The sequence below is a fragment of the Pseudomonas sp. Soil_N_39 genome (assembly GCF_057655955.1).
Genome location: NZ_JBDGLI010000010.1, coordinates 1 through 115343 on the forward strand (window position 1 = coordinate 1; position 115343 = coordinate 115343).

At 59.0% G+C, this 115343-nt stretch carries 101 protein-coding genes, 1 tRNA gene, 2 pseudogenes and 1 riboswitch; of the genes and pseudogenes, 65 read left to right on the forward strand and 39 right to left on the reverse strand.

Going from position 1 to position 115343, the window contains the following annotated elements; all coding sequences use genetic code 11:
• Window positions 1–90: 90 nt before the first annotated feature.
• Complete coding sequence (locus AC3A5O_RS15875) at window positions 91–933, reverse strand: methyl-accepting chemotaxis protein (RefSeq protein ID WP_370873798.1); 843 nt, start codon at window positions 931–933, stop codon at window positions 91–93.
• 15 nt (window positions 934–948) lie between these two features.
• Window positions 949–2229: pseudogene (locus AC3A5O_RS15880) on the reverse strand (methyl-accepting chemotaxis protein); the annotation flags it as partial.
• A 218-nt stretch (window positions 2230–2447) separates the two neighbouring features.
• Between AC3A5O_RS15880 and AC3A5O_RS15885 the strand changes: the two are divergent.
• Complete coding sequence (locus AC3A5O_RS15885; protein ID WP_487753429.1) at window positions 2448–3263, forward strand: M48 family metallopeptidase; 816 nt, start codon at window positions 2448–2450, stop codon at window positions 3261–3263.
• A gap of 126 nt (window positions 3264–3389) precedes the next feature.
• On the opposite strand, the gene AC3A5O_RS15890 is transcribed toward AC3A5O_RS15885, so the two are convergent.
• The 3 genes from AC3A5O_RS15890 to AC3A5O_RS15900 form a co-directional block, all read right to left on the reverse strand.
• Window positions 3390–3974, reverse strand: coding sequence for a TMEM165/GDT1 family protein (locus tag AC3A5O_RS15890; protein WP_305469762.1), 585 nt, complete (start codon window positions 3972–3974; stop codon window positions 3390–3392).
• Between the two features lie 89 nt (window positions 3975–4063).
• A riboswitch (yybP-ykoY riboswitch) is annotated at window positions 4064–4186 on the reverse strand.
• Between the two features lie 49 nt (window positions 4187–4235).
• A complete protein-coding gene (locus AC3A5O_RS15895) occupies window positions 4236–5234 on the reverse strand; it encodes a methyltransferase (protein ID WP_122568863.1) in 999 nt (332 codons plus the stop codon).
• 33 nt (window positions 5235–5267) lie between these two features.
• The gene (locus AC3A5O_RS15900; RefSeq protein ID WP_122568862.1) at window positions 5268–6233 is read right to left on the reverse strand and encodes a 2-hydroxyacid dehydrogenase; all 966 of its coding nucleotides are present in this window, start codon (window positions 6231–6233) and stop codon (window positions 5268–5270) included.
• A gap of 293 nt (window positions 6234–6526) precedes the next feature.
• On the opposite strand from AC3A5O_RS15900, the gene AC3A5O_RS15905 reads away from it, so the two are divergent.
• The 6 genes from AC3A5O_RS15905 to AC3A5O_RS15930 all read left to right on the forward strand — a co-directional run bounded on the left by AC3A5O_RS15905 (window position 6527) and on the right by AC3A5O_RS15930 (window position 16285).
• Complete coding sequence (locus AC3A5O_RS15905) at window positions 6527–7156, forward strand: LysE family translocator (RefSeq protein ID WP_122568861.1); 630 nt, start codon at window positions 6527–6529, stop codon at window positions 7154–7156.
• 143 nt (window positions 7157–7299) lie between these two features.
• Window positions 7300–8982, forward strand: a complete 1683-nt coding sequence (locus tag AC3A5O_RS15910) for a fatty acid--CoA ligase (protein WP_122568860.1) — start codon at window positions 7300–7302, stop codon at window positions 8980–8982.
• 288 nt (window positions 8983–9270) lie between these two features.
• Window positions 9271–11127 (forward strand): DUF1302 domain-containing protein, encoded by a 1857-nt coding sequence (locus AC3A5O_RS15915; protein ID WP_122568859.1) that lies wholly within the window; start codon window positions 9271–9273, stop codon window positions 11125–11127.
• 25 nt (window positions 11128–11152) lie between these two features.
• Entirely contained in the window at window positions 11153–12517 is a 1365-nt protein-coding gene (locus AC3A5O_RS15920; protein ID WP_122568858.1) for a DUF1329 domain-containing protein, read from the forward strand.
• Window positions 12518–12865: 348 nt separating this feature from the next.
• A complete protein-coding gene (locus tag AC3A5O_RS15925; RefSeq protein WP_305469767.1) occupies window positions 12866–15601 on the forward strand; it encodes a winged helix-turn-helix domain-containing protein in 2736 nt (911 codons plus the stop codon).
• Window positions 15602–15784: 183 nt separating this feature from the next.
• On the forward strand, window positions 15785–16285 hold the full coding sequence (locus AC3A5O_RS15930) for a methylated-DNA--[protein]-cysteine S-methyltransferase (RefSeq protein WP_122568856.1): 501 nt from the start codon (window positions 15785–15787) through the stop codon (window positions 16283–16285).
• Between the two features lie 163 nt (window positions 16286–16448).
• Here AC3A5O_RS15930 and AC3A5O_RS15935 read toward each other — a convergent pair whose 3' ends face one another.
• The 5 genes from AC3A5O_RS15935 to dctP form a co-directional block, all read right to left on the reverse strand.
• Window positions 16449–18356: an alkaline phosphatase D family protein gene (locus AC3A5O_RS15935; protein WP_487753430.1), complete on the reverse strand. Its 1908-nt coding sequence runs from the start codon at window positions 18354–18356 to the stop codon at window positions 16449–16451.
• Between the two features lie 258 nt (window positions 18357–18614).
• Window positions 18615–19610 carry a TRAP transporter substrate-binding protein gene (locus AC3A5O_RS15940; RefSeq protein WP_305469771.1) on the reverse strand — a complete coding sequence of 332 codons (996 nt, stop codon included), beginning with the start codon at window positions 19608–19610 and terminating at the stop codon, window positions 18615–18617.
• Window positions 19611–19719: 109 nt separating this feature from the next.
• The gene (dctM, locus tag AC3A5O_RS15945; protein WP_122568853.1) at window positions 19720–21003 is read right to left on the reverse strand and encodes a C4-dicarboxylate TRAP transporter large permease protein DctM; all 1284 of its coding nucleotides are present in this window, start codon (window positions 21001–21003) and stop codon (window positions 19720–19722) included.
• Entirely contained in the window at window positions 21000–21632 is a 633-nt protein-coding gene (locus tag AC3A5O_RS15950) for a TRAP transporter small permease (protein WP_053118531.1), read from the reverse strand. The genes dctM and AC3A5O_RS15950 overlap by 4 nt, the downstream gene beginning before the upstream one ends.
• 64 nt (window positions 21633–21696) lie before the next feature.
• Window positions 21697–22692: a C4-dicarboxylate TRAP substrate-binding protein DctP gene (gene dctP / locus AC3A5O_RS15955; protein ID WP_122568851.1), complete on the reverse strand. Its 996-nt coding sequence runs from the start codon at window positions 22690–22692 to the stop codon at window positions 21697–21699.
• 687 nt (window positions 22693–23379) lie between these two features.
• On the opposite strand from dctP, the gene AC3A5O_RS15960 reads away from it, so the two are divergent.
• The 7 genes from AC3A5O_RS15960 to AC3A5O_RS15990 all read left to right on the forward strand — a co-directional run bounded on the left by AC3A5O_RS15960 (window position 23380) and on the right by AC3A5O_RS15990 (window position 30689).
• Complete coding sequence (locus AC3A5O_RS15960) at window positions 23380–24534, forward strand: mandelate racemase family protein (protein ID WP_354337206.1); 1155 nt, start codon at window positions 23380–23382, stop codon at window positions 24532–24534.
• 71 nt (window positions 24535–24605) lie between these two features.
• Window positions 24606–26228: an ABC transporter substrate-binding protein gene (locus tag AC3A5O_RS15965; RefSeq protein ID WP_122568849.1), complete on the forward strand. Its 1623-nt coding sequence runs from the start codon at window positions 24606–24608 to the stop codon at window positions 26226–26228.
• 34 nt (window positions 26229–26262) lie between these two features.
• Window positions 26263–27300 (forward strand): ABC transporter permease, encoded by a 1038-nt coding sequence (locus AC3A5O_RS15970; protein ID WP_122568848.1) that lies wholly within the window; start codon window positions 26263–26265, stop codon window positions 27298–27300.
• Entirely contained in the window at window positions 27300–28208 is a 909-nt protein-coding gene (locus AC3A5O_RS15975) for an ABC transporter permease (RefSeq protein ID WP_122568847.1), read from the forward strand. Before AC3A5O_RS15970 ends, AC3A5O_RS15975 begins: the two co-directional genes overlap by 1 nt.
• A gap of 10 nt (window positions 28209–28218) precedes the next feature.
• Window positions 28219–29058, forward strand: a complete 840-nt coding sequence (locus tag AC3A5O_RS15980) for an ABC transporter ATP-binding protein (RefSeq protein ID WP_305482695.1) — start codon at window positions 28219–28221, stop codon at window positions 29056–29058.
• 10 nt (window positions 29059–29068) lie between these two features.
• The gene (locus AC3A5O_RS15985) at window positions 29069–29836 is read left to right on the forward strand and encodes an ABC transporter ATP-binding protein (protein ID WP_487753431.1); all 768 of its coding nucleotides are present in this window, start codon (window positions 29069–29071) and stop codon (window positions 29834–29836) included.
• A 130-nt stretch (window positions 29837–29966) separates the two neighbouring features.
• The gene (locus AC3A5O_RS15990; RefSeq protein ID WP_305482698.1) at window positions 29967–30689 is read left to right on the forward strand and encodes an oligogalacturonate-specific porin KdgM family protein; all 723 of its coding nucleotides are present in this window, start codon (window positions 29967–29969) and stop codon (window positions 30687–30689) included.
• A 129-nt stretch (window positions 30690–30818) separates the two neighbouring features.
• Here the strand turns inward: AC3A5O_RS15990 and AC3A5O_RS15995 are convergent, their stop codons facing one another.
• Window positions 30819–31562, reverse strand: a complete 744-nt coding sequence (locus AC3A5O_RS15995; protein WP_053178239.1) for a FadR/GntR family transcriptional regulator — start codon at window positions 31560–31562, stop codon at window positions 30819–30821.
• A 97-nt stretch (window positions 31563–31659) separates the two neighbouring features.
• Here AC3A5O_RS15995 and AC3A5O_RS16000 point away from each other — a divergent pair, with 97 nt between their 5' ends.
• Window positions 31660–32373: a FadR/GntR family transcriptional regulator gene (locus AC3A5O_RS16000; RefSeq protein ID WP_305491716.1), complete on the forward strand. Its 714-nt coding sequence runs from the start codon at window positions 31660–31662 to the stop codon at window positions 32371–32373.
• Window positions 32374–32581: 208 nt separating this feature from the next.
• On the opposite strand, the gene AC3A5O_RS16005 is transcribed toward AC3A5O_RS16000, so the two are convergent.
• Entirely contained in the window at window positions 32582–33631 is a 1050-nt protein-coding gene (locus AC3A5O_RS16005) for a hypothetical protein (protein ID WP_305469783.1), read from the reverse strand.
• Window positions 33632–33748: 117 nt separating this feature from the next.
• Between AC3A5O_RS16005 and AC3A5O_RS16010 the strand changes: the two genes are divergently transcribed.
• Entirely contained in the window at window positions 33749–34120 is a 372-nt protein-coding gene (locus AC3A5O_RS16010) for a PH domain-containing protein (protein ID WP_024777581.1), read from the forward strand.
• 144 nt (window positions 34121–34264) lie between these two features.
• On the opposite strand, the gene AC3A5O_RS16015 is transcribed toward AC3A5O_RS16010, so the two are convergent.
• Entirely contained in the window at window positions 34265–34681 is a 417-nt protein-coding gene (locus AC3A5O_RS16015) for a VOC family protein (protein WP_305469786.1), read from the reverse strand.
• 21 nt (window positions 34682–34702) lie between these two features.
• On the opposite strand from AC3A5O_RS16015, the gene AC3A5O_RS16020 reads away from it, so the two are divergent.
• Window positions 34703–35539, forward strand: a complete 837-nt coding sequence (locus AC3A5O_RS16020; RefSeq protein WP_487753432.1) for a hypothetical protein — start codon at window positions 34703–34705, stop codon at window positions 35537–35539.
• Between the two features lie 90 nt (window positions 35540–35629).
• On the opposite strand, the gene AC3A5O_RS16025 is transcribed toward AC3A5O_RS16020, so the two are convergent.
• Both AC3A5O_RS16025 and AC3A5O_RS16030 read right to left on the reverse strand, forming a co-directional pair.
• The gene (locus AC3A5O_RS16025) at window positions 35630–36391 is read right to left on the reverse strand and encodes a hypothetical protein (protein ID WP_305469788.1); all 762 of its coding nucleotides are present in this window, start codon (window positions 36389–36391) and stop codon (window positions 35630–35632) included.
• A complete protein-coding gene (locus AC3A5O_RS16030) occupies window positions 36385–37527 on the reverse strand; it encodes a hypothetical protein (RefSeq protein ID WP_305469790.1) in 1143 nt (380 codons plus the stop codon). Before AC3A5O_RS16030 ends, AC3A5O_RS16025 begins: the two co-directional genes overlap by 7 nt.
• A gap of 262 nt (window positions 37528–37789) precedes the next feature.
• On the opposite strand from AC3A5O_RS16030, the gene AC3A5O_RS16035 reads away from it, so the two are divergent.
• The gene (locus AC3A5O_RS16035) at window positions 37790–38335 is read left to right on the forward strand and encodes a DUF4256 domain-containing protein (protein WP_122568837.1); all 546 of its coding nucleotides are present in this window, start codon (window positions 37790–37792) and stop codon (window positions 38333–38335) included.
• 192 nt (window positions 38336–38527) lie between these two features.
• On the opposite strand, the gene AC3A5O_RS16040 is transcribed toward AC3A5O_RS16035, so the two are convergent.
• Both AC3A5O_RS16040 and AC3A5O_RS16045 read right to left on the reverse strand, forming a co-directional pair.
• Window positions 38528–40036 (reverse strand): hypothetical protein, encoded by a 1509-nt coding sequence (locus tag AC3A5O_RS16040; protein ID WP_487753476.1) that lies wholly within the window; start codon window positions 40034–40036, stop codon window positions 38528–38530.
• A 198-nt stretch (window positions 40037–40234) separates the two neighbouring features.
• Window positions 40235–40639 (reverse strand): DUF488 domain-containing protein, encoded by a 405-nt coding sequence (locus tag AC3A5O_RS16045; RefSeq protein WP_122568906.1) that lies wholly within the window; start codon window positions 40637–40639, stop codon window positions 40235–40237.
• 300 nt (window positions 40640–40939) lie between these two features.
• Here AC3A5O_RS16045 and AC3A5O_RS16050 point away from each other — a divergent pair, with 300 nt between their 5' ends.
• The 5 genes from AC3A5O_RS16050 (at window position 40940) to AC3A5O_RS16070 (ending at window position 56393) form a co-directional block, all read left to right on the forward strand.
• Window positions 40940–48577 (forward strand): two-partner secretion domain-containing protein, encoded by a 7638-nt coding sequence (locus AC3A5O_RS16050; protein ID WP_487753433.1) that lies wholly within the window; start codon window positions 40940–40942, stop codon window positions 48575–48577.
• Between the two features lie 97 nt (window positions 48578–48674).
• The gene (locus AC3A5O_RS16055) at window positions 48675–50339 is read left to right on the forward strand and encodes a ShlB/FhaC/HecB family hemolysin secretion/activation protein (protein ID WP_205929661.1); all 1665 of its coding nucleotides are present in this window, start codon (window positions 48675–48677) and stop codon (window positions 50337–50339) included.
• 477 nt (window positions 50340–50816) lie between these two features.
• Complete coding sequence (locus AC3A5O_RS16060; protein WP_487753434.1) at window positions 50817–51653, forward strand: response regulator transcription factor; 837 nt, start codon at window positions 50817–50819, stop codon at window positions 51651–51653.
• Window positions 51654–51763: 110 nt separating this feature from the next.
• Window positions 51764–54040: a hybrid sensor histidine kinase/response regulator gene (locus tag AC3A5O_RS16065; RefSeq protein ID WP_305482709.1), complete on the forward strand. Its 2277-nt coding sequence runs from the start codon at window positions 51764–51766 to the stop codon at window positions 54038–54040.
• Window position 54041: 1 nt separating this feature from the next.
• Window positions 54042–56393 (forward strand): TonB-dependent receptor, encoded by a 2352-nt coding sequence (locus tag AC3A5O_RS16070; RefSeq protein ID WP_487753435.1) that lies wholly within the window; start codon window positions 54042–54044, stop codon window positions 56391–56393.
• On the opposite strand, the gene AC3A5O_RS16075 is transcribed toward AC3A5O_RS16070, so the two are convergent.
• Window positions 56377–57462 (reverse strand): sensor domain-containing diguanylate cyclase, encoded by a 1086-nt coding sequence (locus AC3A5O_RS16075; protein WP_122568833.1) that lies wholly within the window; start codon window positions 57460–57462, stop codon window positions 56377–56379. The two genes, AC3A5O_RS16070 and AC3A5O_RS16075, sit on opposite strands and share 17 nt — an antisense overlap.
• Window positions 57463–57578: 116 nt before the next feature.
• Here AC3A5O_RS16075 and AC3A5O_RS16080 point away from each other — a divergent pair, with 116 nt between their 5' ends.
• Entirely contained in the window at window positions 57579–58340 is a 762-nt protein-coding gene (locus AC3A5O_RS16080; protein ID WP_487753436.1) for a hypothetical protein, read from the forward strand.
• A gap of 235 nt (window positions 58341–58575) precedes the next feature.
• On the opposite strand, the gene AC3A5O_RS16085 is transcribed toward AC3A5O_RS16080, so the two are convergent.
• The 4 genes from AC3A5O_RS16085 to AC3A5O_RS16100 all read right to left on the reverse strand — a co-directional run bounded on the left by AC3A5O_RS16085 (window position 58576) and on the right by AC3A5O_RS16100 (window position 60887).
• Entirely contained in the window at window positions 58576–58857 is a 282-nt protein-coding gene (locus tag AC3A5O_RS16085; protein ID WP_487753437.1) for a Rho-binding antiterminator, read from the reverse strand.
• Window position 58858: 1 nt separating this feature from the next.
• A complete protein-coding gene (locus AC3A5O_RS16090; protein WP_305469803.1) occupies window positions 58859–59119 on the reverse strand; it encodes a DUF2024 family protein in 261 nt (86 codons plus the stop codon).
• 78 nt (window positions 59120–59197) lie between these two features.
• Window positions 59198–60085, reverse strand: a complete 888-nt coding sequence (locus AC3A5O_RS16095) for a dihydrodipicolinate synthase family protein (protein WP_122568829.1) — start codon at window positions 60083–60085, stop codon at window positions 59198–59200.
• A 19-nt stretch (window positions 60086–60104) separates the two neighbouring features.
• Entirely contained in the window at window positions 60105–60887 is a 783-nt protein-coding gene (locus tag AC3A5O_RS16100; RefSeq protein WP_122568828.1) for an aldolase, read from the reverse strand.
• Window positions 60888–61037: 150 nt separating this feature from the next.
• Here AC3A5O_RS16100 and AC3A5O_RS16105 point away from each other — a divergent pair, with 150 nt between their 5' ends.
• From AC3A5O_RS16105 to AC3A5O_RS16125, 5 genes are all read left to right on the forward strand, one after another.
• Window positions 61038–61604 (forward strand): helix-turn-helix domain-containing protein, encoded by a 567-nt coding sequence (locus tag AC3A5O_RS16105; RefSeq protein WP_305469805.1) that lies wholly within the window; start codon window positions 61038–61040, stop codon window positions 61602–61604.
• Window positions 61605–61826: 222 nt separating this feature from the next.
• On the forward strand, window positions 61827–62312 hold the full coding sequence (locus AC3A5O_RS16110; protein WP_487753438.1) for a DUF3592 domain-containing protein: 486 nt from the start codon (window positions 61827–61829) through the stop codon (window positions 62310–62312).
• 115 nt (window positions 62313–62427) lie between these two features.
• On the forward strand, window positions 62428–63033 hold the full coding sequence (locus AC3A5O_RS16115) for a hypothetical protein (protein ID WP_305491728.1): 606 nt from the start codon (window positions 62428–62430) through the stop codon (window positions 63031–63033).
• 381 nt (window positions 63034–63414) lie between these two features.
• Window positions 63415–63768 (forward strand): DUF6124 family protein, encoded by a 354-nt coding sequence (locus tag AC3A5O_RS16120; protein WP_487753439.1) that lies wholly within the window; start codon window positions 63415–63417, stop codon window positions 63766–63768.
• A gap of 149 nt (window positions 63769–63917) precedes the next feature.
• The gene (locus tag AC3A5O_RS16125; protein ID WP_487753440.1) at window positions 63918–64265 is read left to right on the forward strand and encodes a colicin E1 family microcin immunity protein; all 348 of its coding nucleotides are present in this window, start codon (window positions 63918–63920) and stop codon (window positions 64263–64265) included.
• Between the two features lie 11 nt (window positions 64266–64276).
• Here the strand turns inward: AC3A5O_RS16125 and AC3A5O_RS16130 are convergent, their stop codons facing one another.
• Entirely contained in the window at window positions 64277–65566 is a 1290-nt protein-coding gene (locus AC3A5O_RS16130; protein ID WP_487753441.1) for a colicin-like pore-forming protein, read from the reverse strand.
• Between the two features lie 367 nt (window positions 65567–65933).
• Between AC3A5O_RS16130 and AC3A5O_RS16135 the strand changes: the two are divergent.
• The 3 genes and pseudogenes from AC3A5O_RS16135 to AC3A5O_RS16145 form a co-directional block, all read left to right on the forward strand.
• A pseudogene (locus tag AC3A5O_RS16135) lies at window positions 65934–66116 on the forward strand (DUF6124 family protein); the annotation flags it as partial.
• Between the two features lie 43 nt (window positions 66117–66159).
• Entirely contained in the window at window positions 66160–66435 is a 276-nt protein-coding gene (locus AC3A5O_RS16140; RefSeq protein WP_487753442.1) for a DUF2442 domain-containing protein, read from the forward strand.
• Window positions 66436–66497: 62 nt separating this feature from the next.
• A complete protein-coding gene (locus tag AC3A5O_RS16145) occupies window positions 66498–66728 on the forward strand; it encodes a DUF6429 family protein (protein WP_487753443.1) in 231 nt (76 codons plus the stop codon).
• A gap of 86 nt (window positions 66729–66814) precedes the next feature.
• On the opposite strand, the gene AC3A5O_RS16150 is transcribed toward AC3A5O_RS16145, so the two are convergent.
• The 3 genes from AC3A5O_RS16150 to AC3A5O_RS16160 all read right to left on the reverse strand — a co-directional run bounded on the left by AC3A5O_RS16150 (window position 66815) and on the right by AC3A5O_RS16160 (window position 68634).
• The gene (locus AC3A5O_RS16150; protein WP_487753444.1) at window positions 66815–67081 is read right to left on the reverse strand and encodes a Rho-binding antiterminator; all 267 of its coding nucleotides are present in this window, start codon (window positions 67079–67081) and stop codon (window positions 66815–66817) included.
• 67 nt (window positions 67082–67148) lie between these two features.
• On the reverse strand, window positions 67149–67403 hold the full coding sequence (locus AC3A5O_RS16155) for a colicin E3-like toxin immunity protein (protein WP_487753445.1): 255 nt from the start codon (window positions 67401–67403) through the stop codon (window positions 67149–67151).
• 7 nt (window positions 67404–67410) lie between these two features.
• Window positions 67411–68634, reverse strand: a complete 1224-nt coding sequence (locus tag AC3A5O_RS16160) for a colicin E3/pyocin S6 family cytotoxin (protein WP_487753446.1) — start codon at window positions 68632–68634, stop codon at window positions 67411–67413.
• Window positions 68635–69124: 490 nt separating this feature from the next.
• Between AC3A5O_RS16160 and AC3A5O_RS16165 the strand changes: the two genes are divergently transcribed.
• Window positions 69125–69478, forward strand: coding sequence for a DUF6124 family protein (locus AC3A5O_RS16165; RefSeq protein WP_487753447.1), 354 nt, complete (start codon window positions 69125–69127; stop codon window positions 69476–69478).
• Window positions 69479–69645: 167 nt separating this feature from the next.
• On the opposite strand, the gene AC3A5O_RS16170 is transcribed toward AC3A5O_RS16165, so the two are convergent.
• Window positions 69646–70221, reverse strand: coding sequence for a hypothetical protein (locus AC3A5O_RS16170; RefSeq protein ID WP_487753448.1), 576 nt, complete (start codon window positions 70219–70221; stop codon window positions 69646–69648).
• 483 nt (window positions 70222–70704) lie between these two features.
• Here AC3A5O_RS16170 and AC3A5O_RS16175 point away from each other — a divergent pair, with 483 nt between their 5' ends.
• Window positions 70705–71064, forward strand: a complete 360-nt coding sequence (locus tag AC3A5O_RS16175) for a DUF6124 family protein (RefSeq protein WP_487753449.1) — start codon at window positions 70705–70707, stop codon at window positions 71062–71064.
• 212 nt (window positions 71065–71276) lie between these two features.
• Here AC3A5O_RS16175 and AC3A5O_RS16180 read toward each other — a convergent pair whose 3' ends face one another.
• Together AC3A5O_RS16180 and AC3A5O_RS16185 are read right to left on the reverse strand one after the other, a co-directional pair.
• Window positions 71277–71678, reverse strand: coding sequence for a hypothetical protein (locus AC3A5O_RS16180; protein WP_487753450.1), 402 nt, complete (start codon window positions 71676–71678; stop codon window positions 71277–71279).
• Window positions 71679–71783: 105 nt separating this feature from the next.
• On the reverse strand, window positions 71784–72170 hold the full coding sequence (locus tag AC3A5O_RS16185; RefSeq protein WP_487753451.1) for a competence protein CoiA: 387 nt from the start codon (window positions 72168–72170) through the stop codon (window positions 71784–71786).
• A gap of 426 nt (window positions 72171–72596) precedes the next feature.
• Between AC3A5O_RS16185 and AC3A5O_RS16190 the strand changes: the two genes are divergently transcribed.
• The gene (locus AC3A5O_RS16190; RefSeq protein WP_487753452.1) at window positions 72597–77927 is read left to right on the forward strand and encodes a TOTE conflict system archaeo-eukaryotic primase domain-containing protein; all 5331 of its coding nucleotides are present in this window, start codon (window positions 72597–72599) and stop codon (window positions 77925–77927) included.
• A 211-nt stretch (window positions 77928–78138) separates the two neighbouring features.
• On the opposite strand, the gene AC3A5O_RS16195 is transcribed toward AC3A5O_RS16190, so the two are convergent.
• From AC3A5O_RS16195 to AC3A5O_RS16220, 6 genes are all read right to left on the reverse strand, one after another.
• Window positions 78139–79476 (reverse strand): hypothetical protein, encoded by a 1338-nt coding sequence (locus AC3A5O_RS16195; protein ID WP_487753453.1) that lies wholly within the window; start codon window positions 79474–79476, stop codon window positions 78139–78141.
• Window positions 79477–79512: 36 nt separating this feature from the next.
• Entirely contained in the window at window positions 79513–80181 is a 669-nt protein-coding gene (locus tag AC3A5O_RS16200; protein ID WP_487753454.1) for a DUF3885 domain-containing protein, read from the reverse strand.
• 126 nt (window positions 80182–80307) lie between these two features.
• On the reverse strand, window positions 80308–80595 hold the full coding sequence (locus AC3A5O_RS16205; RefSeq protein WP_487753455.1) for a barstar family protein: 288 nt from the start codon (window positions 80593–80595) through the stop codon (window positions 80308–80310).
• A 146-nt stretch (window positions 80596–80741) separates the two neighbouring features.
• Window positions 80742–81146, reverse strand: a complete 405-nt coding sequence (locus AC3A5O_RS16210) for a hypothetical protein (RefSeq protein ID WP_487753456.1) — start codon at window positions 81144–81146, stop codon at window positions 80742–80744.
• A gap of 97 nt (window positions 81147–81243) precedes the next feature.
• Window positions 81244–81573 (reverse strand): hypothetical protein, encoded by a 330-nt coding sequence (locus tag AC3A5O_RS16215; RefSeq protein ID WP_487753457.1) that lies wholly within the window; start codon window positions 81571–81573, stop codon window positions 81244–81246.
• A gap of 477 nt (window positions 81574–82050) precedes the next feature.
• Window positions 82051–82135: transfer RNA gene (locus AC3A5O_RS16220), tRNA-Leu, on the reverse strand.
• A 108-nt stretch (window positions 82136–82243) separates the two neighbouring features.
• Here AC3A5O_RS16220 and queA point away from each other — a divergent pair.
• The 6 genes from queA to AC3A5O_RS16250 all read left to right on the forward strand — a co-directional run bounded on the left by queA (window position 82244) and on the right by AC3A5O_RS16250 (window position 88327).
• Window positions 82244–83293 (forward strand): tRNA preQ1(34) S-adenosylmethionine ribosyltransferase-isomerase QueA, encoded by a 1050-nt coding sequence (queA, locus tag AC3A5O_RS16225; protein WP_025211994.1) that lies wholly within the window; start codon window positions 82244–82246, stop codon window positions 83291–83293.
• Between the two features lie 14 nt (window positions 83294–83307).
• Window positions 83308–84423 (forward strand): tRNA guanosine(34) transglycosylase Tgt, encoded by a 1116-nt coding sequence (gene tgt / locus AC3A5O_RS16230; protein ID WP_161951757.1) that lies wholly within the window; start codon window positions 83308–83310, stop codon window positions 84421–84423.
• 43 nt (window positions 84424–84466) lie between these two features.
• Window positions 84467–84805: a preprotein translocase subunit YajC gene (yajC, locus tag AC3A5O_RS16235; RefSeq protein WP_007916913.1), complete on the forward strand. Its 339-nt coding sequence runs from the start codon at window positions 84467–84469 to the stop codon at window positions 84803–84805.
• Between the two features lie 63 nt (window positions 84806–84868).
• Window positions 84869–86737, forward strand: a complete 1869-nt coding sequence (gene secD, locus AC3A5O_RS16240; RefSeq protein ID WP_305469820.1) for a protein translocase subunit SecD — start codon at window positions 84869–84871, stop codon at window positions 86735–86737.
• 9 nt (window positions 86738–86746) lie between these two features.
• Entirely contained in the window at window positions 86747–87661 is a 915-nt protein-coding gene (gene secF / locus AC3A5O_RS16245; protein WP_122568816.1) for a protein translocase subunit SecF, read from the forward strand.
• A gap of 117 nt (window positions 87662–87778) precedes the next feature.
• Entirely contained in the window at window positions 87779–88327 is a 549-nt protein-coding gene (locus AC3A5O_RS16250; protein WP_014336691.1) for a glycine zipper 2TM domain-containing protein, read from the forward strand.
• A 496-nt stretch (window positions 88328–88823) separates the two neighbouring features.
• Here AC3A5O_RS16250 and suhB read toward each other — a convergent pair whose 3' ends face one another.
• Entirely contained in the window at window positions 88824–89642 is an 819-nt protein-coding gene (suhB, locus tag AC3A5O_RS16255) for a type III secretion system regulator SuhB (protein WP_003185165.1), read from the reverse strand.
• Window positions 89643–89786: 144 nt separating this feature from the next.
• Between suhB and trmJ the strand changes: the two genes are divergently transcribed.
• From trmJ to AC3A5O_RS16365, 22 genes are all read left to right on the forward strand, one after another.
• Window positions 89787–90557, forward strand: a complete 771-nt coding sequence (trmJ, locus tag AC3A5O_RS16260; RefSeq protein WP_305482741.1) for a tRNA (cytosine(32)/uridine(32)-2'-O)-methyltransferase TrmJ — start codon at window positions 89787–89789, stop codon at window positions 90555–90557.
• Between the two features lies 1 nt (window position 90558).
• Window positions 90559–91335 carry a serine O-acetyltransferase gene (gene cysE, locus AC3A5O_RS16265; RefSeq protein WP_092165673.1) on the forward strand — a complete coding sequence of 259 codons (777 nt, stop codon included), beginning with the start codon at window positions 90559–90561 and terminating at the stop codon, window positions 91333–91335.
• Window positions 91336–91602: 267 nt separating this feature from the next.
• Window positions 91603–92094 (forward strand): Fe-S cluster assembly transcriptional regulator IscR, encoded by a 492-nt coding sequence (gene iscR / locus AC3A5O_RS16270; protein WP_122568813.1) that lies wholly within the window; start codon window positions 91603–91605, stop codon window positions 92092–92094.
• A gap of 50 nt (window positions 92095–92144) precedes the next feature.
• Window positions 92145–93359, forward strand: coding sequence for an IscS subfamily cysteine desulfurase (locus AC3A5O_RS16275; protein WP_305469825.1), 1215 nt, complete (start codon window positions 92145–92147; stop codon window positions 93357–93359).
• Window positions 93360–93402: 43 nt separating this feature from the next.
• The gene (iscU, locus tag AC3A5O_RS16280; RefSeq protein ID WP_003185157.1) at window positions 93403–93789 is read left to right on the forward strand and encodes a Fe-S cluster assembly scaffold IscU; all 387 of its coding nucleotides are present in this window, start codon (window positions 93403–93405) and stop codon (window positions 93787–93789) included.
• Window positions 93790–93814: 25 nt separating this feature from the next.
• Window positions 93815–94138: an iron-sulfur cluster assembly protein IscA gene (gene iscA / locus AC3A5O_RS16285; RefSeq protein WP_122568811.1), complete on the forward strand. Its 324-nt coding sequence runs from the start codon at window positions 93815–93817 to the stop codon at window positions 94136–94138.
• An 8-nt stretch (window positions 94139–94146) separates the two neighbouring features.
• Window positions 94147–94668, forward strand: coding sequence for a co-chaperone HscB (hscB, locus tag AC3A5O_RS16290; RefSeq protein ID WP_122568810.1), 522 nt, complete (start codon window positions 94147–94149; stop codon window positions 94666–94668).
• 50 nt (window positions 94669–94718) lie between these two features.
• A complete protein-coding gene (hscA, locus tag AC3A5O_RS16295) occupies window positions 94719–96581 on the forward strand; it encodes a Fe-S protein assembly chaperone HscA (protein ID WP_305469827.1) in 1863 nt (620 codons plus the stop codon).
• A gap of 3 nt (window positions 96582–96584) precedes the next feature.
• A complete protein-coding gene (gene fdx / locus AC3A5O_RS16300) occupies window positions 96585–96926 on the forward strand; it encodes an ISC system 2Fe-2S type ferredoxin (protein WP_018611575.1) in 342 nt (113 codons plus the stop codon).
• A 13-nt stretch (window positions 96927–96939) separates the two neighbouring features.
• Window positions 96940–97140 (forward strand): Fe-S cluster assembly protein IscX, encoded by a 201-nt coding sequence (gene iscX / locus AC3A5O_RS16305; RefSeq protein WP_109753617.1) that lies wholly within the window; start codon window positions 96940–96942, stop codon window positions 97138–97140.
• A gap of 88 nt (window positions 97141–97228) precedes the next feature.
• Window positions 97229–97654, forward strand: coding sequence for a nucleoside-diphosphate kinase (gene ndk / locus AC3A5O_RS16310; protein WP_042727994.1), 426 nt, complete (start codon window positions 97229–97231; stop codon window positions 97652–97654).
• Window positions 97655–97682: 28 nt separating this feature from the next.
• The gene (rlmN, locus tag AC3A5O_RS16315; protein ID WP_122568808.1) at window positions 97683–98831 is read left to right on the forward strand and encodes a dual-specificity RNA methyltransferase RlmN; all 1149 of its coding nucleotides are present in this window, start codon (window positions 97683–97685) and stop codon (window positions 98829–98831) included.
• 12 nt (window positions 98832–98843) lie between these two features.
• Entirely contained in the window at window positions 98844–99602 is a 759-nt protein-coding gene (gene pilW / locus AC3A5O_RS16320) for a type IV pilus biogenesis/stability protein PilW (protein WP_487753458.1), read from the forward strand.
• Window positions 99602–100630 (forward strand): RodZ domain-containing protein, encoded by a 1029-nt coding sequence (locus AC3A5O_RS16325; RefSeq protein WP_487753459.1) that lies wholly within the window; start codon window positions 99602–99604, stop codon window positions 100628–100630. Before pilW ends, AC3A5O_RS16325 begins: the two co-directional genes overlap by 1 nt.
• A gap of 3 nt (window positions 100631–100633) precedes the next feature.
• A complete protein-coding gene (gene ispG / locus AC3A5O_RS16330) occupies window positions 100634–101743 on the forward strand; it encodes a flavodoxin-dependent (E)-4-hydroxy-3-methylbut-2-enyl-diphosphate synthase (protein WP_003185136.1) in 1110 nt (369 codons plus the stop codon).
• A gap of 22 nt (window positions 101744–101765) precedes the next feature.
• The gene (hisS, locus tag AC3A5O_RS16335; protein WP_122568806.1) at window positions 101766–103055 is read left to right on the forward strand and encodes a histidine--tRNA ligase; all 1290 of its coding nucleotides are present in this window, start codon (window positions 101766–101768) and stop codon (window positions 103053–103055) included.
• Window positions 103056–103095: 40 nt separating this feature from the next.
• The gene (locus AC3A5O_RS16340; RefSeq protein ID WP_122568805.1) at window positions 103096–103737 is read left to right on the forward strand and encodes a YfgM family protein; all 642 of its coding nucleotides are present in this window, start codon (window positions 103096–103098) and stop codon (window positions 103735–103737) included.
• On the forward strand, window positions 103730–104881 hold the full coding sequence (bamB, locus tag AC3A5O_RS16345) for an outer membrane protein assembly factor BamB (protein ID WP_122568804.1): 1152 nt from the start codon (window positions 103730–103732) through the stop codon (window positions 104879–104881). Before AC3A5O_RS16340 ends, bamB begins: the two co-directional genes overlap by 8 nt.
• A 200-nt stretch (window positions 104882–105081) precedes the next feature.
• Complete coding sequence (gene der / locus AC3A5O_RS16350; RefSeq protein WP_053118638.1) at window positions 105082–106554, forward strand: ribosome biogenesis GTPase Der; 1473 nt, start codon at window positions 105082–105084, stop codon at window positions 106552–106554.
• Between the two features lie 181 nt (window positions 106555–106735).
• Window positions 106736–107884 carry a pyridoxal phosphate-dependent aminotransferase gene (locus AC3A5O_RS16355; protein WP_487753460.1) on the forward strand — a complete coding sequence of 383 codons (1149 nt, stop codon included), beginning with the start codon at window positions 106736–106738 and terminating at the stop codon, window positions 107882–107884.
• A complete protein-coding gene (locus tag AC3A5O_RS16360) occupies window positions 107872–108666 on the forward strand; it encodes an amidohydrolase (protein ID WP_122568802.1) in 795 nt (264 codons plus the stop codon). Before AC3A5O_RS16355 ends, AC3A5O_RS16360 begins: the two co-directional genes overlap by 13 nt.
• Before the next feature lie 63 nt (window positions 108667–108729).
• Entirely contained in the window at window positions 108730–109149 is a 420-nt protein-coding gene (locus tag AC3A5O_RS16365; protein ID WP_122568801.1) for a hypothetical protein, read from the forward strand.
• A 205-nt stretch (window positions 109150–109354) separates the two neighbouring features.
• Here the strand turns inward: AC3A5O_RS16365 and leuA are convergent, their stop codons facing one another.
• The 3 genes from leuA to xseA all read right to left on the reverse strand — a co-directional run bounded on the left by leuA (window position 109355) and on the right by xseA (window position 113691).
• Window positions 109355–111034: a 2-isopropylmalate synthase gene (leuA, locus tag AC3A5O_RS16370; RefSeq protein WP_487753461.1), complete on the reverse strand. Its 1680-nt coding sequence runs from the start codon at window positions 111032–111034 to the stop codon at window positions 109355–109357.
• A 452-nt stretch (window positions 111035–111486) separates the two neighbouring features.
• A complete protein-coding gene (locus tag AC3A5O_RS16375) occupies window positions 111487–112308 on the reverse strand; it encodes a peptidoglycan DD-metalloendopeptidase family protein (RefSeq protein ID WP_305491744.1) in 822 nt (273 codons plus the stop codon).
• A 3-nt stretch (window positions 112309–112311) separates the two neighbouring features.
• Window positions 112312–113691: an exodeoxyribonuclease VII large subunit gene (gene xseA, locus AC3A5O_RS16380; RefSeq protein WP_305469836.1), complete on the reverse strand. Its 1380-nt coding sequence runs from the start codon at window positions 113689–113691 to the stop codon at window positions 112312–112314.
• Between the two features lie 219 nt (window positions 113692–113910).
• Between xseA and AC3A5O_RS16385 the strand changes: the two genes are divergently transcribed.
• Both AC3A5O_RS16385 and AC3A5O_RS16390 read left to right on the forward strand, forming a co-directional pair.
• Complete coding sequence (locus tag AC3A5O_RS16385) at window positions 113911–114678, forward strand: sulfite exporter TauE/SafE family protein (RefSeq protein WP_122568798.1); 768 nt, start codon at window positions 113911–113913, stop codon at window positions 114676–114678.
• 70 nt (window positions 114679–114748) lie between these two features.
• Complete coding sequence (locus AC3A5O_RS16390) at window positions 114749–115297, forward strand: sugar ABC transporter ATPase (RefSeq protein ID WP_122568902.1); 549 nt, start codon at window positions 114749–114751, stop codon at window positions 115295–115297.
• The last annotated feature ends 46 nt before the right edge of the window (window positions 115298–115343 follow it).

Here is a 115343-nt window from a genome sequence, read left to right on the forward strand (position 1 = left end):
TCCCACAGTTGTTTTGGGGTGTTCACCAGATCGGCATGCCACCGCAGATACCCCTGTGGGAGCGAGCTTGCTCGCGATGGGGCCTTTGGATCAGACCCTGAACTGGTTGATCAACCGCCGCTGCTGCTCCGCCAGTTTGGTCAGCCCGGCGCTGGCCGCGCTGGATTCGTCGGCGCCGCTGGCCACTTCGTTCGCCACTTGCCCGATGTTGATCACGTTGCGGTTGATGTCATCAGCCACGGCGCTTTGTTCCTCGGCAGCGCTGGCGATCTGGGTGTTCATGTCGTTGATCACCGACACCGCCTGGGTAATCGTCTCCAGGGCCTGGGCCGCTTTCGCCGCATGCTGCACGCTTTCATCGGTACGGTGCTGGCTGTCTTCCATCACCCGCACCACGTCCCGGGTGCCTTGTTGCAACTGCTGGATCATCGCCTGGATTTCTTCGGTCGCCTGCTGCGTTTTCTGCGCCAGGTTGCGCACTTCATCGGCGACCACCGCGAAACCACGGCCCTGTTCACCGGCCCGGGCCGCTTCGATGGCCGCGTTGAGGGCCAGCAGGTTGGTCTGCTCGGCGATGCCGCGGATGGCGGTGAGGATCGCGTTGATGTTCTCGCTGTCCTTGGCCAGTGTCTGCACCACACCCACCGCCTTGCCGATTTCCACGGCCAGGGCACCAATGGAGGTGGAGGTATCCCGGACGATCTGCATGCCCTGGCTGGCGGCTTGGTCCGCATGACTGGCGGCCTGGGCCGCCTGAGTCGCGTTGCGGGCCACGTCCTGGGCCGTGGCGGTCATTTCGTGCACCGCTGTGGCAACCTGATCGATCTCGGACATCTGCTTGTGCACGCCCTGATTGGTGCGGATCGCGATATCGGCCGTGTGCTCCGATGAGTCGCTGACGCTCTGCACCGAGGTCACCACCTGGGTGATCATGCCCTGCAACTTGCTCAGGAAGGTGTTGAACCCCCTGGCGATCGCCCCCAGCTCATCGGCGCGGTCGCTCACCAAGCGGCGGGTCAGGTCGCCTTCGCCCTGGGCGATGTCATCGAGCATTGCCACCATTTGCTTGAGTGGCCGGGCAATGCCGTGGCCCACCAGCCAGATCACCAGCAGGCCGATGCCGGCGATCACCAGGCCCACCATTGCCATGCCGAAGATATCGGCCTGGCGCTGTTGGTCGAGATCTTGCTGCAACGCTTGCAGGTCGGCCATGACCGCTTTCAGCGGCAACTGCAGCATCAGCGTCCAGCGAGCGTTGGTCTCGCCGATGCCGAACGGCATGTACACCTCGATATGCCCGTGTTCTTCATCAATGTCGTAGCGCACCTCGCCGACGCCCAGCTTGGCGAGGTTATCCAGTTCGCTGGCGTCCAGCAGGTCGCTGGCCTTTTCCCCGAGTTTGCTCGGGTCCTTGGTGAAGGCCACCAGCCGGTTGTTGTTGGAGAGCAAGGCCATTTCCCCGGCACCGTCGTACAACTTGCCGTCGGCGGCCACGAGCATGTCCTGGATGAAGTTCACCGACAGGTCGGCGCCGACGATGCCCTGGAACTTGCCATCGATCATGATCGGCTCGATGAACGAGGCGAGCATGGTCATCGTACTGCCGACGCGGTAGGGCGCCGGGTCGATCACGCAGGCTTTCTTGCTGTCCTGGGAGCACAGGTAGTACTCACTGGCGCGGATGCCGGTGGAGAGCAGTTTCTGGTCAGTCACGTCGGCAAGTTTTTCCAGGCCCAGGGAGCCGTCCTGGTTGCGAAACCACCACGGTAGGAAACGTCCATTGGTTTCCATGCCCAGCACCGGGCTGTTCACATAATTGGCGTCATCGTGGTCGATGGCGTTCGGCTCCCAGGCGATATAGGCGCCGAGGATCTTCGGGTTGCGCACCACGGTTTCGCGCAGCAGGCTGATCATTTGCTCGCGGGGTACCTTCAGTTGCGGGTTGCCGTCCGCGCCGTTCATACCCATCAAGGCATTGCTGGTGGCCAGGCCACGGGCGAGCAACAGCGGTGCTTCCAATTCCCGCTGGATCAGGCTGGCCTGGGTGCGGGCCAGGGCACTGAGGCGTTGTTCGATGAGTTGCTCGAACTGCGCCTTGGTTCGCTGTTGCACCATCTCCTGGGTGCGGGCGCCGGCAAACAGCGCGTACAGCACAAGGGCGCCGACCACGCTGAGCACGATGGCACCGGCCAGGGCGGCCACGGAAAACTGGATCGATCTGAATTTCATAAAGGCTCCGGACGCGGAAATGACGTCTGGAGTCTTTATCGGCGTTTCAGTGGCGCGGCATGAGGCGCTGTTCGTCGGGTGACTGTATTAGCGAAGTGGGTGTCGCAAATGGACGCGGTGAGATCTGTCCGAAAAAACGCTAATCCCTCCTTGTGTATCTGGCGCCGATACAAATCAAGGCCTAGGATACGCCCACGATTCCATGGAGCTTTTTTTGTATGAACAAGACTTTGATGGTCAGCGCTCTCAGCGCGGGTCTGCTGCTTGCAGGTTGCCAGTCAGTCAACACCACCAGCGGCGGAGCCGTGGGCGTGGAGCGCAAGCAGTACATGTTCAGCATGCTGTCGACCGACCAGGTCAACCAGATGTACGCCCAGTCCTATCAAAAGACGATGGGCGAGGCGAGTGCCCAGGGCGTGTTGGACAAGACCAGCAGTGATGCCAAGCGGGTCCAGGCTATCTCCAGTCGGCTGATCGCCCAGGCGCCGGTGTTCCGTCCTGATTCTGCGCAATGGAACTGGGAAGTGAACCTGATCAAGAGCGATGAGCTCAACGCCAGCTGCGGCCCTGGTGGGAAAATTATTTTCTACACCGGTCTGATCAATAAGCTGAAGCTCACCGACGATGAAATCGCCGCGATCATTGGCCATGAAATCGCCCACGCCCTGCGCGAGCACGGGCGCGAAGCAATGTCCAAGGCCTATGGCATCGAGATGGCCAAGCAGGGCGCCGGCGCCATCTTCGGCCTCGGCCAGGACAGCCTGGCATTGGCTGACACCGTCGCCAACTACGGCATGACCTTGCCCAACAGCCGAGGTAACGAGAACGAAGCCGACCTGATCGGCCTCGAACTGGCCGCCCGCGCCGGCTACGACCCGAACGCCGCGATCACCCTGTGGAACAAGATGGCCAAGGCCTCGGAAGGCGCGCCGCCGGAATTCATGAGCACCCACCCATCGTCGAGCAGTCGTATCGCTTCGTTGCAGGCGGCGATTCCGAAGGTGATGCCGCTGTATCAGCAGGCCAAGAAGTAAGCATCGCTGTGGGAGTAAAGCTTGCTCGCGACAGGGGCGACGCAGACGTCAATCAGACCGCGTCATGGCTTATCGCGAGCAAGCTATGCTCCCACAGTTATCCTCAGCCCAAAGTGTGACACAGGGTCAAACCCACCCACTGCTCTGCATCGCCTTGTACACCGCCACGATCGCCAGGACAAAGAACGCCGAGGCGGCCAGGCGGCGGATCAGGGTCAGGGGCAGCTTCTCGGCGGCGAAATTGCCCGCCAGGACCACTGGCACGTTGGCAATCAACATGCCCACGGTGGTGCCAATGATCACCAGCCACAGCTCCGGGTATTGCGCGGCGAGCATCACCGTGGCGATCTGCGTCTTGTCGCCGATTTCCGCCAGGAAGAACGCAATCAGCGTGGTCAGGAATGGTCCGAACCGGCGGGCCGTGTTGGCTTCCTCATCGTCCAGTTTGTCCGGGACCAGGGTCCACAGCGCCGTGGCCGTGAAGCTGGCCGCCAATATCCAGTGCAGGACCGCGTCGGAGAAAAAACCGCTGACCCAGGCGCCGACCGCACCGGCCGCCGCATGGTTGGCCAGGGTCGCGGCAACGATGCCGGCGATGATCGGCCAGGGTTTGCGAAAGCGAGCGGCCAGGATGAGCGCGAGCAATTGCGTCTTGTCGCCGATTTCGGCCAGCGCAACGATCGCCGTGGGTACGAGGAGTGAGTCCAGCATCAGGGAGTTCCTAAAGGGGCGGGTCGACACGGCTATGACACGTACAGCCTTCCCGCCCCGGGTAAGGTGTGCGTGTCATAGGTCTTGTCAAACCCAGCGACCATCTGCGTGGACGCTTGGGCCGCATACGCCATGGTCTGCTGACCAAGTATGTTGACGTATGCCGGGCGAGCATGGCGCTCGCGGGAGACTACTCCCCTAGGACGGAGCGGATTCTGCCTAGGCAAATCCGATTGAGCAAGTGCTGTTTCCTAAAAAACTTCAGCCGCGCTTGGCCCGATAGATGCGAAAACCCTGCCCTTCGGCCTTGATCGCGCAGACGCCCAAATGCTCCTCGATCAGCGGCTGGTACTTGAGGAAACTATTGGCGACCAAGCGAAGTTCGCCGCCGTTTTTCAGATGTTTGGCCGCTTTTCGCAGCAGGTTCTCCGTGGCGTGGTAGTCGGTATGCACACCGACATGGAACGGCGGGTTGCTCAGGATCGCGCTCAAACCCATCGGTGCAGCGTCGATGCCATCACCGGTCAGCACGTCGGCTTCCAAGCCATTGGCGGCCAGGGTCAGGCGACTGCTGGCGGCGGCGAACGCGTCCACGTCCAACAGGGTGACGGTGTTGTGTGGATAGCGCCGCTTGACCGCCGCCCCCAGCACGCCGGCACCGCAGCCGAAGTCGAGCAAATGCCCGCTGGGCAGTTTATCCAAGTGTTCCAACAGCAGCGCACTGCCGCGATCCAGGCGACCGTGGCTGAACACTCCCGGCAGGCTGATGACCTTCAGCGGGCCTTCGGCCAGGGGCAGTTCGTAGGTCTGGGCCAGGCTTTCCAGTGGCGTGGCCTCGGGCGCATTCGCGACCGTGACTTGCCACAGCTGGCAGTGCCGCGCGCTGTCGAGTTTGCGCGGCTTGCCGAACGGGTTGAGCTGCTTGGAGGCGCCTTCGATGCCGCTGCGTTTTTCCCCCACCAGGTACACCTCGCGCCCGGCCAGGCGCGCCGCCACGGCATTGAGGAGGTAGTCGGTCAGGTCCTTGGCCTTGGGCAAGAACACCACGGCGGTGTCGAACCCATGCTCGGGGACGTTCACGCCAAAGTGGCTGCGCTCGGGAAAACGAGCGTCCAGCGCCGCCTGATCGCCGGCATGCCAGCACCAACCATGGGCCTCAGGCAAACGGCCGAGCAGGTCATCGGCGGGCAGGCCAGCCAACAACACCGAACCCTGGAATAATTCGGCCTGACGAAGCAGTACTTCACTGCGCGGATCCATGGTCTGCTCCTTGAAAAAAAGTGCGGCAGTTTATCAACTGACGACACGCCGCGCTGTACCGCTGAAAAAGCCTTGGGCGTTTTCGCTCATTTGGCCGACGATCCGTTGCCGCGCCTCGCGGCTGCCCCAGGCGTTGTGTGGAGTGACGATCAACCGTGGGATATCGTTGGCCAGCAGCGGGTTGCCTTGGGTCGGCGGCTCCACGCTGAGCACGTCGGTGGCGGCACCACCCAAATGACCGCTGCGCAGTGCTTCGGCCAGGGCCTGTTCGTCGATCAGGCCGCCACGGGCGGTGTTGACCACAAATGCGCCGTGCTTGAGCCGGGCCAGTTCGCGGGCACCGATGAAGTTTCGGGTGTGCTCGTTGAGCGGGCAGTGCAGGGTCAGGGCATCGACTTGCGGCAGCAGTTGCTCCAGCGGCAAGCGGTCGGGGCGGACCGGGCGCCCGGGAATCTGCCCCAGCAGCACGCGCATGCCAAAGGCCTCGGCCAGCCGCCCGACAGCGCTGCCCAACTCGCCATGGCCGAGCAAGCCCAGGGTCTTGCCTTGCAGTTCGACAATCGGATAGTCCAGCAGGCAAAACTGCGAAGCCTGCTGCCAGCGACCTTCCCCCACCGCTTTTTGATAATCGGCCAGGCGCGTCGCCAGGTTCAGCAACAGCATGATGGTGTGCTGGGCCACCGACGGCGTGCCGTAGCCCTGGCAATTGCACACCGTGATGCCGTGGTGGCGAGCGGCTTCCAGGTCGACGTTATTAGTACCGGTGGCGCTGATCAGGATCAGCTTCAGTTCGGGGTTGGCGGCCATGGCCTGGGCATCGATCACGGCCTTGTTGGTGATCGCCACGGTGGCGCCCTTGAGCCGCTCGATCACCTGCTCCGGCGTGGTCCGGGCGAACAGTTGCAGGTCGCCGAAGCAGGCGCGCAACGGGGCCAGGTCCAGGTCGCCGAGGTCCAGGGAAGGGTGGTCGAGGAAAACGGCGCGGGCGGTGTTCGTCATCAGCTGTACCTTTTATGTCAAGAACCGAAGGCGTAATGTGGCGAGCCTATCAGATGGAATGTGGCTGTGGCCTGGCCCGAATAATGGGCTTATGAAGAACCCTGTGGCGAGGGGATTTATCCCCGCTGGGCTGCGAAGCGGCCCCCAAACCAGGCAACTCGGTGTACCAGGCAGATTGAGTTCACTGCTTTTAGGACTGCTGCGCAGCCCAACGGGGATAAATCCCCTCGCCACAGATTCACTTGCCACACAGTTGATGTTTGTTTCGAGATTGAGCTAGCCAAGGAGCCACCATGTACCTCACCGAATTCCTCACCGTCGCCCTGATCCACCTGCTGGCCGTCGCCAGCCCCGGGCCGGATTTTGCCGTGGTGGTGCGCGAAAGCGTGACCCATGGCCGGCGCGCCGGGACCTGGACGGCGTTGGGCGTCGGCACGGCGATTTTCCTGCACGTGGGCTATTCGTTGCTGGGCATCGGCCTGATCGTGTCGCAATCGATCGTGCTGTTCAACGCGCTGAAATGGGCCGCCGCCGCGTACCTGCTGTACATCGGCTTCAAGGCACTACGGGCGCAACCGGCCAAGCCGGCCGAGGAAAACCTGCACAAGGAAGTCGGTGAGCGTACCGCCCGTGGCGCGTTCATTTCCGGCTTTGTCACCAATGGCCTGAACCCCAAGGCGACGCTGTTTTTCCTGTCGCTGTTCACCGTGGTGATCAATCCGCATACGCCGTTGGCGATCCAGGCCGGTTATGGCGTGTACCTGGCGATGGCGACGGCCGTCTGGTTCTGCCTGGTGGCGCTGTTGTTTAGCCAGCAACGGGTGCGCGCCGGCTTCGCGCGCATGGGCCACTGGTTCGACCGGACCATGGGCGCGGTGCTCGTCGCCATTGGGGTGAAGCTGGCGTTTACCGAGGCGCATTGATCCAGCGCCCACAGTCCCGGACATGGCTCAAGGCTAGTATCTGCGCGCGGATCAAATCATTCCTTTGGGTGATTTGATCCGTGTATAAGCGCTCTAGAGTGCTTACTTCCAGCCAAGACCGTGCAGTCAGAAAAGGGACTCTTATGTTGCAGACTCGCGTTATTCCTCCAGCCGAAGGCGCCTATCAATACCCGCTGCTGATCAAGCGGCTGCTGATGTCCGGCACGCGTTACGAGAAAACCCGCGAGATCATCTACCGTGACCAACTGCGCTACAGCTATCCGACGCTGATCGAACGGGTCGCGCGCCTGGCCAACGTGTTGACCGAGGCGGGGGTCAAGGCCGGCGATACCGTGGCCGTGATGGACTGGGACAGCCACCGTTACCTGGAATGCATGTTTGCGATCCCGATGATCGGCGCGGTGATCCACACCATCAACGTGCGCCTGTCACCGGAGCAGATCGTCTACACCATGAATCACGCCGAGGACCGCTTCGTGCTGGTCAACAGCGAGTTCGTCGGCTTGTACCAGGCGATCGCCGGGCACCTGACCACGGTGGACAAGACCCTGCTGCTGACCGACCTGCCGGAAAAAACCGCCGACCTGCCGAACCTGGTGGGTGAGTACGAGCAATTGCTGGCCGCCGCCACGCCCACCTACGATTTCCAGGATTTCGACGAAAACTCCGTCGCCACCACGTTCTACACCACCGGCACCACGGGCAACCCCAAGGGCGTGTACTTCACCCATCGGCAACTGGTGCTGCACACCATGGGCGTGGCGACCATCATGGGGGCCATCGACAGCGTGCGGCTGCTGGGCACCAACGACGTGTACATGCCCATCACGCCGATGTTCCATGTCCACGCTTGGGGCCTGCCCTACGTGGCGACCATGCTCGGGCTCAAGCAGGTCTACCCGGGCCGCTACGACCCCGAACTCCTGGTCCAGCTGTGGCGCAAGGAAAAGGTCACCTTTTCCCATTGCGTGCCAACCATCCTGCAAATGGTCCTCAATGCCAAGGGCGCCCAGGACACCGACTTCGGCGGCTGGAAGATCGTCATCGGCGGCAGCGCCCTGAACCGCAGCCTGTACGAAGCGGCCAAGGCCCGGGGCATCCAGCTCACCGCCGCCTACGGCATGTCGGAAACCGGCCCGCTGGTGTCCTGCGCCCACCTCAACGCGGAACTGATGGCCGGCAGCGAAGACGAACGCACCACCTACCGGATCAAGGCCGGTGTGCCGGGGCCGCTGGTGGAGGCGGCGATTGTCGACGCCGAGGGACGGTTCCTGCCGGCCGATGGCGAGACCCAGGGCGAACTGGTGCTGCGCGCGCCGTGGCTCACCGAGGGCTATTTCAACGAGCCGCAGAAGGGCGCCGAGCTCTGGGCCGGCGGTTGGCTGCACACCGGTGACGTCGCCACGCTCGACAACATGGGCTTCATCGACATCCGCGACCGCATCAAGGACGTGATCAAGACCGGTGGCGAATGGATCTCCTCCCTGGACCTGGAAGACCTCATCAGCCGTCACGCGGCGGTACGTGAAGTAGCAGTGGTCGGCATTCCCGATCCGCAGTGGGGCGAGCGGCCGTTTGCCTTGCTGGTGGTTCGCGAAGGGCATGAGATCGGGGCTCGCGAACTCAAGGAGCACCTCAAGCCGTTCGTTGAGCTGGGGCACTTGAGCAAGTGGGCGATCCCGAGCCAGATCGCCCTTGTTACGGAAATTCCCAAGACCAGCGTCGGCAAGCTCGATAAGAAGCGCATCCGCGTCGACATCACCGAATGGCAGAGCAACAACAGCACCTTCCTCTCCACGCTTTAGGCCCTTTCGCCGTGCCCGAAAGGGCACGGCAGCCCCACCAAGCAAGCGCTTGCCTTGTCAAACTGAAAATTTCAGCCATCCTTGCCGTGCCGGCATCTGTCGGCCTGGCAAAAGGACTGTTCCAGAGTGGTTGAGGGCTGCAAATCACACTTTAGAGGGATCAAGCCGTACTACCTGCTGGCTATAGTCCGCTCAAGGGATTTTCGGAATGGGACGTACGTGCCAGCACGGCGAAGGGTTTCCGGAAATGTCCGCTGCCATAACAATAAAACACATGGAGTTGCGTCGATGACCTCAGCAAACACTTTCTGGCGCCGGGCAAAACTGCCTCTGGCTGTCAGTCTTGCCTCCTCGCTCGCCGGCCCTGCATTCGGCGTCAGCTTCAACATTGGTGAAATCGAAGGCCAGTTCGACTCGTCCTTGTCGGTGGGGGCGAGCTGGTCCACGGCCAACGCCAACAAGGATCTGATCGGTGTCAACAACGGCGGCCGTGGGCTGTCGCAGACCTCCGATGACGGCCACTTGAACTTCAAGCGCGGGGAAACCTTCTCGAAGATCTTCAAGGGCATCCACGACCTGGAACTGAAGTACGGCGATACCGGCGTGTTTGTGCGCGGCAAGTACTGGTACGACTTTGAACTCAAGGACGAAAACCGCCTGTACAAGGACATCAGCGACAACAATCGCAAGGAGGGCGCCAAGTCTTCCGGCGGGCAGATCCTCGATGCGTTCGTCTATCACAACTACGCCATTGCCGATCAGCCGGGTTCGGTCCGCCTGGGCAAGCAGGTTGTCAGCTGGGGTGAAAGTACCTTCATCCAGGGCGGCATCAACTCCATCAACCCGGTCGATGTGTCCGCATTCCGTCGTCCTGGTGCCGAGGTCAAGGAAGGCTTGATCCCGGTCAACATGTTCTATGTGTCCCAGAGCCTGACCGACAATTTGTCGGCTGAAGCTTTCTACCAGTTGGAGTGGGACCAGACTGTTGTCGATAACTGCGGTACGTTCTTCTCCCAGCCAGATGTTATTGCCGATGGCTGTACGGATAATCTGCGGGTGTTGAATAAACGTTCCAGGATCCCAGGGGCTGCCTTGCCGGCCTTGGGTGCATTTGGTGTGGACGTGAACGAGGAAGGGGTCCTGGTCCGCCGGGGGGCTGATCGTGATGCCCGTGACGGCGGCCAATGGGGCGCGTCCTTGAAGTATATGTTCGAGCCGCTGGACACCGAATTCGGTGCCTACTTCATGAACTACCACAGCCGTGCGCCGATTTTCAGTGCCACGGGAGCTGCACAACAGTTCTACTCCACGCCGTTGGGGCCGTTGGCAGGGCTGCGCCCTCTGATCGTGGCGGGTAATTCCAAATACTTCGTTGAATACCCGGAAGACATTCGGCTCTATGGCTTGAGTTTCTCCACTACCTTGCCCACCGGCACGGCCTGGAGCGGCGAGCTGAGTTATCGGCCGAATGCGCCGGTGCAGTTGAGTACCACCGATATTCTCTTTGCAGGTGTTACTCCGATCCCGGGTTTTGGTAATGCCTCGGTGCTCGATGGCACCCCAGGTCAGGATCTGCACGGCTATCGCCGCAAGGAAATCACCCAGTTCCAGACCACCTTTACCCACTTCCTCGATCAAGTTATGGGCGCGAGCCGTCTGACCTTGGTGGGTGAGATTGGGGTCACTCACGTCGGAGGGCTGGAAAGCAGGTCCGAGGCTCGCTACGGCCGTGACCCAGTGTTCGGTCCAGGTGAACTGCCCAATGGCTTCTGTAACACGCTCAACGCCTCTACCGCCGCAGGTGGCGGCCAGACCAGCAGCGGTGTGAACAGCAACTGCAACAACGACGGCTTCACCACCTCCACGTCCTGGGGCTACCGCGCTCGCGCCATCTGGGAATACCCGGACGTCTTCGCCGGCGTGAACCTCAAGCCCAACGTGGCCTGGTCCCATGACGTCAAAGGCTACTCGCCAGGCCCTGGCGGCAACTTCGAAGAAGGCCGCAAGGCCGTCAGCCTCGGGCTGGATGCCGAGTACCAGAACACCTACAACGCCAGCCTGGCCTACACCAACTTCTTTGGTGGCGACTTCAGTACCGTGGACGATCGTGACTTCCTGGCGCTCAGCGTCGGCGTGACCTTCTAAGCACCGAATTTCAGGACGACACACTATGAAAATAACAAAGAATCTGTTGCAGGTCGGTGTTCTGGGGCTATCCCTGCTGGCTGCCAGCGTCATGGCGGCAGTGCCTGCTGCCGAGGCCGACAAACTGGGCAAGAGCCTGACGCCGATGGGCGCCGAGATGGCCGGCAATGCCGACGGCTCGATCTCGGCCTGGAAACCCATGGCCAAGAACGCCGGTGCCGTGGACAGCAAGGGCTTCCTTGCCGATCCATTCCCGACGGAAAAACCGCTGTTCACCATCACTGCGCAGAATGTCGAGCAGTACAAGGCCAAACTCGCCCCGGGCCAGTACGCGATGTTCAAGCGCTACCCGGAAACCTTCAAGATGCCGGTCTACCCGACCCATCGCGGCGCCACCGTGCCGGACGAGGTGTTCGCCTCCATCAAGAAAAACGCGGTCAACACCAAGCTGGTCTCCGGTGGCAACGGCCTGGAGAACTTCGAGACGGCCGTGCCGTTCCCGATTCCCCAGAGCGGCGTGGAAGTCATCTGGAACCACATCACCCGCTATCGCGGCGGCAGCGTGACGCGCCTGGTCACCCAGGCCACCCCGCAGCCCAACGGTTCGTACAGTCTGGTGTACTTCCGCGACCAATTCGTGTTCCGCGACAAGATGAAGGATTTCGATCCGGCCAACCCTGGCAACATCCTGTTCTACTTCAAGCAACAAGTGACCGCGCCAGCGCGCCTGGCCGGTGGCGTGCTGCTGGTGCACGAGACCCTCGACCAAGTGAAGGAACCGCGCTCGGCGTGGGTCTACAACGCGGGTCAGCGCCGCGTGCGCCGTGCCCCGCAAGTGTCCTATGACGGCCCGGGTACGGCGGCCGACGGCCTGCGTACCTCCGACAACCTGGACATGTACAACGGCGCACCGGACCGCTACGACTGGAAACTGGAAGGCAAGCAAGAGATGTACATCGCTGCCAACAGCTACAGGATCGATTCGCCGCAACTCAAGTACGCCGACATCATCAAGGCCGGCCACATCAACCAGGACCTGACCCGCTATGAGCTGCGTCGTGTCTGGCACGTGACCGCGACCCTGAAGGAAGGTCAGCGCCACATCTACGCCAAGCGTGACTTCTTCATCGATGAAGACACCTGGCAAGCTGCGGTGATCGACCACTACGACGGTCGTGGCCAACTGTGGCGCGTGGCCGAGGCCCATGCCGAGAACTACTACGACAAGCAAGTGCCGTGGTACGCCCTGGAAACCCTCTACGACCTGCAGTCCGGCCGCTACCTGGCACTGGGCATGAAGAACGAAGAGAAATCGGCCTATGACTTCGGCTTCACCGCCACCACCGCCGATTTCACCCCGAACGCACTGCGTCAGGACGGCATCCGCTAAACCGCTCCACCCGAGGCCGCATCCTCGAAACAACGCCCCGACTGGTTCGGGGCGTTTTTTGGCCAGCACAAAACCCCTGTGGCGAGGGGATTTATCCCCGCTGGGTTGCGAAGCGACCCCCTAAGCCATCTACCTCGGAATATCAGCCGGATAGCCTTCAAGCTTTTTGGGGCTGCTTCGCAGCCCAACGGGGATAAATCCCCTCGCCACAAAAAGCGGCACCTTAAAGGGCCATCGGCGTGTAGTCTTTTTGTAGCCATTTGTAGCACTCCCTTCAATACCTCCTCGTTTACCGCTAGTCTGCGGACATCTGCAATGCCGCCACCCGCATTCCTACAAGAGCCGGCCATGACTGATTTGTCTTCACTTCCGGATTCTGCCCGCGCAGCCATCGCGGTACAGGACGGGCGTTTCTACCGCCCGCCCTTGCCCGATGGCCATGTCGCGCGGCCGCGGTTGTGCGAGCGGTTGGGCGCAGGGCTCGGGGGCAGGTTGCTGCTGGTCAGTGCACCGGCGGGGTTTGGTAAAAGCTCCCTGGCGGTGGAGTTCTGCCAGAGCCTGCCGGCCCATTGGCAAAGCCTCTGGTTGGGGCTCAGTGCCCGAGACAACGACCCTGGGCGTTTCCTGGAACGCCTGCTCGAAGGGCTCCAGGCGTTTTTCCCGCAACTGGGCGGCCGGGCACTGGGGCTGCTGAAAATGCGCCAGCGCCATCAACCCTTTGCCTTCGAAGAATGGCTCGATGGCCTGCTGGACGAGCTGTCCACGCACTTATCGCCGCGCGAGCCCTTGCTGCTGGTCCTCGACGATTACCATTTGGCCCAAAGCCCGGTGCTGGATCGCTGCCTGCAGTTTTTTCTCAATCACCTGCCCGACGGTTTGCTGGTGCTCGTCACCAGCCGCCAGCGCCCGGACTGGCATCTGGCACGCCTGCGCCTGTCACGGCAATTGCTCGAACTCAACGAGCAAGACCTGCGCTTGACCCACGAAGAAGCCTTGACCCTGCTCCAGCACCACAGCAGCTCGTTGCGCGGTGAGGCACTGGAGAATCTCATCCAGCGCAGTGAAGGCTGGGTGGCCGGGCTGCGCTTCTGGTTGCTGGCCGCGTCCGAAGCCGGCACCGAAGGCCTGCTGCCCCAGGCCCTGCACGGCGGGGAAGGGCTGATCCGCGATTACCTGCTCGAAGAAGTCATCGATTGCCTGCCCGCGGAGGTGCAGGCGTTCCTCTACGACACGGCCCCTCAGGAACGCTTTTGCAGCGCGCTGTGCGATGCCGTGCGCGAAGCCCATGACAGTGCGCAGATCCTGCGTTACCTGGCGGCTCACCAGGTATTCCTGGTGCCGCTGGACGAGCATGGCCATTGGTACCGTTATCACCACTTGTTTTCCGACCTGCTGCGCAGTCGCCCCAGCGCCCCGGCCATGGTCCCAGCCGCGACCCTGCACCTGCGGGCCTGTCGCTGGTTCAATGCCCAGGGTCTGATCGACGAAGCCGTGGAGCAGGCGCTACGGGCCGGGCACTTGGACGTGGCGGCGAACCTGGTGCAGAACCTTTCGGAGGAGCAGTTGCTGGCCGAGCAGAACGTCGGCATGTTGCTGCGCTGGAAGATGGACCTGCCCGACAGCCTGCTCATCAGCACGCCGAGGTTGATCGTGCTCTACAGCTGGGCGCTGGGGCTGGCCTGCCAGTTGGACGCTGCTGAAGAGCTTGCCGCGCACTTGAGTCGTTTCCTGCCGGCCCCCTCGGCCACTGCGCAAAAATCCATGCTCGCCCAATGGCTGGCCCTGAGCGGCATTGTCGCCCGTGGCCGTGGGGACCGGGAAGCCACCGTGCGTTATTGCAGCGAAGCCCTGGAAAGCCTGCCGCAAAAACGCTACGGCCAGCGGCTGATGTGCCTGTCCACATTGTCGAACCTGGCGATTGCTGACGGCGACCTGTGGCGCGCCCGGAACCTGAACCGCGAATCCCTGGAACTGGCGCAGCGGGTCGGCAACCCACTGTTCGAGGCCCTGGCCCATTACGATCGTGCCCGGGTCTTGCAGGCGCGGGGGGAGATCCTGCGGGCGTTGGACGAAGTACACCAGGGCCTGCAACGTTTGCACAAGCTACCGCCCCAACGGCTGTATGCGGTGCGGGCACGGTTGATCATGTACGAGGGTTTCCTGCTGACCTTGCGCATGCAACCCCAGGTCGGCCTGGCGCGGTTGCAGGCGGGCCTCACCGAAGCCCGCGCCTGCCGCGATATCAGCGTGCTGATCGGTCATTGCGTGATCGCCCGTATCGAAGGCTACAGCGGCGAGTTCGCCCGGGCCTTTGCCGAACTGGCTGAAGCCGAGCGCCTGATGCACATTTGGGACGTTCCGCCGATCTATTACCTGGCGATGATTACCCTGGTCAAATGCGAACTCTGGCTGGCTCAGGGCCGCACCGATCTGGCCGAAGCCTGGTTGGCGCGCTTGGGCCAGACCTACACGGGCGAACGGGCCGCCGCGCCACCGGAATTCCACCCGCAACTGCCGCTGCATGTCGAACTGCAGCAGGCGGTGCTGGAATCCATTCGGGGTCAACCGATGCTTGCAGAGGGGCGGCTCAATGCCTTGCTTGAGCATGGGCAGCAAACCGGTCGGCAGATGCTCAGCGTGATGGCGCTCAACCAGAAGGTCGCCTTGCTGCTGAGCCTCGGCCGCGAACCCGAAGCACGCCGCACCCTGGCCCAGGCTTTCGAAGCCGCCAGCGGCGGGGTGTTGCAGCCCTTCGAGTGGTTGTTCGGCAAGCACCGTGATTGGTTGCGCGAGCAACTGCTGCACGCGCCGCCCAGTACCTTGCGCGACCACTTGCTCGAACGCCTGCCCTCGACGGTGGCTCAGCCTACCGACCCGGCGGCGCCTGTCGAAACCCTCAGCAGTCGCGAGCGGGCGGTATTGCAGTTGATTGCCCAAGGCTGCTCGAACCAGGAAATCAGCGAGCAATTGTTCATCTCGCTACACACCGTCAAGACCCACGCCAGCCACATCAACAGCAAACTCGGCGTCGAGCGCCGCACCCAGGCGGTGGCGCGGGCGAAGGCGTTGGGGTTGTTGGGCTGAGCGGGGTTTATTTGTGTCGAAGAGCTTTTGTGGCGAGGGGATTTATCCCCGCTGGGGGCGAAGCCCCCTCCTCGGTGTATCAGGCATAAATCATGTCCGAAGCAATCGAGGGCTGCTTCGCAGCCCAGCGGGGATAAATCCCCTCGCCACAAAAAACAGTCAGTGCCAGTGAAGGAATGTTTGATGTTGCCCCTCTACAAAACCATCCCATCCCCCGTCGGCCAACTGATCCTCGTCGCCCGGGAGACAAGACTGGCGGCCATCCTGTGGGAAAACGAGCGGCTCAATCGGGTGCGTCTGGGGCCTTTGGAGGAAGACACCCAGCATCCAGTCCTCAAGGAAACCGAACGTCAGTTGCTGGAATACTTCGCCGGTCAGCGCCGTCGTTTCGAATTGGAGCTGGACTTTGCCGGCACTGATTTCCAGGTCCGAGTCTGGCACGCCTTGTTGACCATCCCCTTTGGAGAAACCCGCAGCTACCGCGACATCGCCCTCCAGATCGGCCAACCGACGGCGGTCCGGGCGGTCGGCGCCGCCAATGGTCGCAACCCCATCTCGATCATCGCCCCGTGCCACCGCGTCATCGGCAGCTCCGGCAGTCTTACCGGCTTCGCTGGCGGCCTGGCGGCCAAACAATTTCTGCTCAGCCTCGAAGGCCAGCAGAGTCTGCAGTTGGCGTTCTGACTGCCACTTTCCTTGTGGGAGTGGATGCAAATTTATAGTCACCCCAAAACAACTGTGGGAGCGAGCTTGCTCGCGATAGCGGATAGTCAGCTTGCGAATGTGTTGGCTGTGCCGCCGTCATCGCGAACAAGCTCGCTCCCACATTGATCGCAGATCACAGGTTTCAGGGGGATGGAGGTTTGGGAGCCCGCATGCGTGTCGGTGGCTGGCCGTTGGCGTTGTGCTGGTAGATCTGCGTGGGCTGGCCCTGTTCATTGAAGAACACCTGACCAATGCCGGCGCTGTTCCACAACCGTTCGCCCGCTTCGGCGTGTTCCGGGGTGTGGGGGACTATGCGCATGCTGCGGCGCTTGGTGAACCAGTTCAGGGGCGAGCGCGGCGAGTAGAGCCAGCGGTTCAGGCGGTCGAACCATTCCAGCAACACCGGCGGGAATTCATTCTTGATGCCGCTGCTGGTGATCTGCCAGATGCGCGGGCCGCCCTTGCGGTGTGGGATCAGCACCTCGTAGACGAAGGAATAATGCACGTCCCCTGACAGCACCACGTAATTACCCGGTGTGCGCGAGTGTCGGAAAATGTTCAGGATCACCTGGGCCGCGCCGCGATGGGCCATCCAGTTTTCCGCGTCCACCAGCAACGGATAACCGCACCAACTGAACACCCGCTGCACGGTCTCGATCAGCTTCACCCCGAAGATCGGCGCCGGTGAGACGATGATGGCCGAGGGGTGATCCAGCAACTCCTGCTGCAACTCGCTCAGGGCTTCCCAATCCAGCAGGCCGGAAGGCTGCTTGAGGTTGTTCTCGCTGCGCCAGCGGCGGGTCCGGGTGTCGAGCACCACCAGGGCTGGGGTGCTTGGCAGCACGTAATGCCAGTGCTGGAAAGCCAGCAAGGAGTCGATCAGTGTGTCCTGTGGCTCGCTGTCGAGGTAACGGTCCCGGGCTGTGTCGCTCAAGGCCAAGGTTTGCGGGAGTACGTCAACAAAGGCATCCGGGTTGTTGCCCCAGCCCTGGCAGAGCATGTAGGCGATCAAGGCATTGCCGATGATGCGTTTGGAGAACGGATGGCCGTAGGCCGTTTCCTCCCACTGCGCGGACAGATTCCAGTCATCGGTAATGTCATGGTCGTCGAAAATCATCAGGCACGACAAGTGCGCAAACACCCGTGCCACGCCGCCCAGTCCGGTCTTGAACGCATCGATGCGTTGCTGTTCCAGGTCGTAGCGCTGGCGCCGTTCGACGGTCAGCTCTGGCGGCTGCACCGCGATCAGTGTCCAGGGTACCGGCGACCACACCAGCAGGTACATCGCCATGACCTCGGCGAAGGTCACCAAGTGATTGTCGGCGCTACTGCTGGTGAAGATCGGCTTGCGCGCCCCGCCGAAAAAGCGTTCGCGCAGGGTTTCGTTGCTCTCCAGTGCCGGTAGCAAATCGGCGCGATGGTAATAACTGGCCGGGTGTTGGTAGAGCTTGGCGCTGTCTTCCACCACGGCGCCGTCCAGGCATTCCTCGAACAGCCCCAGGCGTTCGATCAGCCCGTGAATCGCCCGCAGCATGGGCCCGGCGACGTCGTCGGCATAGACCTGGTCGCCACTCATCATCAACAGTGCCGGGCGTTGCGCGGGGGCTTGCGCCAGCAGTCGGTCGACACAGAGCAGGCCGTCGTTGGCCGGGTAGTGGGGTTTTCGGCAAGAACCGTGGACCAATTGCTCGATGCGCGAGTGCAACATGAAGTTCGGGCACTGGGCGCCGTCATACAACAGGTGCGGCGCCCACTCGGCGATGGGCGCGTCGTCCACCAGCAGGTCGTAGTCAATCGCTACGTCCTGGGGCAGGGGCGCGTCGAGCGTCACATCGATCAAGTGCACAAACGCCCGCTGCCCCACCGGCACCACGGTGCAACGCGATGCATCGAGTTCCAGGTCGCCGACACCGTCAATGCGCAGCGTCAATGCCAACGCTCGCGTGCCCACCAGCCACATCACCAGGCGCGCAGGCTCCAGCCGCCGTAACAGCGGGCCGACCAGGACGAGGGGCAGGGTAGAGGTGAGGTCTGGGGTGGACGACAGCATTCGCGAGAAAAGCTCTGTTCAGGGAGAGGCGGGGATCATAGCGCAATGTGCCGGGTTGCTGGGGATGGGGAGGCATTGTGGTAACCCTGCTTTTGTGGCGAGGGGATTTATCCCCGCTGGGGTGCGAAGCGCCCCTAAAACCTGACACAGCGGTGTGCCTGGTTAATTGTTCGGGGCTGCTGCGCAGCCCAGCGGGGATAAATCCCCTCGCCACAAGGGGAAGTACTTGGCCATCTGATACCTATGCAAGTCACTGCATCATTGAGCGACGTTGGACGCCTGCGCCGCCTTGATCAAATCCGCCCCGATGTCCTTTTCGAACTTGGCCCACACCGGCTTCATCTTGTCACGCCAGGCGCTGCGTTCTTGCGGCGTGAGGGCAATGATCTCGGTGGTCTTGGCATCCAGCACATGCTGCTTGTCCTGCTGGTTGAATCGCTCCGCTTCCTGGTTGGCATGGGCGGTGGATTCGACCACGATCTTGTCCAGCTCGCTGCGGATGTCCGGCGGCAGGCCGTTCCAGAAGTCCGACGTGGTGATCAACATGTAGTCGAGTATGCCGTGGTTGGACTCGGTGACGTATTTCTGCACCTCATTGAGCTTCTGGTTGTAGAAATTCGAATAGGTGTTTTCCGTGCCGTGGACCAAGCCGGTGCGCAGGCCCTGGTACACCACCGAGAAAATCATCGGTTTGGCTTTGGCGTCCACTGCCTTGAACTGTTCCTCCAGCACCGTAGAAGTCTGGATCCGGAACGTCAGGCCACGGGCATCCTCAGGGGTGCGCAATGGCCTGTTGGCCGACAACTGCTTCATGCCGTTGTGCCAATAGGCCAGGCCCGTGACGTTCTTGCTTTCCATGGACCTGAGCAGCTTCTGGCCCTCGGGGCTCTGCTGGAAACGGTCCACGGCGGCGATGTCGTCGAATAGAAACGGTAGGTCGAACAACTGCACGGTCTTGGTGTACTGGTCGAACTTGGCCAGCGACCGGGCAATGATCTGCACCTCTCCCAGGAGCAAGGCTTCCATCTCCTTGTCATCGCCGTACAGCGTGGAGTTGGGGTACACCTCGACCTTCACTTTGCCCGGTAGCCGCTCCTCCGTGAGCTTCTTGAACATCAACGCGCCCTGGCCCTTGGGCGTTTGTTCGCCTACCACATGGGAGAATTTGATGACGATCGGCTCAGCCGCAATGGCCGTGCCCCACGCCCCGAAAGCCAGGGTGCAGGCGAGCGCTTTCCATACAGGTTTTAGCATTGCAAGGCGTCCCTTTCAGTGTCCGAAGGCACAGGGCCGACAGGTCGGCCCCATACCTCTGTAAGCGGGCAAGTTGTCCTGCGCCCGCCACGGTGTGTGTTTACCGGATTTAACTCATCCCCAACCAGTTAGGCAGCGCCAGCGAGATCCATGGCACGTAGGTAATCAGCACCAGGAACGCCAACAGGATCATCAACCACGGCATCGCCGCACGAATCGTGGCGGGCAGGGACATGCCGGTCACCGCCGAGGTGACGAACAGGTTCAGCCCCACCGGTGGCGTGATCAGGCCAATCTCCAGGTTGACCACCATGATGATGCCCAAGTGAATCGGGTCGATGCCCAGCTTCATGGCGATGGGGAACAGGATCGGCGCCAGGATCAGGATGATCGCCGAAGGCTCCATGAACGCGCCGGCAATCAGCAGCACGATGTTCACCACCAGCAGGAAGGTCACCGGCGTCAATCCGGCATCGATCACCCACGCGGTGATTTGCTGCGGCAGTTGCTCGGTGGTCAGCACATGGGCGAAGAGCATGGCGTTGGCGATGATGAACATCAGCATGATGCTCAGCTTGGCCGACTCCAGCAGCACCTTGGGTGTCTCGCGGAACGTAAGGTCCTTGTAGACGAACAGGGCAATGAACGCCGAATACACCGCCGCTACCGCCGCCGCTTCAGTGGGCGTGAACATCCCGGAATAAATCCCGCCGAGGATGATGAACATCAGCAACAGGCCCCAGATCGCCTGGCGTGCCGTGCTCAACCATTCCCGCAGCGTCGCCCGCGGCATTGCCGGCAGGTTTTTCTTCACGGCGACGATGTAGATCGCCACCATCAGGAAGAACCCCAACAGCAAGCCGGGAATCACACCGGCCATGAACAATTTGCCCACCGAGGTTTCGGTCGCCGCGGCATACACCACCATCACGATCGAGGGCGGAATCAGGATGCCCAGGGTCCCGGCGTTGCAGACGATGCCGGCGCCAAACGCCTGTGGATAACCCGAACGCACCATCCCGGCAATGGCAATGGAGCCGACCGCCGCCACTGTCGCGGGACTTGAACCCGACAACGCCGCAAACAGCATGCAGGCCAGCACCGCCGCAATTGCCAGGCCGCCACGGATATGGCCGACGCAGGCGTTGGCAAAATCGATCAACCGTCGCGCCACGCCGCCGGTGGTCATGAACGCACCGGCCAGCAGGAAGAACGGAATCGCCAGCAGCGTGTAATGCTCGGACGTTTCGAACAGCTTGATCGCCAGGGACCGAACCGAGTCGGGACTGAAGAAAATGATGGTCAACGATCCAGCCAGCCCCAACGAAATGGCGATGGGCACGCCGATGAACATCAGCACGAACAGTGCAATGAACAGGAAGGCAATGGTCATGGCTTGTCTTCCTCGTGTTCGGTCAATTTGATGGCTTCGGCCGCTTCATCGGCCAGGCCCAGGCCGGTCTGGCGATTCATCAGGATGCGCACGAGAATTTCCGCGAAACGAATGAACACCAGAGCGAACCCCACCGGCACGATCAGCCCGATATGCCATTGCATGATGCCGAAATGGCCAAGGTCCTCGGCGCCGATCTCGGCAATCATCAAGGTGTTGATCCACTCGAAACTCGCCACCGCCAGCAGCCCGGCGTAGGCGAGGCAGCACAGGCAGGCGATGACACCGATCAAGCGCTGCACCGGTTTGCTCGCCAGCTTCACCAGCGCATCGACGCCGATGTGCCCGGCCGTGCGCACGCCGTACGACAGGCCAAAGAAAATCAGCCAGCCAAACAGCGCCTTGGTCAGCGAACTACTCCAGGTCATTGCCTGGGCCATGCCCATGATGTTGTCGCCGATGGCGAACATCGGCTCGCTGGCGGCGGGCCAATGGTCGCCGAGGCTGTAGAAAACCGCATAGAGGTTATTGAGTACCACGTAGACGAACGTGACGAGCGTCATGGCGGCCAGAAGAAAGGCAATGAAACCTTCCTCGAAGTGTTCCCAGATGCGCCGGAGGGCGTTCATGGATGACATCTCCTGTGGGGGACGACAGGCCGATGCCGCCAGGGTGACGGCATCGGCCAACCAATCACTGGGCTTTGTTGGAGGCTTCGGCGGCTTTGATCAGGTCCGCGCCGATATCACCTTCGAACTTCTTCCACACCGGTTTCATCTTGTCGCGCCATTCGCCGCGTTCTTCTGGCGTCAGGGTGATGATCTCGGTGGTCTTGGCCTCGAGGATGCGTTGTTTGTCGTGCTCGTTCAGCTGCGCCGCCTCTTTGTTCACATGGGCCGTGACTTCCACCAGGATCTTGTCCAGTTCCGTGCGGATGTCCGGCGGCAGGCCGTTCCAGAACTTGGTGTTAGTGATCAGCATGTAGTCGAGCAAACCGTGGTTGGACTCGGTGATGTACTTTTGCACTTCATGCATTTTCTGGCTGTAGATGTTCGAGTACGGGTTTTCCGCACCGTTGACCACGCCGGTCTGCAAACCTTGGTACACCTCGGCGAAACTCATCTTGCGCGGGTTGGCGTTCACCGCCTTGAATTGTTCTTCCAGCACTGCAGAAGCCTGCACCCGGAACTTCAGGCCCCGGGCATCCTTGGGTTCACGCAACGGCTTGTTTGCCGACAACTGCTTCATACCATTGTGCCAATAGGCCAGGCCGGTAATGTTCTTGCTTTCCATGGACTTGAGCAGTTTCTGGCCTTCAGGGCTCAACTGGAAGCGATCCACAGCGGAAATGTCATCGAACAGAAACGGCAAGTCGAACAGCTGCACCGTCTTGGTGTACTGCTCGAACTTGGCCAGCGATGGCGCAATCATCTGCACGTCGCCCAATAGCAAGGCTTCCATCTCCTTACCGTCGCCGAACAAAGAAGAGTTGGGGTAGACCTCGACCTTCACTTTGCCTGGCAGCCGTTCTTCCACCAACTTCTTGAACAGCAGTGCGCCTTGGCCTTTGGGTGTTTGTTCGGCGACCACATGGGAGAACTTGATGACCACCGGATCTGCCGCCATGGCCGTGCTCATCGCACTAAGGGCCAATGTGCAAGCGAGCGCTTTCCAGATAGGTTTGAACATTAGGGGCTTTCCTCTTGTTTTTAGTATTTTCGTGCGGGCTCATTCAACATACAGCGCACGGCGGAACAATGATGAGTCTAGGCAGAAAAACAACTTGTCGGGGACGGTTAACGGGAAAAACCGTCATTCGGCTGTACCTCTCGACAGGTTGCGCTAGAGCCTTCCTTGCGTCGGGCTGAAACATCACAAACGGCTCATTTTTTAATGCTTTCAGTCAGCAACCGTGCCTGGGGCAGGAAACCATAAAGGCGCGGTGATGGCTACTGGCTTTCAATCTCGCGCCAGTGCTCGGTGAATCCATGGGGTGTGGCTGTGGATTGTGCTTTCACCACCGACCCCTGTGGGAGCGAGCTTGCTCGCGATGACGGCGGCCCAGCCAACATCACCGTCTCAGACAGGCCGCCTTCGCGAGCAAGCTCGCTCCCACAATTGCCCATCTCCTGGTCCGCGTCATCAGCCTTCAGGGCACTACCTCGTCTGCGGCAAGTGGTATCACCTCATGTCGCGTGGTATGACGACTTCTTAAAATTCCGCTCGCTGAAATACTCACATCCCCGCAAAAAGTCTCCTGTGTGTGTAGACTTTATTGAGTTATGGGGTTGACAGTCCGCCAGTAACGTCAGAATAATCCATCTCGTTGTATGACGACATACAAATAAACAATAACAACATTGGTGTTCCTCCCCTATGAGAATCACAGGCGTTCACGTCGAAGTTTTTTCCACTCCTTCGCGCCGTGCCCAGGACAGCGCCGGCCATGCCCATCCAGGCGATGAGGTCATGATCAAGATGGCTTTGCTGCGAATCGGTTGCGACGATGGCTCCGAGGGTTATGCCTTTGGTCCGCCTGAGTTGATTCGTCCGCACATCATTGAATCCTTCGTACGCAAAGTGCTGATCGGTCGCGATCCGATGGACCGCGAAAGCATCTGGCAAGACCTGGCGCACTGGCAGCGCGGCAGTGCCGGGCAGTTCACCGACCGGGCGCTGGCGCTGGTGGAACAAGCGTTGTGGGATCTGGCCGGGCGCACGCTCAAGTTGCCGGTGCATAAACTGATTGGTGGTTATCGCGACAAGGTCCCGGCGTACGGCTCGACGATGTGCGGCGACGATTTGCCGGGTGGGTTGTCGACGCCGGATGAGTACGCTCAATTTGCCGAAAAGCTGGTGCAGCGCGGCTACAAGGCCATCAAGTTGCACACTTGGATGCCGCCGATTTCCTTCGCGCCGAATCCACAAATGGACATCCAGGCCTGCGCCGCCGTGCGTGAGGCGGTGGGGCCGGACATCGCGCTGATGCTCGACGGTTATCACTGGTACAGCCGCATGGACGCGCTGACCATTGGCAAGGCGCTGCAAAAGCTGAATTTCGCCTGGTTCGAAGAGCCGATGATGGAAGACTCGGCGGAGTCTTATGCCTGGCTGGCCGCCAACCTGGACATCCCGGTGCTGGGCCCGGAGAGCATCGCTGGCAAGTTCCACAGTCGCGCCAGCTGGGTCACGCAGAAGTCTTGTGACATCCTGCGCGCCGGCGTGGCCGGGGTCGGGGGGATCGGGCCGTGCCTGAAGGTGGCGCACCTGGCGGAGTCGTTCGGCATGGATTGTGAAGTCCACGGCAATGGCGCGGCGAACCTGGCGGTGGTCGGGGCCATCAGCAATTGCCGTTGGTACGAGCGCGGCCTGCTGCACCCGTTCCTCGACTATGAAGAAATCCCGGCGCACCTCAACAGCATCGTCGACCCCATGGACGCCGACGGTTTTGTGCACCTGTCCGACCGGCCGGGCTTGGGCGAGGACATCAACTTCGCGTATATCGAGGCCAACACCTTGTCCCGACATTGAGCCTGTTCCACGCCTGGGGCCGATGACTGCCCGGGCGACAAGTCTTTATAAATATAAGAAAGGACTGAACCATGAATCTCTGGCCCAAGCGCCTGACCAGGTTGCTGTGTGTCACCGTGGCCCTGTGCGCAGTGCAGGTGCCCGTCAGCCTGGCCCAAGGCGAAACGCCCCCCGACCAATTGGTGGTGGGCATGAGCATGATCAATCTGCTGTCCCTGGACCCTGCCGCGGCGACGGGTCTGGAGGTTGCCGAAGTCAATGCCAATGTCTATGACATGCTCCTGGAGCAGGACGCGGCGCAGCCGGACACGCTGATTCCGGCCCTGGCGAAAACCTGGGACGTCAGCCCCGACCGCATGCGCCTGACCTTCCAATTGCGTGACGACGTACGTTTTCACTCCGGTGCGCCACTCACCGCCCAAGACGTCGCCTGGTCGTTGCAGCGCGTGGTCACCCTCAACCGCGCCCTGGCTTCCACTTGGAAAGCCTACGGTTTCACCGCCGACAACGTGGTCAAACTGATGCGCGCCGAAGGGCCGCACACTTTTGTCATGGAATTGCCACGGGTCACTGACCCGATGCTGGTGCTCAACACCCTGGCGACTTCACCCAGCGCCTTCATCATCGATCGCAGCGTCGCCTTGCAGCATCAGGTCGGCGACGATCAGGGCGCGGCGTGGCTGGCGACGCACACGGCTGGGTCCGGCGCGTTCAAGCTCGACATCTGGCGCGCCAACGATGTGATCCTGATGAGTCGCAATGACGACTATTGGCGCGGCGCGGCGAAGTTGCGCCGGGTGATCATGCGCAACATGACCGAGTCCCAGGCCCTGCGCCTGATGGTCGAGCGCGGCGACCTGGACGTTGCCCGCGGCATGGCCGCAACTGACATCCAGGCGTTGGGGAAGGTCGATGAAGTGCGCATCCAGAGCATCGCCCGCGGCACGCTGTACTACGTGGCGATGAGCATGCAGCAACCGTTGTTCCAGGACATCCGCGTGCGCCAGGCCATCCGCCTGCTGATCGACTACCAAGGCATCAATGACGTGGTCATGCCGCACTACGGCGTGATCAATCAGCGGCCGTTGCAACTGGGGTTGCCAGCGCGCCTGGACGATCCGGGCTATCGCCTGGACGTGGCCGAGGCCAAGCGTCTGTTGGCTGCGGCCGGACATGCCGAAGGCTTCAAGGTGACCATTCGTTCGCTGACCGATCCACCGTTCATCAACATCGCCACCAGCCTGCAAGCGACGCTGGCCCAGGCGGGGATCCAGGCGACGATCATCACCGGCACCGGCAACCAGATCTATGGCGCGATGCGCGACCGCCAGTTCGACATCCTCGTCGGTCGTGGCGGCGGCGGGGCGGAGCGTCATCCGCATTCGAGTCTGCGGGCCCTGGTGTACAACCCGGACAACCGCACCGAAGCCAAGCTGAGCAATTTCCAGGGCTGGCGCACCTCGTTCTTCAACCCGCAGCTCAACCAGTTGATCGAGCAAGCCGAGCGTGAGCGGGACCCCGAGCGCCAGCGCGAAATCTACGCCCAGATCCAGACCCTCTACGACCAACAGGTCGGGGCGATCATGCCGGTCTCACAGATGGTGGACGAAGTGGTGATCCATGCGGATGTGCGCAACTACATCGGCCACACCGCCGCCACCACGCGTCTTCGCGACGTCTACAAGCAGCGCTGAAATCGACGGCCACAGGGCCAAGGCAGGAATGAACATGTCGACTGCATCCTTTTCAATCTGGACCACCCGGGCCGCTGCGGCGACCCGGCGCAGCGGCTCGGTGGCGGTGACGCTGCTGGGGTTGTTGCTGCTGACTTTCTTTATTGGGCGGGTGATGCCCCTGGACCCGGTGCTGGCCATCGTCGGCCCGGACGCCGATGCCTCGGCCTACGCCCAGGTGTACAAAGAGCTGGGCCTGGACAAGCCGTTGTGGACCCAATTCGCGATCTACCTTGGCGATCTGCTGCACGGTGACTTCGGCATGGCCTTGCTGACCGGCAACCCGGTCATCACCGACATCGCCCGGGTCTTCCCGGCCACCTTGGAACTGGCCACCCTGGCCATTCTGTTCGGCGTATTGGCGGGCTTGCCGCTGGGGGTCTACGCGGCAACGCATCAGGGCCGTGCCGGTGATCATGTCGCACGACTGATCACGCTGTTCGGTTACTCCACGCCGATTTTCTGGATCGGCATGATGGCCTTCCTGGTGTTCTACGCCTGGCTGGGCTGGGCCGGCGGCGTCGGGCGCATCGGCCTGGCCTATGACGGGTTGATCCCGAAACACACCGGACTGTTGTTGATCGACACCGCCTGGTCTGGCGAGTGGGAGGCCTTTCGCAGCGCACTGCGGCACATCCTGTTGCCGGCGGTGATCCTCAGCTTCAACTCGGTCGCCTACATCAGCCGCATGACCCGCAGCTTCATGCTCGAACAACTGTCCCAGGAGTACATCATCACCGCCCGGGTCAAGGGTTTGTCCCAGCGTCGCATCGTCTGGGGTCATGCCTTCGGCAACATCCGCGTGCAGCTGTTGACCATCGTCGCGCTGGCCTACGGCGGCCTGTTGGAAGGCGCGGTGCTGATCGAAACCGTGTTCGCCTGGCCGGGCTTCGGCCAGTACCTGACCAGCAGTCTGTTGCTCGGCGACATGAATGCGGTGATGGCCTGCGTGCTGCTGATCGGCCTCATCTTCGTGACGCTGAACCTGATCAGCGATGCGCTGTACAAGATCTTCGACCCGAGGACTCGCTAATGAACCTGCCTCTTGCTTCCAGCGCCCCTGGCAACGCCGCGTTGCCGGCTTCCAGTACGGCGGCGATGGTCGCCAGCACCTTGCGCCTGTTGCGTTTTTTGCTGCGCAACCCTATGACCTTCGCCGGCCTGATCGTCGTCGCGACCCTGATGCTGGTCGCCGTCTTCGCGCCCTGGATCGCCGGCCACGATCCGCTGTTGCAGAACCTCGCCGGCGCGTTGCAGGCACCCAGCAGTGCGCACTGGTTCGGCACTGACGAATACGGTCGCGATGTGTTCGCGCGGCTGGTGTATGGCTCGCGCATCACCCTGTACATCGTCTTGCTGGTGACGGTGATCGTCGGCCCCATCGGCCTGTTGGTCGGCACGGTGTCCGGCTACTTTGGCGGTTGGGTCGACAGCCTGTTCATGCGCATCACCGACATCTTCATTTCGTTCCCCAGCCTGGTGTTGGCATTGGCGTTCATCGCCGCCCTCGGCCCGGGCCTGGAGCATGCGGTGATCGCCATCGCACTCACGGCCTGGCCGCCGATTGCTCGGCTTGCCCGCGCCGAAACACTGCCGCTGCGCAACGCTGATTTCGTCGTTGCGGTGCAGCTTCAGGGCGCGTCGAGCACCCGGATCATCCTGCGCCACATCATCCCCATGTGCCTGTCGTCGGTGATCATCCGCCTGACCATGAACATGGCGAGCATCATCCTCACCGCCGCCGCCCTAGGCTTTCTCGGCCTCGGCGCCCAGGCACCGTTGCCGGAGTGGGGCGCGATGATCTCCACCGGGCGACGCTACATGCTCGAAAGCTGGTGGCTGGTGGCGGCGCCCGGTGCGGCGATCATGCTGGTCAGCCTGGCCTTCAACCTGTTGGGCGACGGTTTGCGTGACGTCCTCGACCCCCGCAGCCAATCCTGAGGAACAGGCCATGACTGAGATAAAACTTACGGTACAGGATTTGTGCGTGGAATTTCGCAACGCCGGCAAAACCTCCCAGGCGGTGCGTGATGTGTCGTTCACGTTGGGGCGGGAAAAACTCGCCATTGTCGGTGAGTCCGGCTCGGGCAAATCCACTGTTGGCCGCAGCCTTTTACGCCTGCATCCACCGACGGCGCGGGTCACCGCCAAGACGTTGCGCTTCGCCGATATCGACCTGTTGGCCGCCAGCGAAAAGCAGATCCAGGCGATTCGTGGCGCGCGCATGTCGATGATCATGCAAGACCCCAAATACTCGCTGAACCCGGTGGTGCGGGTCGGCGAGCAAATCGCCGAGGCCTACCTGGCCCATCACAAGGTGCCCCATCGCGAAGCCCGCGAACGGGCCCTGGACATGCTCGCCAAGGTGCACATTCGCGATCCTCGGCGGGTCTATGACTTGTACCCCCACGAGGTCTCGGGCGGCATGGGCCAGCGGATCATGATCGCCATGATGGTGATCACCGATCCCCAGGTGATCATCGCCGACGAACCCACTTCGGCGCTGGACGTGTCGGTGCGCCGGCAGGTGCTCAATGTGCTGGAAGAGTTGGTCAGCGAGCGTGACCTGGGGCTGATTTTCATCAGTCACGACCTGAACCTGGTGCGGCATTTCTGTGATCGCGTGCTGGTGATGTATGCCGGGCGCGTGGTCGAGTCGATTGTTGCCGCCGATCTGGACCGCGCCACCCACCCCTATACCCAAGGCCTGTTGGCCGCATTGCCGAGCTTGGATCATCGACGCACCACCTTGCCGGTGCTGCAGCGTGACCCACAGTGGTTGAATGCTTGAGGAGCCTGTCATGAGCATGATTGAAATCGCCGGCCTGAACCTCAGTTTCGGCACCGGCGCGGCACTTAATGCGGTATTGCACGACGTCGATTTGCGCGTTGCCGAAGGCGAGGCATTCGGCCTGGTGGGGGAGTCCGGTTCGGGCAAGACCACCGTGCTGCGCTGCCTGGCCGGGCAGTACCAGCATTGGAGCGGACAACTGCGGGTCGCCGGCCAGGCCGTGACGCGAAACCTGCCGTTGAACCACTACCGCACCGTGCAGATGGTGTTCCAGGACCCGTATGCCTCGTTGCATCCGCGCTACACCATTGATGCCGCGTTGCAGGAGCCGCTGCGCATCCATGGCATCGATGGGCGCGCGCAGAAGGTCAGCGAGATCCTGCGCAAGGTCGGCTTGAACGACAGCTTTCGCTTCCGTTATCCGCACCAGTTGTCCGGTGGCCAGCGCCAACGCGTGGCGATTGCCCGGGCGCTGATCCTGCGTCCCCGGGTGCTGTTGCTGGACGAGCCGACCTCGGCGCTGGACGTCTCGGTGCAGGCGGAAATCCTCAACCTGCTGGCCGACTTGCGTCGCCAGGAGGGGCTGACCTACCTGATGGTCACTCACGACCTGGCGGTGGTGGCGCATCTGTGTGATCGGCTGGCGGTGATGCAGCAGGGCAGGGTGGTGGAGACGCTCGACAGCCATCTCTTGGCAAATGATGGCGCGAGCCATGCGTACACCCATTTGCTGGTGCAAGCCAGTCGGGACATACAGCGAATACCTATCGCTGTTTGAGGTAACTGATTCGTTGCACGTGTTTTAACCCGCAGAAGACGTTGAACCGCAGGTTTCAATGCCGCGCACGCGCTCGCCTGTGATTTGGCGTTCAACCCAACTAACCATTTAACTAACAAGAATAAAAAACATGAAAAAGACACTCGTCGTGTTGTCCCTCGCTTCCTTGTTCACTTCAGTCGTTGCCATGGCCGATACCGGTTATATCAACGTACGCCATCAATATGCGGAAAAAACCCGCATGCACGCCGACCGTGCCAAGTTTGGTATTCGGCTGGATAACGGCGTGGGTCTGGAAGGTGAACTCAAATACAAGACCGCCGGTGACCGGCAAGACGTCGCCTTCGACAACACCGTCGGCAGCGGTCATGAATTTACCGTCAACTACCAGCACAAGCTCAATGACCGCTGGACGCTGACGCCTTCGTTGGCCCTGGACAGCGATGAGGAGTCCACCACCTACAAAATGGGCCTGCGTCTGGGTTACCGCGTGACCAAGGAGCTGAGCATTGCCGGTCGCTACCGTTTTGATTCAGCCAAGCTGGACCGCGACCAGATCGACCGTGACGTGCCGGATAATGGGCAGGACGATCAGAAGGTCAACCGTTACGATGTTTATATCAACTATGGCCCTCAAGGACCCTGGGCCTATGAATATCAATTGACTTACTTCGATGCCGACTACATTCGCTATAACGGCGGTACCGACGACTATGAACAGAATGCCGTGGTCAAATACCAGTGGGATAAACGCTGGGCGCCGTTCTTTGAAGTCGGTGATATTAAAGTCAATTCGGTCGACAGTGATCGCCAGTTGCGGCTGCGGGTCGGTGTTAAATACAGCTTCTTCTAAGTTGTGTGAACACTGGGATCAAAAACTGTGGGAGCGAGCTTGCTCGCGATAGCGGTCTGCCTGTGCCGATGATGTTGGATGTATCGCCGTCATCGCGAGCAAGCTCGGCTCCCACAGAAGCAGTGCGGGTTATTCGTTGTAGAACGCCTGCCGTTGTTGGGTTTCACACAGGCGCATGCGGCTGTTGCTCAAATGCAAGTACATGGCCGCCCGCGCCGCGTCGACATTGCCGCTGGCGATGGCGTCGAAGATCTGCTGGTGTTCGGCGTTGATCCCCTGAAGGTAAGCACTGCGGTCACTTTGCCCGGAATAGGCGGAGTTCATGCGCGTACGCGGGATCAGCTTCGTGCCCAGGTGCTTCATGATGTCGATCAGGTAGTAATTGCCGGCGGCCTTGGCGATTTTCAGATGGAACTGGAAATCGGCATTGATGGTGGTACCGGATTTTTCCGGCCCTTGCAGCAACGCCTCCAGCGCCTGGGCCAATTCGGCCAGCGCTTCAGGCGTTGCGCGCTCGGCGGCCATGCCGGCGGCCTGGACTTCCAGGCTCAGGCGAAATTCCAGCAGGTTGAGCACATCCGACAACGTGGCAATCGTCGCCGGCCCCAAGGTGAAGCCCTCCGGCGCCGGCATGTCGAGGACAAAGGTGCCGACGCCATGCCGCGTCTCCACCAGCCCTGCCGCCTGCAAGCGCGACAGCGCCTCACGCACCACCGAACGACTGACGCCTTCGGCCTCCATGATATGCACTTCGGTAGGCAGCTTTTCGCCGCACTTGAGGATGCCGTCGCGCATGCGCTGGGCAAAGCGGTCGACCAGGGTTTCGGCGAGGCGGCGCGGCTTGTTCAGTGGAGATAACGCTTGATCCGTCATCGGCGTGCTCTAGTGTGATCAGCGGGCATTATAGTGAGTTTTGGCGCAAGGTCGCGGCTATAATGCCGCGATCGTCTGGCTTTAATGGATAGGTGCAATGGACCGTGTCACACCTGATCGACGCCTGAGCATGACCCAGCAACTGGTGGTCGACCTGACGCAACAGATACTGGCCGGCGAACTGCCCGCGGGCAGCAAGTTACCCACCGAACAGGTGATCATCAAGGAACGCGGCGTCAGTCGAACTGTGGTCCGCGAAGCCATGTCGCGGCTCCAGGCAGAAGGTTTGGTGGAAACCCGCCACGGCATCGGCACCTTCGTGGTGGACACCGCGCGCCCGGGGGATTTCCAGGGCAGCAAACACGTCAAGGGCGGCGCCTACGATGCGCTGGCCGTCATCGAACTGCGCCTGAGCCTGGAAGTGGAAGCCGCCGGCATCGCCGCACAACGCGCCAGGCCGGAGCAATTGCAGGCGATGCGTGAAGCGCTCGACGCGGCGAATGCTTTTGACGCAACGGATGACGAAAGCGCGCGGGTCGATTTCGAGTTTCATCTACATATCGCTCAGTGCACGGGCAACAGTTTTTTCATCGACGCCATGGGCCATGTGGGCAATACGTTGATCGCGGTCGTGCAGCAGGCCGGGCCGGCGGTGACGGGTGAAAATCGGACATTGGTGGTGCGTGAGCGGGAGCAGATCTATGCCGCATTGGCGCGGCATGATGCGCAAGCGGCGCGGGCGTCGATGCGGTTGCATTTGATCAATATGCAGCAGCGGGTTCGGGGTGTGGTCGAGTCGACCGCGCAATAACCTCCACCGCAGAACACTGTGGGAGCGAGCCTGCTCGCGATAGCGGCGGATCAGCCAACATTAGTGCAGCTGACACACCGCCATCGCGAGCAAGCTCGCTCCCACAGTTTTTGATCTTGGGTGTTTGCAAATGCTGCGCCCACCACCGCCCTCTGTGGGAGCGAGCTTGCTCGCGATGACGTCGGTACAGTCGGGTGAAGTGTTCCTGCTAGTTGCGCTTCCAGCACTCCGCAAACCTTGCACATACCCCATAACGCTCATCCATCTGCGCCATCCTTTCCAGGTGATGCTGTACCGCTTCGACCGTTACCCCATTCCCGATCCGGAAGTACTCCACCATCATCGCGACGTCCAGATCGATCTCGGCTTTCTCCGGCTTGGCATTGGCGGTTTTGGGCAACGCCCATTGTTCCAACTGCTCATCCTTCAACTGCCGCAAACGCGTCTGGTATTCGTCCTTGAAGCGTTCCATCGAGCGCGCCTTGTTCTGCGCCATGTCATCGCCAAATGTCTTCAGGTTTTCCCGGTACAGCGTCCAGTAGTCAGGCGGCAGGTCGAAGCCGAGCTTGGCCTTGCGTTCGCTGATCAGGGTGTCCAGCTTCTCTGGCGAATAAGACTCGACTTTTTCCTTGGCCGGATCCGTCTTCACCGTGACGACGAGGCTTTTATCGATGACCCGGCTCATCAGCTCCAGGCGATGGGGCGTGTCCGGGTAGGTCTTGGGGAACAGCGCATTGCGACCGGCGCAGGCGGGAAAGTCTTTTTTCAGGATCGAGATCGGTGTGCGCACGTCCTTGCCGTCCACCCGTTGCAAGCGTTGCAACTGAGTCAGGCAGAAGTTCTTCTCGGACTTGAACGTCACCTCGTATTCGGCATTGGCCTCGGGCGTAAAGTTGAAACCCTTGCCGCACACGGCATAACCGCTGTTCATGTTGGTGCGCAGGTGAATCTGCTCACCGGGCTTGAGCTTGACCTCCAAATAACCCCTGGCATCCTTGGGTGCCGGAACGCTCATCCCCACGCGCCGCGCGGTATCGCTCAGCAGCATATTGTTGAGAATGCCCGTGGTTTGCCCGTCGCAATGGGCGGCATCGAAATAATCCAGCGTGGCGTTGCTGGTATTGGCGACGAACCGCAACTTGGCGGCGTCCGGTTCGATGGCGTCGGGGTAACTGCCGTTGACGCTGCAACCGCCGAGCAATACGAACAACGCGGATAATGCTAACAACGGGGCAGGACAACGAGGCAGGGCGAGCATAGGTCATCCTTGAAGGATCGATAAAGTTGACGAATGCTACTGAAGTGCCACTATTGCGTCCATCACCTGTCGCTTGGCTGCAGGCAATACCCTCTTCTTCTTGACAAGGACTTACCGATGATCGACTTCAACAACAAAGGCTTCTTCAAGCTCAAGCAAAACGACGAATATGCTGAGCGCGTCACGGCCCTGCTGCTGGACGGTGAACAGGTCATCGACGCTTATAAATCCATGCGCGACGGGGTGGTCTTTACCAACAAACGCATCATCGCGGTGAACGTGCAAGGCATCACCGGCAGCAAAAAAGATTTTACTTCCTTGCCCTACAAAAACATCGTCGCCTACTCAGTCGAAACCTCCGGCACTTTCGACCTGGACTCTGAACTGGAGATCTACTTTTCATCCCTGGGCAAAGTGAAATTCGAATTCACCGGCAAGACCGGCATTGTGGAAATCTCCAAGGTGATCTCCAAACACCTCCTGGCCTGATCGGCAAACTCAGTGTCCACCGCCGACCCCCTGTGGGAGCGGGCTTGCTCGCGAAGGCTATGGCACATTCAATATCACCGGCCCAGGCGAACCGCTTTCGCGAGCAAGCCCGCTCCCACAGGGGCCGCAGCCGCCAGTTGCAGCTCAGGGTTCCAGCGCCGGCCCCTTCAACTCGATCTGATTACCGTCCGGATCGAAGCAGTAAATCGACCAACCCTTGCCCTCCGCGCCATAGCGCATCTGCGCCTTCTCAACGGTCAGGCCGGCTGAGGCCAAATGCGCGAGGAGGGCTGGTTCATCAAACGGCTCGATACGCAGGCAGAGGTGATCGACATTGTGCCCCTGCTTACCAGCCGCCGGTCCGCCCTGGCGACCGAGAGGCCCGTCGACAGCCACCAGATCGATCATCGACACACCAGTACCCAGGTGCACCATGCCCAGATCGTCCCGGCGCTTCGTGAGTTCGCAACCGAGCACCGAGGTATAAAAAGCCAGGCTGCGCTCGATGTCTTTTACGCGCAGGACGATGTGGTCAATACGTTGAATCGTGAAGTTCTTCATACAGGCCTCAGGTGCTCAGTGATGGACGCTACGGGTTACTTCACCTTAGCGATTCATGCTGGAATGTCATCGCAACAAAAAATTCCCTGTGGTAGCGAGCTTGCTCGCGATGACGTCATTTTAGCCACCCCCAATATCCGGACACGCCACCTCATGATGAAATGGTTCAAGACCCTCACCCGCACGGATGCCATTGCCACACTGGCCCTGATTGTCTCCATCGCCTCCGCTTACTTCAGCTACCAGCAATACCAGGACAGCGTCGCCAGCCGCAGAACGCCGATCATCATCCGAGTCGGCGCAGAACACAGCAAAGTGTCGTTCTACAAGGCCTATAAAGATGATCAGAACGTACTCTTCAAACAGCGCTACAAAATCATCCTCACCAACAACAGTTTCAACCCGGAAAGTGTCATCGATTGGCGCCTATGGGAGCGCAGGGAAAATGGCGGCGGGGAGTACGCCGGGATGAAATTCAAGTTGCTGGATTCGACGGGCATCCCCATGACCTTCCCGTTCTTGATCGCCGCGAAAGAAAGCAAAGTGGTCTTCCTGGATGTCGGCCAGAAGGTCACGCGAGAGGCATGGGCAATGGTGGAGCAAAGCGTGAGCCTCGATAAGGAGATGGACTGGTTTAAAGCAGACAAGGTTTTTACCGACGCAGGCTATCCGCTGTTCGGTCAACTCACGCCCGGGAAAAGCTCCAGGTATCAAGACCTGCAAGTCAACCGCTGGCTGGCCGGCCCTGCCTATCAGGAGTTTCAATTGAATTTCAGCAAGGCCGACGGGCAAGAAGTGGCGGCGCAGTTGTCGTTGAATGTCAGTGATGTTTATCCACAGGGCGAGGCGCAGCGGTAGTTAAAGTATCGCGCTAAGGCCTCTAGATAGACCTTAAAACAATATTTCCACACGCTATCAATGAAGCTGATAGCGTGCGGAAAACCTGATTCATTCGAGGCTGAAGGCTTCTTGAATGGTCTTGATCAAACGGTCGCCGTCCACACCTTTGTAAGCTTGTGGGTTTGACGCGAGCTCAACCGGTACCTGAGCAAGAAACGCCTTCAAATCTAGCGCCAATCGCTCCGGTAGCTGGGCCATTCCCTCAGTAAGGCCGACAGCCAGTACGATCACATCCCTGAAGTGCTTTTTGATATCGCGACTGTCCACGGCAATGCCTTGTTCAAGCTGCGCCTTCTTGTTAAGCCATGCATGGGCTTTGAGCGGAACAAGCCGATCAGCACCGATGTGGCTGATCTCCTGGGTGTGGTCGACGCCGGCGAGGAGAAAAGCGTAGTACTCATCATCCAGGATAATCGCAGACAGGCTGGCGGCTTGCTCTTCCACAGGAATCCTGGTCATTCGGGCTGCTTCTTCGTGCTCCAGGCCATCCGGGACGCGGGAAAACAACTCCACCTGAACGGGAAAGGATTTGTCCTCAGGATTCTGAAAACGGTAGAAAACCGGGGAGGCCCCATCGCCTTCTCCGTTCTGGCGAATGGCATAGCCTCCGTCCTTGATGAACTTCCAGAACTGCCCGACGAACGCACGATCAAGTGCCTCGACGACCAGGACGATGTCCAGATCCTTGGTCAGTCGAAATGCTTCACCCAGTTCCTCCATGGCAATCGAAGCGGCCACCCCGCCGATCAGCACGTAACTGCCTTGGAAGTCCTTGAAATACTCTCGAAACCGGTCGACACCCACTACCATTTCACGTTCTCCATCATTTCATCGAGGCACATTTGCACGCGTTCGTCATGGTCATCCTTGAGGCTCAGATAGAGGGAGAAAGGGTCTACCGTCTCCATGGCGATGTTGCTGCGCAGTGGTTCATAACTCCAAAACTGAATACAGCACGCCGCATGATTTTGCGGCACTTCCAGGTAGGGCGTCGTGCTCTCGAGTTTCGACTTGGCCGTCTTTGACGGTGAGCTCCAAGCGCCGAACGCTTCCCCGTAGGCCGCAGTCGTTTCCGACTGAGCGCGGGCTCGAATCTGATCGAACTGCGCCGGCGTCATTGCAACGCAAGGGACTTTTGGGCTGGCAAGAAGGCTCATCTCTGCCAAGGCCGTTTCTCCCGCCAGCAACATTGGCGTATCAAACGCCTCCGGAATTGCGTTCAGCCAGAGTGTTTTTTTGACCGGGGTGCGCATGACCTCTTTTGCTCTTTCCCAGGTTTCCTTGGGCGACAAAGGAAAGATGATCGCGGCTTCGCCCAGTTCCTTTCCAGGCTTAACAATGTCCAAGTCGGTCAGTTCCTTGATCGCCCGGGTGACGGTCATTTTTGCGTAGGAGAAGGACTGCTCGAAGGCCGCACGAGTGACCAATAGCGGGTGATGCCATCCCTTGATCAGGTATTGAATCAGCATGGCTTGGGTGGCGGGGCTCAGGACCTGGGGTTTTTCCAGGCGCTGGCGGTAGTATTCACGCAAATCCATGCCAAAGGCCGGCAGAAAAAGTTGATTGCCTGGCACGATGAACTGGACGCCTTTCTCCACCAGTCGCTTGCGGTCATAACTGGGGAGCGTGTCGGTGACAAAAATCATCAGGTCGCCGGTCTCGGGCAACTTGTTGTATGCCTGGAAGTTGTGGATGGCTTGGATATGCTTGGCGACATCCGCAACGCTGGCTTCGCGCTGCGGACGTTCCTTCAAGATAAGGCACTGGGCGTTGAAGATATTCGTGAGGAAAAACTCGTATCGGTCACGCAGCGCATACGGAAGAATCTTGACGTTTTCCCATGGCTTCAGGCGCAGCTTCAGGCCAAGCACGCTTTCTACATAGACTTTGAGCTCGATCAGATCAGGTCTTTCCGGGAAATCATGGCCTTGGCGGGTAACTGTCATGGTGTTTCTTCCGTATCACGATTTCAGCACGGTATCAGAGGTTGTGATAGCGTGCAAAATTCGTGATATTTTCCATGGGGCTTCACACGCGAAGCCGTCGAACAACCTTCCACCCATCTGTCGGCTGATACACCGTCATCGCGAGCAAGCTCGCTCCCACAAAAAAGCAGCCAGGTCTGTGGGAAATCTGCCGTACGTCTATCCTAGGTATTCTTGAACCAGGCGCGGAATCGGCAACCGATCACCCACGGACATCCACACCATGAAAAAACAAGAACAAGACAACCTCATCCAAACCCTGCAAACCCGCTTCGAACAAAACCTGAACCGTCACCCAGACATCCCCTGGGCCGACGTCCAGACCCGGCTCGAACACCACCCCAATGCCCTGAAATCCCTCCAGGCCATGGAAGTCTCCGGCGGCGAGCCAGACGTGATCGGCTTCGACCCGAAGACCGGCGCTGTCACCTTCTGCGATTGCGCCAAGGAGAGCCCCACCGGACGCCGGAGCCTTTGCTACGACCGCGCGGCCCTGGATGCGCGCAAGGAGAACAAGCCCAAAGGCAGTGCCATCGAAATGGCCGAAGCGATGGGCATCGCCCTGCTGACGGAAGACCAGTACCGAGCGCTGCAAACGCTCGGCGAGTTTGACGCGAAGACGTCCAGTTGGCTGGCAACCCCGCCAGAGCTTCGTTCGCTCGATGGGGCGATTTTTGGCGACTACCGGTATGGCCGGGTGTTCATCTACCACAATGGCGTGCAGTCGTATTACGCGGCGCGCGGGTTTCGCGGGGTGCTGCAGGTTTAAAGGGAGACCCGCACCTGTGGCGAGGGGATTTATCCCCGTTGGGCTGCGTAGCAGCCCCAAACCCATCCACCGCGGTGCACCAGGAAAAACGGCGTCGGCAGGTTTTACGACTGCGGCGCAGCCGAGCGGGGATAAATCCCCTCGCCACAAGGGACTTGTGTGCTCGAAGGATCGTGGCGGGGCAAAACCACCTCACTCAAAAACCAAAACCTCACTTCCCTTGGCCTCAACCATCTCGCTAAACCCCGGCAAGCGCGCCACAAACTCCGTCTCAAACGCCAGGTAGCGATCCTGCGCCGGCACATAACGGACATCCGGCTTGACCCGCGCAATGTCCTTGGTCGACAGCTTCACCACCTCATGACTCTCTTGATTCCAAAACCACGCCAGCGTCTGTGTGCCAAAGGTGTTGGCGCGGTAAGTCCACACCCACCAAGCCCCATGCCCCCGGGACACATGAAGTTGCCCATGAAAGGTGCGCAACGTGATGACTTGCTTGGGCTGGGTGACGAGCAGGCGTGTGTCCTGGCGCAGTTCACTGCCGAAACCGTCCAGCGTCGCCTTCGTCTTGGCTCCGGTCATGAAGTTGAAGCGCCAGGCCAACAGCACGGTTTCCTGATAACCCGAATGCTCAACGTTCTGCCGCGCGCCTTCGCTGAACAGCAAAACCTCATCACCCCCCAGGTACGCGGTTGACGTCCGCAGCTTATAGGCCTCAGCGGGCATCGGTTTGGCGACGATGGCCTGGTGCGGCGCGTCTTGATGCCAGACCCAGCACTTCGGGCCGTTGTGCTGCATGAACAACAAGCGGCGCGGGCCGATGGGCAGGATCGTCAGTTCATCCGCAAACTCGAAAATCACCTCGCTGCTGTCTGCCGTGATCCGCCAGATCCGTGTCAAATGCTCAGGTTCATAGAGGCGCTGACGTTCGAATATCTCCGAGCCCATCACCACGCAGGGCTGTTCAAACTCCGGCCATTGCACCCCGGCAGGCCCGAACGCCGCGATCTCATCGCCTTGCCGAATTTCGTACTGGTAGCGGTCGTCTGCACTGTAATCACCGCGTATGACCCGACGTTTCCACAGGCTGCGCTGGGCATCGGCATCGATGAGCTGCAAGTCCGCACCGTCCACGCCATCGGTGCGGTGTTCGAGCATGTCCTGCTCAGCGGGCGGCCATTGGTTGTAGTCGATCAGAAAGCACAGCCACTGGTCTTCGTCCTGCTCAGTGATGGCGGCCCAACCGTTGCGGTAGTTGTACTCATGCACATAGGTGGCGCCGGGGTAGTCATGGACTTCCTGCAGCCACTTCACTTTGCCGCGCTTGGGTTTGGCCGGTTTGCGTTCGACGGCGGCAGGTTTCGGCGGCTCGATCAAGCTCGCCGTAAACCTCGGCTCGCCGCGCTGGGCTTGCCAATGCTGGGCAAACGCCTCGCGCTGGCCGACCGGGACAATCACCGGCCGATAATCATCGCCACCGGCATCCAGGTTCCACAAGTCATAACCCTGACCGGCCAACACCGGCGCCAGCGCCTCGAAGCAGACCTCGGGCATCTCGTTGGACAGCTCATCCAACAACGCCTCGAACCCCGGGCCGGCAAACACACCGACGTCGGGATAGTAGTGCTGCAACAGCCCGAGCAAATCGCCGCCCGGTGTTTTCCAATCGATATGAACCAACGGATCGAATTGCGATTGCATCACGCCTGTCTTCCTTGTGGTTTCTCTGCGCGCCATCTTAGCCGCACACCCTCCCAAAAAGACAACCACCGTCCCCTGGCCGGGCACAGACCATTGTGGGAGCGAGCTTGCTCGCGATAGGGCCAGGTCAGGCAACCTCAATGGCGGCTGGTTTACCGCTATCGCGAGCAAGCTCGCTCCCATAGGTAGTTCAGTGACTCAACGCTCCGGAAACTCAGACAAATAACAAACCGGTGAACTCGCGTCCGCCCGTTTCTCCACCTCATCCTCCAACCACTGCGCCAACACCACCGCATTATTTTCAACCGTCGACTTGGCCGCATACACCAACGTCAGCGTCCCATTGCGCGCAATATCCACCAGCTTCCACCAATGCTCCGGCCGTCCCGCCAGCTCTCGCCGGTACGCCCCACTGAACTCGGCAAACGAAACCGTCCCCGCCTTGAACGCCTTGCGCAACTCATGAGAAGGCCCGACCTCCGGCAGCCACTCCGTAATCGCCAGCGCATCCTTGCGGCAATTGCGCGGCCACAAGCGGTCCACCAGAACCCGTACGCCATCCTCGGCGCTCGCTGTTTCATAGGCGCGTTTGCACTGGATCATCGAAGCCTGCCTGTCGAAGTGAGACCGCCTGAGCATAGGTCGCCCACGACGAGGCGACCAGGATTCATCCGCCGCACTTCACTCACCCATCGTAAAAAAAAATTCATCGGATCCCTTCAATCAAAAGCCCTAGGCGCTCAAGCAAAAGCGCGCTGCGTAAGTCGCAGAGATGATGGCGCGGAGCACTGTGGGATTTTCGAGCCGCAATCCGTCCGGATGCGCTTTTCCATTTGATTTGTCGACAGCGAACCGCCTGGTCGTCATGGCACGGCCCGCCGTATTAAGGATGAGTGAACAAAAATGAATAGAGTTTACCGAGTCGTCTGGAATGCCGTGATGGGCGCGTGGCAGGTGGCATCCGAGTTGGTCAAAAGCCAAGGCAAAGACAAAAGCCGTCAATCCCTCAGCCTCGTCATCGGCGTGGGCAGTGGCGTCTTCGCCTCGGTCGCCGCGGCGGGAGGGTTGCCTTCCGGCGGCAATATCGTGGCGGGTAACGGCAGCGTTCATCAGAACGGCAACAACATGGCCATTCATCAGGGCAGCGATAAGCTCGCCATTGACTGGCAGAGCTTTTCCATCGGCAAAGGCAACACCGTCCAGTTCTTCCAGCCTGGCGCGGCGTCCGTCGCGTTGAACCGTGTGTTGGGCTCGGATGTGTCGGTGATCCAGGGTGCACTGAAAGCCAACGGCAAAGTGTTCCTGGTCAACCCCAACGGCGTGCTGTTTACCCCCAGCGCGCAGGTTGATGTCGGCGGTCTGGTGGCCTCCACGCTCAACCTATCCACAGAAGATTTCCTCGCCGGCAACTACCGTTTCAGTGGCGACAGCGCCGCCTCGGTGGTCAACCAGGGCAACATCAATGCCGCACAGGGCGGCACCATTGCCCTGATCGCGGCAAAAATCGTCAACGAAGGCAACATCACCGCGCACAAGGGCAATGTGCTGCTGGGCGCCGGTCGTGTCGTGACGCTCGACTTGGGCGGGCCGGTGCAGCTGGAAGTCAAAGAAGGCGCGCTCCAAGCGTTGATCGAAAACGGCGGCGCCATTCGTGCCGACGCCGGCAGAATCCTGCTGACCGCTCGTGCCGCGGAAACCCTGGCGAGTACCGTCATCAACAACACCGGTTTGATCGAAGCCCGTTCCCTGGATATCGGTGAAAACGGCCTGGTCACGTTGATGGGCGACCAGGGCGGTGTGCAAGTTGCTGGGCGTATCGATGTGTCCTCCGATACCGGCAAGGGCGGCAAGATCGTCGTGACCGGGGATCGTGTGGCGATCAAGGGCGGCGCTGAGCTCGACGCCACCGGGGCCAAGGGCGGCGGTGAGATTTATGTGGGCGGGAGCTGGCAAGGCAAGGATCCTGCGATCAAACAGGCCAGCCAGACCACCATTGCCGCTGGTGCCGTGCTCGATGCGTCGGCGACCGACAACGGCAAGGGCGGCACCGTGGTGGCCTGGTCCGACGTCAAGAAGCCGGGCAGCGTGACCCGCGTGGACGGCACGCTGAAAGCCACCGGCGGTGCCAAGGGCGGCGACGGCGGCAAGATCGAGACCAGCGGCGCCAAGCTGGCGGTGAGCAAAGCCGCCGATGCTTCAGCCAAAAACGGCAAGGGCGGCTTGTGGTTGCTCGATCCGGACAGCGTCACGGTGGGGCCGGGTAACGGAGGGTTGACGGGCGGCACCAATGGCACAGACGCCACGGTTGGCTTCAACGCAATCGATACGGCCCTGGCCGGCGGCACCGATGTGGCGATCAAGGCCGACAACAGCATCCACTGGAACGGCGACTACACCCCGACGAGCATCAGCGGCGAGCGGACGCTGACCTTGCAGTCCGGACACAACGACGTTGGAACGGGCCGCTACGTCTTCGGCAATATTTTCCTCAACGGTGACATCGACGCCAGTGGCGCGGGCAACGGCAACAGCCTGGCGTTGATCTTCAACGGCAAGATGGCGCTGAACACCGACGTCAGTTTGAAGAGCAACGGTGGCAACGTCGTGTTTGCCGGCGTGGTGGATTCCGATGCGGTGGCCAACAATCGCCAACTGCGCGTCGACGCCGGTTCGGGCTCGATCATCTTCAGCGACATGGTCGGCGGTAACAGTGCGCTGGGTGCTCTGTACGCGACCACCAGCGGCGCCGGCAAGACGTTTATCAACGGCGCGAAAGTCTTCACCAGCGGCGAGCAGGTCTACACCGGTGCCGTTGAACTGGGCACTTCGCAGTTCTTGAACGCCGACTTCGAAAACGGCCTGGTCGGATGGAAGACGTCCATCGCCCAGTTCTTCACCGGCGTCACCGTGGTGGAGGGCGTGGTGTCGCCGGATGACCCGACGTTGCCGACAACTTCGCCAACCAATGGCAATGCGCCGAGCGTTTCGCCTGGCGACCAAGGCGACATGAACTACAAACCCCTCACCCCGGTCGCCGCTGCTGGCCAGGGCAAAGACGGCGGCGCTGCGCTGCTGCTGGGTACCGAGAACAACTCCAACTGCCTCAACGCACCCGCCGGCTGCATCATGCGCGGCCCTTCGGTGGTGAGTGAGGGCACGGTCTCCCTGGCGGCGGGGGAATCGGTCAGTTTCGATTACAAACCGGTCGCGGGCGGCGATACCTACGATGTCTTCGGCTATCTGTTGAACGTCAACACCGGCGAATACCAAATCATCCTGAACGAAACGGGTAACGGTACCGGCGCGGTGAATTGGCAAACCCATACGGCAACGGCTGATAGGGCCGGCACGTACAAGTTCGTGTTCGTCTCGGGCAGTTTCGACCAGACCGCGGGCAAGCAGGTCGGTGGCTCGCTGTACGTCGACAACATCAAGACCAACACCTCGGGCAGCAAGGGCCTGCAAGGCAGTTCCATCACCTTCAACGGCAGCCTCAACAGTACCGACAACAACCTGGCCATCAAGGCCGACGACATCAACTTCAACGGCGGCGCCGGCAGCGTCACCGGCAACGGTTCAATTGCCCTCGAGACCAACACCCCGAGCAAAAACATTGCCGTGGGCGGCAGCACCGGCGATGCCCCTGGTTCGTTGGAACTGACCGGCACCGACATCAACGCCTTGGGCGATGGGTTTACCTCGGTCAAGATTGGCGGCACGGACATGACCGGTGATATCAGCATCATCGAAGCGACCCGGATCAACGACAACCTTATCCTCGATGCCGGTACCGGCAACATCCACATCAATGACCAACTGACCGTGGCGGACGCACCGGGCACCGGTAACGATGACAACAAACCGGCGCCGGTCCTGGCGTTGCAAAGCAATGGCGGCAAGATCGACCAGACCGCCGGCGGTGCCATTGTCGCCGATGGCCTGGTGCTGCTGGGGGATGGCGCCGTTCATGACCTCGACGACGCGGCCAACGACGTCAACACGATCGCCAGCGACACCGGCACGGTCAGCTTTGCCGATGTCGATGACCTGACCGTCGGCGTGGTGACCATTCCCGATAGCCAGACCCCGGCAAACCCCCAAGGCGTGCCGGTCGCCGGCATGACCCAGACCGGCGACCTGAACCTGGTCGCGGATAAACTCACGGTCGGCCAGGCCTTGCTCACCCAAGGCGATACCAGCCTGAGCGCCGACGAAATCGATCTCGCCGCGAGCGTTGCCGGTGGCGGCAGTCTCACCCTGAAACAGAAGACCGATGGCCTGGATATTCACCTGGGCGGCAGCGATGACCCGGAAGTGACTGGGCCTAACGATCCGTTGGTGCTGTCCGACGCTGACCTGGCCAATATCCAGGATGGCTTCGACAAGGTCACCATCGGCAACGACAAGACGCGCAACATCACCGTCGACGATGAAGGCGCGACGTTCAAGGACGATCTGGCCTTGATCGCCAACGGCGTCCTGGACCTGCTGGGCGATCTTGCGCTCAAGGATCCTGAGGGCACCGACGAAGACGGCGCGACCGGCAAGGGCCTGACCCTGAGCGTCGACGCGGGCAAAGGTGCGACCCAGGCAACGGGCGCGACCATCACCGCAGACGAGCTGGCCCTGCGCGGTGAAGGTGATTTCAATCTGGGCAACGGTGGGCATGACGTAGGCGTCATCGCTGCTGATGTCGGCAGCCTGAAATTCACCGGCAACGGCAACCTGACGGTGGGCGTCGTGGACGGCACCGTGGGGATTACGTCCGATGAGGCGGTCACCCTGAAAACCGATCACGACCTGACGTTGGCAAAAGGCATCACCATCGAAAATGGCCCACGCGATGACGTCAGTCAGGGGCAAACCCGTGCCGACGACATCATCACTCTGGAGGTGGCGGGCAAAACCACTCAGTCCGGCGACGCCGGCGCCAAGCTCGATGCCAGCGGCCTGGTGCTGCTGGGCGGCAATTATGCGCTGGGCAACACCGGCAACGTGATTGGCGATATCGCCAGCGAGGCGGGCAAAGTCCAGTTCAACAACAGTGGGGACCTCAAGGTGGGCTCGCTGACCGCGACCCATGCCGACGGCACCCAGACAACCATCACCGGCGTGAACAACACCGGCGATGTGAGCATCGGCACCCAAGGCAATCTGGCGATCAACGAAGGGCTGGCGACCAGCGGCAACGTGTTCCTCAATGTTGATGGCAAGACCACCCAAAATGCCAAGGGCAACATCATTGCTGACGGTTTGGCCCTCAATGGCGGCGATTTCGAGTTGCGCAACAACGGCAACGTGGTCGGCGACATTGCCAGCGAGGCGGGCAAGGTTGCGTTCAACAACACTGGCAACCTGAAGGTCGGCACGCTGACTGAAACCGATGGCGACGGCAACGTGGTCAAGACCACCACCGGCGTGAACAATACCGGCGACGTGAGCATTGGCACCGTCGGGGATCTGGCGATCAACGAAGGGCTGGCTACCAGCGGCAACGTGTTCCTCAACGTTGATGGCAAGACCACTCAGGACGGCAACGGAAACATCACCGCCGACGGCCTGGCCCTCAACGGCGGCGACTTCGAGTTGCGCAACAACGGCAACGTGGTGGGTGACATCGCCAGCGAGGCGGGCAAGGTCGCGTTCAACAACACCGGCAACCTGAAGGTCGGCACGCTGACTGAAACCGATGGCAACGGCAACGTGGTCAAGACCACCACCGGTGTGAACAACACCGGCGACGTCAGCATTGGCACCGTCGGGGATCTGGCGATCAACGAAGGGCTGGCCACCAGCGGCAACGTGTTCCTCAACGTCGACGGCAAGACCACCCAAAATGCCAAGGGCAACATCACCGCTGACGGTTTGGCCCTCAACGGCGGCGACTTCGAGTTGCGCAACAAAGGCAACGTGGTGGGCGACATCGCCAGCGAGGCAGGCAAGGTTGCGTTCAACAACACCGGTAATCTGAAGGTCGGCACGCTGACTGAAACCGATGGCGACGGCAACCTGATCAAGACCACCACCGGCGTGAACAACACCGGCGACGTCAGCATCGGCACCGAGGGCAACCTGGCGATCAACGAAGGGCTGGCAACCAGCGGCAACGTCTTCCTCAACGTCGATGGCAAGACCACCCAGGACAGCAACGGCAACATCACCGCCGATGGCTTGGCCCTCAACGGCGGCGACTTCGAGTTGCGCAACAACGGCAACGTGGTCGGCGATATTGCCAGTGAGGCGGGCAAGGTTGCGTTCAACAACACCGGCAACCTCAAGGTCGGCACGCTGACCGAAACCGATGGCAACGGTAACGTGGTCAAGACCACCACCGGCGTGAACAACACCGGCGACGTGAGCATTGGCACCGTCGGGGATCTGGCGATCAACGAAGGGCTGGCCACCAGCGGCAACGTGTTCCTCAATGTCGACGGCAAGACCACCCAAAATGCCAAGGGCAACATCACGGCTGACGGTTTGGCCCTCAACGGCGGCGACTTCGAGTTGCGCAACAAAGGCAACGTGGTGGGCGACATCGCCAGCGAGGCGGGCAAGGTTGCGTTCAACAACACCGGTAATCTGAAGGTCGGCACGCTGACTGAAACCGATGGCAACGGCAACCTGGTCAAGACCACCACCGGCGTGAACAACACCGGCGACGTGAGCATTGGCACCGTCGGGGATCTGGCGATCAACGAAGGGCTGGCCACCAGCGGCAACGTGTTCCTCAACGTTGATGGCAAGACCAGCCAAAACGCCAAAGGCAACATCACCGCTGACGGTTTGGCCCTCAACGGTGGCGACTTCGAGTTGCGCAACAATGGCAACGTGGTGGGTGATATCGCCAGCAAGGCGGGCAAGGTTGCGTTCAACAACACTGGCAACCTGAAGGTCGGCAGGCTGACCGAAACCGATGGCAACGGTAACCTGGTCAAGACCACCACCGGCGTGAACAACACCGGCGACGTCAGCATCGGAACCCAAGGCAACCTGGCGATCAACGAAGCCCTGGGCACCAGCGGCAACGTGTTCCTTAACGTCGATGGCAAGACCACCCAGAACGCGAAGGGCAATATCACCGCCGACGGCCTGGCCCTCAACGGTGGCGACTTCGAGTTGCGCAACAACGGCAACGTGGTGGGTGATATCGCCAGCAAGGCGGGCAAGGTCGCGTTCAACAACACCGGCAACCTCAAGGTCGGCACGCTGACTGAAACCGATGGCAACGGCAACCTGATCAAGACCACCACCGGTGTGAACAACACTGGCGATGTGAGCATCGGCACCCAAGGCAACCTGGCGATCAACGAAGCGCTGGCCACCAGTGGCAACGTGTTCCTCAACATCGATGGCAAGACCACTCAAAACGCCAAGGGCGCTATCACCGCCGATGGCCTGGCGCTCAAGGGCGGTAATTTCGACCTGCGCAACGCCAGCAACTGGGTCGGCGATATCGCCAGCCGCGCGAAGGATGTCAGCTTCGTCAACCGCAGTGACGTCACCGTCGGCAGGCTGACCGAGACGGCACTGGACGGCACCCAGCTGGATCAGATCGTCGGCATTGGCAACACCGGCAAAGTCCAAGTGGTGACGACCACCGGTAACATCACCCTGGCCGAGAACGTCAGCACCACCAGCAACGCCTCCGATGCGATCGTGCTCAACGCCGGTCAATCCGCTTCGGCGGGCGTGGCTGCGGGCGGCGACGTGAAGGCTGGCGCGGGCGTGACGGTGTCCACCGGCGCCGGCGGCCGGGCGGTGATCTACACCGGTAGCCTCGCTGGCAGCACCCGCGTGGTGGATGTGGTCGGCAGTGGCAGCGGCAATTTCCGCTACAACAGTGACGAGCAGCAGAGCAATTTCGGCAGGGCATTGGGCAGCACCGGCGTTCATGCTGTGTACCGCGAGCAACCCGTCCTGGTGGTGTCCACGAACGGTTCGACCACCCAGACCAAGCCATTCGATGGCCAAACCACGTTCAACGGTGGCGGTATAGCCGGTTATGACGCCAATGGTCTGTGGAACGGCGACACCAAGCAGATGCTCGGCAACCCACTGTACTCGGTTGGGACGCAAGGCCCGGGCTCGCACCTGATCAACATCGGCGGGCTGGCTGACCTGGGTTACCTGATCGTGAGCAACCCGGCCAACGCCAACCTGACCGTGACGCCGTCCGTTGATTACGACGCCGTCCGGCAGAGCGTCGCCGATGCAACCCGCGTCGGCGCGCAGGTGACTTCGCCGCATGCGCCGGAGCTCAACCCGGCCCAGCCGAAACCGGCTGACTGGTCTGACTACGGGGTCGACGACGGTGGTTTGTTGCTGGTGGACCAGGGCGGTAATCGTGCGAACGGCGCTGGCAATGGCGACGGCGATTCGGCTGCCCAGGCCGAGAGCGCCGACAGCGAGCGGGAACTGGCCGGGAACGTCTGCGCCGATGGCGGTGTATCGGGTGGAAGCGCCTGTGCGGCCTACCCGCCGCAGACCGTATTCGTGGTGCGCGGTGGTGTGCGCTTGCCGAGTCTGGCCATGCGTCCCTGATCCCTGACATCCACCTTTTCATTTGAAGGAGCCCCTTGGCCGCGTCCCCGGACGCGGTCATGGGCTCAGGCAACCCGCATTATTCGAGACTTATCCAATGCATAACAAACTGATGTCCTGCGCCGCTGGTCTGGCGTTGTTGTCCACCTCCCAGGCCTGGGCGGCGACCCTGCCGACACGCCCGATCCCCGACGCCGGCCGTATCTTGCAGGAACTGCCGATTCCTCAGCAGGAGCTGCCGCAAAGCATTCGCCTGGATGTAGAGGCACCGCAACCGGCCCAGGAAAAAGTCGGCGGCGCCAAAGTCCAGCTCAACGCCGTCCGGTTCACCGACAACACCCGCATCGACGAGGCCAGCCTGCAACGCGTCGTCGCCCCGGCCATCGGTCAGGCCCTTGACCTGGATGAGCTGCGGGAAGTGGCCCGGCAGGTCACGCTTTACTACCGCGAGCAAGGCTACCCGTTTGCCCGTGCCTACTTGCCGGCCCAGCGCATGGCCAACGGCGAGCTGACCATTGCGGTCATTGAAGGCCGTTATGGGAAAGTCACCGCTGCCACCGACGATGCGAAACTGGCTGCGCAGGCGCAGCCCTTCCTGGACGACTTGAAGCCGGGCGAGGTGATCGAGCGTGACCGGCTGGAGCGCAGCATATTGGTACTGTCTGACTTGCCGGGCGTGGCTGTTCGCCCGGTTATCCGGCCGGGTGAGGCGCTCGGTACGGGCGATCTTGATGCCAAAGTGAGCAAAACCGAGGCCTTTGAGGGCAAGGCCACGCTGGACAACCATGGCAACCGCTATTCGGGGCGCAACCGCCTGACGGTACAAGGTGACTGGAACAGCCCGTTAATGCTGGGCGACAGGCTCAGCGCCGCGGTGATGGCGACCGATGAGGAACTGTATTTCGGTAGCCTCGGCTACTCGATGCCATTGGGCACGTCTGGCCTGCGCGGCAACGTGGGTTACGCCCAAAGCGCTTATGACCTGGGCGCCGAATTCGCCGACCTGGGGGCAACCGGCACCGCCGAGGTCAGCAGCATCGGCCTGAGTTATCCGCTCCTGCGCAGCAACCAGGCGAACGTCATGTTGGCCGGGCAATACCAACACAAGGACCTTGAGGATAAGTACGAAGTGCTTGGCCTCAGCTTTGAAAAAAGCAGCAACACGCTGCCCATCAGTTTGCAATTCGATGTGAGAGACACCTTGTTCGGCGGCGGCATCACCTACGGCGGCGCGACGCTGACCTACGGTGACCTGAAGCTGGATTCGGCCCTGCGCGAGGGCGATCGCCAGACTGCCCAGACCGAGGGCCAGTTCAGCAAAGTGAACGTCGACCTTGCCCGTCTGCAAGCGCTGCCCGCCAACTTCACGCTCTTCGCCCGCGTCCTCGGCCAATGGAGCAATGACAACCTGGACTCTTCCGAAGATTTCAGCCTCGGCGGCATTGATGGCGTGCGCGCTTATCCCCAAAGCGAAGCCTCGGGCGACGAAGGCATGCTGACCCAGATCGAACTTCGCTACCCGATCGACAAACTCACGCCTTACCTGTTCTGGGATGCCGGTAAAGTGCGCATCAACCACAACGAGTGGGCCGATGAGGAAAATACCCGCAGCATCTCCGGCGGCGGTGTGGGGTTACGTGCTCAATACGGCCAGATTTCGTTCGATGCAACGGTCGCGTGGCGCCACTCCGGCGGTGAAGCGCAGAGCGATACCCGCCAGGAAAACCCTCAATTGCTCGCTCAGATCGGTTACCAGTTCTAACTGCTTCAAGGCCAGCTGACGGTTGTAATGCTGTACACAAAACCCGTGGCGAGGGAGCTTGCTCCCGCTGGGCTGCGCAGCAGCCCTAAAGCAGCGAACTCAATCTTCCTGGCACACCGAGCTGCCTGGTTTTGGGGCCGCTTCGCAGCCCAGCGGGAGCAAGCTCCCTCGCCACGGTTAAGTGAACGGCTTTAACCACTTTGGCCATCCGCTATCAAATGGGCTCGCCTGGGCTTTTCCAGGCACGGCCACCTCTTGTCCAATATCCCTCGCCATACGCCGCTGCGCCCCGCCGATAACATCCCGCCACTGTGGACGCCACAGGCGGAACGACCGTTTATCGCCCATTAAAAATTTGATAGCTTCAGTTCTCGCTCTACCTGCCGCTATATCGACTTGTTGCCGGCCCGATATGTGATTCCTTGCCTGGCAATTTCGCGACAGTGACCTGGCTAAACACAACAAGAGACCTGGCGAATGGACAACGGACGATACGAAAGGCAAGCAGCGACGGCGGGGGGCGTGGCGGCGTCCGAGCTGTTGCCGCATATTCTGCTGATCGACGATGTCCCCGAAGACATCCGCGCCACGCTCGTTCTGTTGAAATCACAGCCCTGGCGCATTTCCCTGGCCAGCGACGCCTATCAAGGCTATCAACGCGCACTGGCCCTGCGCCCGGACCTCATCGTCCTGGATGTGCACATGCCGCAAATGGACGGTTTCAGCCTCTGCCGGCTATTGCGCGAGGCGCCGGCCACCCGGCATGTCCCGATCCTGTTCCTGTCGTCGGCCAATACTTCCTTGGAGCGCCTGGAAGGGCTGACCGTGGGCGCGGTGGACTACATTCCCAAATCCTGCGCCCCCGAAGAAGTGCTGGCGCGTATCAAGATCCACCTGCAATTGACCTGGCGCGCGCCACCGACCGTCCATGAAAGCCCGGCCGATCCGGAGCCCCAAGGCGATGAGATCGTGCTGCGCGCGGCGATGCGACTGATCGAAAACCAGCTGGACGACATGCCGTCCCTGGGCATGCTCGCGCAAAAAGTCGGCACCCATGAAAAACGCCTCACCGCCATTTTTCGCGAACACCTGGGGATGACCGTGTTCGCCTACATTCGCGACGCCCGTTTGCGGCGTGGCCAGGATTTGCTCTGTGAAAGCGCCATGAGCGTGCAGGACGTCGCCGAACTGGTGGGCTTTCGCAACGCCTGCAATTTCACCACGGCCTTTCGACAGCGCATCGGCATGACACCCAGTCAGTTTCGCCAGCAGACCCTGGGCATCGCTGAAACCGAGTCGGCCGGGCGCGCCTGATGCGGCTCCTACCGTTTTTATTGCTGACGATAGCGTTGTTATCCACAGGCTCGCTGCACGCCGCGCCTGTGGATATCTGCCGGGCTGACCACCAGGACTTGATGCCCGCGATGCAAGTTTTCGAAGACACCCAGGCCAGCCTGAGCCTGGAAGACGTCGCCCAACTGCCCGACACGCATTTCAACCCCGCCACCTCAAGCTGGCCGACCCAGGGCTACAGCCGATCCGCCTTCTGGTTGAAAGTGCCGCTCACCAACTCAAGTGCTGTGGCGTGTTCACGCCTGCTGGTGATCGGGGCGCCGCGCCTGGAAGACATCCGCGTCTACCAACCGGGGCATGACGCCCACGCCGGAGCCGCCTATCCCTTGGCCGAATGGCCCCAACCGGCGGCACGTCAGCCGGCCTTCCCGGTCTCGCTGGCGGCAGGGGAGAGCGTTACGGTGTTCGTCCGCGTGGCGAGCAATTTCCAGATGTTGCTGGAACCGGAACTGTGGTCCGAGCCGGTGCTGCTGCGCAGTCAGCAACAGACTTACCTGAGCGACGGACTGACCCTCGGCATTGTCCTGCTGGTCGTCCCGTTCGGCTTCATCGTCGGCCGGATCCTGCGCTCCCGACTGCTCACGGTGAACGCGGGCGCGGTCCTCAGCTACATCCTGCTGACCTGCATCATCAACGGCTACTTGATCTACTGGCCCAGCGCGCTGGGCTGGACGCGCGAGCTGCTGGTCTGTTCCAGCGCGATCTCGTTCGTGCTGTTCCTGGCCTACTTCCGCGTGCTGTTGCAGGTTTCCCGGCTGCCCCAAGTCATCGGCTGGAGCTATTGGGTGCCGCTGTTGGGCTGTGTCTTCGGCCGACTCTGGTGGCTCAAGGTCGATCCGGTCCAGGGCGCGCAGATCGTCCAACTGTCCCTGTTCAGTTTTTATGGCGCGCTGTTCGCCACGCTATTCATGGCTTGGCGCAGAAGGCTCACTTACCACTGGATGGCGTGGCTGGTGCCGGCGCTATTGGTTGGGCAATTGCTGATGCGGATTTTCTTCCCGCAAGAACAACTGCCCTGGCAGTCGCCGCAAAGCAGAAACAACCTATCGTCGACCTTGCCGGGCGTGGTGTTGCTGGTGTGCACATTGATCATGGAAGTCGCCCGCAGCCGCAACCGTGAAAAAAACGCCCTGTCCACCCTCGAACAACAACGCCAGGCCGAGCACGAGCGCCTGGAAAGCACCGTGGCGCTGCGCACGGTGCAATTGCGCGAATCCCTGGCGGCCCGCAGTGCGTTGATGGCACGGATCAGTCACGACCTGCGCTCGCCGCTGGTGCGCATCATCGACTACGCGCGCCTGTTGCACGCCGGGCCCAACCGCGATTATCAAGCGACCATCGAGCGCAACGCCCGCCAGCAACTGGAGCTGATCGACGAAATGCTCGAGTTCTCCCGTGGCGAGCTGGAGCAGATGCAACTGACCCTCGCGCCGGGCTACCTGTACGGTTTTCTCAAAGAGATCGCAGACGAGGCGGGCTTTCTCGCCGCGCGCCAGGGCAATACGTTCGAGGCGGTTCTTGCCGATGACCTGCCGCCACTGGTCGAGGCCGATTTCAAACGCCTTCGGCAGGTCCTCATGAACCTTTTGGCGAACGCGGCGAAATTCACCCGCCACGGCCAGATCAGTTTCGAAGTGAGCGCCTGTCCCGGGGCGACGGCTGACAGCGTGGAACTGCGTTTCAGCGTGATCGACACCGGCATCGGCATCGACCCGCAAGAGTTCGAACAACTGCTGCAACCGTTCCGCCGCGGCCGCAATGCCCAACGCTATGAAGGCAGCGGGCTGGGTTTGTCCATCGTCACGCAACTGCTGGAGCGCATGGACAGCCGACTCGAACCCCAAGCCACGGAGCAGGGCAGCCACTTCAGTTTTCGCCTGCAACTGAAATACGCCGAGGAGCACGACCTCGAAATCGGCATCGTCGACAACAACGTCACGCCGCTCAACGGCCAGGGCAAACACGTTCTGTTGGTGGACGACATCGAGCAAAACAGTGAATGGCTCTATGACCTGCTGGCCGGCTACGGTTTCGACGTGAGCATGGCGGCGAATGGTGAAGACGCCTTGGCCTGCCTGGCTGAACAATCGGTCGACCTGCTGATCAGCGACCAGATGATGCCCGGCATGGATGGCTGGGAACTGCTGCGCCACGTGCGCGAGCGTTGGGAGCATCTGCCCGTGATGCTTTACTCAGCGGTCCCGCCACGCAGGCCGGAGGGTTATCCGAAGGATCTCACCTTCGACGCAGTGCTGCTCAAGCCCGCCGACAGCCGCGAATTGCTGGCGTGCGTCAAGGCTCTGGCTTGCCCGGACACCACGCGTCGCGCATTGGCTCGGGAGTTCTAGCATGCAGGTTTTAGGTTACCGACTGCTCTTGCTCGGCAGCCTTTCGGCACTGCCTTGGGCGTCGGTCCAGGCCGAACAAGCGGCGCCCAGCGCCCTCACGCTCGACGCAACCACCGTCACCGCTCGGCGTCGCGAGGAAGACCCGCAAAACGTGCCGATCCCGATCAACGTCCTCTACGGCGATCAACTGGATGAGGCCGGCCTGCATCGGCTGCAAGACATCCAACAACGCGTGCCCGGCTTGATCGTTTCCGGCCACGACGCCCGCTACGCCGGCTTCGGCCTGCGCGGCTTCGGCGCCACCGCCTACAACGATGGCCTGGAAGGCAGCGTCGGCACCTACGTCGATGGCGTCTACCAGGCGCGCCAGGGCATGGCTTTCACCGAGTTGATGGACATCGAGCGCATCGAAGTGCTGCGCGGGCCGCAAGGCACCTTGTTCGGCAAGAACACCACCGCCGGCGCGCTGAACATCATCACCCGCCAGCCCACGTTCCAGCCCGAAGCCAACCTCGAAGCCAGCTACGGCGAACGCGGTTTGCGGGAATATCGCGGGACGATTTCCGGCCCGCTGCAAGATGACGTGCTCGCCGGGCGACTCAATGTCTTCGACAGCGCCACCGATGGCGCAGTGGAAAACCTGCACGACGGCGCCCGCCTCGGCGACGCCGACAGCCAAGGCCTGCGCGGCCAATTATTGTGGACGCCGAACACCGATTTCAGCGCCCGCCTCATCGCTGACTATGCCGAGCAAAACGAAGCCGGCAACGTGCTGCTGGTCAATCACTACAGCGAACAAACCCGCAAGCGCGCCAAATTTTTCGGCTATCCGCTGGCCGAGCCCGACCCCTACAAACGCGAGTCCCGCATAGACGCGCCGGGACATCCGCAAACCCTGCAGAACGGTGTCTCACTGGAATTGAATTGGGACCTGGACGAGGCCATGCGCTTCACCAGCATCACCGCCTACCGCGACTGGGACTACCGCGCCACTCGCGACACCGACAGTACCGCGCTGTCGGTGATCCAATCCGAAACCGAACTGGGCCACCGCCAGTTTAGCCAGGAATGGCGCCTGTCCGGCACGGCCGGTTCGTCCATCGACTATGTCGGCGGGCTCTACTACCTGCGCCAACAGCTCGACCGCAGGATCGACACCGAATTCGGCAAGGACGCCGCGCCCTGGTTCGTCGGCGATCAACTGGAGCAATTGAAAAAACTCTATGGCATCACCTTCACCGATCCAAGGCAGGTGCCGGCCATGCTGCTGGACGGCGCCCGGCAACGCTATGACGGCGAACAGAAGGGCGACAGCCGAGCCATTTTCGGCCAGCTTTCCTGGCGCCCGATTGACCCGCTGGAACTCACCGGCGGCCTGCGCTACAGCCAGGAGCGCAAGGACGCCTGGATCTCCCGTGACGCCAGCAACCTCGCCCCGCTGACCGGCTTGCCCCCGGTGTTCCAGGCCGGTGGGCAATTGCTGCGCGACATCGCCCTCGGTGGCGGTTACTACCGCGAGGATTCGATTAAAGAAAACAACGTCTCCAGCCTCCTCAGCGCCAGCTACCGCTTCAGCGATGCGGTGATGGGTTACGTCAGCTGGTCGCGGGGTTACAAGGCCGGCGGCATCAACTTCGATGTGGTCGGCCCGTTCACCGCACCCACCTTCGAGCCGGAGCGCGCCACGTCCCTGGAACTGGGCATGAAAACGCGCTTCTGGGACGAGCGCGCATTGCTCGACCTCGCCGTCTACCAGACCGACGTCGACAACTACCAAGCGCTCACCTACAGCCCGCCGACATCGCTGTTCGCACCACCGCTGCGGGACAACCTGATCAACGTCGGCAAAGTCCGCCTACGGGGCATCGAACTCGATTCCGCCTGGCAACTCACCCCCCGACTCACCGGACGCCTGGGCCTGGCCTGGAGCGATGCGCGCTACCGCAGCTTCCCCAACGCCCCGTGCCCACCGGCCTCGGGCCAGTGGACCTGCGACCTCAGCGGCGAGCGCCTCTACAACGCGCCGGAATGGAACCTCAGCAGCGGCCTCGACCATACCCACCCGCTGCCCTACGGCTTGGAAGCCTTCAGCGGCATCGACTACAGCTTCCGCACCGGCTACTCCGGCACCCTCGAAGGCGGTGAAGGCAGCTACCAACCCAGCTACGGCCTCACCAACCTGCGCCTGGGCCTGCGCAGCCAGGACCGCGCCTGGGAAGTGGAAGGCTGGGTGCGCAACGTCTTCGACCGTCAGTACATCACCGCCGTGTATTCACTGCTCGGCGCCGGCGACTACGGCGTCATGACCGGCAGCGAACGAACCGTCGGCACCACCGTCAGGCTTCGCTATTGAGGGAAATAAACCGCGTCGGACAAAACGCCAAACGATTCCCACCGGCCTTTTTCGACAGGTACATCGCCTGATCCGCTTTGCTGATCAACCCATCGACCTCATGCCCATGCTCAGGATAAAACGCCACCCCGATACTCGCGGCAATCTCCACCGTCTGCGCACCAATCAAAATCGGCGCATTCGCCGCCGCCAGCATCCGCTTGAGCAACGGCTCGCTGTCCTCCACCGCCTGCAACCCCACCAGCCCCGCGACAAACTCATCACCCCCCAGCCGCGCCAACGTATCGCCCTCACGCAACGTCGCATTGATCCGCGCCGCGACAATCTGCAACACCCGATCCCCCCAGTCATGGCCATAACTGTCGTTCAGCGCCTTGAACCCATCCAGGTCAATAAACGCGATCGCCACCTTCTGCTGATGAATACGCGCCTTGCCCAACGCCTGACGCATCCGCTCGGCCAACAACAACCGATTGGGCAACTGCGTAAGCGCGTCATACCGGGCATCACGCTCCAGCAACTGCAGCCGCTGCTTCATCTGCGTCATGTCGCCGAGCAGCGCCACATAGTGCTGAACATTGCCGTGCCGGTCATGCACCGCACTGACGCTGATCCGCGACGTCATCTCCCGACCATCCTTGTGGCTGCTTTGGATTTCGCCGGACCAATGCCCGTGAAAATCCAGCGCATTCTTCATCGGCGCATAAAACGCTGTGAGCCGACGGACCATGCGATGGGCGTTCAGCTCGCGGCCCTCTATCTCTTCCTGCCCGTAACCGGTGAGCCGGGTGAAGGCCTCGTTCACGGCGATGACCCGGCCGAAGGGGTCGACCAGGATGATGCCTTCGCGGGCGTGGCTGAATACGGTGGCGGCCAGTTCTGGGCAGACGGTATTGAGGCGACGGTCCAGCGTGGCTTCGTCACGGGTGGTCGGCCATGTATTGGAGTCGAAGCCTTGCTGCGCCAGGTAGCCGGCCAGGGAGGACAGCGCCTTGTGCAGGCGGGTCAGGGTATGTGTGGCGAGCTTGGAGTTGAGGCAATAGCTCCGGATGACGGTGCGTAGGTTCATGGGGGGTACACGGTGCTCGGTTGTAGCGGTAGGGGTGAGTGAGGAGGGCATTATCGAGGTGGGGATGGGTGGGGGTGTTTGCAGAAGCGGATGGGGGCTTTGCGGGAGGGGATGGATTGGAAATTTTTTTTGCGTGGGGTGTAGGAACACTGGGAGTCCATTACCATGGCCGCCTCGTTCAACACGTGATCCCGTTCATGCATTCTCTCGAAAATACGCTGCTTTCTTACGCCACACAGCACCTGCCGTCACTTCCCCAAATCTACACTTGGAAGTTTGATACCGCGCTCGTCCGCCACTCGTTTGAATGGGAGATTGGTGGCTCGAACTGGTATGAAAAGACACACGCACTGAAGCGCCATGCCGCCCGAAAGTGGGGTTCGTCACCCGAACAACGGATGGCACTTGCGGACTACGCGGTGCGCGTCTGGGGAGGTGTCAAAAGAAATGCACCTGCAACGATGCAAGGCTATGTTCAGACCGTGTCACAGGGGCAAGTGCCGTCAAATCACAAAGGAATCGCCTCATGGTCGAAAGTGGCGGCATTTTCGAATCCAAACGAGCATGCCATCTTCGATGCGCGGGTTTCATTTTCCCTGAACGTCCTGCAACTGATTCACGGTGATGAGCAACGCTTGTGGTTTCCGCACTTGGCAGGTCGAAACACGCAGCTCAACGCATGTTGGCCGCGCTTGAAGACCCTGGCGCGGCAACAGAGCTGGCTTCGAATTGCGACGACCGATGTCTACCCAACCTACATCGGGTTGTTGGTGAATGTCTCCCGAAAACTCAATGTCGAGATAGGTGACGTGGAGATGCTGCTCTTTTCAAAGGCGGAAGACTTTGCATTGGCGTTTAACGAAGCCTATCCAGCCTAGTTACCGACGAAAGGGGACAGATCTATTTCACCTGTTGAAATAATCCGTCTCCTTTGCTGAAGCCCAGCGGGAGCAAGCTCCCTCGCCATAGGGTAGCTGGATGTCCATCGAGTTCCAGGCGCAACATCCCCTTGTGGGAGCGAGCTTGCTCGCGATAGCGGTGCGTCAGTCAGCGAGCGTGAAAACGGCGCCGGCTTCTTAGGACAAAACCCGCCCCGCACAACTTAGATCCATTTCAATGGCTAATCGGGTCACCCACCGTCAACACAACCCGGCCAAACCTGGCGTTCTCATTTAGCGGCGTAATTGCTAATAGCTGATCGAGGCGAATCTCCTGGCTGCCATCTGTAGTTTCGACTTCGAGAAACTCTTCCCGCGTGGAAGCGGTCCGCGTGGTGATCGCCTGGGCTGTCAGTCGTTGGCCGTCAGTCAGTTCGATGTCCAGCGTGTAGCCGCACAGGCAAGCGATTTCCAGATAGTCATGCAGGTCGCAGTGCAACGGTTTATAGGTATCCATTTCAAACCTCGCAGCCTTGCAGTTTCAGGATGAAAAAACCTTGCCGGGCGATGGCCTCGACTACCTTGGGGTTGCTTGGCTCGACGTGGCAGAAACGGCAGTCGTTCAAGGTGATGTCCTGGTCTTCGATGCCCTGTTCGGCCAGGAAACGTCGCGCGCAGGCTTGGGCGAATTCCTGGTCGTTGCGGTCGATCAGCACGTCGAAGTGCAAGTATCGTCCGTCTTGGGTGCGTACGTGCGTGTCATAGACTTTGATGGTCATTGAAGTCTCTCGTTCAAAGGCGACCGAACAGGTGTGTGTTTTCAGACGCCACCTGCCGAGTCGCCAGGGCCGGAAGGATCAGAGCAGTTCGTTCAACATGGCGTGCAATCGGCTATTGCCCGCATCGTCGAGCGGGAAGACCGGCAAGCGTGGGTCGCCGACTTCCAGGCCGAGGGTGCGCAAACCGGCCTTGATGGTGGCGGGCAAGCCTCCCTTGAGGATGAAATCCAGCAGCGGCAATTGACGATAGAACAACGCCCGCGCCTGGCTCAGGTCGTTGGCCAATACCGCTGCGTACAGGTCGAGGTTAAGCTGCGGGATGAGGTTCGGCGCTGCCGTGCACCAGCCCTTAGCCCCAGCGGCGAAGGCTTCCAGCGCCAGCGGGTTGCAGCCGTTGTAGAACGGCACCTGGCCTTCGCCCAACAGTTGCAGCTTGTGCATGCGCTGGATGTCGCCGGTACTTTCTTTGACCATGGTGACGTTATCCACTGCGTTGAAAATCCGCAGGATCAGCTCCACGGACATGTCGATGCCGCTGGTGGCCGGGTTGTTGTAAAGCATGATGGGCAGGTCGATGCTGGCGCCGATGGTCTGGTAATGCCTGAGGATTTCCGCCTCGCTCAGCTTCCAGTAAGAGGCCGGCAACACCATCACCACATCGGCGCCATGGGCCTGGGCAAAACGTGCGCGGCGGACCGCTTTGGCGGTGGTCAGGTCAGACACGCTGACCACGGTCGGCACCCGGCCGGCGACGCGGGCAATGCTGAACTCGCTGACCTGGTCCCACTCCGCATCGCTCAGGTAGGCGCCTTCGCCGGTGCTGCCCAAGGGCGCGATGGCATGGACGCCGCTGTCGATCAGGCGGTCGATGGATTGGCCCAGTGCGTCCAGGTCCAAGTTCTGGCCGTCGGCGGAGAAGGGCGTGATGGTGTATCCGATGATGCCGTGGATGTTGGGGGTAGACATGGCTTCGCTCCTAATGGATTCAGTTCAGGCAATCGGCGTGTTGGCGCAGGTTCTGCCGGGCGTAGTAGTTGAAGGCGGCGGCGTGACGCTTGGGGCGGGCGATCCAGTCGTGGGCTTCGCGACCCAGGTGCGGCAGGATCGGTTTCACCTCGCCGGCGGCCATGGCCAGCAGTTGCAGCTTCGCGGCGCGTTCGATCAGTTGGGCGATGTTGCAGGCTTCTTCCACGGTCTCGCCGGTCGACAACTGGCCATGGTGGGAAAGCAGGATGGCGCGCTTGTCACCCAGGGCGCCGGCGATCAATTCGCCTTCCTCATTGCCCACGGGCACGCCCGGCCAGCCCTCCAGGAATGCGCAGTCTTCGTACAGCGGGCAGAGGTCCATGTGGGAAATCTGCAGCGGCACTTCCAGCATCGACAGCGCGGCGATGTGGGTAGGGTGGGTGTGGATGATGCAATTCACATCCGGCCGGGCGCGGTAGACCCAGGTGTGAAAGCGGTTGGCCGGGTTGGGGATGCCGTGGCCCTCCAGCACCTCCAGGTCCTCGTTGATCAACAGCAGATTGCCGGCGGTGATCTCGTCGAAGCCCAAGCCCAGTTGCTGGGTGTAGTAAGTGCCGGGTTGCGGTCCGCGCGCGGTAATCTGCCCGGCCAGGCCGGAGTCGTGGCCGTTTTCGAACAGGATTCGGCAGGTCAGGGCCAGCTTTTGTCGTACAGTCCACGTATTATCCGGCAGGGTTTTCTGCATCTGGTTAACAGCGTGTTGGACCAGCTGGTCCTTGGGTGTCGCCAGGGTCTTGCTCATGTCAGTTCTCCTGATTCGTTCTTTGACCGTTCTTGATCCGCGTCATGGAAGCTGTGGGATGGAGGTGCTAATGACACTAAATAGACTATATGACACAAAGTGTCATTTGCAATCGCAGATTGTCCGTTTCCCTGGAAATGTTGGTTACCTATGTCCATTCGCTTGAAATTGCTCAGGAAAAAACTCGGGGTGACACTGGATGTCCTGGCCGAGAAAACCGGGATGACCAAGAGCTACCTGTCCAAGGTGGAGCGGGGCTTGAGCTCGCCCTCCATCGCCACGGCGCTCAAGCTCGCCAAGGCGCTGAACGTGAAAGTCGAGGAATTGTTTTCCGAAGAAAACGTCGCCCTCGACAGCTACAGCCTGGTGCGCAGCGAAGACCGTCAATCGCTGGCGGCGAGCAGTGGTAGCTCCGAATACGCGGTCCTCGCCCACCAGGTGTCCGAGCGCAGCCTGCTGCCCTTCATCCTCTATCCGGCGAGCGAATTCACCGCTCACCACGCGTTCAAGGAACACACCGGGGAGGAGTTCCTGTTCGTGCACGAAGGCCAGGTTGAAGTGGACTTCATGAACGAGCGCGTGCTGCTGAACCGTGGCGATGCCTTGCACTTCAATGCGCAGAAGCCCCATCGCCTGCGGTCGGTGGGCGAGGTTCAGGCGCAGTTGTTGGTGGTGGTGCACAGCGATGAAGCGTCGGAGAAGGGCGAGGGGGCTTAGCACCACGTTGCTCACTGGGTAAACATCAAACCCCCGTGGCGAGGGAGCTTGCTCCCGCTGGGCTGCGCAGCAGCCCTTATTCGAAAGTCCCCACCCAAACAAACCCCGGCTTCTCCCCTCCGGCTAAATTTAGGAGGGAGGGGTTACGGCGCTGGATAAAACTCAAGTTGCTCGGTCGACCGTCGATAGGTTGCGCAGCAATCTCATACGAAGGACCGGAACATGTACTACCCACGCGAAGCCGAAAAAGATCACCTGTATACCCGAATCATCCTGCTTACCGTAGCGTGCTGTGTGCTCTTGTTCCTCGCGTCCCTGGCAAAACATTCAGGGATCATCTACGGAGCGATTCAATGGAGTGCCGTCGAGGTGAAAGGCACCGTGACGCAACTTGAAAGCATTCCAATGAACGAAAACGGCATGATCATTCACTACCGATACACCGACGGTGATCAGCGAGTCCACGAAGACGAATACCCAGACCAACGCTATATCGAACACACCCAGTACGAGGTAGGTGGCGAAGTTCCGCTGCTGTACTCACGCTGGTTTCCCGAAGTCAGCAGCATCGCCACCGAACTGCATACGTATCGCTCCGGCTTTTTCATCATGGCTGGCGGGGTGTTGCTGACGTTGGTGTTCCTGTGGATCTCCTTCATGACGTTCGGTCGCATTTACCGCATGAAGGAAGAAGACCGTTCCTACTAAAAGGCTGGCAGGCTAGGTTCTCAGCTAGCCTACTGCCCACCTCACTTCGTAGGGAACGGGGGCAAACTTCCCCAGTTTCCCTTTCTTTTTTCTCCTTAGGGATTAGGAGCTATTGATGACCGATGTCTCAACACTCAAGCAGTACTCACTAAAAAGCTGGGCCGCGATCGTGGCGATTGTTGGCTTACTGGCTGGGTTTCCCAGCATTTCATCCTGGCTGGCCGAAATGAGGGCCGACTACTACAAAAGCCATTTCATTGGCCGCTGGACCGAGGAGTTCAGCTATCCCAATGCCGAAGGTGTTCAGTTCGAGTTCAAGGGCATGATCGAATACTTCGCCAACAACCATTACAACGTCAGCGGCGTGGTCGCGCTGGTTGGAACAGAGCCTTCGAAACCTTACAGGCTCGAATACAGCGTCAATGGCGCCGGGACCTGGAGCGCAGATAGCGAAAACCTGTCGTTCACGCTGCAGCAGATGAAGACGTTGCCCAAGAATTACACGGTAGACGGCAAAGACATTTCGCCTTTGACGGTGGCGCAGTTCATCCGGCCCAGCATGCCCAACCTCAGTGATATCTACCCCGAAGGTGGATCGGGACGGGCGCGCATCAGAGAGATTGCGAAGAACAAGATTGTCTTGGAGCAAATGGACTTGCAGGGCAGGCCCTTCATCGTGACGACCCATCGTCAGATAGCTGAGCCGTCCAAGGAACCTTGATTCGAGGCCCGGGTATCCGGCTGAAATGGATAACGTAAGCCGGGTCTGTCAGGCATCGAGCGACCTCTGCCCGTAAGCCACAGCGCCTTGCGCCTTTGCCTACAATTACGCCAGAATCCGCCGGCTTGTCCGCCTGGGGTTGCGTCGGTAGTTTGAGTCCTGTCACTGCTCATCAGTGATCGGGTTTAGCAGCTCGTGGTGAAACAGGTTGTGCAAGGCGTCATCCAGTCAGGATTCCCATCCTGCACTTGATGGTGGCTGTGCGCAGGGCGTCCCCGGACGCGCCGGTTTCTTGTTTCCCCGGTCTGCTAACCTGCGTACAGCTGCCTCCCATCGTTTAGCAGCGAGCGGGTGATGGCTCCAACTACAGGAAACAAGACGATGGCAAAAGATACGCCGAATCCTCCTGAAACGAATGAACACGTCTCCCGTGCTCAGTCTGCCCGTAACAAGAAAATCGATGACGCTGCCACGCGGGCGTTGGATTACTACCTGAAGCCTAAGAGCGAAACGTCTGATAAGTCGGACTCCATTTTTCGGATTGATCCGGGTGTGGATTCTGAGTGTTTGCTTGCGAATCTCAGTGAGAATTTGGCTTCGGCGAACGCGATGATCAGTGATTTGGCGTTTGATCTGGATGGTTCGCGGCGGCGGGTTGCGTTGGGGATTTTGCAGGTGATTGAGGTGAGTGAGCTGTTGGCGAATCGGGCTTTGGATATTGTTGAGGTGAGGTAGGGCAGCAGCGCTACGTGCCGCCTAGATGGAAGGGCTTTGCCCAGCAAAGCCCTTTATGTTTGAGAGATATGTGAGCAGAAGTTAAATAATAGCCAAGAAGTTGCAGTGGCGTTAGTGGTATAACTATCAAGGAGAGGGATTTCGGATTTATGGATAAGCAATACTATTTTACCCATCTCATTTGGGGTGTGGTTATGTTCTGTGTTTGTGTATGCACTTGGTATAGCCTGCCTAGTACAGGGAGTCTCGCGCTCTCCAAGGAAATTGTATTCTATGGTGTAAGCGCAGTGCTTTATCCGTTTTCCAAAAAACTCCTAGAAGGAATGGCGTTGAATTTCACTTCGAAAGAGTTTTGGTACAGCGGTTTTTTTAAAGAGGGTACGGCTAAGAATAGCATTTATGTGATGTATTATGCGTTTTGCTATATTTTAGCTATACCAATTTTTTTCATGTTTGCTATGCGGTTTTTTTCTGTGAGGGCGTCATTAAAAAAATAACGCCCATAAGTCTATGCGCCTAAAATATCCTTGTTGATTTTCTCTATTAGTTTTTCGTCAATATAAGCGCTAGTTGCCGCCATTAATACAGCAAAGGTAAATATGCCGATGGGTGTTGTGGCGGCGATTCCAAATATTGCGGCAACCATGAAAGTCGCAGCTGCGCCTAAACTAATTATTTCCAGTTTAATCAGGAACGGCTTCCAATTGCCACTGTCCGTTGCCTTTACAAATTCTAATAGCAATTCTGCAAGGTCAACGCCTTTCGAAACCCCACCCAGTCCTTTACTGAAGCGGGAAAGGTTCTTCGCTAGTGTCTCTTTGTCTAAAGAATCTATCGCCCTGGCGATAGCTTCACGATCTTGTTTTCCGAATTTTTTCTGTATTGAGTCTTTATGTTTGTTGAATGCGTATATTGCTTCGTCAGCGCTTCTGATTTTATTGCTTTTAGCGCTTTCAGCTAACTCTTTAGCTAGGTCTGAGGCCTTCTCGCCAAATTTTTCCGCTACTTCTTTATAAAAATTAGTGACGAAAAGAATATCGTCCTTGATGTTGTCTGCTTCGATTTGCTTATCTGCCTTAGCTTTGTCAGCGGCGGCTTTCGCGGCGGCCGCAGCTTTGTCGGCGATGGCTTTCGCGGTAGCCTCTGCAGCAGCCTTGTCGGCCGCTGCTTTTGCAGCAGCGGCTTTGGCCGCAGCAATACGAGCCTCAACAGCTTTCAACTCTCTATTGAGCACAGTAGATTGTCCAGTTAGGAGAGAAATTCCTTCAGACAGTAATTTTGCATTAAAGGCAGCGGTGTACGAATCTGACCAAGCCGCTTTAACAGTATTGAGCAGTTGTCGGGCGCGATATCGACTTGCAAGGTCAATCGGTGTTTTGTTGATTGGGGAAGATCCGTAAAATTTATTGGCCAAATTGGTCTGCTGGGCTAGCTCGGTCGCTTTGTGCTTAATGAATGCTTCGCGTAACGCTATCTCTCGAATGATGGATTCATTTGGAGGTAGAACGATGAAGTTGTTGCTGGTTCGAGCGGAGCTTAGTTCGGACTCCAATGTTTTTGGTAGGTTTTTATGTTTTTCTGAGTAGCTTTGTTGTATGGCTTTTGTTATGGCGTCATAATTTGCAAGTGCCCAATTATAGAGTGCTCCTTGAGCGCCCCTGCCAAATATACCGTCTTTTGTTGGGCCTTCACGATCAAATGTGCTGGACCCAAATCCAGCCCCAGAGCCAAAGGGGCTTATAATCGGGTCCCATTCATATGTTGTTATATGTATGGCAGGAAGATCTATTGATGTCATGTTTAATCCTTTAATTGGGTTGACTCACTGTCGGTTCAATACCTAAGCCGGTGCGGCTTGAAGGGGTGGTGGGTGTAAGTAGATAAGGTCGCATAAAAAGGCATGTGTCGAAACGGGAATTAAACATCCATTTAATTGTTCCGCTCGGGAGCCTGCTTTATATTATTTATGGTGTGACAATTGGTTGTCTCGCATCATGGTCGAAAGTGATTCTATTCTTAGGTTGTATATATGATGGCGGTGGGCCTGTTCGGCGTAGTATGTGTTAGCAAAGATTTCCTTGTGTTTGATCCGCTGCCTAAACCTAAGAACGAAACGTCCGACAAGTCCGACTCTATTTTCGGATTGATCTTGGGAATGATTCTTTCTCCATGAGAATTTGGCTTCGGCGAACGCGATGATTAGTAATTTAGCGTTTGATCTAGATAGATCGCGCCGGCGTGTGGCGTTGGTGATTTTGCAGGTAATTGAGGTGAGTGAATTGTTGGCGAGTCGGGCGTTGGATATTGTTGAGGTGCCCCTTAGCGTTGGCGGTAAAGCACACCGCTGACCTGCAGTGTGTGTGGAATGAACACAGTCGTAGGAGCTGACCCATGATCAGCAAAGCCAGAATCAGTAGCGTGAAGCCTGTCCCCGGCAAACATGCTTTGCAGGTGGAATTTGCCGACGGTAAGCACTACGACGTTGACCTGCGGGAACACATCCGGCAATTTCCGGTACTCAAGGTTCTAGAGGACCTTTCGTTGTTCCGCACCGCTCAAGTAGGCGAATGGGGCTTTGATGTGAGCTGGGGTGATGACTTGGAACTGGCGGCTGTCACCGTGCATCGGTTGGCACTGGAGCAAGCCGGTGAGGTGATGATTGGATAAGGTTTAAGGAGCGCTGAAGCGTAAAATCGGCGCTACCTGCTAACACGAGCGGAGCAGCGACCATGGAATACGACGACAGATTGATAGAAGAAGCTGTGCTCGCCTTGCTGGCAGCCTTCAGCTCCGACAGCGGCAATGCCTGGAAAGGTTTCGACTTCGAGGTCATGAATCGATTGCATGAAGAAGGTCTCATCAGCGACCCGGTAAACAAGAACAAGTCGATCTGGTTGACGGAAGAAGGGTTGGAGCGAGGTCGGCAGATTGCCGAGCGGTTGTTTGGAAAGAAGAGTTGAGGGTGCGCGTCGACTCGTGATTGATCGCCGGAAGCCATAGCAACCCATAGCGAAAGCTTGGCTTCAGCTAATTCCATGTTCGGTGATCATTCGTCGCCCAGCACAACGCGGCCAAACCTGGCGCTCTTATCCAGCGGCGCAATCGCCAATAAGTGATCGAGGCGAATCTCCTGGCGGCCGTCCGTGGTTTCGACTTCTAGAAACTCTTCCCGCGTGGAAGAGGTCCGTGTGGTGATCGCACGGGCTGTCAGGCGTTGGCCGTCAGTCAGCTCGATATCCAGCGTGTAGCCGCACAGGCAGGCAATCTCCAGGTAGTCGTGCAGGTCGCAGTGCAACGGTTTATAGGTACTCATCTCATGCCTCGTCTCTTTCGGGATAAATCTCAAGCGTGTTGGATGGGCGGGTGACTAGTCGGTTTTTTTACCAATTGGTCCGGTATCGAAATGCAATTTGATAATCGAATTTTTCTGGGGCGATTGAATGCCCAAAGAAGGGCTGGATGATAGGTATCCATTCGGCGCGCACATCAAAGCCCCCGTCATAAATTTCTGGTTCGCTTTCCAGATTCAACGCGGAGATTACCGATACGTCATCTCCCATGTCGTTCGAATATTCTTTGCCTTCACCCAACTCGGTTTTTTTGTCGTACCAATCCAATCTTAGTTTTAAGCCCATCGAGTCCTCACAAATATTTTTTGATGTTGCGGTTTTTTCTGGCCGGACCTACTTGCACACCCGTCTCGTGATCGAACGCGCCTAAATGGCTTCCGTCGCTTGCACGATATGCCTCTAGCTCTCCATGTCTGGAGTCCCATTCATAAATGGTCCTTCCTTTAGGATCAGCCCACCGTTCTCTAAGTCCTGCCCCTGCTTGTTTTGGTGTTTTCTTTTTTACCGATTTTAGATTTGGAAAGCCGGTAATTTCTTCGGTTTCTGGGGCTGGATGATAGTCATGGTCGGCGTTACCGCTTCGCCTGACAGAGACCACGACATAAACCGGTCGAACCCCCGAATCCGCCGGGAACACCAGAATGAAATCCTTGTACTCCGGCGGATAGATTGGGTCGACGATGATGCTGTCGGCCATCGGCGTCGGCGGGTAAATCCAGATGGGTGGTGCTTGGGGCGCCGCTTCCAGAGCGGGGATGCCGAGGGTGTCGGACGGGTTGGTGGCCGGCGTCCAGATCAGTTCGATGCCGTCACCCAAGTCGGCGATGAACTGATCGGCTCGCGGGGTGAACTGGACAACGTCGACCATTTCCCAATCGGGATGCTGGCCGGTATAGAAGCCATACCCCTTGAGGCTGCCGTCAGCCTGCTGCTCGACGCTCAAGCGCATGCGACTGCGGGCTTGCTTGAGGTCGCGTAGCTGGTCTTCGCTGTAAAGCGCGCTGTCGCCCAGGCTGGAGGGCCAGAGCAGGGCAACGACACCGGTCAGCAGGGCTGCGCCAACGGTGCCGCCGGCAGCGGCAACCGTGGAAGTTGCCGAACCGCCCAGCGCCAACCGACCCAAGTTAACCGGAACCGCGCCCGCGCTAATCCGCTTGAGGGGGATGGCCCCGGATGGGTCGGCGCTCCGACCGCCCAGCCACATGAGATCGCCGTACTGCTTGACCAGGTCCGCCGGGACGTAGCCGTTGGGGTTGCTGTAATCGATGATGCCGTTGGGGAGCTTGCAGCTCTTGGCAAACACACTTCCGGTTACGCTGGACAACGACTTGTTATCCACCGTGGCCCAGCGCGCTTGTTCGTAGGCTGTTTGCCGGGCAAGCATGGCTTCATAAGCCTGCTGTAGCGCGTCACGCTCGGCCAGTTCACTGGCGCTCATGTCCCGATAAGTGAGGTGATGCCCGTCGCCACCGGGCGGGTTTCGAACCTGGGGGATGTCTTTTTTGCGTGTCGCCACGTAGTGAATCTCGTCCGCTAAATGCAGGACAGACGCTAACGCGGGAAGAGAGGGGCGCGATGTAGGAGGATTCTTGAAGTGGTTGTTCCGGTTTCCTCAAAACAGGTAGGGCTGGCTATTGAGGGCCGGAACAATCTGAAGCGTCAGATGGGGCTGTCAGTCATTCGGCAACCGCAACTCGCGAGCCGACGTCGCCTTGCGCCTTTGCCTACAACTACGCCAGAATCCGCCGGCTTGTTCGCCTTGGGCTGCGTCGGTAGTTTGGGACCTGTCACTGCTCATCAGTGATCGGGTTTAGTCGCCCGGGGTGAAACAGGTTGTGCAAGGCGTCATCCAGTCGGGATTCCCATCCTGCACTCGATGGTGGCTGTGCGCAGGGCGTCCTCGGACGCGCCGGTTTCTTGTTTCCCCGGTCGACTAACCTGCGTACAGCTGCCTCCCATCGTTTAGTCGCGAGCGGGTGATGGCTCCAACTACAGGAAACAAGGTAATGGCAAAAGATACTCCGAATCCCCCTGATACGAACGAACACGTCTCCCGTGCTCAGTCTGCTCGCAACAAGAAAATCGATGACGCTGCTACGCGAGCGTTGGATTACTACCTGAAGCCTAAGAGCGAAACGTCTGATAAGTCGGACTCCATTTTTCGGATTGATCCGGGTGTGGATTCTGAGTGTTTACTTGCAAATCTCAGTGAGAACCTGGCTTCGGCGAATGCCATGATCAGTGATTTGGCGTTTGATCTGGATGGGTCGCGACGACGTGTTGCGATGGGGATTTTGCAGGTGATTGAGGTGAGTGAGCTGTTGGCGAATCGGGCTTTGGATATTGTCGAGGTGAGGTAGGGCAGCAGCCCTACATGCCGCCCGGATCGGAAAAAGGTCTTGCCTAGCAAGGCCTTTTTTTGTGCCCGAGGGAGACTCGTACATGCCATACAAACCGTGCCTTGTAGACGAATTCTGCAGTTAGGGATCAATGCGGGGATACACGCTGACGTGCCTTGGCTTACCATCTATTCCCTTGCGAGCGTGCGAAAGTGCTCGAACAACCGAAACCCCACGTAGTCTTGCCGGTACTTATACAGGTGGCGGTAGTAGCAATCCCAGTAGCTGATCATCCGATCCTGTAGCGCTTTGAAATATTTCGGGTTGTCCTTGATAAAATCCCCGTACAACTCCGGATTGAGTGTTGGCAGATGAGCTTCGCAGGTATCGAGTATTTCCATTACGTACTCGCCAGTAAGCTGCATCACGAATGGGACGACCCAGGGCTCTGACACCGACAGGATTTGCTTGAGCTGACGGTGTCTGATATGGCCATCGTGATGCCTTGTCAGGACGCAAGAGTACATGACGCTCTGGAGCCCATTTAGCTGTAAATATTCCTGCTCATCGCCCTCATGATGGATTCGATAGGGAATGACTAAATCCTCGCCGCATACTTTGATCTCAATACCTGGGTGTGTTGCTAGGCTGGTGTTTCCTAATATTTGGTATAGGCCCTCAGCCCTGAGCGAAAGATCAGACGGGAAGGCAGTCGTGATCGAACCCGTGGAAAATGCAAGGTTTGATGCTGGGCTGGATGGCATGTTCAGTCTCGGCAGTCATCACGATGTGCCGCGTATTCATCCTGGCGGAAGGCAGCGTGGTTCATGTGGTGGATGGGTGTTTTTGTGAGTATTTCGACAGTATGCCAATCTGCCCCAGAGAAAAGGTAGGTGTGTCAGTCGTGGCTGTCAGTCACTGGGCGCCCGCAACTCGTCAGCCGACGTCGCCTTGCGCCTTTGCCTACAACTACGCCAGAATCCGCCGGCTTGTTCGCCTTGGATTGCGTCGGTAGTTTGGGACCTGTCACTGCTCACCAGTGATCGGGTTTAGTCGCCCGTCGTTGCTAAGTCGCTCAAGCGTCCATCAGTCAGGAATCCCCATCCCTGCACTCGATGGTGGCTGTGCGCAGGGCGCCTCCGGGCGCGCCGATTTCTTAGCTCGTCGGTCGACTAACCTGCGTACAGCTGCCTCCCAATCGTTTAGTCGCGAACGGGAAGTAGCCTCAACCAAAGAGAGCTAAGGCTATGGTCAAAATTACACCGAATCCTCCAGTTACAGATGAACCCACATCTCGTGCCCAAACGGCTCGCAATAAAAAGCTCGACGACGCGGCCACCCGCGCGTTGGATTACTACCTGAAACCCAAGCCTAAGAGCGAAACGTCTGACAAGTCCGACTCCATTTTTCGCATTGATCCGAGTGTGGATTCTGAGTGTTTGCTTGCGAATCTCAGTGAGAACCTGGCTTCGGCGAATGCTATGATCAGTGATTTGGCGTTTGATCTGGATGGGTCACGGCGGCGGGTTGCCTTGGGGATTTTGCAGGTGATTGAGGTAAGTGAGCTGTTGGCGAATCGGGCTTTGGATATTGTTGAGGTGAGGTAGGCTGCAATATTACGCTACCAAGATTGGAAAAAGGTCTTGCCCAGCAAGACCTTTTTTATGTTCGAGGAAGACCGTTGCAATGCAGTGAGTTCAAGTTTGTCAGACTAGGTCTCCTCGTTGCGGTTCTGCCACCGCTTGCCCCAGGCTTCGTTACTAGGTTCTGCGGCCCTCAGTAATCGACTGGCCGGATTGGGTTCCGTCTCATGCGAATCTCACTTTCCGTCAAAGGATGGTCGAAGCCCAGCCGGCTTCATCCAATTCATGTATGGCGCGATCGGGATGACCTTCTCCGATAGAACCGGCTCGTCGCCATCCAATAACGATTGGACCAGTGTGCTTTTTGATACACGTCGGACACAGAAAAACGCATCAACACCGTAATGGCAAACCGCCCACATGGTTTCGCCTCCAAAGTCGAATATGACCAAGCGTTTCGCTCTCTTCCAAACTTCGCGCGGCTTCAGCCAAAAGCAAAGATGATGACCTGCATAATTTCTAACCACCAGATCGCCCAGGCTTTGCCCTGAGTGAAGCTGATACGTAGGTTTGCCGTCTGACCCAATGTCGGACCTGCGGAAGAACATCAGGCTTTGTCCATCCCCTTGGATGATCACGTTATTGCGCCTTGAATCTGCGCTCGGCTGAGCGAAAACCAAGTCTGCGACGAACTCCGCGTTAGGATCAGGGAGAGCTTCTTGGATGTATATCTGGCCGCGAAATTACTCGGCGTTCACTATCCACATCATTCGGTCCCCATAGAAATCCTCCCGGCTTTGCATTTCTTCAATGCTCATCGGCGAGTTTTGCAGCTCAACCACTGTTCCGTCTGGCCGCTTCACGTCCGCAATATGCTTTTCTCCAGTGTGGTCGTAGGCGACCACCTCCTGCCACTCGAATGGAAATAACGCTTTCCATGCGCGATGCCAAGGGCCCTCATTTTCCATCCAAGGGTCGCAGTGTCGACGGCCGGTGTGTGCCCAGTGCCAGCGAATGATTGGGCCGCATTTCGCCTGTGCGGGCTTTCCACACAATGGACACTCGCCTTTCAGGCCAGGCGCTGGCGCTGCGCGCGCTCCGTTTACAAGCGCTATTTCCATTGATGGCATGGCCGTCTCCTCTTTTGATGATGCGAATCAAATGTAGCTGAATAAGCCAGGTCGCCTTCATTCATGGCGAATTTATTTTCTTTGGCTGTTCGATTGACGCTGTTGGTGGGCCAGCACAGTGGAGGACCACTTACGGGAACGAACTGCATCTCGGCCACGATTGCTACAGCCAAATAAAGCGCGTCTCATTCCGGAAGTGAATGTTCTACGCTGAAATGGTGCTCGCAACTGGCTTGTGGTCTAGACCCGAAAAAGCGATGATCAGTGAGCCCAGTCGTCTTAAGGGAATGGCTTACGTCCGCTACGCCCCGAGGGTGTGATTCATTAGTCACTTCCTTTCACAAGAAGGCATGCACAAGTGCTAGTGGGAAAGGCGGGGATCTACAACATAAGTTATATAAAAGTTGGATTGCTGAAGGGAATCTTATGTTAGAGCAAGAGAAGGCGATATCCGATTTGCTCAGTAATATTTTTGCGACGGACCAGAACTTTCATATAAAGCAAATGCCGGATGGAAATTATGTTAGGCGTAGCGGGGCGTTAACTTCCTCAGTTGTCAGGGAAAGTATAACTGCTTGTGCGGCGATTGGGGCTTATCAGAAAAATATCGACTCATCTGTGAATTGGTTGTGTTTCGATTTTGACGTTAAAAAAGACTTCCTGGCTTCAGATGTTTTTTTATCAGCAATGGAAGAGTTGAATGCGGCTGTTGATTCATTTTGCGAGAAGTTAAAGCAAATTGAAATACCATATTTGTTAGAGTTCTCTGGCCAGCGGGGGATGCATGTTTGGATACTTTTTTCAGAAAGAATTAGCTATAGAGTTGCATATGAAATTACGCTAACTATTAGAGCAAGGTTTATATCTACATCAGAGTCAGGGATGATTGCTATCGATCTCTTTCCAAAGACAAGGACTCCCTCCGGAGGAGTCGGTGTAGGTGTGAAAATACCACTTTCGAAACATGTTAAAACTGGTTGTTACTCCCTTCTGGCCCCTGATCAAAATAAGTCTGAAAGCAAGGTTAATATTAGTAATCTGACTGCTGAAATACTCGATCAACAGCTAAGTATTTTACAGAACAAAAAAGAAATTTCTAAGGCGAAAACTGAGAAAGTATTAGGCGTATTTTTCGATTTGAGTCAGGACTCTAGTATGTCGGCGGCTAGAGTTAAGTCTATAGTTGTAAGTCAAGATTCGCTTAGTGTTAATGAGTTAATAAAACATTGGGAAAAGCATAGACCGCTAAAGAAATTAGCTGAAAGGTTTTTGGTAGACAAACAATTAAGTCACGCTGAAAGGATGCTATTAGTCGGGATTTTTGTAAATCTAAAGTCTTCCAAGTATAATCATCTAGGCGAGTTTTTCTTGCTGAAGGTTTTCTCAAAAACCTCAAATTATGACGAGGAAAAATCAAAAAAAGCTTTGAGAAAGCTTCAGTCATTCCATTTTCCCTCGCAACAGCAGATAGAAAATGTAACCGGTGAAAAGTTCGATGTGGCACTATCGTTAGAGGAGTTGCTATATGCATGCATACCTTCTTTTAGTCATTATGTTAATGGGCTTTTTGATTTTTCTCTAGATGATATTGAGGTGACAAGGGCTGCTGAAATTAATTATATATTTCAAAATGACGAGGTCCAGTCTGCGAGATTAATTTCTTACCTGTCAAATGGAGATGGCGTGGAGTTGTTGTCTCAAGTAGATAGCTTCGTAGCTGACTTTTCTGAAGTAGATTACTACGTACATACTAGAAATGAGTCGAGCAAACAGCGAAAGCTTATAACTTTGGGTGCAGTCGAACGCTTAACTACATCGGTAATTTTAAAGCAGTTAATTTACTTTTTTGATTTTAAGCCTAGTGATAACTCCTATGGCTATCAAGTTAATCCCGGATTTAAAGATCGATATATATTCAAGCCGTGGCTTAATCTTTGGGTTGAGTTTGTTGCAGGGATTAGTTTGATAGTTGATGATTTGGCTAACGAAAATTTTTATGTCGTAAAAGCTGATATATCAAGATTTTACGATGAGGTTCCGCACGAACCGATTAAGAGGCTTTTGCTTGGAGGGGTTAACGAAAAAATTGACAAGAAGTTAGCGACTTTAGATGCTGACTCAACTCTTGGCTACTATAAATTAATTAATATTCTGTTCCAGATGAATTCAGTTTTCTCAGTTGGCGGGACAGGCAGAGGGCTGCCACAGGGGCCTGCTTATGCTAGATTCTTAGCGGAACTATATCTCGATAATATAGACTCCGTTTTTGAGCAAGCCCTCAAAGGTGGAGAGGTGCTTTTTTATCGGCGATATGTTGATGATGTGTTCATTATATGTAGGACTGAGTCAGAAGCTAAAGAGCAATTAATTGCATTAAAAGGGCTGGTCCAGAATCTTGGTTTGGTTGTTAACGACGAAAAAACAAGTATAACGCAAATTTGTAATTTTTCAGAAGACTTCCAGCGCTACAGGGCCCAATCAAAATATGCCGTAGATCGAGCTTCTCGCAATTATGAGCAGGCAACAGATACTCAGAAAAATCTTGCGATAAATGAATTTATCAATATTATCCAGGCTGATACTTGTGACGATGACCTTGCGTTTGTCTTTTCTCATTTATCGGGAGTGTCTGAAGTAGACCATCTTAAAGTCGAAAAAGTAATCCCTACCTTAAAGTCAGGCATTGGTAGAGGGAGTTTGTATAGGCATCTTTTTAATTTTGTAGTAGAAGGGCCAGAGCGATGGGGATTGCTCACGCAAATTGAGCATTACAATTCACTGCAGTCTGAAGTTTTTACCAGTGTGGTTCTGTCGCAAATAGGCTCTATAAGCCAAGGTCGCGTGGCTTTCGATATCGTGCTTATTGATGTGATCTCGAGGCTCGAGAAAACTCGGTTGGTTCAAGAGAATATTTGTCGATTGAAGTTGGTGCATGGTGTTGATATAAATATAAATGATGTCGAGGTGGACGTTATCTTGATCGCGCTTTCGGATTATAATGATCCGATAGAGTTGCACATTGACTCTGCACTGATCGAACGATTGGCTTTAAGTTTAAATGCCGAGCAATCGCTATCCAAATTTGTAAGCTATCTATACCCGTTGAGTATGTGTCCAAGTGTTTCTTCTGGATCTTTAAATTTGCTAGCGCGAATATTTTATGCAAAGATTTCTAACGCGTCACGTCTAAATTTATTAGTTGTTTCTAAGTTTCCTGCTCTTGTTTACGAGTTGCCTGCGACTAGATTTTATCATCTCCTATGTCTTTTTTCGTTGTCGGATGTTAATGAGGATCTGGATGTTTTAAAGTCCGCTTGGGTCTACTGTATCGAACTTTTCAACGAGATTGATAATTATAATACCCCGCTAAAGCCTGATAATTGGTTTAAAAGGTTGCCTGATTTAAGTGTGAGTCATCCGAAGAGTAATGTGGTAATTACTGCCATTATAGATGGGTCTATTTGTCGGGGAGTTACCGATAGGAGCAATTTGTTTGAGATGTTTCATGGGGCAATAATAATATTTCTCGCTGGAAACTCTACAATAAAAAATTTAGTTGATATCAGTGTTGCACTAGAGGGACTTAAAGAAAGAGGTTTTTTTTATAGGTGGGTTATTGAAAATGATGGTGTGCATTTTTTCCCAAGTAGGAATTGGTTCGAGAAAAACGCTTTCGAAAATAATTGTATAATTCTCAAGAAAAATAACGAAATTCTTATAAGAAAAAACGAAAGTGATTTTGTCGAAGCTTCGAACGTTACGACTTATCAAAATGGGTATGGTGAAAAAGTTGCAGTGTACAATGCCACTGCCAACAGATCATTGAGGCAGGTTTTAGAAGGAAAAACTGTTCTCGAGAAGCTAGATATTTTTTTGATTTTAATTGAGCAGTTTAAAGGTGGGGCGTATCCAAATATATTTAGCGATGAGCGGCTTCTTTGCTCTGATAGCTTGACTCCGTTTACAAAGGAATTAGGTAATTTACCTCGGCTCTTAAGAGAGCAGCCAAGTGGCGATGTAACGTCATATCCGAATGACCAGAAATATTTCATATCATGTCTATTTTGCTTGGACTTTTCTGATGGTGCTGACTCGGTACTTGAGTGCGTTAGAGAGAAGTATCTATCTAACTTAGGGGATTACATAAATTCATATGATTTTTTAGTGCTGGCGAAGGCGGAACTTGAAAAGCTGCCAGTTATTGATACCTCGCTATATCTAGATCTGGCTATGGCTTCAGCTCTTTATCAAATATTCGAAAAAGATGAAAGACTGCTAGAAAGATTTGTAGATGTTTATGATCGTTTTAACAAAAGTGGCGGAGATAAATCGATATATTGTGTATCGAGCGAGGATGATATCAGTGATTCTACGCCGGGCATGATGTTTGCTGTTATCTCTAAAGCTTTGGGGCGAGTAGTGCAATGCATCGCACCAACTCTGCGCTTTTTCCTTGATTTGGATGTTAAAGAGTATCTATCTCGTGTAGAAGCTATACTGGAGGCCGATAAGAGTCTCGGGATTGATATTAGTTTGGCCGATTTTTATAAAGTGAGGGTTGATGTTAGGCATACCGAAAGATTGGTTGTCTATGCTCAGATAGAGTCGACGTTTGATAACACCTTTGTTTTAAATTATGGAGTGGGTGAGCTTCAGCTATTTAACTCGTCGATCCATTCCTATGTTCTAAGGTCTTCGGATCACATTTACGCAATCAAAAAAGGAGAGGTTAGCGTTTTACTGCCTATAAGCCCCTCTATTAGCAAAATGTATTCTTCAGTTAAGTCTCGTTTCGCTAGTCTTCCGAAAAATTTGGTTGTTTCGACAACGTATCCAGTCTATCAACTCGAAGAGGTGTCTTCTCATCTGAATCAGTTTGCCAAAGCTATAAAAAATATTTCTTATAATAGGGATGTTTCTACTTCTGTTGCTGAAAACATTCTTCGGCGATGGCTTTCCGGCATACCTAAGAAATTCCATGAAGGATTATGCGCTCTTATCGCTGGTCACATTACGATGAGTGCGGAAGATGTTGACGCTTTCATTTCAGCCGTGCGGACGTTACTTGCAACGAAATCGAAAAATGCTTTTTTTATAAAAAATATTGGGGATTTTAATGGGGCTCATCGTATCCTTTTTAAAGATCTAAATGTTGGTCGCATTATCGATAAATTTCACCCTTGCAGTATTGAAGCAGGAGCTCATGAGGTGACGTTAATCGTAGACAATATTATTTCAGGTGGGCAGGTTATAAAGGCTTTAAGATTTTATGCGGGTGGCGGTGGTTTAAACGAAAACTATTACTCTTATGGCGAGAGTGAAATGGCGGCTCTCGCTGTGAAGCTAAAGGGAATAAAGTTTTTAAATTTATGTCAGGTTTTTTATACTTCTATAGGTTTAGAACGTATCGCTATGGAGTGTAGGGAGTTTTTAAATCCGAATGTTGAGGTTCGAGCATTCGGAGGGAGAGATATAGGATGTAACGCTTTATTTGGCACCTCCTTAGAAATTAGTGAGCGTGATAAAAAATTATTGCGCGTATTGTTTCAGCGGAAGGAGAGTCTTAGTGAGCTATTTCTAGCTCTTGACGGAAATTTTGATATTCGAGACTTTAATAATATCGATAGATTAAATTTGGTTGCTCGATACCGATCGTTGCCAAAAAAATGTTTCGCCTTTCTCGCTTTGGGGCTTTCGCATGATAGGCATTGTTCACCATTTGAAAGGGTTCTTGAGGCTGTTCCAGTTAAAAAATAACGCTTTAGTTTTGTTTGTCATTGAGGGTGGGCTTTTGTGCTAAGGCTGATGCGGTTTTGTCCAATTGCTGTTTTTATTGAAATTGTCTAGTCCTGAAATAGGTTTACACCTGTTTCAGGACTAGACAAGACTGTCCGTCTTCTTTGTCTCGACCCCGGCACAAAACGGCCAGCCCCCAGTGTATCTACCGATAGAAGCTAGTCCCGCCGTGCTATTCCCGTTTAAGCAGCTTCGATACCCGGAGAGCGGCGAACCATGTTAATTGGCCGAAGCCGACCAGCAGGCGCCTCAGTACACGGAAGCACTGCCCCAGCCTCTGCCGTGTAACCCTCAAAACCCGACGCCTATCAGCCGCAGGCCGCGCATCAATCAAACATAGCTTGGTAGTCGCCAAGGCCACCTTCGCTCCGACCGCCACAGCGACAGCAAGAAAATACAGCCAACGGTGATTCTTGGCTTTGTCATGTTGGCTGACCAGCGCCGACAACTGCTTCAAGGAAGGCTTGGCACCGGCGAGCCACGGAACAATGCATTCGCTGGCCAAGGCTACGGTGTGACTGCTGATATTTTTGTCCACCAGACCCGGTGGGCCATCAGGATTGGCCGAGCAATAGCCACGGGGGACGTACTCGCAGGTGCTGGAGAGCGGCGATGAGCGCGAGATGACATTAGAAAAGTACTTCACGGGGCACAACCGTTGGTTGTAGTCGTTGATCTCTTTGCGGATGGCGATCACATCCTCGTCGCTTATGGTTCTTCTCGTCGCGGCGTAGAACCCTTTGGAGTCGTCCGGTGCGAAATCTATGAAGTAGCTGGCTTCACCTTCCTTGATGTGAGTAAAAGTCCATTGCGAATTGCTGCTCCACTGGCACGATTTCAGCCTATCCAGGCCATTAGCCCTGCAATAATCATCGTAGCGCCTGATCTGGCTCAACAGGAACGCGCTGGCGTCCTGGATGCTCGCCGTCGCCTCCTTCAGCAATGTGGCGTCTTCGTTGGCGCCGTTGTCCGCCACGAAGAACACCGCGGCGACCAATGCCAGCGGAAACCAGAAGTGATCGTATATCTGACGGAAGCGTTCGGTCAGGTTGAGGTTGTCATAGATAAGCACCATGACGGCCCATCCGGTGATGGCGCAAAGCATCAACAGGGGAATCAGCCCGACTTCGCTGCCCAGTTTCCCAACGCCATTGATGGCGTAACGGATGGGCAGGTAATTGATGTTGGGAAAAAGGCCCAGGCAGTTCAACGTTCCCGGTAGGAGCAAGAGTGCGAAGAAGATGAGCACGCCTTGCTTCTTGCCCACCGTATAGGCCGCTGCTGTCAGCAAGGGAATCAGCAGCAGCGACAGCATCATCAGATAGCCAAGTGTGGCCATCATCGCTTCATCGGGCGACCAGTAGGTTCCGGTGATTTGCCCGGCGTCGTTACGCCCGGTGAAGGTCGATGATACGACGCCAAGCCCCTCCAGGATCTGGTGCAGGTTGTAGGCCGCGCCGTGAAGAAACTTTACGTAAGGGTAGAAGAAACTCCCTATGGAAATTGGCATCAATCTGAGTCCTTCAATGCTGTAGACATTCCTTGGTTACTTGAAGCGCTTTTTGCCTGAAGGGCCAGAAGGTGGGGAAGGGGCGGCTGCGGCAAACGTGCTATCCATCTCTGCGCGGTCGTAATCCAGTAAATACTCTTGATGCTGACAGTACAGCTGCCTGAGCAGCGTTTCGTTAGGCCCAACGGCATCCATGCCTCTGTCGTCATAGGGGAAGACCATAACGCCCTGCGGCAGGTTGAAAAGATACAAAAGGCAGTTGAATTGCGGTTGGATCGGAGCAAGGTCTTTGGCTAGGGCTCCCCATAGCAACGTATCAAGACGGGAGATGGGGAGTTTGAACGCGATATTGATCCAATACTCTGGCTGATCTTCGCTATACCACTCGTCAGCGGCTATATCCTCACGCCAGATTGAACGCGTAGAGGGAATGAGTATTCCGGCGGATCGCAGCGCGCGAAGCACTGGCCTGTGGATGAAATGGTTTCCGTCAGAGTAGGCGCGCAGACAGACGACGAGCTCGTCTTCGCCGTGGAAGATGTCGTTGCAGATCCTTGTCGCTTTGCGGTGCGCGGTTAGGAACTGATCGATCACTCCGCCGGACTCGGAGAGTTCAAAGCGCAAGCCGCCGTGATAGGAATAGAACAGTGGTCTGGCGAACGTGTTGCTGCCAAAGATTCGTTTGATTTCGATTTGTAGATTCACGTGTGTCCTGGGCAGCTCTTCAACCGTTTCCATGGTTTGGGTGGTGCGATGGGATGTTACGACGCCTCGGATAGTGGGTCGATGACCTTGGATGTCGCACCGCTAGCCGTCGCCGCGTTCTCGCGCTCAGTCGAACTCCACATTGGGCGCGAGCGATGGATGCTCAAGACTCAGGTCTTCAAGGCACTTTTGCATGAGCTCAGCATCTTTGGGTAAGCGCCTGGACAACACATCCCACCCGGAAATTTTCAGTTGCACGGGCATTTCCACCAATCCTGTAATTGCGTCCCAGAAGGCATCCCAGTTACAGCCGTACCAGCCGGGGAAACCGAGCGCATCGCTCAGGGTGGAATGGAGTTCGTCGGCACTCATCACTCCGTTTAGGTCAATCTGCACAAGCTGTGGGCGGGTCATCGTCCGAGCCTCAATAGCGTTTAGCGGTCAGCGATCAGAACTGAATTGGGGCGGATTATTTTCATCGGCCGAAATGTTCGATTCACTTCTCTTAGGCGTCTGTCTTTGTGCGAACGGGCCCGTCATGGCTGCCGTTAACAGCCACTTCAGCTTTTGAAATCCGACAAAACAAACGAAGTGCAACTTGTAAGATAAACCTCAACCTTCTCCAACGAAGGCATCACCTCGCTACACGACTCGGTGCGCTCCCCGTCAGCCTCCCGAATCAAGCTAACGGTATATCCGCCCTCAACCCGCCGCAGGGTGCCGACATATTTAACTGCACGACCCTGTTCGTCACTCAACGATGTAGCGGTCAGGTCCTTCTCCGGCAAGGCTTGCTCCGTTCGAGTCATCAGTGCCTTACGCTTCGCAGCGTAATCCTTCGCGGCGATCGCGCCGACAATCGCGACGGCAATCCAGAAGAGCATTTCCAGGTTGCTCACCATCCGCCGTTTCGCTTCATGGGTTTCGGTTAGCCAACTGCCTATCGCTGCGATGATGTCGTCCATGAATTACCTGCGTAGGAGCGTGTTTTGCCTGTAAGGCTGCAACGTGGAGCGTCGCGGGATGCGTTGCCACGCGGAGCGTGGGAACGAGCGATGGGGTTTATAGAATATCTTTCACGTAACTGTTAAGCGCGATGAGCGGAGCGTAAAGATCGTCCATCTTCTGAACTGCGCTGAAATCCGTAGCCAAACGATGCAGCTCTCGGCCTAGCACCGTGTCCACCCCACCAATCGCTCCCAACGCTAAATCCAGGCATCGACCGATTTCGCGCTGAATCCCAGCCACATCGCCCCGGCGTATCAACAACTCAAAAACCTCCCGGTCGCAACTGCCCATCAATGGATCATCCCGCAGGATCGGGCTGTGGCCCTCCGTCTCATACGCCAGCTTGAGGGAGTAAAGAGCGACCGTTTCCAGCAGCAATTCCATGGGGTGAAATCCTTTGTGACTGGGTGGGGAGGGTGGGGTGATGGTTAATGTCTTGGATTTGGCAGCTTCGGGTATTGGTGAGGGTGGTGACTGCATTGTGAGCGCTTCGCGCTCAAGCGGGAGCAAGCTCCCTCGCCACAGGTTCTTCTCCTGCCACAGGATCTTCCCCTACCACAGGTTTTTCCCTGCCACAGATTCTTCTCTACCACCGGAGTTCTTCCTTGTTCCCAGGTTCTTCCTTACCACAGGTTCTTCCTCTCCATGGGGTTGGCTATGGGGGGCCGCTTCGCGGCCCAGCGGGGATAAATCCCCTCGCCACAAGGGGGGAATAAATCCCTTCACCACAAAGGGCAGTAGGGATAGATCCCCTCACCACAAAAGCGGGTAGGGGACTGGCTGAGCCCTGCATTACCCGCAGAAAACCACTTTCCTACAGACGAAAAAAAAGACCTTGAATTTCAAGGTCTTTCTTTAAGATGGTGCCCCGAGGGAGACTCGAACTCCCACTCCTTTCGAAAACGGATTTTGAATCCGCCGCGTCTACCAATTCCGCCATCAGGGCTCAATGGCGGCGAAGTATAGAGAGGTGCCTACCGTTGGTCAATCACGTTTCATGGTGAATTTTTGATATTTCCGCTAGACTTTCCGGCCCTGCTAGACGAACCCCATCATGCGTGTTGCTGACTTTACCTTCGAACTCCCGGATTCGCTGATCGCTCGCCACCCTCTGGCCGAGCGTCGCGCCAGTCGACTGTTGACCCTGGACGGGGTCAGCGGTGCCATGGCTCACCGTCAATTCACTGATTTGCTTGAGCATTTGCGCCCGGGCGATTTGATGGTGTTCAACAATACCCGGGTGATTCCGGCGCGGTTGTTTGGCCAGAAAGCCTCCGGCGGCAAGCTGGAGATTCTGGTGGAGCGGGTGCTGGACAGTCATCGGGTGCTGGCCCATGTGCGGTCGAGCAAGTCGCCCAAGCCGGGGTCGTCGATCCTCATCGACGGTGGCGGCGAGGCGGTGATGGTGGCGCGGCATGATGCGTTGTTCGAGCTGGAATTTGCCGAAGAGGTGTTGCCGCTGCTCGACCGTGTCGGGCACATGCCGTTGCCTCCTTATATAGATCGCCCGGACGAAGGTTCGGACCGCGAGCGTTATCAGACCGTGTACGCCGAGCGCCTGGGGGCGGTGGCGGCGCCGACGGCGGGGCTGCATTTTGATCAGCCGTTGCTGGAGGCGATTGCCGCCAAGGGTGTCGAGACGGCGTTCGTGACGCTGCATGTTGGCGCCGGTACGTTTCAGCCGGTGCGTGTGGAGCGCATTGAAGACCATCACATGCACAACGAATGGCTGGAAGTGAGCCAGGAAGTCGTCGATGCCGTGGCGGCCTGCCGTGCTCGCGGTGGGCGGGTGGTGGCGGTGGGGACCACCAGCGTGCGGTCCCTGGAAAGTGCCGCCCGCGATGGCGTGCTCAAGCCGTTCAGTGGCGACACCGATATCTTTATCTACCCGGGCCGGCCGTTTCATGTGGTCGATGCCTTGGTCACCAACTTTCATTTGCCTGAATCCACGCTGTTGATGCTGGTTTCGGCGTTCGCCGGTTATCCCGAAGCCATGGCCGCCTACAAGGCCGCCGTCGAGCATGGATACCGCTTTTTCAGCTACGGTGATGCGATGTTCATCACCCGTAACCCCGCGCCACGCGGACCCGAGGAAACAGTATGAGTCGCACCTGTCGCATGTCCTTCGAGTTGCTTGCCACCGATGGCAAGGCTCGTCGCGGTCGTCTGACCTTCCCCCGCGGTACCGTGGAAACCCCGGCGTTCATGCCGGTGGGCACCTATGGCACGGTCAAGGGCATGCTGCCGCGTGACATCGAGGCGATTGGCGCGGAGATCATCCTGGGCAACACCTTCCACCTGTGGCTGCGCCCGGGTATGGAGGTGATCAAGGCCCATGGTGACTTGCACGATTTCATGCAGTGGAAGGGCCCGATCCTGACCGACTCCGGCGGTTTCCAGGTGTTCAGCCTCGGTGCCATGCGCAAGATCAAGGAGGAGGGCGTGACCTTCGCTTCTCCGGTCGACGGCTCCAAGGTGTTCATGGGCCCGGAAGAGTCGATGCAGGTGCAGCGCGACCTGGGCTCGGACATCGTGATGATCTTCGACGAATGCACGCCGTACCCGGCCGATGAAGACGTGGCGCGGGTGTCCATGGAGCTGTCGTTGCGCTGGGCCCAGCGTTCGAAGAACGCCCATGGCGAAAACACCGCGGCGCTGTTCGGGATTGTGCAGGGCGGCATGCACCGCGACCTGCGCATGCGCTCCCTCGAAGGCCTGGACAAGATCGGCTTCGACGGCCTGGCGATTGGCGGCCTGTCGGTGGGCGAGCCGAAGCACGAGATGATCAAGGTGCTCGATTACCTGCCGGGCGAGATGCCCGCTGACAAACCTCGTTACCTTATGGGCGTTGGCAAACCGGAAGATCTGGTTGAGGGTGTGCGCCGCGGTGTGGACATGTTCGATTGCGTGATGCCAACCCGTAATGCCCGCAATGGGCATCTGTTCATCGACACTGGTGTGCTGAAGATCCGTAACGCGTTCCATCGCCATGATGATTCGCCGCTGGATCCGACGTGCGATTGCTACACCTGCCAGAACTTCTCCCGCGCTTATCTGCATCATTTGGACAAGTGCGGCGAAATGCTCGGCAGTATGCTCAATACCATCCACAATTTGCGCCATTATCAGGTGCTTATGGCTGGTTTGCGCGAGGCTATCCAACAGGGTACATTGGCCGCCTTTGTCGAGGCCTTCTATGCCAAGCGCGGGTTGCCTGTTCCGCCCTTGGACTGAGTTTTCCGATCCCTAGATTCAATACTTGCAACTGGAGTGCTAAATGAGCTTTTTTATCTCTAATGCCATGGCTGACGCGGCTGCACCTGCTGCTGCCGGCCCTATGGGCGGTGGTTTCGAGTGGATTTTCCTGGTCGGCTTCCTGGTCATCTTCTACCTGATGATCTGGCGTCCACAGGCCAAGCGCGCCAAAGAGCAGAAGAACCTGCTGAGCAGCTTGCAGAAGGGCGATGAAGTGGTCACCACCGGCGGCATCGCTGGCAAGATCACCAAAGTGGCTGATGACTTCGTGGTACTGGAAGTGTCCGACACTGTTGAAATGAAGTTCCAGAAGGGCGCTATCGCGGCCACGCTGCCAAAAGGCACGCTGAAAGCGATCTAAGTAACAACTTCTATTCAATCGACGGGGCGCGCAAGGCGCCCCGCGTCATAAGCGGGCGGCGTGATGCTGAACAAATACCCTCTGTGGAAATATGTACTGATCCTGGCGGTGCTGGCGGTCGGTCTGATTTATTCCGCTCCCAATCTATACCCGGATGACCCGGCCATTCAGGTCAGTGGCGCAAGCACTGCGCTGCAGGTCACCCAGGCCGATCTGGACCGTGCGAGCGCTGCGCTCAAGGCGTCCAACATCGAAGTCAAGGCTGCGACCGTTGCCGAAGGTGGCAAGGGCGGTCTGTTGCGCCTGGTCAAGGCGGAAGACCAACTGCCAGCCAAGGACGTGGTGCGCAAGGCGTTGGGCGACGATTACGTCGTAGCCCTGAACCTGGCCCAGACCACTCCGCAATGGCTGCGCAAGCTTGGCGCGCACCCGATGAAGCTGGGCCTGGACTTGTCCGGCGGTGTGCACTTCCTGCTGGAAGTGGACATGGAAAAAGCCCTCGACGCGCGGATGAAAGTCTACGAAGGCGACGTCAAGAGCCTGCTGCGTAAAGAGCGTCTGCGTTATCGCAGCCTGCCGCCACTCGACGGTGCCATTCAGCTGGGCTTCAGCGATGAAGATGCCCGCGAGCAGGCCCGTGCGCTGATCCGCAAGAACTTCAATGATTTCGACATTGTGCCGGCCGACCTCAATGGTCAGGCGGTGCTGCGTCTGGCGATGACCCCGGCCAAGCTGGCGGAAATCCGCGAATACTCCATCAAGCAGAACTTGACCACGGTGCGTAACCGCGTCAACGAGCTGGGTGTGGCCGAGCCGATCGTGCAGCGCCAGGGCGCCAACCGCATCGTGGTTGAGTTGCCAGGCGTGCAGGACACTGCCGAAGCCAAGCGTATCCTCGGCAAGACCGCCAACCTGGAGTTCCGCCTGGCCGCTGAGCCGGGGGCTTCCAGGGCCACTTCCGAGAGCTTCGAGTTCCGTGAGGGCGGTCGTCCGGCGGCGCAGATCGAGCGTGGCTTGATCATCACCGGTGACCAGGTGACCGACGCCCAGGCGGGCTTCGACGAGCAGGGTCGTCCGCAGGTGAACATTCGCCTGGACGGCCATGGCGGCGAACTGATGAGCCGCGCCACGCGCAGCAACGTTGGTCGCAGCATGGCGGTGATCTTCATCGAGCAGAAGCCGACCACCACTTACACCAAGCAAGTGGTCAATGGCGTCGAGAAAGACGTACCGGTACAGACCTTCAAGGAAGAGAAGAAGATCATCAGCCTGGCGACCATCCAGTCGCCGCTGGGCAGCCAGTTCCGCATCACCGGCCTCAACGGCCAGGGTGAGTCCTCGGAACTGGCCCTGCTGCTGCGTGCCGGTGGCCTGGCCGCGCCAATGTACTTCGCTGAAGAGCGCACCATTGGCCCGAGCCTGGGTGCCGACAACATCACCAAGGGTATCGATGCTTCGCTGTGGGGCATGCTGTTCGTGTCGCTGTTCATCATCGCCATCTACCGCTTCTTCGGCCTGATCGCCACGGTTGCGCTGGCGGTGAACATGGTGCTGCTGCTGGCCCTGATGTCCTTGCTGGGCGCCACGCTGACCCTGCCGGGTATCGCCGGTATCGTGTTGACCATGGGTATGGCGGTGGACGCCAACGTGCTGATCTTCTCGCGGATACGTGAAGAGATCGCAGCGGGCATGTCGATCCAGCGGGCAATCAACGAAGGCTTCGGCCGGGCATTTACTGCGATTATCGACTCCAACCTGACCACGTTGCTGGTGGGCGGGATTCTCTTTGCCATGGGCACCGGCCCGGTGAAGGGCTTCGCAGTGACCATGTCCCTCGGGATCTTTACCTCGATGTTCACAGCCATCATGGTGACCCGCGCAATGGTCAACCTGATCTTTGGCGGTCGTGACTTCAAGAAGTTGTGGATTTAAGGGGCTGCCATGTTACGTACAATCAACTTCATGGGCGTTCGCAATATTGCGTTCGGCCTCACCTTGTTCCTTACAGTCCTGGCGTTGTTCAGCTGGGCCACCAAGGGCCTGAACTATGGCCTGGACTTCACCGGCGGTACGCTCATCGAGCTGACCTACGAGCGTCCGGCTGACGTCACCAAGGTGCGTGAGCAACTGGCGTCCTCCGGCTACAGCGATGCCATCGTGCAGAGCTTTGGCGCAACGACTGATCTGTTGGTGCGTATGCCAGGTGAAGACCCGCAATTGGGTCACCAGGTAGCCGAAGCCTTGCAGAAGGCCGGTGGCGACAACCCGGCCCAGGTCAAGCGCGTCGAGTTCGTTGGCCCGCAGGTGGGTGAAGAGCTGCGCGACCAGGGCGGCCTCGGCATGCTGCTGGCGCTGGGCGGCGTGATGCTCTACCTGGCGTTCCGCTTCCAGTGGAAGTTCGCGGTGGGCGCGATTGTCTCGCTGATCCACGACGTGATCGTGACCGTGGGCATCCTGTCGTTCTTCCAGATCACCTTCGACTTGACGGTGCTGGCGGCAGTGTTGGCGATCATTGGTTACTCGCTCAACGACACCATCGTGGTGTTCGACCGGGTGCGTGAAAACTTCCGGGTGCTGCGCAAGGCCTCCTTGGTCGAGAACATCAACATCTCGACCACCCAGACCCTGCTGCGGACCATGGCGACGTCGATCTCCACCTTGCTGGCGATTGCCGCACTGCTGTTCTTCGGCGGCGACAACCTGTTCGGTTTCTCCATTGCACTGTTCATTGGTGTGATGGCGGGTACTTACTCGTCGATCTACATCGCCAACGTGGTGTTGATCTGGCTGAAGCTGAGCTCCGAGGATCTGATTCCTCCTGCGGCCACTGACACGGAAGTGGACGACCGCCCATAAGGCTCGGTTTCCCGTCCGTCACAGCAGAAAAGGCGCGAGTTGAACTCGCGCCTTTTTTTGTGCTCCAAGGCTGGGAGAAGCGCGGATTAATCCGCTTGTGATGGTCAGGAGGTTCAAGTGAACAAATCGATGCTGGTTGGTGCGGTATTGGGTGCTGTCGGTGTAACAGCCGGTGGTGCGGTCGCCACCTACAGCTTGGTAAAAAGTGGCCCTGAGTATGCGCAAGTATTGGCCGTGGAGCCGGTCAAGACCCAAATCAAGACCCCGCGTGAAGTGTGCAAGGACGTCACCGTGACTCGGCAGAAGCCAGTCCAGGACCAGCACCAGATCGCCGGTACCGTGTTGGGCGCCGTAGCCGGTGGCCTGCTGGGTAACCAGATCGGCGGCGGCACCGGCAAGAAAATCGCTACCGTGGCGGGTGCGGCCGGTGGTGGTTATGCCGGTAACAAGATTCAGGAAGGCATGCAGGAACGCGACACCTACACCACCACCCAGACTCGCTGCAACACGGTCAATGACATCAGCGACAAGGTGGTAGGCTACGACGTTCGCTACATGCTCGACGGCAAAGAAGGCAAAGTCCGCATGGACCGCGACCCGGGCAACCAGATCCCGGTGAGCAAGGAAGGTCAGCTGATCCTGGGCCAGAACGAACCAGCTCAGTAATCCAACCGCTATAAAAAAGCACCCTTCGGGGTGCTTTTTTTATGCCCGCATTTCATGGCCCGTCACCAATCCCCTGTGGGAGCTGCAGTGGACACAAATCTTGTGTCCGGCCCAAATTCCCTGTGGGAGCGAGCTTGCTCGCGATAGCGGTGGATCAGCTTGCATCCATGTCGAATGTGCCACCGCCATCGCGAGCAAGCTCGCTCCCACACTGGATCTCCAGCGGATACGAAACCTGTGCCCGGCCCAAATCCCTCTGTGGGAGTGAGCTTGCTCGCGATAGCGGTGGTTCAGCCTGCATCCATGCTCAGGTGTCATCCATTGTGGCGAGGGAGCTTGCTCCCGCTCGGTTGCGCAGCGACCGCAAGATCTTGGGTCGCCTGCGCAGCCCAGCGGGAGCAAGCTCCCTCGCCACGGGGTGTTCATCTGAGCTGAGTGGTGTGGGGCAGGCATAAAAAAAGCACCCCGAAGGGTGCTTTTTCTGTAGCCGAGCTGCTTAGCGCTTCAGCGAAGCCGGCAAATGCGGCTGGATGGCGGTGAGCACAGCCTTGAAGCATTTGGTGTTGCCAGCAACGATGTGACCTTTCTCAAGGAAATCGTGGCCGCCAGTGAAGTCACTCACCAAGCCGCCGGCTTCCTGGATCAGCAGGGCACCCGCAGCCATGTCCCACTCGGACAGGCCCGACTCCCAGAACGCATCGAAACGGCCAGCAGCCACATAAGCCAAATCCAGGCTCGCAGCACCGGCGCGGCGGATGCCGGCGGTCTGGCCGACCAGGGCGCGGAACATGCCCAGGTAGTTGTCCAGGTTGTCCATCTGGTCATCACGGAACGGGAAGCCGGTACCCAGCAGGGCGCCATCCAGGCTGGTGCGGCCGCTGACGCGCAGGCGACGACCGTTCAGTTGGGCGCCACGGCCACGGCTGGCGGTGAATTCTTCCTGGCGAACCGGGTCCAGCACAACGGCGTGTTCCAGGCGGCCACGGTACTTGCAGGCGATGCTGACAGCGAAGTGAGGAATGCCGCGCAAGAAGTTGGTGGTGCCGTCCAGCGGATCGATGATCCACAGGTACTCTTCGCCTTCGATGCCGGTACCGGCGTGCATGCCGGTCTCTTCACCGAGGATGGAGTGGTTCGGGTAAGCCTTGCGCAGGGCGTCGACGATCTTTTGCTCGGCGGCACGATCGACCTCGGACACGTAGTCCTTGGCGTCTTTTTCATCGACCTTGATGGTATCCAGGCGCTCGATGGAGCGGAAGATCAGTTCACTGGCGCTGCGGGCGGCGCGCAGCGCGATATTCAGCATGGGCTGCATGGATGTGTCACCTAAGGTTGTTAAAGAAAGCCGCGCATTCTATCAGAAAGTTTTCCGAGGAGAAGGTTGGTGTTCGCTTTCATAGCTTAACGGTAGGTGCTTATGTAAGATTTGCTCCCTTTATCGTGTTCGAGAGCGCCTCCCTTGTTGCAGAACATTCGTGTCGTCCTGGTCAATACCAGCCATCCGGGTAACATCGGCGGAGCTGCGCGGGCCATGAAGAACATGGGCCTGTCGCGCCTGGTGCTGGTCGAGCCGCGCTTGTTTCCCCATCACGAAGCCGACGCCCGGGCCTCCGGCGCCGGTGACATCCTCGCCAACGCCCAGGTCGTCGCCAGCCTCGAAGATGCCTTGGTGGGTTGCAACCTGGTGCTCGGCACCAGCGCCCGCGACCGCCGTATCCCCTGGCCGCTGCTCGACCCCCGCGAATGCGGGACCAAAGTGGTCGAGGAGGCCGCGCAAGGCTTTGAAATCGCCCTGGTGTTCGGCCGTGAAGACTCCGGTCTGACCAACGACGAGCTGCAGCGATGTCACTTTCACGTGCATATCCCTTCCGACCCCGAGTTCAGTTCCTTGAACCTGGGGGCGGCGGTGCAGGTGTTGAGTTATGAAGTGCGCATGGCTTGGCTGGCGGCCGAAGGCAAGCCCAGCAAAGTCGAAAAAACCGAGGTCACGTCGCCGCGCAGTGAGACACTGGCGACCATGGACGAGCTGGAACGATTCTTTGAACACCTGGAGCAGACCCTGGTGGACATCGAATTCCTCGACCCGGAAAAGCCGCGACACTTGATGGCGCGCCTGCGTCGGTTGTACGGACGAAGCTCGGTCAGCCGGGCGGAGATGAATATATTGCGCGGCATCCTCACGGAAACCCAGAAGGCGGCCCGTGGCGAGCTGATTAAGCGGAAGAAATAAAATGTTCGAACGTTTGCGTGAAGATATCCAAAGTGTTTTCCATCGTGACCCGGCGGCGCGCAATGCCTTTGAGGTGCTGACCTGCTACCCGGGGATGCACGCCATCTGGATCCATCGCCTGTCCGGTGCCTTGTGGAACATGGGCTGGAAGTGGCTGGCGCGGCTGGTCTCGAACTTCGGCCGCTGGCTGACCGGGATCGAGATCCACCCGGGTGCCAAGGTCGGCCGTCGGTTCTTCATCGACCACGGTATGGGCATCGTCATCGGCGAAACCGCCGAGATCGGCGACGACGTGACCCTGTACCAGGGCGTGACCCTCGGCGGCACCAGCTGGAACAAAGGCAAGCGCCACCCAACCCTGGAAGACGGCGTGGTGGTCGGTGCCGGCGCCAAGGTGCTCGGGCCGTTCACGGTGGGGGCGGGGGCGAAAGTCGGCTCCAACGCCGTGGTGACCAAGGCCGTGCCGCCGGGCGCGACCGTGGTGGGTATTCCAGGCCGGATCATCGTCAAATCCGACGAGGAGCAGGATGCCCGTCGCAAGGCCATGGCCGAGAAGATCGGCTTCGACGCCTACGGTGTTGGCGAGGACATGCCCGACCCGGTCGCCCGCGCCATCAACCAGTTGCTCGATCACCTGCAGGCCGTCGATGGGCGCCTGGAGGGGATGTGCGGCGCCCTGAAGGACCTGGGCAGTAATTACTGTGCCAAGGACCTGCCTGAGCTGCGCGAGGAAGATTTCGCGTGTGTGAAGGACAAGGATGAGAGCCAGGCCAGCTGAAACCCTGCTGGCCCCATCGCGAGCAAGCTCGCTCCCACAGGGGATTTGCAGTGGTCACAATTCGAAGGCCGCCGCAGATCCAATGTGGGAGCGAGCTTGCTCGCGATGAACGATAACGCGGTATCACTGGTCGCCACTGGCCAGCCTTTGCTATCATGCGCGCGCTCTTTCGCGGGTAAACCTGAGTAAAGCACTAGGTCTTATACTTGACTTAAATACTCGGGAATTGCATACTCGCCCCCATTCCGAACTCCGTGGTAATTGTCCATGCGACTGACTACAAAAGGCCGATACGCCGTGACCGCAATGCTGGATCTGGCATTGCATGCGCAGCACGGGCCGGTGTCCCTGGCCGATATCTCCGAGCGCCAGGGCATTTCCCTGTCTTACCTTGAACAGCTGTTCGCCAAGCTGCGCCGCAGCAACCTGGTTTCCAGCGTTCGCGGCCCCGGTGGCGGCTACCAGCTGTCGCGCGACATGCAGGGCATCCAGGTCGCCCAGGTGATCGATGCGGTGAACGAATCGGTCGATGCGACCAAATGCCAGGGCCTTGGCGACTGCCATGGCGGCGATACTTGCCTGACCCACCACTTGTGGTGCGACCTCAGCCTGCAGATTCACGAATTTCTGAGCGGTATCAGCTTGGCTGACCTTGTAACTCGCCGTGAGGTGCAAGAAGTAGCCCAGCGTCAGGACCAGCGCCGTTGCAATGGCAAGACGCTGCACCTGGACAAGATTGAAGCGTCCGCCGTCGAATGACTGCCGCAGAGCACGCGGAACGCCAGCCAGCCTGATTTAGGAGAAAGTCCATGAAATTGCCGATTTACCTTGATTACTCTGCGACCACCCCGGTTGATCCGCGTGTTGCGCAAAAAATGAGTGAATGCCTGCTGGTCGACGGAAACTTCGGTAACCCGGCGTCCCGTTCCCACGTGTTCGGCTGGAAGGCCGAAGAGTCGGTCGAAAACGCCCGTCGCCAGGTCGCCGACCTGGTCAACGCCGACCCGCGTGAAATCGTCTGGACCTCCGGTGCCACCGAATCCGACAACCTGGCAATCAAGGGTGTCGCGCATTTCTACCACACCAAAGGCAAGCACCTGATCACCTCCAAGATCGAGCACAAGGCTGTCCTGGACACCATGCGCCAACTGGAGCGTGAAGGCTTCGAAGTCACCTACATCGAGCCAGGTGAAGACGGCATCATCACCCCGGCCATGGTCGAAGCCGCATTGCGCGACGACACCATCCTGGTTTCGATCATGCACGTGAACAACGAAATCGGCACCGTCAACGACATCGCGGCCATCGGCGAGCTGACCCGTTCCAAGGGCGTCCTGTTCCACGTCGACGGCGCGCAGTCCACTGGCAAGGTCGACATCGACCTGTCCAAGCTGAAAGTCGACCTGATGTCGTTCTCCGCCCACAAGACCTACGGCCCTAAAGGCATCGGCGCCCTGTACGTCAGCCGCAAGCCGCGTGTTCGCCTCGAAGCGACCATGCACGGCGGCGGTCACGAGCGTGGCATGCGTTCCGGTACCCTGGCGACCCATCAGATCGTCGGCATGGGCGAAGCCTTCCGTGTTGCCAAAGAAGACATGGCGGCCGAGAACGTCCGCATCAAGGCCCTGAGCGACCGCTTCTTCAAGCAGGTCGAGCACCTCGAAGAACTCTACGTCAACGGCAGCATGACCGCCCGCGTACCGCACAACCTGAACCTGAGCTTCAACTACGTTGAAGGCGAGTCGCTGATCATGGCGCTCAAGGATCTGGCCGTGTCGTCCGGTTCAGCGTGCACCTCGGCGTCCCTGGAGCCTTCGTACGTACTGCGCGCCCTGGGCCGCAACGACGAACTGGCCCACAGTTCCATTCGCTTTACCTTCGGCCGTTTCACCACCGAAGAAGAAATCGATTACGCCGCGCAGAAAGTCTGCGAGGCCGTTACCAAGCTGCGCGCTCTGTCGCCGCTGTGGGACATGTACAAAGACGGCGTCGACATTTCGAAAATCGAGTGGGCGGCGCACTGAAGAAGTCGCCACCAGAGCGACTCACTGATGAGGATTGAAGCAAATGGCATATAGCGAAAAGGTCATCGACCACTACGAGAACCCGCGCAACGTCGGCAAGATGGACGCGCAGGATCCTGATGTCGGCACTGGCATGGTCGGCGCTCCGGCGTGCGGCGACGTCATGCGCCTGCAGATCAAGGTCAACGAGCAGGGCATCATCGAAGATGCCAAGTTCAAGACCTACGGCTGCGGTTCGGCCATTGCGTCCAGCTCCCTGGCCACCGAATGGATGAAGGGCAAGACCCTTGATGAAGCCGAAACCATCAAGAACACCCAGCTGGCCGAAGAGCTGGCCCTGCCGCCAGTGAAGATCCACTGCTCGGTACTCGCCGAAGACGCCATCAAGGCCGCCGTTCGCGATTACAAGCAGAAGAAAGGCTTGATCTGATCCGCGTTACGGTAAGGAGTTTTCCATGGCTATCCAGATGACAGAAGCGGCAGCTAAGCATATTCAGCGCTCCCTCGCGGGGCGCGGCAAGGGCGAGGGTATCCGCCTGGGTGTTCGCACCACGGGCTGCTCTGGTCTTGCCTATGTGCTGGAATTCGTCGACGAAGTGGGCGAAGACGATCAGGTATTCGAAAGTCATGGTCAGAAAGTGATCATCGACCCGAAAAGCCTGACGTACCTGGACGGCACCGAACTGGATTTCGTCAAGGAAGGGTTGAACGAAGGCTTCAAGTTCAACAATCCCAACGTGCGCGGTGAATGTGGCTGCGGCGAAAGCTTCAACATCTGAGGCAGCTTGTGGGTACTCCTTGTCATTTTGCGTTGTTCCAGTTGCAGCCTGCTTTCCAGCTGGACCTCGATCAGTTGTCCGCGCGTTATCTGGAACTGGCCCGTGGCGTCCACCCCGACCGCTTTGCCGATGCCTCCGAGGCGGAGCAGCGGCGGGCGCTCGAGCAGTCGGCGAACCTCAACGAGGCTTACCAGACGCTCAAGCACCCGGCCAAGCGTGCGCGTTACCTGCTCGCCATCAGCGGTCATGAGTTGCCGCTGGAGGTCACGGTCCACGATCCCGAGTTTCTCTTGCAGCAGATGCAATGGCGCGAAGAGCTCGAGGACCTGCAGGACAGCGCCGACCTGGCCGGTGTCGCGGCATTCAAGCGGCGCTTGAAAGACGCCCAGCAAACACTGAACGACAGCTTCGCAGCCTGCTGGAACGATGCCGCGCAACGCGAACAGGCCGAGCGCCTGATGCGGCGCATGCAGTTCCTCGACAAGCTCACCTACGAAGTGCGCCAGTTAGAAGAGCGCCTCGACGATTAACCCAGTGCCGCTCCGGTCGCACGCCTGATTACAGATAAGTCCTGATTACGATGGCCCTACTGCAGATCGCCGAACCCGGCCAAAGTCCACAACCACACCAGCGTCGCCTGGCTGTGGGGATCGACTTGGGTACCACCAATTCCCTGGTCGCTGCCTTGCGCAGCGGTCTTTCCGAACCGCTGGCCGACGAGCAGGGGCAGGTGATCCTGCCGTCCGCCGTGCGTTATCACGCCGACCGCGTTGAAGTGGGCGAGTCGGCCAAGCTGGCCGCCGCCACCGACCCTTTCAACACCATTGTCTCGGTCAAGCGCTTGATGGGTCGTGGTCTGTCCGACGTCAAGCAATTGGGCGACCAGCTGCCGTACCGCTTCGTCGGTGGCGAATCCCATATGCCGTTCATCGAAACCGTGCAGGGCCCGAAAAGCCCGGTCGAGGTTTCCGCCGACATCCTCAAGGTCCTGCGCCAGCGCGCAGAAGCGGCGTTGGGCGGTGAGCTGGTGGGTGCGGTCATTACCGTGCCGGCCTATTTCGATGACGCCCAGCGCCAAGCCACCAAGGACGCTGCCAAGCTGGCTGGCCTGAACGTGCTGCGCCTGCTCAACGAGCCAACGGCCGCTGCCGTGGCGTATGGCCTGGACCAACATGCCGAAGGCCTGGTCGCGATCTACGACTTGGGCGGCGGCACGTTCGATATTTCGATCCTGCGCCTGACCGGCGGTGTCTTCGAAGTCCTGGCCACCGGTGGCGACAGCGCCCTGGGCGGTGACGACTTCGACCACGCCATCGCTGGCTGGATCATCGAGCAAGCTGGTCTTTCCGCCGACCTCGACCCGGGTGCGCAACGCCATCTGCTGCAAACCGCCTGCGCTGCCAAGGAAGCCTTGACTGACGCTGCTACGGTTGAAGTTGCTTATGGCGACTGGAAAGCCTCCCTGACCCGCGAAGCCTTCGATGCCTTGATCGAACCCATGGTCGCCCGCAGCCTCAAGGCTTGCCGCCGCGCGGTGCGCGATTCCGGCGTAGAGCTGGAAGACGTCAAGGCCGTGGTCATGGTCGGCGGTTCGACCCGCGTGCCTCGGGTTCGCGAAGCCGTTGCCGAGGCCTTTGGTCGCCAGCCGCTGACTGAAATCGACCCGGACCAGGTGGTCGCCATTGGCGCCGCGATCCAGGCCGATACCTTGGCCGGCAATAAGCGCGACGGCGGCGAATTGCTGCTGCTCGACGTGATTCCGTTGTCCCTGGGGCTGGAAACCATGGGCGGCCTGATGGAGAAGGTGATTCCACGCAATACCACCATCCCGGTTGCTCGCGCCCAGGACTTCACCACTTATAAAGACGGCCAGTCGGCCATGATGGTCCACGTGCTGCAAGGCGAGCGTGAACTGATCAGCGACTGCCGTTCCCTGGCCCGCTTCGAATTGCGCGGCATCCCGGCCATGGTCGCCGGTGCGGCGAAGATCCGCGTGACCTTTCAGGTCGATGCCGATGGCTTGCTCAACGTCTCCGCCCGCGAACTGGCTTCGGGCGTGGAGGCGAGCATCCAGGTCAAGCCGTCCTACGGCCTGACCGACGGTGAAATCGCCAAGATGCTCAAGGATTCCTTCCAGCACGCCAGCGACGACAAGGTCGCGCGGGTGTTGCGCGAGCAGCAGGTCGACGCCCAGCGCCTGATCGAAGCCGTGCAAGGTGCCCTTGAAGCCGACGGCGACCGGTTGCTCGACGCTGAAGAGCGCATGGTCATCGAGCTGCAGATGCAGGAATTGTCCGAATTGATCAAAGGCACCGATGGCTATGCCATCGAGCAGCAGACCAAACGTCTGTCGCAGGTCACCGACGCCTTTGCTGCCCGCCGCCTGGACTCGACGGTGAAAGCCGCCCTGGCGGGGCGCAACCTGAATGAAATCGAGGAATAACTGATGCCGCAGGTGATTTTTCTGCCCCACGAGAAGTTCTGTCCGGAGGGCATGGTCGTGGAGGCTGAGCCCGGGATTTCCATTCTCGAGCTGGCCCATGAGCACCATATCGAGATGGAAAGTGCCTGTGGCGGCGTCTGCGCCTGCACGACGTGCCATTGCATCATTCGTGAAGGCTTCGATTCGCTGGAAGAAGCGGACGATCTGGAGGAAGATTTCCTCGATCGGGCCTGGGGCCTGGAAGCCCAATCGCGCCTGGGCTGCCAAGCCATCGTCGGCACCGAAGACCTGACCGTCGAAATTCCGAAATATTCGCTTAACCATGCGGCCGAAGCGCCGCACTGATGGTGACACTGTCATGAGCTATGGTTGGAATGATGTACAACGCATCGCAGAAGAACTGGCCGAAGCCAAGCCGGACGTGAATCCGCTGACTGTGAATTTTGTCGATTTGCAGCGCTGGATCATGGAGCTACCCGATTTCGACAATACCTCTGGCCGTTGTGGCGAGAAGGTCTTGGAAGCGGTCCAGACGCTCTGGATCGAAGAAATCGACTGATCGACCTGGCAGGTTAGGCAATACCCCTGAACCCGCGTATAATTCGCGGGTTTAATTTTTCGCAAATTACCGTTTCTGGAGTTACACCATGGCTGTTCAACGTACTTTCTCCATCATCAAGCCTGACGCCGTTGCTAAAAACGTGATCGGCAAGATCGTTACCCGCTTCGAAGACGCTGGCCTGCGCGTTGTAGCTTCGAAAATGAAGCAACTGTCCAAAGCCGAAGCCGAAGGCTTCTACGCTGAGCACAGCGAGCGCGGTTTCTTCGGTGAGCTGGTTGCCTTCATGACTTCCGGTCCGGTTGTCGTTCAGGTGCTGGAAGGCGAAAACGCCATCGCTCGCAACCGTGAGCTGATGGGCGCTACCAACCCTAAAGAAGCCGCTGCCGGCACCATCCGTGCTGACTTCGCTGAGTCCATCGACGCCAACGCCGTTCACGGTTCGGACTCCGAAGCCGCTGCCGCTCGCGAAATCGCTTACTTTTTCTCCGCTACTGAAGTAACCACTCGCTAAGCCCAGGCTTTTGAGTGAAGGTGAATCCATGACTACATCGAACGGCAAAACCAACCTGTTGGGCCTGACCCAGCCGGAAATGGAGAAATTCTTCGACTCGATCGGGGAGAAGCGTTTCCGTGCCGGCCAGGTGATGAAATGGATTCACCACTTTGGCGTCGACGACTTTGACGCCATGACGAATGTCAGCAAGGCCTTGCGCGAAAAGCTCAAGGCAGTTGCTGAAATTCGCGGTCCGGAAGTGGTCAGCGAGGACATCTCCAGCGACGGCACCCGCAAGTGGGTGGTGCGCGTGGCGTCCGGCAGCTGCGTCGAGACCGTCTACATTCCCCAGGGCAAGCGCGGCACCTTGTGCGTTTCGTCCCAGGCAGGCTGTGCCCTGGATTGCAGTTTCTGCTCCACCGGCAAGCAAGGCTTCAATAGCAACCTCACCGCCGCCGAAGTGATCGGCCAGGTGTGGATTGCCAACAAATCCTTTGGTAGCGTCCCGGCGACCGTCGACCGTGCCATCACCAACGTGGTGATGATGGGCATGGGTGAGCCGCTGCTGAACTTTGACAACGTCGTTTCCGCCATGCACCTGATGATGGATGACCTGGGCTACGGCATCTCCAAGCGCCGCGTGACCCTGTCCACCTCCGGCGTGGTGCCGATGATCGATGAGCTGGCCAAGCACATCGACGTCTCCCTGGCGTTGTCGCTGCACGCACCCAATGACGCATTGCGTAACCAATTGGTGCCGATCAACAAGAAATATCCGCTTAAGATGCTGCTCGAGTCGTGCCAGCGCTACATGTCGTCCCTGGGCGAAAAACGCGTGCTGACCATCGAGTACACGCTGCTCAAGGATGTGAACGACAAGGTCGAGCACGCGGTCGAGATGATCGAGCTGCTCAAGAACATCCCGTGCAAGATCAACCTGATCCCGTTCAACCCGTTCCCGCATTCCGGTTACGAGCGTCCGAGCAACAATGCGATTCGTCGTTTCCAGGATCAGCTTCACCACGCTGGCTTCAACGTCACCGTGCGCACCACCCGCGGCGAAGACATCGACGCCGCCTGTGGCCAATTGGTAGGACAGGTGCTGGATCGCACCCGTCGCAGCGAACGCTACATTGCCGTGCGTGAGTTGAACGCCGCGGACGATGCGGTGCAGAACGCTGCGAACAGTCACTAAGAGAGGAACTCTATGTCCCTGCGCTTCGCGCTCGTTTTGCTGTTGGCCGGCCTTTGTTCCGGTTGTGTCCTGTCGGGTGACTACAACCCGATGAAGACCAGCAAAGGGCGCGACGAGGCACGTGTGGCCTATGTGCAACTGGGCATCGGCTACCTGCAGCAGGGCATGACCGAACGGGCCAAGGTGCCGCTCAAGAAAGCCCTGGAACTGGACGACTCCGACCCGGATGCCAACGCGGCCCTGGCCCTGGTGTTCCAGGCCGAGATGGAGCCGGAGCTGGCCGACCAGCATTTTCGCAAGGCGCTGTCTGGCCGGCCCCAGGACGCACGGATCCTGAACAACTACGGCAGCTTTCTTTTCGAGCAGAAACGCTACAACGAAGCCTACGAGCGCTTCGAGCAGGCTGCCGCCGATACCCTTTACCCTGAGCGTTCGCGGGTTTTCGAGAACCTCGGCATGACGGCCGCGCAGTTGGGCCAACGTGACCTGGCCCGCCAGCAGCTGGAAAAGGCGCTGCGGCTCAACCGCCAGCAACCGCGGGCGTTGCTGGAAATGGCTGAGTTGTCCTACGAAGACAGGCATTATGTGCCCGCGCGTGACTACTACGAGCGTTTTAGCCTGCTGAGCGAGCAAAATGCACGTAGTCTATTGCTCGGCGTTCGGCTGGCACATGTGTTTGAAGATCGCGACAAGGCTGCAAGCTACGGCCTGCAACTCAAAAGACTCTATCCCGGTACGCCGGAATATCAGCAATACCTGTCGGAGCAATGATGAAAGCGGCGCATCCCGAAGTTGTAGCAGCGACTCGCGTAAATCCCGGTGAGACCCTGCGTCAAGCCCGCGAAAGCAATGGTTGGTCGCTGGCCGAAGTGGCCCTCAAGCTCAATCTTACCGTGGCTTCCCTGGGCAATCTGGAAGCGGGCGCGTTCGACAAGCTGCCTGGGCACACCTTCGCCCGGGGCTATATCCGCGCCTATGCCAAGTTGCTTGGCAAGGACCAGACCCTACTGGTCCAGCAATTCGATCAATACACCGGTTCCGATGCCCAGGGCAGCAGCGTGCACAGCCTGGGGCGCATCGAGGAGCCGGTTCGCGTTTCCCACACCATTTTGCGAATCGTCAGCCTGTTGCTGCTGATCGCGGTGATTGGTGGCGGTTTTGTCTGGTGGCAGGACCAGACGTCCTTGCGCAACAAGGAACCAGTCGCCATGAGCCCTGAACACGTTGAGGTCGAGGGCGCCGACGGCACCACCCAGATCCATCCGCTGGACGAGCCGGAAGACCAGGCCGTCGTCGAAGGCCAGGCTGAAGGCGAAACCGCTCTGGCGTTGCCACAAAGCCCGGACGCCGCCGATGCCCAGGCGGGTGCCGAGCCGGCTGTTCCAGCACCGGCCACGCCGACGGCACCGGCTGCCCCGAACGCCGGCAGCGCACCGATTGCTACCGCACCAGCCACGCCGAGCACGCCAGCACCGACCGTGACTGCGCCTGCGACCCACGCCGCGCCTACCACTCCAGTCGCCCCGGCAGCTCCAGCAGCCCCGGCGCCCGTCGCGGGTGAGGGCCAGGTGCAGATCCAGTTTGTCGCCGACTGCTGGACGCAGATCACCGACGGCAACGGCAAGGTGCTGTTCAGCGGCCTCAAGCGCAAGGGCGACAGCACGGCCGTCAACGGCAAGCCGCCGTTTGCCGTACGCCTGGGTTATGCCCGTGGCGCGCAGGTCAGCTACAACGGCCAGCCGGTCGACATCGCTCCGTTCACCAGTGGCGAGACCGCTCGCCTGAAGTTGGGTCAATAAGTCATGCACGGCGAATCTCCAATCAAGCGTCGCGAATCCCGAAAGATCTGGGTCGGTAACGTGCCCGTGGGCGGCGATGCGCCTATCGCTGTGCAGAGCATGACCAACAGCGACACCAATGACGTGGCCGCCACGGTCGCGCAGATCAACCGCCTGGAAGCCGCCGGTGTCGACATCGTGCGGGTATCGGTGCCGGACATGGACGCCGCCGAGGCGTTCGGCAAGATCAAGCAACTGGTCAAGGTGCCCTTGGTCGCCGATATCCACTTCGACTACCGCATCGCCCTGCGCGTGGCCGAGTTGGGTGTGGATTGCCTGCGCATCAACCCGGGCAACATCGGTCGCGAAGACCGTGTGCGCGCCGTGGTGGATGCCGCCCGCGACCGGGGCATTCCGATCCGCATCGGCGTGAACGCCGGTTCCCTGGAAAAAGACCTGCAAAAGAAATACGGCGAACCGACCCCGGCGGCGCTGGTGGAATCGGCCCTGCGCCACGTCGAGCACCTGGAACGCCTGAATTTCCAGGACTTCAAGGTCAGCGTGAAGGCCTCCGACGTGTTCATGGCCGTCGAAGCCTACCGCCTGCTGGCCAAGGAAATCGTCCAGCCGTTGCACCTGGGCATCACCGAAGCCGGTGGGTTGCGTTCGGGCACGGTGAAATCCGCCGTCGGCCTCGGTATGCTGCTCGCCGAAGGGATTGGCGATACCATCCGCATCTCGTTGGCGGCTGACCCGGTCGAGGAAGTGAAAGTCGGCTATGACATTCTCAAGTCCCTGCACCTGCGTTCCCGTGGCATCAACTTCATCGCCTGCCCGAGCTGCTCGCGGCAGAACTTCGATGTGGTCAAGACCATGAACGAACTGGAAGGGCGCCTCGAAGACCTGCTGGTGCCGCTGGATGTCGCGGTGATCGGTTGCGTGGTCAACGGGCCGGGCGAAGCCAAGGAGGCCCATATCGGCCTGACTGGCGGTACACCGAACCTGATTTACATCGACGGCAAGCCGTCGCAGAAACTGACGAATGACAATCTGGTGGATGAGCTGGAACGGCTGATTCGCCAGAAAGCGGCCGAAAAGGTCGAAGCCGATGCAGCGGTCATCGCGCGCGGTTAAGTCGAAAGATTAAGGAATACACGTGAGCAAGTCTCTGCAAGCCATTCGTGGCATGAACGACATCCTGCCCGAGCAGACGCCCCTGTGGCGCTATTTCGAGGGCACCGTGGCGCGCCTGCTGGATAACTACGGTTACCGGCAGATCCGCATGCCGATCGTCGAGTTCACCGAGCTGTTCAAGCGCTCCATCGGTGAAGTGACCGACATCGTCGAAAAAGAGATGTACACCTTCGACGACCGCAACGGCGACTCCCTGACCCTGCGCCCCGAAGGCACGGCGGCTTGCGTGCGTGCTGTGCTCGAACACGGCATCACCGGCGGCGGCCAGGTGCAGAAACTCTGGTACATCGGCCCGATGTTCCGTCACGAGCGCCCGCAGAAAGGCCGTTATCGCCAGTTTCACCAGATTGGCCTGGAAGTGTTCAACCTCGACGGCCCGGACATCGACGCCGAGCTGATCGTCATGACCTGGCGCCTGTGGGGCGAGCTGGGGCTGCGTGATGCGGTCAAGCTCGAGCTCAACAGCCTGGGTACCAGCGAGTCCCGTGGCCGCTACCGTGAAGCGTTGGTGGAGTTTCTTTCCGCCCACCTGGACAAGCTCGACGAAGACAGCCAGCGCCGTCTGAAGACCAACCCACTGCGCGTGCTCGATACCAAGAATGCCGAGACCCAAGCGGTCCTGGTCGACGCGCCGAAAATGGCCGACTACCTCGACGACGAATCCCGTGCGCATTTCGAAGGGCTGAAAGCCCGCCTGGACGCTGTTGGCATCCCTTACGTGATCAACCCCAAGTTGGTTCGCGGCCTGGATTACTACAGCAAGACCGTCTTCGAGTGGGTCACCGACAAGCTCGGCGCCCAGGGCACCGTCTGTGCCGGTGGCCGCTACGACGGGTTGGTGGAGCAGATGGGCGGCAAGCCGACCCCGGGCGTGGGCTTTGCCATGGGCATCGAGCGCCTGGTGCTGATGCTCGAAGCCTTGGACAAGGTGCCGGAAGAGTTGTCCCGTCAGGTCGACGTCTACCTGTGCGCCTTTGGCGAGGCCGCCGAACTGGCCGCCTTGTCGTTGAGCGAGCGGATCCGCGACCAGTTGCCCAACCTGCGCCTGCAGATCAACGCCGGCGCCGGCAGCTTCAAGAGCCAATTCAAGAAAGCCGACAAGAGCGGTGCGCTGTACGCATTGATCCTCGGTGACGACGAACTGGCCCAACAAGTGGTAGGTTTCAAACCCCTGCGTGGCCAGGGCGAACAACAAAGCATTGCCTGGGATGCGCTTGCTGCACACCTGGCCACCTGCGTCGTGCAGGGTTGAAGCTGTCAAACAGCCGATTTAGCGATTAAGGAGTATTGGGGTGTCGAGTACCGAAGATGAACAGCTGGCGGATTTGAAGGACTGGTGGACGCGCAACGGCAAGCCGCTGGTCACTGGCGGCCTGTTGGCGCTGGTCATCGTGTTCGGCTGGCAGGCCTACCAGAAATACCAGAGCAACCAGTCGCAAGGCGCCTCGGTGCTCTACCAGCAACTGCTGGAAACCACCCTGACCCCGGACGGCAAGCCTGACGCGGCCCGCGTGGCGGACCTGGCCGGCAAGCTGGACAAGGAATTCGGCGGTACCGCCTACGCTCAGTACGGTCGCCTGTTCGTGGCCAAGGTCGCGGTGGACAGCGGCAAGCTGGACGACGCGGCCACCGAGCTCAAGGGTATCGTCGACAAACCGGCCGACCCGACCCTGGGCGAAGTGGCGCGTCAGCGCCTGGCACAGGTGCTGGCGGCACAGAACAAGGCCGAAGACGCGTTGAAGCTGCTCGACGGTGATGCCGACAAGGCATTCCTGGCGACCCGCGAAGAACTCAAGGGCGACCTGCTGGTACAGCTGGGCCGTGCCGATGAGGCCCATGCGGCCTACCAAAAAGCCAAGGCTGCGCTGTCGGATGAAGCCGCAGTCGGTGGCCTGCAAATCAAGCTGGACGACCTGGCCAAAGGGGATGCGTGACGTGATTCGTTGGAAACATGCAGCATTGCTGGCCCTGGCCATTCTGGCCGCGGGTTGCAGCAGCAACAGCAAGAAAGAACTGCCGCCAGCCGAACTGACCGACTTCAAAGAGGAAGTCGTGCTGCAAAAGCAGTGGAGCCGTTCCATCGGCGATGGCCAGGGTGAAACCTACAACATGCTGGTGCCGGCCATCGATGGCGACACCATCTATGCTGGCGACGTCACGGGCGTGGTGATGGCGATGGACCGCACCAACGGCGACGTCAAATGGGAAAAGGATCTTGAACTGCCTGTTTCCGGCGCCGTTGGCGTGGGTTACGGCCTGGTCATGATCGGCACGCTCAAGGGCGAGATCGTCGCCCTGGACGCGAGCAGCGGTGAAGAGAAATGGCGCGCCCGCGTGACCAGCGAAGTGCTCGCACCGCCGGCCACCAACGGTGACGTGGTGGTAGTCCAGACCCAGGACGACCGCCTGATCGGCCTGGATGCTGCTACCGGCAACCAGCGCTGGTTGTACGACAGCACCCCGGCGGTTCTGACTTTGCGCGGTACCAGCGCACCGATCGTCACCAACCGCCTGGCGGTGGCTGGCTTGTCGACCGGTAAAGTGGTGGCCCTGGATGTTTCCAACGGCGTGCCGGTGTGGGAACAGCGCGTAGCGATCCCGCAAGGTCGTTCGGAGCTGGAGCGTGTGGTCGACATCGACGGCGGCTTGCTGCTGTCCGGCGGTACGCTGTACGTCGCCAGCTACCAGGGCCGCGTGGCGGCACTGGACCTGGAAAGCGGTCGTCCGCTGTGGCAGCGCGATGCGTCCAGCTACGCCGGTGTCGCCCAGGGCTTTGGCAGCGTCTACGTGAGCCTGTCCTCGGGCACCGTCGAAGGCGTTGACGAGCGTTCCACCACCGCCTTGTGGAGCAACGACTCTCTGGCCCGTCGTCAACTGTCGGCCCCGGAAGTGTTCTCCAGCTACGTCGCAGTGGGTGACCTGGAAGGTTACCTGCACCTGCTCAGCCAGGTGGACGGTCGTTTCGTCGGCCGTGAGCGCATCGACAGCGACGGCCTGCGTGCCCGTCCGCTGGTGGTGGGCAACATGATCTATGTGTATGGCAACAGCGGCAAACTGGAAGCCCTGACCATCAAGTAAGACTATGCTTGGGTTAATTCCCAAGCGGCTTCATTCATGTGGGAGCGGGCTTGCTCGCGAAAGCGGTGGATCAGTCGACATTCATGTCAGTGGACTACCGCTATCGCGAGCAAGCTCGCTCCTACAGAATGGCCCCCGAGCACCAGCCGCTGCCTCGCAGCGGCTTTTGTATTTTCTGAAATAACGAAGTGGAGAGCCGCATGGTTCCCGTAATCGCCCTGGTGGGCCGACCGAACGTCGGCAAGTCCACCTTGTTCAACCGCCTGACCAGGACTCGCGACGCCATTGTCGGCGACTTGTCCGGTCTGACCCGTGATCGCCAATACGGTGAGGCCAAGTGGCAAGGGCGTACCTATATTCTGGTCGACACCGGCGGCATCTCCGGTGATGAACACGGCATGGACGAAAAAATGGCCGAGCAGTCGCTGCTCGCCATTGAAGAAGCGGATGTGGTGCTGTTCCTGGTAGACGCCAAGGCCGGTTTTACCGCCGCCGACCAGATGATCGCCGAGCATTTGCGCAAGCGTAACAAGCGTTCCTACGTGGTTGCCAACAAGGTCGACAACATCGACCCGGACATGGCCCGCGCCGAGTTCGCACCGTTGGGCATGGGCCAGGCGATCCCGATCGCCGGCGCCCACGGTCGTGGCATCACCCAGATGCTGGAAATCGCCCTGGAGAGTTTCCCCAAGGACGACGCGGAAGAGCCGGAAGAGGGCGAAGAAGAGATCGTTGCCGAAGGCGAGGAAGCCAAGCGCATTCCGGGCCCGAGCGAAAAAGACGGGATCAAGATCGCGATCATCGGCCGCCCCAACGTGGGCAAGTCGACGCTGGTCAACCGCATGCTCGGTGAAGACCGGGTCATCGTCTACGACCAGCCCGGCACCACCCGTGACAGCATCTACATTCCCTTCGAACGTAACGAAGAGAAGTACACACTGATCGACACCGCCGGTGTGCGCAAGCGCGGCAAGATCCACGAAGAAGTTGAAAAGTTCTCCGTGGTCAAGACCCTGCAGGCGATCAAAGACGCCAACGTGGTGATCTTCGTGATGGACGCCCGCGAAGGCGTGGTCGATCACGACCTGAACCTACTGGGCTTTGCCCTGGAAGCCGGTCGTGCGTTGGTCATCGCGATCAACAAGTGGGACGGCATGACGCCGAGCGAGCGGGATTTCGTCAAGGTCGAATTGCAGCGCCGGCTGTTCTTCGTCGACTTCGCCGACATCCACTTCATCTCGGCCCTGCACGGCACGGGCGTGGGCAACCTCTACGCTTCGGTGCAGAACTCGTTCAAGTCGGCTGTCACCCGCTGGCCGACCAACCGCCTGACCCAGATCCTCGAAGATGCGGTAGGCGAGCACGCGCCACCGATGGTCAACAACCGTCGGATCAAGCTGCGTTACGCCCACTTGGGCGGTGCCAACCCGCCGATTATCGTGATCCACGGTAACCAGATCGAGAAAGTGCCCAAGTCGTATGTTCGCTACCTGGAGAACACCTACCGTCGCGTCCTGAAGCTGGTCGGCACGCCGATCCGCATCGAGTTCAAGGGCGGCGAGAACCCGTACGAAGGCAACAAGAACACGCTCACCGACCGCCAGGTCAACAAGAAGCGCCGCTTGATGTCGCACCACAAGAAGGCTGACAAGAAGCGCCGCGACAAGCGCTGATCTAGTCTGGATCTGAAAGTTGGGATGTTGATCTGTGGGAGCAAGCCTTGCTCCCACAGGCATGAGTATTCAGCATGAAAAAGGGTGCCCTGTGTGGCACCCTTTTTCATGCCCGGCGATTGGGCTATCCTCGAGCTCTCCCGCGCCGCGCCTGAGCCGGGTGCAGACCCAGGGAACCCCGATGATCACCAGCAAGTTGCCGAACGTCGGCATCACGATTTTCACCCAGATGTCCCAGCTCGCCGCGCAGACGGGCGCGTTGAATCTGTCCCAGGGCTTTCCCGATTTCGATGGCCCGCAAGCCCTGCGCGATGCGGTCGGCCAGCACATTGCCCAAGGTCATAACCAGTACTCACCGATGACCGGCCTGCCGGCGCTGCGCCAGCAGATCGCGGTGAAGATCGCCCGCAGTTATGGCGTCAACGTCGATGCCGATCAGGAAGTCACCGTGACCCCTGGCGCAACCCAGGGGATTTTCTGTGCCATCGCGGCAGTGGTCCACAGCGGCGATGAAGTGATCGTCTTCGACCCAAGCTATGACAGTTACGAGCCTTCCGTGCTATTGGCCGGCGGGCGTTGCGTGCACGTGCCATTGGGCCTGGATGACTTCGCCATCGACTTCGAAAAGCTTGGCGAAGCCCTGAGCCCGCGCACACGCATGATCATCCTCAACTCGCCGCACAACCCCAGCGGCGCCCTGATCAGCCGCGCCGAACTGGATCAATTGGCGACGCTGATTCGCGACCGGGACATCTACCTGGTCAGCGATGAGGTCTACGAACACCTGGTGTTCGACGGCGTCGCCCATGCCAGTGTCCTGGCCCATGAAGAGCTGTACCGCCGCGCCTTCGTGGTCAGTTCGTTCGGCAAGACCTACCACGTCACCGGCTGGAAAACCGGCTACGTGGTGGCGCCAGCGGCCCTGACGGCGGAACTGCGCAAGGTGCACCAGTACGTCAGCTTCTGTGGCGTAACGCCGTTGCAGTACGCCTTGGCCGACTACATGGCTGAGCATCCGGAACACGTCGATGAACTGCCGGACTTCTACCAGGCCAAGCGCGACCTGTTCTGCGATCTGCTGGCCCCGTCACGGTTCAGCTTCAAGCGGGTGACCGGTACTTATTTCCAGTTGGTGGATTATTCGCAGATTCGCCCGGACCTGAATGACGTCGACATGGCGGTGTGGATGACCCGCGAGCATGGCGTGGCGACGATTCCGATCTCGGTGTTCTACCAGGACCCACCCCAAGGCCAGCGCCTGGTGCGCCTGTGCTTTGCCAAACGCGAGGAGACGCTGCGCGAAGCGGCGGAAAAACTATGCGTGATTTGAGCGCGTTGCCGGACCTCGACATTGCCCTGGTCCAGACCACCCTGGCCTGGCACGACCGCGAGGCTAACCTGGAGCATTTCGAAGCGCTGCTGGAGCAGGCGCGCGGGGCTGACCTCATCATCCTTCCGGAAATGTTCACCACGGGTTTTTCCATGGAGTCCGAGACCCTGGCGGAGCCGGAACACGGGCCCACCCGTCGTTGGCTCACGGAGCAGGCGGCGAAGTTGGACGCGGTCATCACCGGCAGTGTGATCGTCCAGGCCGCTGACGGCAGCCACCGCAATCGCCTGCTGTGGGCGCGGCCGGACGGTGAAGTGCTGCATTACGACAAGCGTCATCTGTTCCGCATGGCGGGGGAGCACAACCACTACACGCCGGGCGAGCGACAGGTGCTGTTCGAACTCAAGGGCTGGCGGATTCGCCCGCTGATCTGCTACGACCTGCGCTTTCCAGTCTGGAGTCGCGACGCCGAGGACACCGACCTGCTGCTGTACACCGCCAACTGGCCCGGAGCGCGGCGTATGCACTGGAACCGGCTGCTGCCGGCCCGGGCCATCGAGAACCTGTGCTACGTGGCGGCGGTCAACCGCGTCGGCACCGACGGCAAGGGTTTTGCCTACACTGGTGACAGTCAGGTGCTGGACTTCCAGGGCGAAACCCTGCTCAGCGCTGGCGAGGCCGATGGCGTGTTCACGGTAAGTTTGAGCGCGATGGACCTGGCGGCCTATCGCACGCGGTTTCCGGCGAACCTGGATGCCGATCGCTTCGAATTCACGAATTGAAACGATTCAGCCTCAAGGAATGGTGTTACGTGCCGATAACTGGTCAGCCAAGGAGGAGTCCCTATGACCAGCATCAGCGCAACCACCGTAAACCCTTATCCATTGTCGGCTCCTAAAGTCTCCATCCGCGGGGCTGAAGAAGAGAAAGCGGTCAGTCCAGTGGCATCGACTGATAGCAGCGAAGACAAAGACAAGAAACTGAAAGTCGACACCAGCGGCGCGAATATCGCAGGTGCGGGCGGCAGCAGCGGCAGCGGCGATGTCATCGAACAACTGAAGAAGCAGATCGAACAGACCGAGAAGTTGCTGGCCGAACAGCAAGCCCAGCTGGCTCGGGTGCAAAAAAGCCGGGCTGATGAGGAGCAGAAAGCCCAGGAAACCATGGCGATTCAGACCCAGATCATGGCGACCCAAGCGACTTTGCAGACCTTGCAGGCCGCGCTGTTGCAGGCGATGACCGTTTCGATCGATACCCATGCCTGACATTTGGGGTGTCTGACAGGCCGCCATCGCGAGCAAGCTCGCTCCCACAGGGGGGCAGGCGGGCACAGGATTCCGGCCCCACTGAAGATCCCGTGTGGGAGCGAGCTCGCTCGCGATAAGGCCCTGACAGTCACCACAAAACCACCCGCCAAACAAAAAGGCCCCAGGGTTCACACCCCGGGGCCTTTCGCATTTCATTGGTGGATCAGGCCGCCTTGGCCTCCGGCTGGCTCAGCGACCGGTTCAGCGCACTGAACAGTGCCTTGAAGCTGGCCGTGGTGATGTTCTCATCGATGCCCACGCCATGCACCGCACGCTCGCCGTTGACTCGCAATTCGATGTACGCCGCCGCCTTGGCATTGGTGCCGGCGCCGATGGCATGTTCGTTGTAGTCCATGATCTCCACCGGAATCGGCAGGCCGGCCACCAGCGCTTCCAGGGCGCCGTTGCCTCTGCCACGCCAGTGCAGGTTGGTCTCGCCCTGGCCCTTGCTCGCCACTTCCACTTCCACGGCGCTGTTGCCGTTTTCCTCTTGCAGGCGATGGCTGACCAGCGCGTACGGGGTGTTGGCTTGCAGGTATTCACGCTGCAGCAGGGCGTGGATCTGCTGGGCGGTCATTTCCAGGCCCAGGCGATCGGTTTCGCGCTGTACCACCTGGCTGAACTCGATCTGCATGCGACGCGGCAGGCTGATGCCGTATTCCTGTTCCAGCAGGTAGGCGATACCGCCCTTGCCCGACTGGCTGTTGACGCGAATCACCGCCTCGTAGCTGCGACCGATGTCGGCCGGGTCGATCGGCAGGTACGGCACTTCCCACAGGGTGTCCGATTTCTGCTGGGCGAAGCCCTTGCGGATGGCATCCTGGTGCGAACCGGAGAACGCGGTGTGAACCAGGTCGCCGACGTATGGGTGACGCGGGTGCACCGGGATCTGGTTGCATTCCTCGACCACTTTGCGCACGCCGTCGATATCGGAGAAGTCCAGCTCAGGGTTGATGCCCTGGGTGTAGAGGTTCAGCGCCACGGTCACCAGGTCGACGTTACCGGTGCGTTCGCCGTTGCCGAACAGGCAGCCTTCGACACGGTCGGCGCCGGCCATCAGGCCCAGCTCGGTGGCGGCCACGCCGGTGCCACGGTCGTTGTGGGTGTGCAGGCTGATGAGCACGCTGTCACGACGGGTGATGTTGCGGTGGAACCACTCGATCTGGTCGGCGTAGATGTTCGGGGTGGCGACTTCCACGGTGGCGGGCAGGTTGAGGATCACCTTGCGCTCCGGGGTCGGGTTCCACACTTCGATCACCGCGTCGCAGACTTCCTTGGCAAACTCCAGCTCGGTGGCGCTGAAGGTTTCTGGCGAGTACTCGAACTGCCATTGGGTTTCCGGCTGCTGCGCGGCGTATTTGACGAACAGCTTGGCCGCGTTCACCGCGATTTCCTTCACGCCTTCCTTGTCCTGGTTGAACACGATGCGGCGGAACGACGGGCAGGTGGCGTTGTACAGGTGGACGATGGCTTTCTTCGCACCCCGCAGGGATTCGAACGTACGGGCGATCAGGTCTTCACGGGCCTGGGTCAGCACCTGGATGGTGGTGTCGTCCGGGATGTGGCCTTCTTCGATGAGGGTGCGCACGAAGTCGAAGTCGGTCTGGGACGCGGCCGGGAACGAGGCTTCGATTTCCTTCACGCCCACCGCGACCAGGGTTTTCCAGAAACGCAGCTTCTTGACCGCGTCCATCGGCTCGATCAGCGACTGGTTGCCGTCGCGCAGGTCGGAGCTGCACCAGATCGGCGCGGCGGTGATGGTGTTCGACGGCCAGGTGCGATCCGGCAGGTTGATGGTCGGGAAGGCGCGGTATTTGGAAGACGGGTCTTTGAGCATGCTCATGGGAAATCCTTATTGTCGTGGCCGGAAAAAGGCGGCCTGCCGGTGGTTCTAATGGGGTGGCTTCAGAGCCGGGACGAGGTGCCGCGATTCAGCCCGGCAGTCGTGCGCTGACAAGGCACAGGCTGCGGTGCTGGCGAAGCTGGATGAGGGTGTGAGAGGTTTTCATGCTTCAACCCTAACCGCGTGAGGGGCGGATCGCAAGCAGTCGGAAAAAATTGAGAGAAGTTCTGCTTTTAGGCGGGTTTGCGAGATTTAATCGCGCGTATTCGAGGTGTTGATCTTTGAAATTGCGTCGATGTTTTGAGCTTGGCAATTCACAGGAGGGTGGCGATGCGGCTGCCGCCATCGCGAGCAAGCTCGCTCCCACAGGTACGGCGGCATTTTGAGAGCGCCGAAATACCCATGTGGGAGCGAGCTTGCTCGCGATGAGGCCAGTGGTCCCACCACAGCACTCAGGGCTGAAACGCACCAATGAAAATCGCCGGATCCACCCGCGCATCATTCAAGCTGATATTCCAGTGCATATGCGGCCCGGTCGCGCGGCCGGTGGCGCCGACCTTGCCCACCACGGTGCCCCGGGCCAACTGCTGGCCGACCTTCACGTCGATCTTCGACATGTGGCAGAACATGCTGATGAACCCCTGGCCATGGTCGACGAACACCGTATTGCCGTTGAAGAAGTAATTGCCGGTGAGGATCACCTTGCCGGCGGCCGGGGTCTTGATCGGCGTGCCCGCGGGCACGGCGAAGTCCAGGCCGGCGTGGGGGTTGCGCTCTTCGCCGTTGAAGAAACGGCGCACGCCGAACTTGCTCGACAGCGGGCCGTTGACCGGTTTGTCCAGCAACAGGTTGCTGGGGATGTTCGGGCTGAAGCTGCGGTAGGCCTTCAGTTGCACCGCCAGCTCGGCGTCGATGCGCTTGAGGTCCGCCGGGTTCGGATTGACCTGGCGTTTGTTCTTCAGGGTAATGTGTTGCTCGGGGTACTTCTTGTAGCCGACCACGAACGGCTGGGTGCTGCCGCCGCTGCTGATCTGCTGGGTGCCGGGCTGGACCGTCAGCGGGATGCCGACAATCGCCAGCCAGTTTTGCTGTTCCTTGACCACCAGCACCGGCTTGCCCTGGTAAGTGGCTTTCGGTGCCTGGGCCGCGCTGCCCAGGTCCACCACGGCCACGCCGCCGGGCACCGGTTTGTTCAACAGGCGGGTGATGTAGCTGTCGGCCTGGGCATTGAAGGTCAGGCACAGCAAGAACAAGGGGGCGAGATATCGCGGCATGAATCAATCCAGTAAAGAAAGGGTGACCGGCGTCAGGTGATTGTCTTCGACCCGCACCAGCAGTTCGCCTTCGCCAAGCTTGGCGGTCAGGCGCTGGCCGGTCTGGGTTTGCCCGGCGCTGCGGATCGCCTGGCCGCGTTCGTCGAGCAAAATGCTGTAGCCGCGGCCGAGGGTCGCCAGGGGGCTGACGATGTGCAGCGTCTGCATCTGGTTGTGCAATTGCACGCGTCGTGCCTTGAGCCCTTCGCGCATGGCCCGGGGCAGGCGTTCGGCCAGGCTGTCCAGGCGCTGGCGCAACATGGCCAGCTGTCGGCCCGGGTGTTGCCCGGCCAGGCGGGTTTCCAGGCGGATCAGTCGTTCGCGGCGGGTGTTGAGGCTGCGCTCGAAGGCCCGGCGCATGCGCATGTCCAGGTCGTCGAGGCGTTGGGCTTGCTGGCGCAGGCGTTCGCCGGGATGACGCAGGCGTCGGGTGAGGCCTTCGAGGCGCAATTGATCGCGCATCAACCGGTCACGCATGCGCATCACCAGTCGGCGATGCAAGCTCTCGACCCGACGCACCAGGTCGCCGGCATCCGGCGCCAGCAGTTCGGCTGCGGCGGAGGGAGTCGGGGCGCGTACGTCGGCGACGAAATCGCTGATGGACACGTCGGTTTCATGGCCCACGGCGCTGACGATCGGCGTGACACAGGCGTCCACCGCCCTGGCCACGGCTTCTTCGTTGAAGCACCACAAGTCTTCCAGCGAACCGCCGCCCCGGGCCAGGATCAGCGCATCGAAACCCCGGGCATCGGCCAGTTTCAGGGCGCGGACGATTTGCGCGGTGGCTTCGCGGCCTTGCACGGCGGTGGGAATCAACGTCAGGGAAATTTGCGGCGCCCGGCGGCGAAACACGCTGATGATGTCGCGGATCACCGCCCCCGTGGGCGAGCTGATGATGCCGATGCGTTGCGGATGGGCCGGCAACGGCACCTTGCGCTCGGCACTGAACAGGCCTTCGGCGCTGAGTTTCTCCTTCAGGGCATCGAAGGCCAGGCGCAGGGCGCCATCGCCGGCCGGCTCGACGGTGTCGAGGATGAGTTGATAATCGCCACGACCTTCGAACAGCGAGACCTTGCCGCGCACCTTCACCGCCAGCCCGTCCTTCAAGGCTTGGCGCACCCGCGCGGCGTTCTGCCGGAACAGCGCGCAACGCACCTGGGCGCCGCTGTCCTTGAGGGTGAAATACACATGGCCGGAGGCCGGACGGGCGAGGTTGGAGATCTCACCCTCGACCCAGATGTTGCTGAACACGTCTTCGAGCAACACCCGCGCCCGGCCGTTGAGCTGGCTGACAGTCAGGACTTCGCGGTCCAGGCCCAGTCGGGCAAAGGGATCTTTAATCATGGGCGGCATGATAAGGGGATTCGCCAATGGTGTGCAGACAATTAGACCGGGTTGTCTGCATCGCGAGCAAGCTCGCTCCCACAGTTGATCTTCGGTGCGACATAGATCCAGTGTGGGAGCGAGCTTGCTCGCGATAGCGATAGGCCAATCACCACAAATGCTGGATATGCCCCGACACATCTGGCTAAAGTCCCGCTCTCCTCATCAAGGAAGTGCCGGATGAATCTTCTGTCATGGCTAGGCCAATGGGCATTCGCGCCAACGCAATGGCTGGTGATCGGCCTGGCCATCTCCGTTGCCTACATCGTGTTCGGCATCGCCGGGTTCGGCACGGCGCTGGTGGCCGCGCCCATCCTGCTGCTGTTCATGCCACTGTCGAAGATCATTCCGCTGCTGGTCCTGCTCGATTTTGTCGCGGCCTTCGGCAACCTGCTGCCATCGCGTCGGGACGTGTCCCGGCCGGAGCTGCTGCGGCTGTTGCCGTGCATGGCACTGGGCTGCACCCTCGGGGTGATTTTCCTGCTCAACCTCAAGTCCGACCTGTTGTTGCTGCTGATGGGGCTGTTCATCAGCAGCTATGCCATCTATAGCCTGTTGATAAAGACCCGGCCGACGCAGTTGTCTTCGCGGTGGGCATTTCCGATGGGCACGGTGGGCGGGATGTTCGGGGCGTTGTTTGGCAGTGGCGGCTTTTTATATGCCATCTACCTGAACAGCCGCCTGCCCAAGGACCCGGCCCGGGCCACGCAAAGTGCCTTGATCAGTTGCAGCACCGTGGTGCGCTTGAGCCTGTTTATCGTCGCCGGCGTGTATGCCGAGCTACCCTTGCTGGTATTGGCGCTGTGTTTGTTGCCGGCCATGGCGCTGGGGTTGTGGGCAGGGCGTCGCTTGACCATGAAGATGTCGCGAGAGGCGTTCGTGCGATTGGTGACCTGGCTAGTGCTCGCCAGCGGCATTGCCTTGATCGGACGTTACCTGAGTGCTTGACCTGGCCCCGCCAGGGATTAAGCTGCCGGCCTTTGATCAGACCCTGCCAGGGAAACAGCCAGGCCTCGCCATGAATTCGCAAAGCATCATCGTCCCGAAAATTTCCACCCTGCCGGTCCACGAGCCTCGGGCCCGGGCGATCGTGCGCTGGCTGGTACGCAAGAATATCGTCGAAGAACAACTGACCACCTGTGGACGTACCGGCAATCGCATGGCCCACGCCATCGCCCCGGGAGCCCGCGACGTGGTCATGCACCCCGAAGCCTTGCCGTTCGGCGAATCGATCAATGGCCTGGAGATCATCACCAAGCGTTGCATATATACACCGGCCAAGGGCTTTCTCGAAGAAGCCGGTTGCGCCGAGTGTCGCCGGGAGGTGGGCGAGGCGTTGTTCGAAAGCCTGGAAGACTGGATGCCTGCGCGCACCGACAACTTCACCTGTCCCGAATGCGGTCATGAAGATGACATCAATGGTTTTCTGTTCCTGCAGCCGTGTGGGTTCTCGAACCTGGGGTTCATCTTCAATAACTGGCTGGAGGCGGGGTTCAAGCAGGACTTCCTCGATGAATTCGCCGATTGGCTGGATCAGCCGGTGAGTTGGGTGAAGGTGGAGTTGTAAAGGCACTGATGAGCCAATGTGGGAGCGAGCTTGCTCGCGATGGCGG

Bases quoted from the DNA above. Each gene is read 5' to 3' on its own strand.
- AC3A5O_RS16055 (WP_205929661.1), top strand. From the start codon at position 48,675: ATGCATAACAAACTGATGTCCTGCGCCGCTGGTCTGGCGTTGTTGTCC.
- AC3A5O_RS16045 (WP_122568906.1), bottom strand. From the start codon at position 40,639: ATGATCCAGTGCAAACGCGCCTATGAAACAGCGAGCGCCGAGGATGGC.
- AC3A5O_RS16195 (WP_487753453.1), bottom strand. From the start codon at position 79,476: ATGCCAATTTCCATAGGGAGTTTCTTCTACCCTTACGTAAAGTTTCTT.
- AC3A5O_RS16125 (WP_487753440.1), top strand. From the start codon at position 63,918: ATGGATAAGCAATACTATTTTACCCATCTCATTTGGGGTGTGGTTATG.
- AC3A5O_RS15935 (WP_487753430.1), bottom strand. From the start codon at position 18,356: ATGCTGTCGTCCACCCCAGACCTCACCTCTACCCTGCCCCTCGTCCTG.
- AC3A5O_RS16210 (WP_487753456.1), bottom strand. From the start codon at position 81,146: ATGGACGACATCATCGCAGCGATAGGCAGTTGGCTAACCGAAACCCAT.
- AC3A5O_RS15910 (WP_122568860.1), top strand. From the start codon at position 7,300: ATGTTGCAGACTCGCGTTATTCCTCCAGCCGAAGGCGCCTATCAATAC.
- AC3A5O_RS15985 (WP_487753431.1), top strand. From the start codon at position 29,069: ATGAGCATGATTGAAATCGCCGGCCTGAACCTCAGTTTCGGCACCGGC.
- AC3A5O_RS16030 (WP_305469790.1), bottom strand. From the start codon at position 37,527: ATGACAGTTACCCGCCAAGGCCATGATTTCCCGGAAAGACCTGATCTG.
- iscU (WP_003185157.1), top strand. From the start codon at position 93,403: ATGGCATATAGCGAAAAGGTCATCGACCACTACGAGAACCCGCGCAAC.
- AC3A5O_RS15950 (WP_053118531.1), bottom strand. From the start codon at position 21,632: ATGAACGCCCTCCGGCGCATCTGGGAACACTTCGAGGAAGGTTTCATT.
- tgt (WP_161951757.1), top strand. From the start codon at position 83,308: ATGTCCTTCGAGTTGCTTGCCACCGATGGCAAGGCTCGTCGCGGTCGT.
- leuA (WP_487753461.1), bottom strand. From the start codon at position 111,034: ATGAGCATGCTCAAAGACCCGTCTTCCAAATACCGCGCCTTCCCGACC.
- AC3A5O_RS15885 (WP_487753429.1), top strand. From the start codon at position 2,448: ATGAACAAGACTTTGATGGTCAGCGCTCTCAGCGCGGGTCTGCTGCTT.
- AC3A5O_RS15915 (WP_122568859.1), top strand. From the start codon at position 9,271: ATGACCTCAGCAAACACTTTCTGGCGCCGGGCAAAACTGCCTCTGGCT.
- AC3A5O_RS16175 (WP_487753449.1), top strand. From the start codon at position 70,705: ATGGTCAAAATTACACCGAATCCTCCAGTTACAGATGAACCCACATCT.
- AC3A5O_RS16120 (WP_487753439.1), top strand. From the start codon at position 63,415: ATGGCAAAAGATACGCCGAATCCTCCTGAAACGAATGAACACGTCTCC.
- AC3A5O_RS16170 (WP_487753448.1), bottom strand. From the start codon at position 70,221: ATGCCATCCAGCCCAGCATCAAACCTTGCATTTTCCACGGGTTCGATC.
- AC3A5O_RS16015 (WP_305469786.1), bottom strand. From the start codon at position 34,681: ATGAAGAACTTCACGATTCAACGTATTGACCACATCGTCCTGCGCGTA.
- xseA (WP_305469836.1), bottom strand. From the start codon at position 113,691: ATGATTAAAGATCCCTTTGCCCGACTGGGCCTGGACCGCGAAGTCCTG.
- AC3A5O_RS16105 (WP_305469805.1), top strand. From the start codon at position 61,038: ATGTCCATTCGCTTGAAATTGCTCAGGAAAAAACTCGGGGTGACACTG.
- AC3A5O_RS16325 (WP_487753459.1), top strand. From the start codon at position 99,602: ATGAAAGCGGCGCATCCCGAAGTTGTAGCAGCGACTCGCGTAAATCCC.
- AC3A5O_RS16075 (WP_122568833.1), bottom strand. From the start codon at position 57,462: ATGAACCTACGCACCGTCATCCGGAGCTATTGCCTCAACTCCAAGCTC.
- AC3A5O_RS15900 (WP_122568862.1), bottom strand. From the start codon at position 6,233: ATGACGAACACCGCCCGCGCCGTTTTCCTCGACCACCCTTCCCTGGAC.
- fdx (WP_018611575.1), top strand. From the start codon at position 96,585: ATGCCGCAGGTGATTTTTCTGCCCCACGAGAAGTTCTGTCCGGAGGGC.
- AC3A5O_RS15940 (WP_305469771.1), bottom strand. From the start codon at position 19,610: ATGCTAAAACCTGTATGGAAAGCGCTCGCCTGCACCCTGGCTTTCGGG.
- AC3A5O_RS16085 (WP_487753437.1), bottom strand. From the start codon at position 58,857: ATGGATACCTATAAACCGTTGCACTGCGACCTGCATGACTATCTGGAA.
- AC3A5O_RS16100 (WP_122568828.1), bottom strand. From the start codon at position 60,887: ATGAGCAAGACCCTGGCGACACCCAAGGACCAGCTGGTCCAACACGCT.
- dctP (WP_122568851.1), bottom strand. From the start codon at position 22,692: ATGTTCAAACCTATCTGGAAAGCGCTCGCTTGCACATTGGCCCTTAGT.
- AC3A5O_RS16390 (WP_122568902.1), top strand. From the start codon at position 114,749: ATGAATTCGCAAAGCATCATCGTCCCGAAAATTTCCACCCTGCCGGTC.
- suhB (WP_003185165.1), bottom strand. From the start codon at position 89,642: ATGCAGCCCATGCTGAATATCGCGCTGCGCGCCGCCCGCAGCGCCAGT.
- pilW (WP_487753458.1), top strand. From the start codon at position 98,844: ATGTCCCTGCGCTTCGCGCTCGTTTTGCTGTTGGCCGGCCTTTGTTCC.
- AC3A5O_RS16165 (WP_487753447.1), top strand. From the start codon at position 69,125: ATGGCAAAAGATACTCCGAATCCCCCTGATACGAACGAACACGTCTCC.
- AC3A5O_RS15975 (WP_122568847.1), top strand. From the start codon at position 27,300: ATGAACCTGCCTCTTGCTTCCAGCGCCCCTGGCAACGCCGCGTTGCCG.
- AC3A5O_RS16095 (WP_122568829.1), bottom strand. From the start codon at position 60,085: ATGTCTACCCCCAACATCCACGGCATCATCGGATACACCATCACGCCC.
- AC3A5O_RS16010 (WP_024777581.1), top strand. From the start codon at position 33,749: ATGATCGACTTCAACAACAAAGGCTTCTTCAAGCTCAAGCAAAACGAC.
- AC3A5O_RS16070 (WP_487753435.1), top strand. From the start codon at position 54,042: ATGCAGGTTTTAGGTTACCGACTGCTCTTGCTCGGCAGCCTTTCGGCA.
- bamB (WP_122568804.1), top strand. From the start codon at position 103,730: ATGCGTGACGTGATTCGTTGGAAACATGCAGCATTGCTGGCCCTGGCC.
- AC3A5O_RS16155 (WP_487753445.1), bottom strand. From the start codon at position 67,403: ATGGGCTTAAAACTAAGATTGGATTGGTACGACAAAAAAACCGAGTTG.
- AC3A5O_RS16050 (WP_487753433.1), top strand. From the start codon at position 40,940: ATGAATAGAGTTTACCGAGTCGTCTGGAATGCCGTGATGGGCGCGTGG.
- AC3A5O_RS15875 (WP_370873798.1), bottom strand. From the start codon at position 933: ATGATCACCCAGGTGGTGACCTCGGTGCAGAGCGTCAGCGACTCATCG.
- AC3A5O_RS16185 (WP_487753451.1), bottom strand. From the start codon at position 72,170: ATGCCATCAATGGAAATAGCGCTTGTAAACGGAGCGCGCGCAGCGCCA.
- AC3A5O_RS15965 (WP_122568849.1), top strand. From the start codon at position 24,606: ATGAATCTCTGGCCCAAGCGCCTGACCAGGTTGCTGTGTGTCACCGTG.
- AC3A5O_RS16190 (WP_487753452.1), top strand. From the start codon at position 72,597: ATGTTAGAGCAAGAGAAGGCGATATCCGATTTGCTCAGTAATATTTTT.
- AC3A5O_RS16140 (WP_487753442.1), top strand. From the start codon at position 66,160: ATGATCAGCAAAGCCAGAATCAGTAGCGTGAAGCCTGTCCCCGGCAAA.
- AC3A5O_RS15990 (WP_305482698.1), top strand. From the start codon at position 29,967: ATGAAAAAGACACTCGTCGTGTTGTCCCTCGCTTCCTTGTTCACTTCA.
- secD (WP_305469820.1), top strand. From the start codon at position 84,869: ATGCTGAACAAATACCCTCTGTGGAAATATGTACTGATCCTGGCGGTG.
- AC3A5O_RS16275 (WP_305469825.1), top strand. From the start codon at position 92,145: ATGAAATTGCCGATTTACCTTGATTACTCTGCGACCACCCCGGTTGAT.
- secF (WP_122568816.1), top strand. From the start codon at position 86,747: ATGTTACGTACAATCAACTTCATGGGCGTTCGCAATATTGCGTTCGGC.
- AC3A5O_RS16205 (WP_487753455.1), bottom strand. From the start codon at position 80,595: ATGACCCGCCCACAGCTTGTGCAGATTGACCTAAACGGAGTGATGAGT.
- AC3A5O_RS16020 (WP_487753432.1), top strand. From the start codon at position 34,703: ATGGACGCTACGGGTTACTTCACCTTAGCGATTCATGCTGGAATGTCA.
- ndk (WP_042727994.1), top strand. From the start codon at position 97,229: ATGGCTGTTCAACGTACTTTCTCCATCATCAAGCCTGACGCCGTTGCT.
- AC3A5O_RS16000 (WP_305491716.1), top strand. From the start codon at position 31,660: ATGGACCGTGTCACACCTGATCGACGCCTGAGCATGACCCAGCAACTG.
- iscA (WP_122568811.1), top strand. From the start codon at position 93,815: ATGGCTATCCAGATGACAGAAGCGGCAGCTAAGCATATTCAGCGCTCC.
- AC3A5O_RS15960 (WP_354337206.1), top strand. From the start codon at position 23,380: ATGAGAATCACAGGCGTTCACGTCGAAGTTTTTTCCACTCCTTCGCGC.
- AC3A5O_RS16040 (WP_487753476.1), bottom strand. From the start codon at position 40,036: ATGCAATCGCAATTCGATCCGTTGGTTCATATCGATTGGAAAACACCG.
- AC3A5O_RS16115 (WP_305491728.1), top strand. From the start codon at position 62,428: ATGACCGATGTCTCAACACTCAAGCAGTACTCACTAAAAAGCTGGGCC.
- AC3A5O_RS16065 (WP_305482709.1), top strand. From the start codon at position 51,764: ATGCAAGTTTTCGAAGACACCCAGGCCAGCCTGAGCCTGGAAGACGTC.
- AC3A5O_RS15890 (WP_305469762.1), bottom strand. From the start codon at position 3,974: ATGCTGGACTCACTCCTCGTACCCACGGCGATCGTTGCGCTGGCCGAA.
- AC3A5O_RS16215 (WP_487753457.1), bottom strand. From the start codon at position 81,573: ATGGAATTGCTGCTGGAAACGGTCGCTCTTTACTCCCTCAAGCTGGCG.
- AC3A5O_RS15995 (WP_053178239.1), bottom strand. From the start codon at position 31,562: ATGACGGATCAAGCGTTATCTCCACTGAACAAGCCGCGCCGCCTCGCC.
- AC3A5O_RS16385 (WP_122568798.1), top strand. From the start codon at position 113,911: ATGAATCTTCTGTCATGGCTAGGCCAATGGGCATTCGCGCCAACGCAA.
- AC3A5O_RS16005 (WP_305469783.1), bottom strand. From the start codon at position 33,631: ATGCTCGCCCTGCCTCGTTGTCCTGCCCCGTTGTTAGCATTATCCGCG.
- AC3A5O_RS15895 (WP_122568863.1), bottom strand. From the start codon at position 5,234: ATGGATCCGCGCAGTGAAGTACTGCTTCGTCAGGCCGAATTATTCCAG.
- rlmN (WP_122568808.1), top strand. From the start codon at position 97,683: ATGACTACATCGAACGGCAAAACCAACCTGTTGGGCCTGACCCAGCCG.
- dctM (WP_122568853.1), bottom strand. From the start codon at position 21,003: ATGACCATTGCCTTCCTGTTCATTGCACTGTTCGTGCTGATGTTCATC.
- AC3A5O_RS16365 (WP_122568801.1), top strand. From the start codon at position 108,730: ATGACCAGCATCAGCGCAACCACCGTAAACCCTTATCCATTGTCGGCT.
- iscR (WP_122568813.1), top strand. From the start codon at position 91,603: ATGCGACTGACTACAAAAGGCCGATACGCCGTGACCGCAATGCTGGAT.
- AC3A5O_RS16110 (WP_487753438.1), top strand. From the start codon at position 61,827: ATGTACTACCCACGCGAAGCCGAAAAAGATCACCTGTATACCCGAATC.
- AC3A5O_RS16150 (WP_487753444.1), bottom strand. From the start codon at position 67,081: ATGAGTACCTATAAACCGTTGCACTGCGACCTGCACGACTACCTGGAG.
- ispG (WP_003185136.1), top strand. From the start codon at position 100,634: ATGCACGGCGAATCTCCAATCAAGCGTCGCGAATCCCGAAAGATCTGG.
- AC3A5O_RS16060 (WP_487753434.1), top strand. From the start codon at position 50,817: ATGGACAACGGACGATACGAAAGGCAAGCAGCGACGGCGGGGGGCGTG.
- AC3A5O_RS15970 (WP_122568848.1), top strand. From the start codon at position 26,263: ATGTCGACTGCATCCTTTTCAATCTGGACCACCCGGGCCGCTGCGGCG.
- cysE (WP_092165673.1), top strand. From the start codon at position 90,559: ATGTTCGAACGTTTGCGTGAAGATATCCAAAGTGTTTTCCATCGTGAC.
- AC3A5O_RS16360 (WP_122568802.1), top strand. From the start codon at position 107,872: ATGCGTGATTTGAGCGCGTTGCCGGACCTCGACATTGCCCTGGTCCAG.
- AC3A5O_RS16025 (WP_305469788.1), bottom strand. From the start codon at position 36,391: ATGGTAGTGGGTGTCGACCGGTTTCGAGAGTATTTCAAGGACTTCCAA.
- AC3A5O_RS16035 (WP_122568837.1), top strand. From the start codon at position 37,790: ATGAAAAAACAAGAACAAGACAACCTCATCCAAACCCTGCAAACCCGC.
- yajC (WP_007916913.1), top strand. From the start codon at position 84,467: ATGAGCTTTTTTATCTCTAATGCCATGGCTGACGCGGCTGCACCTGCT.
- iscX (WP_109753617.1), top strand. From the start codon at position 96,940: ATGAGCTATGGTTGGAATGATGTACAACGCATCGCAGAAGAACTGGCC.
- AC3A5O_RS15925 (WP_305469767.1), top strand. From the start codon at position 12,866: ATGACTGATTTGTCTTCACTTCCGGATTCTGCCCGCGCAGCCATCGCG.
- AC3A5O_RS16090 (WP_305469803.1), bottom strand. From the start codon at position 59,119: ATGACCATCAAAGTCTATGACACGCACGTACGCACCCAAGACGGACGA.
- AC3A5O_RS15980 (WP_305482695.1), top strand. From the start codon at position 28,219: ATGACTGAGATAAAACTTACGGTACAGGATTTGTGCGTGGAATTTCGC.
- der (WP_053118638.1), top strand. From the start codon at position 105,082: ATGGTTCCCGTAATCGCCCTGGTGGGCCGACCGAACGTCGGCAAGTCC.
- AC3A5O_RS16355 (WP_487753460.1), top strand. From the start codon at position 106,736: ATGATCACCAGCAAGTTGCCGAACGTCGGCATCACGATTTTCACCCAG.
- AC3A5O_RS15905 (WP_122568861.1), top strand. From the start codon at position 6,527: ATGTACCTCACCGAATTCCTCACCGTCGCCCTGATCCACCTGCTGGCC.
- AC3A5O_RS16130 (WP_487753441.1), bottom strand. From the start codon at position 65,566: ATGACATCAATAGATCTTCCTGCCATACATATAACAACATATGAATGG.
- AC3A5O_RS16375 (WP_305491744.1), bottom strand. From the start codon at position 112,308: ATGCCGCGATATCTCGCCCCCTTGTTCTTGCTGTGCCTGACCTTCAAT.
- AC3A5O_RS16145 (WP_487753443.1), top strand. From the start codon at position 66,498: ATGGAATACGACGACAGATTGATAGAAGAAGCTGTGCTCGCCTTGCTG.
- AC3A5O_RS15920 (WP_122568858.1), top strand. From the start codon at position 11,153: ATGAAAATAACAAAGAATCTGTTGCAGGTCGGTGTTCTGGGGCTATCC.
- hscA (WP_305469827.1), top strand. From the start codon at position 94,719: ATGGCCCTACTGCAGATCGCCGAACCCGGCCAAAGTCCACAACCACAC.
- queA (WP_025211994.1), top strand. From the start codon at position 82,244: ATGCGTGTTGCTGACTTTACCTTCGAACTCCCGGATTCGCTGATCGCT.
- AC3A5O_RS15930 (WP_122568856.1), top strand. From the start codon at position 15,785: ATGTTGCCCCTCTACAAAACCATCCCATCCCCCGTCGGCCAACTGATC.